We start from the raw sequence: 110,597 nt of genomic DNA, 5'->3' as shown, positions 1-110,597 counted from the left end.
GGGCGTACTCGAGCAGGAACGCCGTGCGCGCGGCATCCGGTTCGCGGTCCTCGTCCTCGCCCCAGACGACGTCCCGCAGCGGCGCGTCGAGGCCCAGCTTGTAGCCCGTGCCCGGCGTCGTCATCGCGTAGAGCGTCGGCCGATCCCCGGCCGCGACGTCGATGAGGTCGGGAAGGTCGTCGGCGGCCACCGCCGGGTCGGCGACGTGCACGACCTGCTCGAGGTGGGGGCGGAGCGGCACGTCGAGGCCGAGTTCCGCCACGAGCGGCGGGGCGCCGGGGCCGGGGGCGACGACGACGAGCTCCGCCTCGAGCGTCCGGCCGTCGGCGAGGCGCACCCGCTGCCCGCCGCCCGGCGTCTCGTCGAGGGCGACGACGTGGGCGAGCACGAGCTCGCCGCCCGCCCGATCGAAGCGGCACCGCTGCGCGGCGAGGGAGGCCTCGGCGAGCACCGGCCCCGCCTCGGCGGTCCACAGGGCGTCGCGGCCGTCCGGCACGAGCCCAGGGAAGCGCTCCCCCGTGCGCGCCGCGGGCAGCCGCTCGAACTCGACCCCCTGCTCGGCGAGCGCCAGCTCGAAGCCGTCGAGCGCGGCCGCCTCGTCGCGCCAGACGAGGCCCCGGCGAAGGAACACCGGCTCGCCCGCGATCGCGGAGAGCCGCTCCATCGCCGCGAGGCTCGCCGCCGTCATCCGGATCTTCGCGGGATCGGGGTCGGCGAGCCGCCAGATCCGCGTCGGACCGTGCGACGACGAGAACGGGTTGCCCGGCCCGTAGCGGTCGACGAGGGTCACCCGGTGGCCGCGCTCGGCGAGCTCGGCCGCGGCGGGCAAGCCCCAGGCACCCGCGCCGATCACGATGAGGTTCATGCCCCCATCCTGCCGCAGGCGTCACCGCGCTCGCGCTCGCCGGAGCGTCCCGCGGACCACGCCGCCCAGAGCCGGCCGTAGGCGCCGCCGGCCTCGACGAGCTCGTCGTGCCGACCCTGCTCGACGACGCCGCCGCGGTCGAGCACGATGACCCGATCGGCGCGCGCCGCCTGGTCGAGGCGGTGCGCGATCGTCATCGTCGTGCGACCCGCGGCGACCCTGGCGATCGCCCGATCGAGCACGTGGTCGCCGTCGCCGCCCGCGGCGGCCGTGGCCTCGTCGAGCACGAGCACCGCCGGGTCGTGCAGCAGCAGCCGGGCGAGCGCGAGCTGCTGCGCCTCGACGATCGTCAGCCGGTGCCCGCCCGAACCGACGACGGTGCCGAGTCCTTCCGGCAACCGGTCGACCCAGCCGAGCGCGCCGACCGCGTCGAGCGCGGCGCGCAGCTCCCCGTCGGCCGCACCGGGGCGGGCGAGGCGGAGGTCGTCCGCGAGCGGGCCGGCGAAGACATGCGGCTCCTGACCGGCGAGCCCGATCCGCGGCATCCGCGTCTCCGCCGTCACCGCGCCGACATCGATCCCGCCGATGAGCACCCGGCCGCGCTCCGGCTCGAGGGCGCCGAGCAGGAGGGCGGCGACCGTGCTCTTGCCCGCGCCGCTCGCACCGACCAGGGCGACCGTCTCGCCGGGGGCCACGTCGAAGCTCACCCCGTCGAGCGCGGGGGCGCCGTCGTAGGCGAAGCCGACGCGATCGAACTCGAGGCTCGCGGCGCCGCCGCGTGCGGATGCCGGACGCGGGCTGCGCTCCGGCAGCCCGAGCACGCCGACGAGGCGCGCGAGCCCGGCGGCCGCCTTCTGCAGTTCGTCGACGCTGCCGAGCACCTGGCCGACCGGGCCGAACAGGGCGTGGAAGTAGAGGGCCGCCGTGGTCGCCGCGCCCACCGTCGCGAGCTCGGCGCCGACGAGCAGGAAACCCGCCCCGAGCACCGCGGCCAGTCCGAGGAACTCGGCGAGGTTCAGCTGGTTCCAGAAGCCGACGCTCACCCGGGCCGCCCGGCGCTCGAGCTCGACCGAGTGCAGCGCCGCCTCGTCGACGACGCGCTCGCGGTCGGCGGAGACGCCGAAGGCGCGCACCGTCTCCGCCGCGTCGACCGATTCGAGGATGCGCTGCGCCCGTTCGCCCTCCGCGGCGCGCGCCGCGCGGTACACGGGCCGCGCGCGCTTCAGGTAGGCGCGCAGCGCGAGGAGCTGCACGGGTACGGCCGCGAGGGCGGCGAGGGCGAAGCGCCAGTCGAGGGCGCCGAGCCCCACGAGCGTCACGACGACCGTGAAGCCCGCGGAGGCGAAAGCGGGCAGGACGTTCGACACGACGTCGCCCACGATGCGCGTGTCGGTCGAGGCCCGCGAGACGAGGTCGCCGCGGCCGGCCCGCTCCACCACGGTCGAGGGCAGGCGGATGAGCCGGGTCACGACGAGCCCGCGCAGCTCCGCCAGTACGCGCTCGCCGAGGCGGGCCACGAGCGCCCGGCCGAGGCCGGTGAGGAGAGCGTTCCCGAGGCCCACGCCGGCGATCACGAGCACGAGGGGGGCGAGCGCGCCCGAGTCGCCGCCGAGCACGGCGTCGACGATGCCGCCGAGCGCGGCGGGCAGGGCGAGCCCGGCGAGGGCGGCGAGGAGCAGCACGGCCGCCGCGACGGAGAGGGCGCCCGCGCGCCCGCGGAGGAGTCGCCGCAGCTCGCGCCGGGTCTCGCGGGGCCCGGCGACGGGGAGCGGGGTCGTGCTCATGCGGTCACCAGCCGATCGGCGAGACGCTCGAGCGCGGGCCGCGCGGCCACGAGCACGGTGGTGCGCCCGGTCGCCGCGGCGCGCAGCCGCTCGGCGATTCGGGCCTCGGTCACCGCGTCGACGGCGCTCGTCGGATCGTGCAGGACGAGCACCGCGGCATCCCGACCCAGCGCCCTGGCCAGCGCGACGCGCTGCCGCTGCCCGCCGGACAGGCTGTAGCCTCGCTCGCCGACGGGCCGCTCGAGCCCACCGGCCCCCGACACGACGTCGTCGAGCGCGGCGGCCCGCACGAGTTCCTCGAGGCGTGCGTCGTCGAGCGCCCGGTGCAGCTCCAGGTTGTCGCGCAGCGTGCCGGCGAACAGGGTCGCCTCGTGCGGCGGCGCGAGCACCGGAAGGGCGGATGCCTCGAGCGGCACCCCGTCGACGAGGACCCGGCCCGATGAGGGCCTGCGCGCGCCGGCGAGCACTTCGACGAGCTCGCGGGCGGCGAGGTGATCGGTGACCCGGATCGCGGTGACCGAGCCCGCCGGGACGACCGCGCTGAGCGGGGCGAGGTGCGGCGTCGCGACGGCGTCGAGCACGAGTTCGGCGCCGCGCGGTGCCGGCGTCGAGACCGGCCGCGCCGGGGCATCCACCGCCGCCTCCGCGGCGAGCACGCCGTCGACGCGCGTCGCGGACGCGCGGACCGTCGCGAGCTCCGCCGTGACGAAGGCGAGCCCGCCGATCGGCCAGGTGACGAACTGGGCCAGCCCGAGCACGGCGATGAGCTCGCCGACGCTGATGGTGCCCGCGAGCGCCTCGGCCCCGGCGGCCCAGGCGATCGCGGCGAGCAGCAGCGCCGAACCGGCGAGGCTCACCGCCGCGTACACCGCCTTGGCGGTCACGGCTCGCTTCGCCGCATCGAGGGAGCGGCGGTTGACCCGCTCGAAGCGCTCCACCGCGGCCTGCTCGGCGCCGATCCCGGCGATCGTGCGCAGGCCGGTCAGCAGGTCGCTGGCCGTCGCGCTCGCGGCGGCGACCGCGGCCTGCTCGCTCGCCATCCGGCGTTCGAGCGGCGCGGTCGCGAAGTGCATGACGGCGACGAGCACGGGGGCGGCGACGAGCACCAGGATGCCGAGCGGCACCGAGATCGCGAGAAGCGCCACGGCGGCGGTGAGCACCGCGGCGAGCTGCGCACCGCCGCTGCCGAGCACCCAGACGATGCCGGCCGTGCGGTCGACGTCGGTGCCGGCGATGCTGAGCAGCTCGCCGGGACTGCGCGGCGCGGCGAAGCCGCGGGGGGAGAGGAGCCGGGCGACGAGACCGCGCCGCACGTCGCGGCCGGCGAACTCGCTCGCCCGCACCGAGGCGAGCTCGCCGAGCCGCCAGGACAGCAGCAGACCCGCGAACACGACGCCGAGGGCGGCGAGCGTCCAGGCGAGCGCGCCCGGGTCGCCCGGGGCGATGGCGCGGTCGATGACGAGCCCGATGACGACGGGCACGAGCGCCTCGGCGATCTGGTGGCCGACGAGCCCGGCGATGGATCCGGCGACGAGGAGTCGACGGCGGTGGAACACGGTGGCGATCGCCCGCTCGCTGCGTGGCGGCCGCCTGGCGGGGGTCGTCGCAGGCACGATCCACAGCTTAGGATAGCCTCACCTGATCAATTCAGCGACAAGGAGCCGAAGAATGTCGCGTCCCCGCCAAGCCTTCGCCGCGGAGGTGCTCGACGTGCCCGTCCGCGTCGACGGCATCATGACGAGCTCCTTCGTCGTGCGCCGCGACGAGGAGTGGGGCTGGCACCGGCACGACCGGCACGAACTGCTCTGGGGTTCGCGCGGCTCGCTCGTCGTCGAGACGCCGAGCGGGGTGCACGCCGTGCCGTGGACGGTCGGGCTGTGGATCCCCGCCGGGCTGCCGCACCGGGTGACCGCCGGATCCGGCACCGAGTTCGCGTGCAGCTACCTGCCGACGACGCTGCCCGCGCCTCGCTCGGATGCGGGCGCCGTCGCGGTGCCGGTCGTCGTGCGCGCGCTCTTCGAGGAGCTCGAGACGAAGCCGCTCGATCCCGAGACGCGGGCCCTCGGAGAACAGCTGCTCGTGCGCCTCCTCGAGCGCGCCGACCTCACCCGGCTGGATCTGCCGATGCCCGACGACGACCGCACGCGCCGGGTCGCGGACGCGGTGCTCGCCGACCCTGCCGACGCTCGCACCCTCGACGAGTGGGGCGCCTTCGTCGGCGCGAGCGAGCGAAACCTGTCCCGGCTGTTCCGGCAGGAGACCGGGTTCACCTTCGCCGACTGGCGCACGAAGGCGCGGATGCGGGTCGCGGTGGAGCTGCTCGCCGCCGACCAGCCCGTCGGCATCGTCGGGCGGCGGGTCGGCTACCGCACGGCGAGCGCGTTCGTGCAGGCGTTCCGGCGCGAATTCGGCACGACGCCGGGGGCGTTCGCCGGGGCATCCGGTCAAGCTGTCGCGTTCGCCGCATCGGATGGCGGTCGCGCGACATCCGCGTGATGCAGGATCGAAGTCGGCGCTCTTAGGTAAGCCTAAGCTAAGCCGGGCGCCGGCCACCCCCGCATCCAATGAAGGTCACATGAAGATCGCATCCTCGCGCGCGCTCCGCAGCGCCGCCGCCGCCGTCGCGGCCACCCTGCTCCTCGCCTCCTGCGCCGCGTCCTCCGCGGCCGACGACGCCGCAGGCGACACGATCACCGTCGACACCGAATTCGGCGAGGTCACGCTGCCCGCCGAGCCGAAGGCCGCGCTCGGCTTCTACACGACCGACGTCGACATGCTCATCACCCTCGGCATCCCGCTCGCGAAGGAACAGCCGATCCGCGACGACTTCGACCGCTTCCCGACGTTCTTCCCGCAGGAGGAGCTCGAGGGTATCGGCACCTTCCACAACTACCCCGAGTTCAACCTCGAGAAGATCCTCGAGGTCGGCCCCGATCTGATCCTGAACGGCCTCGGCTACGAGACCGACCTGCACGACCAGCTCACGCCGATCGCGCCCACGTACACCTACAACGGTTTCGACGGCGGCGACTGGCGGGTGAAGTTCGCCCAGGTCGCGAAAGACCTCGGCCGCGAGGCCGAGCACCAGGCCTGGGCCGACGTCTACGACGCGCGGGTGGCCGAGATCCGCGCAGAGCTCGACGCGCGCGGCCTCGACCCCGTCGTCGCGGACGCCTCCTACTGGGACGAGCAGGTCCAGGTCGGCTGCTACAGCATCTCCTGCCTCGTCTTCGCCGACCTCGGCCTCTCGATCTCGACCGTCGCCGACAGCGACGGCGACGGGAAGCCCGACAGCGCGGGCCGCGCGCTCAGCCACGAACAGCTCGGCGACCTCGCCGACGTCGACGTGATCTTCACCGGCGTCGCCGAGGACGGCTCCGGCCTCATCACCGACGAGGCGGCGCTGAAGTCCAACGCGCTGTGGACCTCGCTGCCCGCCGTCGCGAACGGCCAGGTCTTCCCCTACAACTACGAGATGAGCTACGGCTCCCCGAGCGGGCAGACCGCCCTGCTCGAGGTCATCGCGAAGGCGCTGCTCGGATGAGCCGCCCGGAGATCAACCTGGTGCACCGGGTCGAGGTCGCCGACGTGCGCCGCCTCACGCCCGGCATGATCCGGATCGTGTTCACCGGCCCGGGGCTCGAGGGCTTCGTCTCCTCGGGCGTCGGCGACGAGTACCTGCGTCTGTTCCTCCCCGCGGAGGGGCACGCCGAGCCGCAGCTGCCGGTCGCCACCGACGACGGCTACTGGGAGTTCCCGGAGGGCGTCGAGCCCTGCGAGGTGCGCACCTACACGGTGCGCGAGTGGGACGAAGCCGCCGGTCGGCTCGTCATCGACTTCGTCGTGCACGAGGGCGGCATCGCCGCCACCTGGGCGCTCGGCGCGGAGCCCGGCCACGTCGTCGGCGTGAACACGCCGCGCGGGCTGTACGCCCCGGCCGAGGGCATCGAGTGGCAGCTGCTCGTCGCCGACGCCACCGGGCTCCCCGCCGCCGTGCGGCTCGCGGAGCAGGCGCCCGCCGGCGTCCGCACGAAGCTCGTGCTCGAGGTTTCGGGCGATCAGGACGAGCACCGGCCCGAGCTGCCCGCGAACGTCGAGCTCGCCTGGGTGCACGGCGGCAACGGGCACGCGCCGAGCCGGCTCGAGGAGATCGTGCGGGCCAGCGAGCTGCCGAAGACGCCGGGCTACGTCTGGGTCGCGGGAGAGAGCGCCGTCACCCGCGCCGTGCGCAAGTACCTGCGCCACGAGCTCAAGCTGCCGCCGACCGCGTACAAGGTCGTCGGCTACTGGGTCGAGCGCGCCGAGCAGTGGCGCGAGCGCTACGAGGCGCTGCCCGAGGATGTGCGGACGCGTCTCAGCGAGATGTGGGACGACGAGTCCCGCGACGAGGAGGAGCTGCAGGACGAATACGTCGCAGTCCTCGAGTCGCACGGGCTCTGAGCCGCCGATGGCCGTGACCGAGGAGGTCCGGCGCACGCTCGCCGGCTCGGCCGCGCGGCGTGCGCTCGGCTTCTGCATCGCCTTCGCGGTGCTCGCCGGGTGCGTCGCCCTCAGCCTCGCGATCGGATCGAAGGGACTGTCGATCGCCGAGGTGCTCGCCGCGATCGGGGGGTCGGCCGACGAGGCCGGGACGATCGTGCGCGAGCTGAGACTGCCGCGCACCCTGCTCGGCATCCTCGTCGGCGCGGCGCTCGGCGTCGCCGGCGCGGTGATGCAGGCGTTCACCCGCAACCCGCTCGCCGATCCGGGCCTGCTCGGGGTCAACGCCGGCGCCGCGTTCGCGGTGACGGCGGGGGCCGCGGCGTTCGGACTCACCTCGCTCGGGGCGACCGTGTGGTTCGCCTTCGGCGGCGCGATCATCGCGACCGTCGGCGTGTACCTCATCGGCAGCGCCGGCCGGGGCGGGCCCGACCCGCTGCGGATCACCCTCGGCGGCGTCGCGATCGGGGCGTTCCTCGCCGGCATCACGAGCGGCATCACGCTGCTCCTGCCCGAGGTCTTCGACCGGATGCGCGGCTGGAACGCCGGCAGCATCGTCGTCGCCCCGCCCGAGCTGCTGGCCTGGGTGACGCCCTTCGTCCTCGTCGGCCTCGTCCTCGCCGCCTGGGCCGCCGGGCCGCTCAACACGGTCGCGCTCGGCGACGAGCTCGCCGTCGCGCTCGGATCGCGCATCGTGCGCACCCGGATCGTGTCGATCGTCGCCGTCACCCTGCTCTGCGGGGCGGCGACCGCCGCAGCCGGCCCGATCGGCTTCGTCGGGCTCATGGTGCCGCACGCGGTGCGCTGGTTCACCGGCCCCGACCAGCGCTGGATCTTCGCCGGCAGCGCCGTCGCGGCCCCCGTGCTGCTGCTCGCGAGCGACGTCGCCGGCCGCGTGGTGCTGCCGAGCGGCGAGCTGCCCGTCGGCATCGTGACCGCCTTCGTGGGCGCACCCGTGCTCATCGCGCTCGTGCGCCGCCGGCGGGTGAGCGGGCTGTGAGCGTGCAGGCACCGCCCAGGGCGGTCGTCGTCCGCTCGGCCGGCGGCGGATTCGGCATCCGCTTCGGGGTGCGCCACGCCGTCGTCGTCGCCGCCCTGCTCGCCGCCGCCCTCGCGGTCGGCGTGATGAGCCTCGGCACCGGCGACTTCGTCGTGCCGCTCGGCGACGTCGTCGGCGCCCTCCTCGGCCAGGGCGACCGCCGCACGAACCTCGTCGTGCTCGACTGGCGGCTGCCGCGCGTGCTGCTCGCGCTCATGCTCGGCGCAGCGCTCGGTGCCGCGGGCGCGATCTTCCAGTCGATCACCCGCAATCCGCTCGGCAGCCCCGACGTCATCGGCTTCGACACCGGGGCCTACACGGGCGGGCTGCTCGTCATCATCACGACCGGCACCGGTTACCTCGCGACCGCCTCCGGCGCGCTGCTCGGCGGCTTCGCGACCGCGGTCGTGGTCTACCTGCTCGCCTACCGGCGCGGCTTCCACGGCTTCCGGCTGATCATCGTCGGCATCGGGGTCGCGGCCATGCTCGCCTCGCTGAACACGTGGCTCATCCTCAGCGCGGAGCTGAACGTCGCCCTCGCGGCCGCCGCCTGGTCGAGCGGCTCGCTGAACGCCGTCGGCTGGGCGCAGGCCGTGCCCGCCGCGGCCGTGCTGCTCGTGCTCTGGGCGGTCGCGGCGGCGATGAGCCGCCGCCTGCACCTGCTGGAGCTCGGCGACGACGCCGCGACCGCGCTCGGCGTGCGCACCGGACGCACCCGGCTCGTGCTCGTCGTCCTCGGCGTCGCGCTCACCGCGACCTCGGTCGCCGCGGCGGGGCCGATCGCCTTCGTCGCGCTCGCCGCGCCGCAGCTCGCGCGACGACTCAGCCGCTCGGCGGGCGTGACGCTCGCGGGGGCCGCGGCGATGGGTGCGCTGCTGCTCACCGCGAGCGACTACGCCGCGCAGCGGCTGTTCGCGCCCACCCAGCTGCCCGTCGGCGTCGTCACGGTGAGCGTCGGCGGCGTCTACCTGATCTGGTTGCTCATCACGGAAGCGAGACGACGATGACCCGAACGAGAGCCGGCGCGACGATGGTCGCGAACGACGCGGATGCCTCGCCGGCCCGCCTCGCGGCGGAGCACGTCACCCTCGCCTACGAACGGCGCACGATCGTCGAGCGGCTCTCGCTCGACATCCCGACCGGCTCCTTCACGGTCGTCGTCGGACCGAACGCCTGCGGCAAGTCGACGCTGCTGCGGGCGCTCGCCCGGGTGCTCGCCCCCGCCGCGGGGCGTGTCGTGCTCGACGGCCGCACGATCACCGACTACCCGGCGAAAGAGGTGGCCCGCCGGCTCGGGCTGCTGCCGCAGAGCTCCATCGCGCCGGAGGGCATCACGGTCGCCGACCTCGTGGCGCGGGGGAGGCATCCGCATCAGGGGCTCTTCCGGCAGTGGAGCGTCGCCGACGAGGCCGCCGTCGCCGCGGCGCTCGCCGCGACGAACACCGCCGAGCTCGCGGGCCGGCCGGTCGACGAGCTGTCCGGCGGCCAGCGGCAACGGGTGTGGGTGGCGATGGTGCTCGCGCAGGAGACGCCGCTGCTACTGCTCGACGAGCCGACCACGTTCCTCGACATCGCCCACCAGTACGAGCTGCTCGAGCTGCTGCGCGGCCTGCACCGGGCGGGCGGCCGCACGCTCGTCGCCGTGCTGCACGACCTCAACCAGGCCGCCCGCTACGCCGACCACCTCGTCGTCATGCGAGACGGCGAGGTCGTCGCGACCGGCGACCCCGGCGAGGTGCTGACGGCGGAACTCGTCGAGCGGGTGTTCGGGCTGCCCTGCACGATCGTGCCGGACCCGCACACCGGCACGCCGATGGTCGTCCCGCGGCTGCCGGTCTAGGAGGCGGCGGCGCTCGTCGCGGTCGTCTGCTCGATCGCCAGCTCGACCTCCTCCTCGACGAGGGCGGCGTTCATCGCCGCGCCCGTGAAGTTCCCGCCCGCCATCGCGAACGGCACCGAGGAGCGCGGATCCGTCACGTTGCCGGCGGCCCAGAGGCCGGGCACGTCCGTGCGCCCCATCGCGTCGACGACCACGAACGAGCCGCCCATCGGATGCTCGGCGTGCTCGGCGCCGAGCGTGCGGAGGAGCCCGTCGAGCGGGGCCGGCACGGGCGCGACGAAGAGCGCGTCGACCGGCAGCGTCGCGCCGTCGGCGAGCTCCACTGCGGCGAGTGCGCCCTCCGTGTCCGTCGTCACGCGCGCGAGGGGGCGCTCCTCGACTCGGATCCCGCGGGCGAGCAGCCCGGACCGGGTGGCGTCGTCGATCGGGCGGCCACCGGTGAGGAAGACGACGTCGTCGGAGAGCTGGCGCATCAGCTGCGCCTGATGCGGGTTGGGCTGCTCGCCGGCGAGCACGGCGATCCGCCGGTCGCGCACCTCCCAGCCGTCGCAGTAGGGGCAGACGAAGACGCCGCGGCCCCAGAGCTCGGCGAGACCCGGGACGTCGGGCAGCTCGTCGCGGAGGCCGCTCGTGACGAGCAGGCGGCGGGTGGAGACCGTCGCGCCGTCGCCGAGCTCGATGAGGAAGCCCGCCGGCTCAGCATCGGCGTCCCCTGCTCGCGTCGCGCCGACGACCGCGCTCTCGCGCAGCTCGACGCCGTCGTAGCGGCCGAGCTCGCGGCGGCCCTCGGCCAGTAGCTCGAGCGGCGAGGTGTGGTCGCGGCCCAGCACGCCGTGCATGTGCCCGGCGAAGCGGTTGCGGGGGCGGCCCTCGTCGACGACGAGGACGCGCCGGCGGGACCTGCCGAGCATGAGGGCGGCGCTCAGGCCGGCGGGGCCGCCGCCGACGATGACGACGTCGTACTGGTGCTGCGTGCGGTTCTCCATGGCTCCGATCCTGCGGTGACCGCATCAGTGTGGCAAGCTGGTTTGCCGAAGCAGCAAATGCGGGGCGTGGGAGGCTGATGATGACGCAGGGATGGGATCCGGAACTCGAGCCAGGATCGCAGCCCGACGAACTCGAGCGATCGCTCGACGCCGTCGCGCCGCGGCTGCGGGCGCTCCGCCAGCGCCGTGGGGCGACCCTCGCCGAGCTCTCCGAGCGCACCGGCATCTCGGTGAGCACGCTCTCGCGCCTGGAGTCGGGCGGCCGGCGGCCGACGCTCGACCTGCTGATGCGGCTCGCCACCGCCTACCGGGTGAGTCTCGACGACCTCGTCGGCGCCCCGCAGATCGCGGACCCGCGAGTGCGGCCCAAGCCCTTCTACCGGGATGGGAAGGCGATCATCCCCCTCACCCGCGACACCCCCGGACTGCACGCGTACAAGATGGTGCTGCCGGGGCATCCGCCCGAGTCGCCGGTGCCGCAGCGCACGCACGGCGGATACGACTGGATCTACGTGCTGAGCGGCAGGGTGCGGCTCGCCCTCGGCGACGAGGAGCTCGTGCTCGAGCCCGGCGAGGCCGCCGAATTCGATACCCGGGTGCCGCACGGCATGGTGAGCGCCTCCGCCGAGCCCGCGGAGGTGCTGAACCTGCTGAGCGCGCAGGGCGAGCGCGTCCATCTGCGAACCGTCGAGGCGTAGTCCGGGCGTCACGGGGAGTCCTGCCCCTCGACCGGGGGATGCGGATGCGGCATCATGAGGCCCATGAGCGCCAGCGACCCCTCCGTGCAGCCGCAGTACTCGCCGCAGCCCCCTTCGCCGCGCGCGAGCTCGGCGCTCGCGGTGGTCTCGCTCGTGGCCGGGCTCGTCCTCGTGGCGCTGCAGGTGGCGTTCCAGCTGGCGCTGCCGATGATCTACACGACCGCCGGCGCGGCAGTCGATCTCGTGACGCTGCTGAACGTGGTGCAGCTCGTGCAGGGCGTGCTCGTCGCGCTCTGCGCGCTCGTCGCGGTCGCGACGGGGATCGTCGTGCTCGTGCGGCGCGGATCAGGGCGGGCTCGAGCCGGCGCGGGTGTCGCGCTCGGCGGGGCGGCGCTCCTCACGCTCATCGCGAGCCTGCTGCAGAGCGCGCTGCTGTCGGCGTTCTGAGCTCGTCGGCGCCCTCGGTGTCACCGGTCGGCGCTATCGTCGCGGCATGGTCGAGGCGAAGTACGACGTCAAGCGCGAGTTCCGGTCGCTCTACGCGCCGAGCGCGCGCGACTTCTCCGTCGTCGACGTGCCGCCCATGCAGGCGCTCGCGATCGACGGCCACGGCGATCCGAACACCGCGCCCGCCTACGCCCAAGCCGTGCAAGCGCTGTACTCGGTCGCCTACGCGCTGAAGTTCCTGAGCAAGCGCGAGCTCGGCCGAGACCTCGTGGTCGCGCCGCTCGAGGGACTGTGGCGGGCCGACGATCCGACGAGTTTCGTCTCCCGCGACAAGTCCGCGTGGAGCTGGACCATGCTCGTCGTGCAGCCCGAGTGGCTCGACGGCTCGCACCTCGCGGTCGCCCGTGCCCGCGCCCTCGAGAAGGCGCCGGCCGAGCTGCGCGACGCGATCGAGCGCCTCGAGCTGCGCCGGTTGCACGAGGGTCGGTGCGTGCAGATCCTGCACCTCGGCTCGTACGACGACGAGGGGCCGACGCTCGCGAAGCTGCACGATGTGTTCATGCCCGAGCACGGGCTCACCTTCGCCGGAGACCACCACGAGATCTACTTGAGCGACGCCCGCCGCACCCCGCCCGAGAAGCTCCGAACGGTGTTGCGTCAACCGGTGCGGCCGGCCTGACCCCCGCGGGGCTGTCTGCCTTACGCCGCCGCCATCGCGCGGGCGAGTAGTCTCATCCGTCGATCGGCGGAGGTGTTGGCGGCGATCGGGACGCCGTGCGGGTCGACGTGCGGCGGCGGGATGAACCAGCGCTGGCCTGCTCGGACGATGATGCGCCAGCCGTCGTCGTGGACGCGGTGGTGATGGTGGCTGCAGAGCAGGATGCCGTTGTCGAGGTCGGTGCGGCCGTCGTCGCGATGCCACCAGGCGAGGTGGTGCGCCTCGGTGTGCGACGGCGGGCGCGAGCAGTGAGGCCAGGCGCACCCGCCGTCGCGATCGGCGAGCGCGAGCTTCTGGGCCGGGCTGAACAGGCGGACCGAGCGGCCGAGCTGCAGCGGTTCGCTACCCTCGCCGACGAACAGTGGCGCGATGCCTGCGCCGGTGATGAGCGCACGAACGCTCGCGATCGAGATCGGCTGCTCGAGCCCGTCGATCGTGCCGTGCCCGTGCTCGGTGAGGAGCGCCTCGGCATCGGCGCGAATCACGACGGTGGTCTGCCGCAGGGTGGGAACCGAGGTGCAGCCGAGCGCGTGCCGTGCGAGGTCGGCGAGGGCGTCGGCGTTCAGCTGGGCGATGGTGCGGTGTTCGGCGACGCGGGCATCGTCGTGCCCGTGCCCGTGCCCGTGCCCGTGCCCGTGCCCGGCGTCACGCGCGCGGTGCAGCTCGGCGCCGACGAGCCCGTCGACGGCGGCTTTCACAGCGGCGCCGTTCACCGGGTCGAACGCGCCGCGAACGTTCACCATGCCCGCCGCGTCCTCCCAGATGCGCAGCCCTCGCCGTGCGCGCAGCTCGTCTTCGCGCGGCCGCACGCCGTCGGGGTCGAGTCGGGCTTCGAGGAGCTTGACGAGCTGCGTCAGCCGTTCGGGCCCGACCTCGCCCGCCTGCTCGACGAGGAACCGCTCGGCGGCCTCGAGCGCGGGAGCGGCGACGCGAGGCGCGACCCGGTCGAGGAAGCGTCGGATGGTCTCTGCAGCGTCGAGCCCGATCGTCGCGGCCCCGAGGCCGGCGGCCAGGTGGGCGAACCGCGGTGGCAGTGACTCGCCCGCGAGCGAACTGCGCTCAGCGGTCGCCGCGCCGACGGCGATCAGCGCGTGCGCGTCGCGAAGGCGCGTGCGCGTCGCGTCGGCGACGAGCCGGGCGGGATTCGCGTAGCCGCGATCGCGCGCGGGGTCGTCGCCCGGGATACCGGTGCACCTCGACGCGAGTTCGGCCGCGCAGGCGCTGCCGATCGCGTCGACCGCGCGCGCGAGTTCGGCGACCGCCCCGAGCACCCGGACGAGCCCGTCGTCGCTCAGCGCCCGCGCATCGACGGCGCCGGCATCGCCCGGAGGCGGGGCCGGGGCGCCGATGATGGTTCCGCCCTGCCATGCGGCACCGAGGGCGTCGAGACGCTCTGCCAGCGCGGTGAGTGCGGCGGCCCGAACGCGCGGGTCGGTGGGAGGTTCCATACCTCGACGCTACGCGGATCGGCTCGAGAGCTTCGAAATCCCGTTCGAATGTGGATAGCTCAGCCGACACGTCCCCTGTGAGCGGATGGTGCGGATGGAACGGACGGACCGGCGGTGTCGAGCCCCTCGATCAGTTCGACGAGCGCCGCGCTCGCCCGAAGGAGTTTCGCGCTGCGCGCGGCGAGTGCTCGGAGTCGACCGTCGAGGGCGGCGGAGGCGCTCGCCACGCCGGCCGGCTCGCCGAGGGTGTCGACCACGGCCCGCACCTCAGGGATGCCGGCGCCGCCCTCGCGGAGGGCCGCGACGATGCGCGCGACGACGATCTGCGGCGGCGGGTAGCTGCGGGCCGCGACGGAACCGACGCGATCGGGGCTGAGCAGGCTCTCGGCCTCCCAGAAGCGCAGCGTCGAGCTGCGCACGCCGAGCGCCGCGGCCAGCTCGGTGATCGACATCGTCTCCGCCGAGGGCTCAGCCGCCGAGGCATCCGTCGCGATCGCCGCGAGCCCCGCCAGCGCCGCCCGCACCCGCTCCCGCTCGCGGGAGATCCCCGCGTGCAGTTCGTCGACCACCGCTGCCGCGTCGGCGAGCGGCCGCGTGCGGAGCTCGGCGAGCGCGGCGCGCGCGGCGACCGGTCCGATCGCCAGCGCGAGCGCACGGTAGGCGCGGAGGGCGACGAGGTGCGCGCCGGTGTAGCTGCGGTACCCGTTGGCCGAGCGCGCGGCCGGCGGGATCACGCCGAGGCGTTCGAGATCGCGCACTTGCTGGTCGGAGTACCCGGCGGCGCGGGCGAGTTCGGCCGTGCGCAGTTCGCGCGCCATGCACACCCCCAAGAAGCACTTGAAGTTCACACTCGAATGATGAGTATGCAGCAGATCCTCGACGCCGTCCGCTCCTTCGACGGCGTGCTCGTCGTCGAGCCCGCCCCGGGCGGGCCGTTTCCCGAGCTCGCCTGGGGCGACGCCTTCTTCTACCACGCCCCCGACGGACGGATGCCGGAGCGCACCCAGCCGTACGGCACGATCGTGACGAAGGACTACCCGGACGACACCGCCTCGCGCCTCGACGAGCCCGGCAGGTACCGTGTCAACGTGCACGTCGATCGGGCGACGTTCCGGCGAGTGACGGGGGAGGACCCGCGCTCCCTCGCGGTGCACCGGGATTTCACGGCCGTCGACGTGCTCGGCCCGCACCCCGTGTACGGACCGAACGGCTGGCTGGCCGTGGTGAATCCCAGCGAGACCTTCGACGAGCTCGTGGCGCTGCTGCGCGCGGCGCACGAGGCGGCCCGCCGCCGCACGGCGCGCCTCGGCGCGCGCCGCGGCAAGGGGGTCGAGCGGGCCTAGCTCGTGCCGCTCCACGGCGCGGGAACGATGACCCACATGACCTCGGCGCCGAGCTCGGGGTCGGCGGTCCAACTGTGGGGTTCGCGCCCGGGGAAGGTGAGCGCGTCGCCCGCGACGAGCTGGACGTCGCGGTCGACGAATCGCACCGTCAGCGCCCCCGACAGCACGTGCAGCACCTCGACGTCGCTCGAGATCGTGTAGAGCTCGCCGCCCCCGGACGCCCCCGGGGCCATCTCCGAGCGCAGCAGCTGCACCCGCGACTCGCTGCGCGGCGACATGAGCCGCTCGGTCACGTGCGTGCCGCCGAAGTTCACCCGGGGCGCGTCGTCGTAGCCGACGACCTGGATCTCGGGTTCGGCGAACAGTGAGCCGATCGGCAGCGAGAGCACCTGGCAGAGCTGCAGCAGCGTCGCCACGGAGGGGGAGGTCTCGTCGCGCTCGAGGCGGCTGATGAAGCCCTTCGTCAGTCCGCTCGCCTCGGCGAGCTGGGCGAGGGTGAGCCCTTGGGCCGTACGCGCGTTGCGCAGGTGCGCGCCGATCGCGAGCGGCGAGGAGCTGGGGCCTGGTGGGACGGCGCGGCGCATGCGGCTCCTTCGCTCGGTTCGGATCGCGGATGGCCCGCCGGTCCGACTGGCGATGGGCGCGGCCGGAGGGATGCGGCGCACGCATGCTTGCGTCGCCGCATTCCACGCCGTAGCATGGCCCGCGAGTTTCATCCAGAATATCAAAGGTTTACTAATATGCAACCCAACGACGTGCCCGAGCCGCAGCCCACCGAGCGAGCGCAGCCGATCGGCCCGGTCGACGCGAGCCGCGTGCCGCGCTTCGCGGGCATCGCCACCTTCGCCCGGCTGCCGCGGCTCGAGGACGTCGAGCACGCGGACATCGCCGTCGTCGGCGTGCCGTTCGACAGCGGCGTCAGCTACCGGCCCGGCGCGCGGTTCGGTCCCGCGCACGTGCGCGAGGCATCGCGCCTGCTCCGCCCCTTCAACCCGGCGCAGGGCGTCGAGCCCTTCGCCGTGCAGCAGGTCGCCGACGCCGGCGACCTCGCCGTGAACCCGTTCAGCATCGACGAGGCCGTCGCCGACGTCGAGGCCGGCGCGCGGGCGCTCGCCGAGCAGGCCGACCGCCTGGTCGTCATCGGCGGCGACCACACCATCGCGCTGCCGCTGCTCCGCGCCGTCACGGCGCAGCACGGCCCCGTCGCGGTGCTTCACTTCGACGCGCACCTCGACACCTGGGACACCTACTTCGGCGCCCCGATCACCCACGGCACCCCCTTCCGTCGTGCCTCCGAGGAGGGGCTCATCGACCTGACGGCGAGCATGCACGTCGGCACCCGCGGGCCGCTCTACGGCGTCGAGGACCTGAGCGACGACGCCCGCCTGGGCTTCGCCGTCGTCACGAGCGAGGACATCGAGGAGCGCGGCGTCGAGGCGGCGATCGAGCGCATCCGCGCCCGCATCGACGGCAAGCCCCTCTACCTCTCGATCGACATCGACGTGCTCGACCCGGCGCACGCGCCCGGCACCGGCACGCCGGAGGCGGGCGGGCTCACGAGCCGCGAGCTGCTCCGGATCATCCGCGCCCTCGCCGACCAGCGCATCGTCGGCGCCGACGTCGTCGAGGTCGCGCCCGCCTACGACCACGCCCAGCTCACCGCCGTCGCCGCCTCGCACGTCGCGTACGAGCTGATCAGCGCGATGGCCCCGCGCGGCTGAACCGCGTCCGACCCCCGACGCAGCACCGGATCGAAGGAGACCCCCGATGACCACCCGCACCCCGCGCACCGAGGAGGTGCTCGCCGCCGCCGACGCGATCATCGACGCCTTCGCGGCGACCGACGGCGGACGCTACTTCGCCGGCTTCGCGCCCGAGGCGAGCTTCCTCTTCCACACCGAGGCGGCCAGACTCGACGACCGCGCCGCCTACGAGGCGCTCTGGCAGGGCTGGGTCGAGGGCGGATGGCGCGTCCTCGACTGCCGCTCCACCGCCCGCCTCGTGCAGGCGTACCCCGGCGGCGCCGTCTTCAGCCATGACGTCGCGACCCGCGTCGACACGGGCGAGGGCGAGGACGCCTACCGCGAGCGGGAGACCATCGTCTTCCGCGTCGACGGCGCGCAGCTGCTCGCCGTGCACGAGCACCTCTCGCCGGCATCCGCCTGAGCCGCGCCGACCGAACCCCACATTCCCCCAGGAGCACGCAATGTCGCTGTATCGCCGTCTCGACCGCCGCCTCGCGGCGCAGTCCGACACCTCGGGGCCGGTCCGCGGCACCCTGTCCACGCCCCGGATCGGCATGATCTGGCTCGCCGCGAACCTCGTCGTCACGACCCTGCTCACCGGCACCCTGTTCGTGCCGGGCGTCGAGTACGGCACCGCGATCACGATGATCGTCGCGGGCACGGTCGCGGGGGCCGTCGTGCTCACCCTGATCGGCAACATCGGCACCCGCACGGGCCTGCCGACGATGGCGCTCGCCCGCGGGGCCTTCGGCACGCGCGGCGGGTTCCTGCCGATGGCGGCGAACCTCGTCATCCTGATGGGCTGGAGCTGGGTGCAGGCGATGCTCGCCGGCGTCACGGTCGACGCGCTCGTGTCGAGCCTCACCGGATTCTCGAACCCGATCCTGTTCTCGGTGCTGTGCCAGACGATCGTCGTGCTGCTCGCGATCTTCGGCCACGAGGGCATCGCGAAGGTCGAGCCCTGGCTCGCGGTGCTCATGCTCGCGATCATCGCCTGGATCTTCGTCATCGCCTTCACGAGCTTCGCGCCCGGCGACTACTTCGCCATCCCGGCGGACCCCTCGATCGGGCAGACCCCCGCGATCGTGCTCGACATCGTCGTCGCGACCGCGGTGAGCTGGACGGTGCTCTCGGCCGACTTCAACCGGCTCGCCGCGACGAGCCGGGCCGGCTTCCTCGGCGCGGGACTCGGCTACACCCTCTCCACGGTCATCGCGATGACCCTCGGCGCCACGGCGATCGGCTACGTCATCCTGAGCGGCGGGGAGCCGCTCGCCTTCGACCCGGGCGTGCTCGTGGCGGCGTTCGGCGCCCCGATCGCGATCGTCATCTTCGTCTCGGTGATGGCGACGAACTCGATGGTCGTCTACGGCATGACCACCTCGATCGTGCACGCCGCCGCCGGCCGGGCGAAGCTGCGCTTCCTGCCGACGGCGCTCGTGGTCGGGGCGATCTCGATCCTCGGCGCGACCTGGCTCGCACTGCTCGACCAGTTCACGAACTTCCTCATCGTGATCGGCGCGTTCTTCGTGCCGGTGTTCGCGATCATGATCGTGGACTACTACCTCGTGAAGCGCGCGAGCTACACCGTCGACCTCCTGCGCCGCCGCGGCGGTCGCTACTGGTACCTCGGCGGGGTGAACTGGATCGCGGTGGGCGCCTGGGCGATCGGCGCGACCGCCTCCTACCTCTGGGTGTACGTCTGGCCGAGCCCGGTCGGGGCGACGATCCCCGCGTTCGTCGTGACGTTCACGATCTACCTGCTGGCGATGCTGCCGGAGCGGGCCCGCACCCGCCGGGAGGCGAGCGTGCACCTCGCCGACGCCGTCGCGCAGGCCGACACCACCGGCATCCAGGCGATGGACGAGGCGGTGCTCGGCGACGCCGAGCGCGCCATCGAGGCGAGGCGGCGCGCGAAGGCCGCAGCCCACGCGGAGGGCGGGGCGGATGCCTCGACCGGCACCGGCCGCGATGCGTGAGCTCAGCCGCCCGATCGACTCGGGCATGCGGGTCTATCCGGGCGACCCCGAGGTCGCGATCGAAGCGGCGCTGCACCTCGAGCGCGACGGCGTCGACGTCGCCCGGCTGCACCTGGGCTCGCACACCGGCACCCACCTGGACGCCCCCTCGCACACCGTCGCCGGCGGTCGCACCACCGGCGCGATCGGGCTCGACGAGCTCGTCGGCGAGGCCCTCGTCGTGCACCTCGCCGGGCTCGGCGCCGGGCAGCGCTACGGGCTCGTCGAGTTCGAGCGGGCGCTCGGCGGCGCCCTGCCCGAACGCGTGCCGCCGATCGTGATCCTCGGCACGGGCTGGGCCGAACGCTTCGACACCGACGAGGCGCTCGACCACCCCGCGCTCGACCCGGCCGCCGCGGCCGAACTCGTGCGCCGCGGGATGCACGTGCTCGCCGTGGACACGCTGAGCCCCGACCCGAGCGCGGGCGGCGGGGAGGCCGGATTCCCGGTGCACGAGGTCGTGCTCGGCGGCGACCGGCTCATCGTCGAGAACCTGTGCGGGCTCGACGGGCTGCCGGAGCGGGTCCGCGTGGGCTTCTTCCCGCTCCGGGTCGACCTCGACGGCGCCCCGGTGCGGGCGGTCGCCTTCGACTGAGCCAGCCCCCGCATCCGCCGCCCGGCCACTCCCGTCCCGCCCGCGCGCCGGCGTGCGGTCACTTTTTGCGGGTGCCGGCGCCGCGCGACCCGCAAAAAGTGACGTCTTGCCGAGGTGAGACGGATGGGTCACCGGCAGGTGCGGCAGCCGAGCTCGAGCCGCTCGCCGCGGAAGCGCTCCCGCAACCGCCGATCGTGCGTGACGAGCACGACCGCCCCCGCGAAGCCCGCGACGGCGGCCTCGAGCTCGTCGACGAGGAGCGGCGCGAGGTGGTTCGTCGGCTCGTCGAGGAGCAGCAGCTCGACGTCCCGGCTCACGAGCAGGGCGAGCTCGAGCCGGCGGCGCTGCCCGTACGACAGCCCGCCGAGCGGCCGCTCCAGCTCCGACTCGTGGAACAGTCCGAGCGCCGCCAGTCGTTCGGCCGCGGCATCCCGCCCCTCGCGCAGCCCCGCGGCGTACGCCTCGACGAGCGAGCGCCGCGGGTCGTCGATCCGGCCCGCCTGCTGCCGCAGCCAGCCCACGGCGCCGCGGCGCCCGACCTCGCCGCCCCCGGCCGGCAGCTCGCCCGCGATGCTGCGCAGCAGCGTCGTCTTGCCGGCGCCGTTCGGGCCGGTGACGAGCAGGCGCCCACCCTGGCCCAGCTCGAAGTCGGGCACCGGCTCGCCGAGCACGGCGAGCCCCGCGACGCGGAGGATCGGCTCGCCCGGCGCACCGCGCTCCGCCGAGGCATCCGTCCGCGCCCGAAGCGCACCCGCCGTGAACCGCAGCGGCTCGGCCGGCGGCGCGACGGGCTCCGCGGCGAGCCGGGCGAGCCGCTCCTTCGCGTTGCGGATGCGGCCCATCGCGCCGTGGTCGCGCCCGCGTGCGCGGAACGCCCCGGCCCCCATGCCCGGCTTGTCGAGCTTGCGCGGGATGGCGGCGAGCCGCCCCGCGTTCGCCCCGAGCAGGGCGAGGTGGCGCTCCCGCTCGGCGAGCCAGGCCTCGTGGGCGAGCCGCTGCCGCTCCCGCTCGGCGGCCTTCGCCGCGAGATACCCGGCGTAGCCGTCGCCGGAGCGGGTGACGGACCCGCCGGCGAGCTCCCAGATCGCACTCGTCCACCGGGCGAGGAAGGCGCGGTCGTGCGAGGCCGCGACGACCGTGCCCCGGTGCCGGGCGAGCGCGTCGACGAGCCAGTCCCAGGCGTCGTCGTCCAGGTCGTTCGTCGGCTCGTCGAGCAGCAGCAGCTCCGCGTTCGAGGCGAGCGCGGCGGCCAGCACGATCCGCGCACGCTCGCCGCCGGACAGCCGGTGCCACTCCCGCGAACGCGCGATGCCGCCGACACCGAGCGCCGCGAGCCCCGCATCCAGCCGGGCCGGAGCGCCGTAGCCGTCGCGCGCCTCGTAGCGGTCGACGAGCGCGGCGTACCGGGCGAGCGCGGCGTCGAGCTCCGCGCCGTCGAGGCCGGCGCCGCCGGGACCGGCGAGCGCCGTCCCCGCCGCGGCGATCTCGCGCTCGAGCTCGCGCAGCTCCCGCCAGCAGGCGTCGATCGCGCCGGCGACCGTCGCCCGATCGGGGAGTTCGAGCGACTGCTCGAGCGCGCTGACCCCGCCGGGTGCGACGAGCGTCCGCTCGCCGGCATCGGGCACGAGCTCGCCCGCGATGAGCCGAAGCAGCGTCGTCTTGCCCGCGCCGTTGTCGCCGACGAGCGCGATGCGCTCGCCCGCGCCGAGCTCGAGGTCGACCCGGTCGAGCACGAGGTGCTCCGCGAAGCGCAGGCTCGCGCCGCGGAGGGAGAGATGGATTCGGGCGGTCATGTGCGACTCGCAATCTCGATCCGTCGATCGGCGCACGGGCCGGCTTCGTCGTCGAAGCGCCGGTGGCGGGCGCGCGGACCCGGCGCGGCGCGCGATCACGGATCGGGGTGAGGATGGCCGGCACTCGACGGTGCCTGGAACGGATGCCGCGGAGCGATGCTCGACGCGGCGGGGCCACCTCAGTGGCGGATCAGCGTACCCATAGGTGGACGACCGTAGCAGCGAGCGCCTGGCGGGCGCAAGCGCACGGCGCGGGGCCGCTACGCCGCGAGGTCCTGCCAGCGGGTGAGCTTCTCGGGGTTCCGCACGAGCCAGAGCTCCGAGAGCCGGCCCCCGCGCACCTCCACCGAGACGACCGTGTCGACGACGCCGTCCTGGGCGAAGACCGCGACGTACCCGGAGGCCGCGTCCCGCAGCGAGATCGACAGCCCCTCGCCGCGCTTGGCGATGATGCCGAGCACGTAGCGCGCCACGTGCTCGGCGCCGAGGACGGGCCGGCGGGCGGCCGAGACGAGGCCGCCGCCGTCGGCGACGAGCCGGACCTCCGGGTCGAGCAGTCGCACGAGCGCCGCGATCTCACCGGTCGCGGCCGCCGCGAGGAACGCGTGCACGACCGCGGCGTGCTGCTCGGCCGACGCCGCACCCGCGCGCCCGGCCCGCACCCGCGCCCTGGCGCTCGAGGCGAGCTGACGGCAGGCGCCCGGGGAGCGCCCGGCGACCTCGGCGATCTCCGCGAACGGCAGGCCGAACGCCTCATGCAGCACGAAGGCGACGCGCTCGGCCGGAGTCAGTGTCTCCAGGACGACGAGCATCGCGGTCGACACCCCCTCCGCGAGCTCGGCGTGCTCGGCGGGGTCCACGGGCGGCGCCGCGGCGAAGCGGCCGCCGAACGCGCCGGGCGCATCGGGCAACGGCTCGGGCAGCCACTCGCCGACGTAGGCCTCGCGGCGGGCGCGGGCCGAGCCGAGCTCGTCGAGGCAGATCCGGCCGACGACCTTCGTGAGCCAGGCGCCGGGGGAACGGATCTCCGCCCGCTCCGCCTCCGGCAGCCGCAGCCAGCGCTCGTACCCCGACTGCACCGCGTCCTCGGCCTCGGCGAAGGAGCCGAGCAGGCGGTACGCGAGCCCGAGGAGGGCCGGCCGCTCCGCGGCGACCGCGTCGGACGAGGCATCCACCGTGCGCATGCGCCCAGCCTGCCACGCCGGGAGACCCGCCTGACATTCCGGCGCGCTGCGCCGTCGGAGTGATGAGGGCGGGCGCTGGGCCCGCCGAGGGCCGCAGGCCCGGAACGGAGGACACGGTGAGGATCGCCATCGCGGGAGGGACCGGCACGGTCGGCCGGCACATCGTCGAGGTCGCGCGCGAGCGCGGGCACGAGACCGTCGTGCTCGCCCGCTCCGCCGGCGTCGACCTCACGACGGGCGCAGGGCTCGCCGCCGCGCTCGCCGGGGTCGACGCGGTCGTCGACGCGGCGAACGTGAACGCCATCGACCGGGAGACCGCCGAGCGCTTCTTCACGGGGACTTCGCGCACGCTCCTCGCCGCCGAACGCGAGGCGGGCGTCCGCCATCACGTGCTGCTCTCGATCGTCGGCATCGACCGCATCCCCTACGCGTACTACGAGGCGAAGCTCGCCCAGGAGCGCGTCGTCGCGGCCGGCGGCGTGCCGCACACGATCCTCCGCGCGACGCAGTTCCACGAGTTCGCCGGGCAGATGGCGGGGCGGCTCCGGGTCGCGGGCATCCAGCTCGCGGCGCGGATGCGCACGCAGCCGATCGCGGCCCGCGAGGTCGCCGAGCACCTCGTCGCGCGCGCCGAGGGCGAGCCCCTGGGCCGAGCCCGCGACCTCGCCGGCCCCCGGGAGGAGCAGCTCGCCGAGCTCATCCGCCGGCTCGTCCGCGCCGAGGGTCGGCGCGGGCCGGTGCTGCCGGTCTCCCTCCCCATCCGAGGCATGGGCGAGATGCGGCGCGGCGCGGCGCTGCCCGGCCCCGACGCCGAGCTCGGATGGCAGACGTTCGCGGAGTGGCTCGCGGTCCGCTGACACCGGAGGGATGCCGAGGCCCCCTCGTGCACCCCGGGTTCACCGCGACGTCATCCGAGGGCCAGCCCCGGGTCATCCGCCGCCGATTCACTTGGCGAAAGCCCGCGCTCCGCACCCGCCCCACCTCGGGCGGGTGCGGTCGCGCGCGCCCGAACGAGTGAACGCGCGAGACGAATGAGGATGAGACGACGATGACGATGACGACGATGCGCCGGGCCCGGCGCGGCGCGGCGACCGCCGCGCTGCTGGGCCTCGCGGTCGCCGGGCTCGCGGTGCCGGCCACGGCCGCCGCCGCCGAGCCCGCGATCGAGGTGCCGACCGCTCCGGTGGTCGACGGCACCACCACCTGGCACTACCTCGACGACGGCACCGATCCCGCCCGGGGCGACGCGAACCTGCGGGTCTGGACGACGACCGGCTACGACGACGCCGACTGGAAGCAGGCGCCCGGCAGCTTCGGCGCGAAGGGCGGCAAGCTCGCCGCGGTCGGCCCGCACCTGCCCGCGACGCTGCTGAACCACTACCTCGACGGCACGGCGGCCCCCACCGTGCCGACGTACTTCTTCCGCACGAGCTTCGAGCTCGAGCCGGGCGTCGCGGCCGAAGTGGGCCAGCTCGTCGGCGACCTCGTCTACGACGACGCCGTGCAGGTCTGGGTGAACGGCGAGAAGGTCGCCGGCTTCGTCGACGGCCGGGTGACCGGCACGACGAACCTCGAGTACGCGGGCGACAGCAACGGCGACCCGCTCGCCTCGACCTTCACCGCCGACGGCGACGTGCTCGTCGACGGCACGAACACCGTCGCGATCGCGCTCTTCCAGGACCGCGCCTCGAGCTCGGACATCTACCTCGACGTCCCGAAGATCTCGCTGCTGCCCGAGGCGGGCACGCCCGGCGAGCCGGTCGCGGTGCCGCCGACCCGGGTGATCCTCACGCCGACCGAGACGCCCGCGACCTCGCAGTCGTTCTCGTGGCTCGCGGGCGACGTCTCGCACACGAGCGGCCAGGTGCAGATCCGGCCCGCCGCAGGTGGCGCGACCCGCACCGTCGACGCGTACGCCGCGGGCACGGTGAACGGCAACCCGCTGCAGCACTTCTCGGCGACCGTCGACGGGCTCACCGCCGCGACCGCGTACGAGTACCGCGTCGGGCTCGAGGGCGCGTGGAGCGGATGGACCCGCTTCACCACGGCGAACCCGAAGGCCACCGACTTCCAGTTCGTCTACTACGGCGACGCGCAGATCGGGCTCGACTCGACCTGGCCGAACGTCGTCGCGCAGGCGGAGGCGAAGGCCCCGCGCTCGATCGGCTCGGTGCACGCCGGCGACCTCATCAACACCTCGTCGAACGAGACCGAGTGGCTGAACTGGTTCAAGGGCATGCAGACCTCCGCGGCGACGACGAACGTCATGGCGGCACCCGGCAACCACGAGTACTCCGGCGACAAGCTGCTGAAGTCGTGGAAGGCGAACTTCGAGTACCCGCACAACAACCCGTCCACCGAGACGATCGGGGAGCTCGCCGAGCTCGCCGTCGGCGAGAGCGACGTGGCGAAGCAGTACGCCGCCTACTTCGCGCACTGGACCGCGTTCGCGACCGAGACCGTGTACTTCACCGACTACCAGGGCGTGCGCTTCATCACGGTGAACGCGACCCGCGACACGACGTTCCTCACCCCGGACGTGCTGCCCTCGTGCACGGGCGTCGAGTGCCCGCAGACGAAGGTCGGCGAGCTGTGGACGCAGTTCCAGGCGGCCTGGCTCGACCACGTGCTCACCGAGAGCCCGTCGAAGTGGAACGTCGTCACCTTCCACCAGCCCGTCTACTCGACCTCCGCCGGCCGTGACGAGCCGATCCTCCGCAAGTACTGGGTCCCTGTCTTCGAGGAGCACGACATCGACCTCGTGATGATGGGCCACGACCACACCTACGCACGCGGCTACCACAACGACGACGCGACCGAGACGGCCGGCATCACCGACGGCCCCGTCTACATCGTCTCGAACTCGGGCGCGAAGCACTACGAGCTCGAGACGCCCGAGAAGAACGTCTGGACGAACAACAACGCCACCCAGGTGCTCCGCGGCGCGGGCGTCACCACGTACCAGGTGGTCGACGTGACGAAGAACCAGCTCGTCTACCGCTCCTACCTCGCCGAGAAGACCGCGAACGCGACGACGACGCTGCCGGTCGGCGCCGTCTACGACGAGTTCACCGTCACGAAGCTCGACGACGGGCGCAAGTGGGTCACCGAGGCCGGCGTCGAGCCGCCGGTCGACCCGAACCCGCCGGTCGAGCCGACCCCGGTCGACGAGTCGCTGCTCACCGAGGCGAACCGCGGCGGCGTGACCGCGCCGGCGAGCGCCGAGCCGGGCGAGGAGGTCGAGCTCGGCCTCGGCGCCGACCGCGCCGAGCTCGCCGTCAACGTGTGGCTGCACTCGGAGCCGCAGCTGCTCGGCACCCCGACGTCCGACGCCGCGGGCGCCGTGCGTGCGACGATCCCCGCCGACGCGCCGGAGGGCGAGCACCGCCTCGTCGTGCAGTCGAGCGAGGGCGAGCTCATCGGCTGGGCGCCGATCCGCCTCGCGGCCGACCCGGGGACCGGCGGGCCGGGAACCGGTGAGCCCGGCACGGGCGGGCCCGGCACGGGTGAGCCCGGCACGGGTGAGCCCGGCACGGGCGGGCCCGGCGCCGGTGGGCCCGGTACTGGCGACGGGTCCGGCTCGGCCGGCGACGGCCTCGCGCACACGGGCGCGGAGATCCAGACGGCGCTCTGGCTCGCCGGGGCGCTGCTCGCCGCGGGCGCGGTGATCGCGGTCATCGCCGTGCGCCGCCGCCGGCAGGCGAGCGACGGGTCGGAGGCCTGATCGAGGCATCCGCCCTCTGAAGACGGGTCGACGCCCGGTCCCGCGCGGGGCCGGGCGTCGGCGCGCGCCTCCGGCATCCGCCTCCCCCCCCCCTGCCCCTCCTCCACCCCGGCAAGACGTCACTCTTTGCGGGTCCGGCTCGCGTCACACCCGCAGAAAGTGACTTCTTGCCGGGGTGGAGGAGGGGGCGGGAGGGGAAGGGGAACCGCAGCTCAGAGGGCGACGGGGAAGAGCTCGGTGCGGGCGACGACGCGGTCCCGCTCGCCCGCGAGCGCGAGGCGGCGCGGGTCGGCGAGGTAACCGTCGAGCCCGGCCTGCGCCGCGAAGCGGAACAGCTGCACCTCGTGCGGATGCCCCGACGCCCCGTCGCCGCGGGCCCGGCTCAGCACCTCGCCGCCGTGCTCGGCGACGAGCGCGAGCACGGCGTCCTCGTAGGCGCCGAGTCCGGCCTCCTCGCCGGGCACCGCCCAGAGCAGGCAGCAGAGGGTGAGGGTGGCGTCGGCATCCGTCGGCATGGCGCGAGTGTAGCGACCCTCAGCGGCGCGACCCGCCCGACTAGGCTCGGCCCATGAGCCTCGACCTCGACGCGATCTACCGAGACCTGCACCGCCACCCCGAGCTGTCGTTCCAGGAGCACCGCACCGCCGGCATCGTCGCCGAGGCGCTGCGTGGGCTCGGCTACACCGTGACCGAGGGCATCGGCCGCACCGGCGTGACGGGCGTCATCGCTCGCGGCGAGGGGCCGACCGTGCTGCTCCGCGCCGACATGGACGGCCTGCCCGTCCGCGAGGCGACCGGCCTCGACTACGCGAGCACCGCGACCGGCGTCGACCCCGACGGCGCCGAGATGCCCGTCATGCACGCCTGCGGGCACGACGTGCACGTCACCTGCCTGCTCGGCGCGGCCGAGGCGCTCGCCGCGGATGCCGCGTGGCAGGGCAACCTCGTCGTGCTGTTCCAGCCCGCCGAGGAGTGGGGCGGCGGCGCCGAGGCGATGCTCGCCGACGGCCTCTACGAGCGGGTGCCGCGCCCCGACGTCGTGCTCGGCCAGCACGTCGCGCCGCTGCCGGCCGGCCTCGTGGCGCTCCAGCCGGGGCCCGCGATGGCCGGCGCCGACTCGCTCACGATCACCATGCACGGCACCGGCGGCCACGGCTCGCGCCCGGAGACGACGGTCGACCCGGTCTACCTCGCCGCCTCGACGGCGGTGCGGCTGCAGGGCATCGTCTCGCGCGAGATCGCCGCCGGGGATGCCGCGGTCGTGACCGTCGGGCAGCTGCACGCCGGCACGAAGAACAACATCATCCCCCCCGAGGCGAAGCTCGGCCTCAGCGTCCGCACCTTCGACGAGCACGTGCGCGAGCGGGTCCTCGCCGCGATCGAGCGGATCGCCCGGGCCGAGGCGGCCGCCTCCGCGGCGCCGCGCGAGCCGGAGTTCGCCTACGAGGAGCGCTTCCCGGTGACGGTGAACGACCGCGCCGCGAGCGCCCGCACCGCCGCGGCGCTGCGCACGGCGTTCGGCGCGGAGCGGGTGCTCGAGCCCGGCGCGGTCTCCGGCAGCGAGGACGTCGGGGTGCTCGCGACGGCGGCCGACGCGCCGCTCGTCTACTGGTTCCTGGGCGGAGCCGACCCGGCGCTGTTCGGCGCGGGCCTCGCCGAGGGGCGGCTGCCCGAGCACCTGCCCTCGAACCACTCGCCCGAGTTCGCGCCGCTGCCGCAGCCGACGCTGACGGTCGGCGTCGCGGCGCTCGTCACCGCGGCGAAGGAGTGGCTGGACTGAGCGCCGCGCCGAACGCCGCCTCGTGCACGGCGAGGCGGAGGGCGTTCGCGCGCTCGGCGAAGCCCCGCTGCCGGCGCACGTACTCGGCCTTGCCCTCGGCGGTCTCGATGCGCACGGGCTCGCCGCTCCAGGCGCGCATCTCGTAGGGCGAGGCCTGCATGTCGAGGACGCGGATGTCGCGGGCCAGTTCGAACGCGTCGAGCAGCAGCTCGCCGGGCACGAGCGGCCCGAGCTTCATCGCCCACTTGTAGACGTCCATGCCGGCGTGCAGGCAGCCGGGCTGCTCGAACTCGGGCTGCGTCTCGCGGCTCGGCGCGAAGCGGTTGCGGGGCACGGCCTCGGGGGTGAAGAAGCGGTAGGCGTCGATGTGCGTGCAGCGCAGCTCGTGCGCCTCGACCACGGCGTCGGTCGCCGCCCGGCCGAGCCGGAGCGGCACGGGGTGGCGGTGCTCGGCCTGGCGGTACACCATGGCCCACTCGTGCAGGCCGAAGCAGCCGAAGCTCCCCGGCCGGGCGGCGGTGAGCCGGAGCATCCGTTCGACCGCGCGGAGCAGCGGCGCCTTCGCGGCGCGCATCGCGGCGTCGTCCACGCGGAGCGAGCCCGCCGCGGCGCCCGGCGCGTACCAGCGCCAGCCGGCGCGCTCCTCGCCCGCCGCCCCGGCGAGCTCGACGCCGGGGCCGGGGTGCCAGCGCCGCAGCTGCGCGGGGGAGTACGAGTAGTAGGTGTAGAGGAAGTCCTCGACGGGATGCCGTTCGCCGCGTGCGCTGCGCTCCCGGTGCCCGGCGGTGAGCGCGTCGGCGCGCTCGGCGTGCGCGCGTTCGCGGGCGCGCCAGTCGGCGGGGTCGAGCAGCCGGGTCATCCCTCCACCCTAGATGTCGGGCCTCGGATGTCGGGGGTGGATGGCACACTGGGCGCATGCTGCTCGCGGAACTCGTCGAGACGACCGAGGCGGTGGGTGCCACCCGCTCCCGGCTCGCCAAGCGCGCCGCGCTCGCCGCACTGCTCCGGCGACTGCCCGAAGACGAGGTCGTGCCCGCCGTCGGCATCCTGCTCGGGCGGCTGCGGCAGGGGCGCATCGGGGTCGGCTGGCGGGGCTGGCAGTCGGCGAGCGCCCCGCCCGCCGCCGAGTCCACGCTGAGCCTCGCCGAGCTCGACGACGCGTTCGACCGGCTCGCCGCGCTCGGCGGGCCGGGGTCCGCGGCCGAGCGCACGGCGCTGCTGCGCGAGCTCACCGGCCGTGCCACCGAAACCGAGCAGCGCTTCCTCGGCGGGGTGCTGCTCGGCGAGGTGCGCACCGGCGCCCTCGAGGGGGTGCTGCTCGACGCCGTCGCCGAGGCCGCGGGCCGCCCGACGGCCGAGGTGCGCCGCGCGGCGATGCTCTCCGGCGAGCTCGGCGAGACCGCCCGGCTCGCGCTGCACGGGGCGCCCGGCGCGCTCGCCGAGGTGGGCCTCGTCGTCGGTCGTCCGGTGCTGCCGATGCTGGCCGCCACGGCCGCCACCGCGGGCGAGGCGGTCGCCGGCACCGGCGAGGCATCCGTCGAGTTCAAGCTCGACGGCGCCCGCATCCAGGTGCACCGCTCCGGCGACGAGGTGCGGGTGTTCACGCGCAGCCTCGCCGAGATCACCGACCGGGTGCCCGAGGTCGTCGAGGCCGCACTCGCGCTGCCCGTGCGTGACGTCATCCTCGACGGCGAGACCCTCGCGCTCGACGAGCACGACGCCCCGCGGCCCTTCCAGGAGACCATGTCGCGCTTCGGTGCCGAGTCGGCGCGCGAGACCCTCCTGCGGCCGTGGTTCTTCGACGTGCTGCACGTCGACGGTCGCGACCTCATCGACGAGCCGCTCGCCGTGCGCCGCGCCGAACTGCGCCGCGTCGCGGGCGAGCTGACCATCCCCGGCGAGGTCACCGCCGAGCCCGAGGTCGCCGAGCGGGTGTCCCGCGAGGCGCTCGCCGCCGGGCACGAGGGCGTCGTCGTGAAGGCGATCGACTCGCCCTACGCGGCGGGGCGGCGCGGCGCGAGCTGGGTCAAGGTGAAGCCCGTCTACACCTACGACCTCGTGGTGCTCGGCGCCGAGTGGGGCTACGGGCGACGCACGGGACTGCTCTCGAACCTGCACCTCGGCGCGCTCGACCCCGAGGGGGAGTTCGGCGAACCGGGCGGCCTCGTCATGGTCGGCAAGACCTTCAAGGGGCTCACCGACGCCCTGCTCGCCTGGCAGACCGAACGGTTCCCCGAGCTCGAGCAGCACCGCACCGCGCAGGCGGTCTTCATCCGCCCCGAGCTCGTCGTCGAGATCGCGATCGACGGCGTGCAGCGCTCGAGCCGCTATCCCGGCGGGGTCGCGCTCCGCTTCGCCCGCGTCAAGCGCTACCGCGACGACAAGCCGGTCGCCGAGGCCGACACGATCCAGACGTTGCGGGCGCTGCTTCCCCCCGCCGGCTGAGCCGGGGCGCCGCGACCACCCTTGCGCCCGGCGTGCCGGTCGGTCAGGATGGCGGGCAGACCGCACTCCGGGGGGAGAGCAGATGGCGCGCACGTCGACCGGGCGCGGAGCTGGGCGCAGCGCGCCGCTCCGGCACCCCGTCCACGCGTTCGCCGCGGCCCTCGTCGCGGTCGTCGGGCTCCTCGCGCCGCTCGCCGTCGGGCAGGGGGTCGAGACCGCGCTGGCGGCGCCGTCGTCGGCCCCGGTGGGCGATGCCTCGACGCCGGGCATCTGGGGCACCCGAACCGTGGACTTCGTCGTCGACGGGGCGAGCGTGGCCGAGGTCGAGGTGGCCGAGGGCGGCCACGTCGCCCGGCAGCCGGCCCCCGAGCGGGACGGGCTCGTCTTCGTGGGCTGGTTCGTCGACGACGGCGACGTCGAGTTCAGCTTCGACGGCACGGCGGTGACAAGCGACCTCACCGTCGTCGCCCGCTTCAGCGATGCCCGCATCGTGCAGTTCCTCGCCCCGGAGGCCGGCGGCCCAGGCGGCACGCCGCACGTGCTCGAGACCGTGCAGCGGGCCGACGGCGACCCCCTCGGCGAGGTGAGCCCGGACGTGCCCGAGCTGCCGGACGGCACCGTCTTCACGGGGGAGTGGTATCTCGCGGGCGATGCCTCGCAGACCCCGTACGACTTCAGCCTCCCGGTCACCGAGAACCTCGTGCTGGCGCCGCGCATCGTCGACGGCTTCGGCGTCTCCTTCGTGACGGGCGGCAGCAGCGTGCCGCCGGTGTTCGTCGTCGAGCCGGACACCGAGTTCACGCAGGCGATGCTCGACGCGGTCCCCGAGCCGAGCCGCACCGGCTACGACTTCACCGGCTGGTTCGCCGACGAGGCGGCGACCGTGCCCCCGACGCTGCCGATCACGGGCACCGCGACGCTCTACGCGGGCTGGACCGGCCAGGACGTCGGCTATCAGGTCGCGTACTGGCTCGAGAAGCCGAACATCGTGCCCGACGCCTACCCCGCCGCGGCGTTCACGCCGGGCACGGGCGCGCCGCCCGCCTGGGACGACACCGTGGGGGCGCTCAGCCCGGCGCAGCTCGCCGACCGGGCCACGTACCGCTTCCTCGGCGAGACGCCGGGCACGGCGACCGCGGGCTCGACGGTCGGCGGGCCGACCGCGAAGAGCCAGATCCCCGCCGGCATCGCCCTGCTGGTGCGCGAACAGCTCGACCCCGCCGTGGTGCAGCCCGACCCGCTGCTCTTCGCCGACCTCGCGATCAGCGAGCAGGACGTCGTCGTCGCCGGCGACGGCTCGACGGTGGTGAACGTCTACCTGACCCGCTCGCTCTGGCGGCTCGACTACCTGCTGCGGGCGCCGGGCGCGGCCGAGGGCGCCCGCTGCACGGGCCTCGGCCAGTACGACGTCACGATGACCGTCGGCGGCGCGACGGTGTACGCCAGCCCTGCGCCGCCGCCTTCGGCCGCGCAGCTCGGCACCTATTCGATCCGGGTGAAGATCGGCCTCGACATCCACGCCCTCGACGTCGCCCCCATGGTGCTCTCCGACGACGGCAGCGAACAGCTGATCACGGCCAGCTACGTCCCTGACCCCGCGAACCCGGCGACCGCCTGCCTGATCCGCGGGTGGGGAGCGCAGCAGGCGAACCCGACCGTCTTCCAGGCCGCGCAGACCGGCGCCAACGCCGACGCCGGCAGCGTGAACCGCACCGCCAAGACGACGCGGATGACGAGCCGCTGGATCCAGTCGAGCACGCAGCACCTCACCGAGCAGCACCTCTACGTCGAGGCCCTCGATCAGTCGAAGCCCGCCACCGACGTCGTCTACGGCCCGGATGGCACGCCGAACTCCCCGCTGCGGGTCGACACGCTGTACGCGAACAACCGCACGAGTGTGCTCGTCGCGATCCCGCCGGCGGCGCAGGTCATGGACGACTTCAGCCAGAAGTGGTACTGGGCGCAGGACTGCGACCGCCAGGTCACCGGCGTGATCGACGGCTTCGAATCGTACGTGGGCTACGGCGACGGGCCGGGCAACATCGGCAACTGCTTCCAGTACGACACCGCGCGCAGCCTGTTCTACCAACTGAACGACACGGGCAACTCCAACGAGGAGCACCGCTTCTTCTTCTACAGCCGCAAGGCCTACACGCTGAGCTTCGACACCGGCGGCGGCAGCCCGGTCGACCCGGCGACGGCCCGCTACCAGGCCCCGCTCGACGGGCTCGCCCCCGCCGACCCGGTGCGCGGGGACGACGTCTTCCAGGGCTGGTACACGGACTCCTCGTTCCTCGAGCCCTTCGACTTCGCGGGCGCGACGATGCCCGCGAGCAACCTCGCGCTGTTCGCGAAGTGGCTGACGAACCCGCACACGGTCGAGTTCTACGCCGACGCGCAGGCGGCGGACCCGATCGACGAGCTCACCCAGCTCGTCGCCGACCAGGGCCGCGCGAGCGACCCGGGCCCGCTGCCGGACCGGCCCGACGGCACCACCTTCGCCGGCTGGTACGTGCGCACCGCCGAGGGCTACTTCCTGCCGTACGACTGGTCGTCGACGGTGGGCTCCGATCTCGCCCTGTACGCGCGCTGGCTGCAGCCGCCCGGCTCGCCCTTCGCCGTGAGGTACGACGGGGCGGGCGCGACGGCCGGCACCGTTCCGAGCGACCCGTGGCGCTACGACGCGGGCACGAGCGCGATCGTCGCCGGCGGCGAGGGGCTGCGCCGCGGCGACGCGGTGTTCGTCGGTTGGCAGCTGCAGGGCCCCGCCCCGGATGCCTCGGGCCTCGGCCCGAGCGACGGGCTCTACCAGCGGGGCCAGACGCTGCCGATCTCCGGCGACGCGGCGCTCGAGGCGGTGTACGCCGCCCCCGACCCCGCCTACACCGTGACCTTCGAGGAGAACGGCGGCTTCGGCTTCGAGATCGAGTGGGACGCGGTCGGCGGCGCGAAGATCACCTACCCGGATGCCGCGGACCTCGCGTTCGCCGGCCCGCCCGGTGCGGGCTTCCTCGGCTGGTCGACCGATCCGCGGGCGACCGCCCCCGACCCGGCCTACGCGCGGCTCGTCGTCGGCACGATCACGGGCGACCTCGTGCTCTACGCCGTCTGGCGGCTGCCGGTGCCGCCGACTCCGACGCCCGAACCGCCTGGCCCGGGGCCGTCGCCGTCGCCGGACGGCGACCTCGCCGGGACGGGCTGGGAGGGCTGGCTGCTGCTGCCCGCCGTCGGGCTGCTGCTCGCCGGCGCGATCGCGCGGGCCGCGGTGATCCGCCGCCGCCGGGTCTGACCGGCTCAGCCGTCGAGCTCGCCGATGTCGATGCCGGTGACCGGGACGCCCGCACGCTCGTAGACGAGCGACACGGCGCCCTCGGGCAGGGTCCGCGCCGGCTCGCTCAGCCGGAACGCGGCCGGCACGACGCCGTCGAAGAGCCGCCGCCCGCGGCCGAGCACGATCGGGTACACGTAAAGGTGCAGCCGGTCGAGGAGGTCCGCGGCGATGAGCGCCCGGGTGAGCTCGCCGCTGCCGATGACGTGGATCTCCTCGAAGCGGGCCTTCACCTCGGTGAGTTCGGCGGCCGGGTCCCGCACGACGGCGGTGCCCGCCCAGTCGGGGTCGCCGATCGTGCGCGAGGCGACGAACTTCGGCACGGCGTTGAACTTCGCGCCGATCTCGTCGTCCTGCTGCGGCCAGTAGGCGGCGAAGATGTCGTAGGTGCGGCGGCCGAGGAGGAGCGCGTCGAGGCGTTCGAGGTCGGCGCCGACGACCTCGCCGCCCTCGTCGCTCCAGTAGGCGCCCTGCCAGCCGCCGAAGGGGAAGCCGCCGGAGGGGTCCTCGTCGGGACCGCCGGGCGCCTGGTAGACGCCGTCGAGGGTGAGGAACACGTCAGCCGAGATGATGCCCATGCCGCCATGCTCGCGGGCGTCGGCCGACGCGGCCAGCCGCAGCGGGACGGATGGCACGACCGACCGTGGCGTGTTGCCGCCGAGCCAGATAAGGTAAGCATTACCTAACTCAAATCGCCCCTGGCAGGAGCACTCCGTGGCATCCAGCAACATCGCCGTCACCCATTCCGAGCTCGGCGTCGTCCAGGCCGAGGTCACCGCGGCGCACCGCATCTCGCCGCACTTCGTCCGCCTCACCGTCGCGGGCGAGGCGCTCGCCGAGTGGCGTCACCTGGGCTTCGATCAGTGGTTCCGGCTCGCCGTGCCGACGAACGACGACACCCGCTTCGACAACCTCGCCGACACCTTCAACATGAGCGGGTACCTCAAGTACCTGACGCTGCCGAAATCGACCAGGCCCGTCATCCGCAACTACACGGTGCGGCAGTTCCGCCCCGAGCTCCGCGAGCTCGACATCGACTTCGTCGTGCACGGCGACGACGGCGTGGCCGGGCCGTGGGCCGGCTCGCTGCCGCTCGGGGCGAGCGTCGGCCTCATCGACCAGGGCTGCGGCTACCGCCACGGCGACGCCGACGAGGTCGTGCTCGTCGGTGACGAGAGCGCGCTCCCGGCGGTGCTCGGCATCCTCCGCGACCTCCCTCGCGAGGCGCGCGGGCACGCCATCGTCGAGGTGCCCGAGCTCGCCGACGTGCAGGACGGGCCGACGCCGGACGGCGTCGCGCTGCACTGGGTCGCCCGGCGCCCGGGCGAGCCAATCGGGGCCGCCGCGCTCACGGCGCTCCGGGAGCTGCCGCCGATCGGCGCGGACGTCTCGGCCTTCGCCGCGGGGGAGTCGAAGCTCGCGACGGGCGCCAGGCGGCACCTCGTCGGCGAGCGCGGCGTGCCGAAGACGAACGTCGACTTCTGCGGCTACTGGCGCGCCCGCTGAGGCTCGCCCCGCTCCAGCACGTCCCGAGCGAGCATCGTCGCCCCGGCGACCGCGGCCGGCATCGTCGCCACCGCCCCGAGCGGCACGAGGAAGCAGAGCTGCGTCGCCACGCCGAAGCCGAGCACCCGCCAGCGCGAAGCCGCGAGCAGCTCGCGCCGCACCGCCGGGTCGATCGCCCGCGCGTCGAACGCCCGCCCCATCAGCTCGCGGGCGAGCAGGCGCCCGGTGAGCACCACCCCGAGCACCGCCGCGAACGCCGTGCCGACCAGGGGCACGAAGCCGGCGACGGCGGTCGCCGCCGCGGCGAGGACGCCGAGGCCGAGGAGGGCCGCGGCATCCACGACCGTGCGCCAGAAGCCCGCGCCCTCGCCCGCGGGCGGTGAGCCGAGTTCCCGCTCCACCTGCCGCCAGATGCGCTCGTAGAACGGGTCGCCGATGACGAGCGTGAGCGCCGTGAACGAGACGGCGGCGAGCACCGCCGCCGCGCCCAGGGCGACGACGCCGAGCGAGATCCGCAGCAGGGCGCGCCAGCCCTCCTGCCAGCCGTCGGCGAACGGGGTCGCCCAGTCGACGAGGCCGGGCAGCGCGAGTCCGAGGGCGGTGAGCGCGGCGGCGAGCACGACGAAGGCGACCGCGGCCGGGATGAGGCCGAGGGCCATCGCGTCGGGGCGGCGGCGCCAGAAGCCGAAGCCGCGGCCGAGCAGCGCGAACCCGGCGGCGAACTCCCTCAGCACGATCCAAGCCTAGGCGCGAAGGGGTGGAGGCGGCGGCCCGGTCGGCGTAGCGTGAGCGTCGGCCGGCCGATCGGTCGGTGTACGCTCACGCGCCCGCCCGGGCGCACGGTGAAGGGGAGACCATGGCCGACCTGGTCGTGCACTTCGAGATCCACGCGAGCGAGCCGCAGCGGCTCGTCGACTTCTACTCCGAGCTGTTCGGTTGGCGGTTCACTCGGTTCGGGGACTTCCCGTACTGGATGATCGACACCGGCGAGGGGGCGATCGGCAACACCGACGGCACCGCCGGGCACGGCATCAACGGCGGACTCGCCCAGCGTCAGGGACCGCCTCCCGAGGTCGGCGCGCCCGTGAACGGCTGCAACATCGTGGTCGCGGTCGACGACGTCGATGAGACCTACCGTCGCGCGCTCGGCCTGGGCGGGAGCGACGCGCTGCCGCCGGAGGACATGGCCGGCGTCGGTCGCACCGCGACGATCCTCGACCCGGACCGCAATCTCATCGGCTTCATCTCGCCGATGCTCTCGGACGGCACGCGCGCGATGTGAGGCCGACGGGCGGCGGGCTTGACGCGGCGGACGGGGCGTGGTCGCATGGCCGGGTGCCGCAGCAGGAACGCCCGCCCCTCGTCGACGACGACGCCCTCGACGAGCTCGAGCGCGAGTGGTTCGGCCGCGTGCACGGCCGGGTGCTCGAGATCGGCGCGGGCGAGGGCGAGAACTTCGGCGCGCTCGCGCTCGACGTGGTCTGGACGGGCCTCGAGCCCGATGCCGAGCGGCGCACCGAGCTCGCGATCCGAGCGCGCGAGTGGGGGCACGAGCAGCCGCTGCTCGCCGCGTCGGCCGAGCGGATCCCGGTGCCCGACGGCGCGTTCGACGCGGTCATCGCGAGCTACGTCTTCTGCACGGTGCCGGACCCGGCCGCCGCGCTCGCCGAGCTGCGCCGGGTGCTCGTGCCCGGCGGTCGACTCGTCCTCGCCGAGCATGTCGGGGCGCCCCGCGGCACGGCGAAGCGCGCGGTGCAGCGCCTCGCGACACCGAGCTCGGTGCGCTGGTGCCACGGCTGCCATCTCGACCGCGACACCGAGCGGGCGATCGCGGAGGCGGGCTTCCTCGCGGCGGACGTGCGCCGGGTGCGGGCCCGCTCCTTCCCGCTCGGGGCGCTGCCGATCCTGCTCTACGAGGGCGTCTCGCCCGCCTGACCCTGCGCTGCATTCTCGACTTGCCCGACGTTCATGAACGTCGGGCACGTCGGGAAAGACCGGGGGTCAGCGCGCGGCGTCGAGGGCCTGCAGCAGGTCGGCGGCGAGGTCGTCGACGTGCTCGATGCCGACCGAGAGGCGCACGAGCCCCGCCGGGATCGTGTCGGCCTCGGCCGCCCAGCGGCGCCGGCGCTCGAGCGTCGACTCCACCCCGCCGAGGCTCGTGGCGTGCACCCAGAGCCGGGCCGCGGCGACGAAGCGGTCGGCGCCCTCGGCGCCGCCCGCCACGACGAGCGAGATCACCGCACCGAAGCCCGGATAGCGCACCTCCTCGAGGCCGGGGTGCCCGGCGAGCCGCTCGACCAGGTCGCGTGCGTTGCGCTCGGCCCGGTCGAGGCGGACGTGCAGGGTGCGCAGCCCGCGCAGCGCGAGGAAGGCCTCGAAGGCCGAGGGGATGGCCCCGCCGAGCGAGCGCCGGTCGACGAGCCGCTGGGCGAGCGCGTCGTCGTTCGTGACGACCGCGCCCATGATGACGTCGCTGTGCCCGGAGAGGTACTTCGTCGCGGAGTGCACGACGAGGTCGGCGCCGTCGGCGATCGGGCGCTGGCGCAGCGGGGTCGCGAAGGTGTTGTCGATCGCGACGAGCGCGCCGTGCGCGTGCGCCCCGGCGACGAGCGCCGGCACGTCGCCGAGCTCGAGGGCGGGGTTCGTGGGCGACTCGAACCAGAGCAGCGCGGCGCCCTCGCAGGCGGCGGTCACGGCCGTCGTGTCGGTGACGTCGACGTAGGCGACGCGGATGCGCCCGGTCTCGACCCGGGCGTCGAGCTGCAGCACGGTGCCGGTGTAGGAGTGCCGCGGCGCGACGACGAGGCCGCCGGCCGGCACGAGCTCGAGCACCGCGTCGACGGCGGCGATCCCGGAGGCGAAGCTCGTCGCCCGCCCGCCCTCGAGCGCGCCGAGCGCCTCCTCGAAGGCCGCCCAGCTCGGGTTGCCGTAGCGGCCGTACTCGAGCGCCCCTCCGGCGACGTAGGTGGAGGCGAGGTGCAGCGGCGTGTTGAGCGGTTCGTCCGGCTCGTGGGCCGGGCGCCCGGCGGTCACGGCCACCGTCTCGGCTCGGACGTCGGCGTCGGCTGCTCGGGGCTGGGTCATGCGGTCCTCTCGTCGCTCGCGCCGCGCGGGCGCTCCGTCAGGATACGCAGCCCCGCCGGCGTGTGACGCCATGTTCCGCGGCTCAGCTGCCGCCGTCCCCGACCCGGCCGCCCGCCGCCCCGCCGAGGGTCGCGACGAGCGCGGAGAGGGCCGGCCGCTGGCCGACGACGAGCCGTTCGGCGGCGCGACCGAGCGGCATCCACTCGGCGCGGTCCACCTCGGGGAACGCGACCGTCCGGCCCGAGTGCGGGGGCCACTCCAGCTCGAACGTCTCGCTGACGACCGAGTCGACCTCGAAGCCGGGGGCGGCGAGGGCGAAGACGTGCACGGTCTTGCCCGAGGCGTAGCGGACCGGGCCGAGGTCGACGGGCTCGCCCTCCGGCGCCGGCACGCCGATCTCCTCGGCGAACTCCCGCCGGGCCGCGGCGAGCGGCTCCTCGCCCGCATCGAGCTCGCCCTTCGGGATCGACCAGGCCGCGGCATCCTTCTTCGCCCAGTAGGGCCCGCCCATATGGCCGAGGAAGACCTCGAGCTCACCGCCTCGCTCGCGGTGCAGCAGCAGCCCGGCGCTCGTCACCGGCATCCGGTCCTCCGTTCAGGGTCGGGCGCTAGCGTTGATGGGGGAAGGGAGCCGACATGACCCGCATCCTGATCATCGGCGGCCACGGCAAGGTCGCCCGCCTCACCGAACGCCTCCTCGCCGATCGCGGCGACGAGGTCGACGCGGTGATCCGCAATCCCGAGCACGCCGAGGCGGTGCGCGCCGCCGGTGCGAACGCCGTGCTGGCCGACGTCGAGCAGCTCGACGTCGACGGGCTCGCCGAGCTCATCGCCGGCCACGACGCCGTCGTCTGGTCGGCCGGCGCGGGCGGCGGCAACCCGGAGCGCACCTACGCCGTCGACCGCGATGCCGCGATCCGCTCGATGCACGCCGCCGAGCAGGCCGGCGTGCGCCGCTACGTGATGGTGTCGTACTTCGGCTCGCCCGACCGGGTCGAGCCCGACACGAGCCCGTTCCGGCACTACGCGGCCGCGAAGGCGGCCGCCGACCGGGAGCTCGCCGGCAGCGAGCTGGCGTGGACGATCCTCGGGCCGAGCACGCTCGAGAACGGCCCCGGCACGGGCCTGATCGACACGACGGCCGGGCAGAGCGGCGCGGTCGACCGCGCAGACGTCGCCGCCGTGATCGCGGAGACGCTCGCGCAGCCCGCGACGATCGGCCGCACGATCCGCTTCAACCGCGGCTCGACGCCGATCGCCGACGCCCTCGTCTGACCGTCCGCGCCCGATCCCGGGGGCGATGGCCGCGACCGGGCGCGTCAGTCCTTCGCCTTCACGAGCGACCAGAGCGCGCTGAGCAGCAGCACGCCGCCGACGAGGGCGATGAGTCCGAGGACCGTCCAGAGCACCGTTTCGATCGTCATGGTTCCTCCCCAGGGTCGATGCCGCCATTCTGCTCCTGAGGCCGGCGCTTGACCAGGGGCGGCGCGCCGCGCCATCCGTCAACCCCGTTGCCGCGGGCCGACGCGCGCGGCACGCTGGCAGCATGAACCGAACGGATGACCCTCGCGACCCGGGTGCCCCTCGCGACCCGGATGCCCAGGAGCTCGAGCCGCACGAGGGCGAGGAGCTCGACGCGCTCGAGGCCGACAACGCCGTCGAGGAGGACCAGCTGGAGAGCCTCGACCCGGAGCAGCCGCCGGCCTGAACGCGCTCCCTCCCGCTGGGGGCGCCAAGACGTCAGTTTCTGCGGGTGTGGCGCCCGCGCGACCCGCAAATCCTGACGTCATGCCGGACCGGCGGGGGCCGAGCCGGCCGCCCAGGCGAGCAGGCGCTCGAGCGGCCAGGTGTTCACGATCCGCTCGGCGGGCACGCCGGCGCGTTCCGCGCGGGCGGCGCCGAGCCCGAGGAACGCGAAGTGCCCCGGCGCGTGCGCGTCGCTGTCGATCGAGAACAGGCAGCCGGCGTCGAGCGCGAGCGCGATGAGCTCGTCCGGCGGGTCCTCGCGCTCCGGGCGGGAGTTGATCTCCACGGCGACGCCGTGCTCGGCGCAGGCGGCGAACACGGCCCGCGCGTCGAACTCGGACTGCGGCCTCGTCCCCCGAGAGCCCCGCACGAGCCGACCGGTGCAGTGGCCGAGCACGTTCAGCCGCGGGTTCGCGATCGCGCGCAGCATCCGCGGCGTCATCTCCGCGGCGGGCATCCGCAGCTTGGAGTGGACGCTCCCGACGACGACGCCGAGCCGAGCGAGCAGCTCGTCGCGCTGGTCGAGCTCGCCGCCGGCGAGGATGTCGACCTCGATGCCCGGGACGAGGCGGATGCCGAGGCCGTCGCCCTCGCCGTGCCCGGTGTCGAGGGCCTCGATGAGGTCGAGCTGCGTCTCGAGGCGCTCGGCGCTGAGCCCGTTCGCGACGCGGAGGCTGGGGGAGTGGTCGGTGACGACGAGGTACTCGAGCCCGGCGTCGCGAGCCGCGGCGGCCATGACGGGCAGGCTCGTCGTGCCGTCGGACCAGTCGGTGTGGCTGTGCAGGTCGCCGCGGAGCTCGCGGCGCAACGGGCTCTCCGCCTCGCCGCCGCCGAGTTTGGCGCGGAGCTCGGCGAGGTAGTCGGGCACCCGCCCCTCGGCGGCCTCGGCGATGACCGTGTAGCTCGTGTCGCCGATGCCCTTCGTGCGGCGCAGGGAGCCGTCGGCGATGCGGCGGGCGAGCTCCTCGGCGTCGAGCCCGGCGATCGCGGTCGAGGCCCGGCGGAACGCCTTCGCCTTGAACGGGTTCGCCAGCTCCCGTTCGAGCAGCAGGGCGATCTCGTCGAGCGCGTCGGCGGCATCCATGCCCCCATCCTCGCGCCGCGGGCAAGGTGAGGCAATCCTAATCAAGAAATCTCGCCTGATCTGCGGAAAAACACCGCGCAATGCGTGGCGGGTCGGTGGTCGCCGGAGTAGCATCGCCCGCAACGAGACGACGGAGGCCGACATGAGCATGACCCTCGACGAACTGCCCCGCGTCACCGAGTGTTCGGTGGCCGGCTGCTCCTACAACGACCACTCGCACTGCCACGCCGCGGCCGTCACCATCGGCGGCTCGGTCGGCGACGCCGAGTGCGCGACCTTCATCCCGCTGAGCGCGAAGGGCGGGCTCGACAAGGTCGTCACGCACGTCGGCGCCTGCCAGCGTGCGGAGTGCATCCACAACGATCAGCTCGAGTGCAGCGCCCCGGCGGTCCGCATCGGCGCCGGTGCGGACGACGCCGACTGCCTCACCTACGAGGTGCGCTGAGCGGCGATCCGCCGGCACCGCCACGAACCGCCCGCCCCGGTGATCAGTCCCGGGGCGGGCGTCGTCGTCCCCGGCTGGGCCCGGCTACGCGATGCGGGTGCGCGGGCCCTCGCTGAACTGGCACGAGGTGGCGTTCAGCCGTTCCTCGGGGTCGAGCCTGCCGAGCACGGCGCCGGCGATCTCGTAGAGCTGCTCGAGCTGGGTGGGGCTGAGGGCGTCGAGCACGTTCGAGCGCACGGCGCGCACGTGGCCCGGGGCGGCCTGCTCGATCAGGGCGAGGCCCGCGTCGGTGATCGTGGCGTTCGTGGCCCGGCGGTCTTCGGGGCAGGGGAAGCGGCGCACGAGCCCGCGCGCCTCGAGTCGGCGCATGACGTGCGAGAGCCGGGGGAGCGTCGCGTTCGTGAGTGCGGCGAGCGCGGTCATGCGCATGGTGCGCTCGTGGGCGCCGGCGAGCGACATGAGCGTGACGTACTCGAAGTGGGTGAGGCCGACGTCGGCGCCGAGCTGGGCGTCGAGCGCGCTCGGCAGCAGTTCGGCGACCGCGACGAGGCGCACCCAGGCGGCGGATTCCTCGGGCGAGAGCCAGGGGGTCGGGTCGGTCATGGGCTCAGTCTACCGCAATAGTTGACGCAACAACTGAATCCGCGTAGGGTGTTGGTTGTCAGATCAACTAATGGCGTCCGAGTGGCGCCCGGAAGGAACGGCAATGACCACGGTCAGCATCATCGGCAGCGGCAACATGGGCAGTGCGATCGGCGCGATCGTCGCCGCGGGCGGCAACTCGGTCGAGGTGATCGGCCGCGACGCGACCGCCATCACCGGCGAGATCGTCGTGCTCGCCGTGCCCTACCCCTCGCTCGCCGAGATCGTCGAGCGCCACCGCGACGCCCTCGCCGGCAAGATCGTCGTCGACCTCACGAACCCCCTCGACTTCTCGACCTTCGACCGCCTGGTCGTGCCGGCCGACGGCTCCGCCGCGGCCGAGCTCGCCGCCGCCCTGCCCGACTCGAAGGTGCTGAAGGCGTTCAACACGAACTTCGCCGCCACCCTCGCCTCGAAGACCGTCGGCGGCGCCGTGCCCACGACGGTGCTCATCGCCGGCGACGACGAGTCGGCGAAGGCCGCGCTCGCCGAGCTCGTGCGCGCCGGCGGCCTCGAGGCGGTCGACGCAGGCAGCCTCGCCCGGGCCCGCGAGCTCGAGTCGATCGGCTTCCTCCAGCTCACCCTCGCGGTGCAGGAGCGCATCTCCTGGACGGCGGGCTTCGCCCTCGTCAAGTAGGCGGTTCAGCCCCGCTCGCGGCGAAGGTAGGCGAGCTGCGCACGGACGGATGCCTCGGCCGCCTCGCGGACCGAGGCATCCGTGTCGTGATAGACCGCATCGGTGACCGCCTCGGCGGAGGCGCCGGCGCCGAGCTCGGCGAGCGCCGCGCGCACCTGGTCCAGCCGCTCGGCGCGGTGCGCGAGGTACGCGTCGCAGACCGCCGCGAGGTCCGGCAGCACCGGGCCGTGGGCGGGCAGCACCGGCACCGGAGCATCCGTCGCACCCGCGAGCGCGCGCAGCCGCTCGAGCGAGGCGAGGTAGGGGCCGAGCGCCCCGTCGGGATCGGCGATGATCGTCGTGCCACGGCCGAGGATCGTGTCGCCCGTGAGCACCGCGGGCCCCGCCTCGCCGTGCACGACGACGCAGGCGGAGTCGGCGGTGTGGCCCGGGGTGTGCAGCACCTCGAGCGCGAGGCCGGCCGCGCGCATCGTCTCGCCGTCGACGAGCGGCGCCGCTCCGACGCAGTAGGCCGGGTCGAACGCCCGCATCGGCGCGCCGACCAGCTCGGCGAAGCCCAGGGCGCCCGCGACGTGGTCGGCGTGGTGGTGCGTGATGAGCACGAGCTCGACGGGGCCCGCCGCCGCGAGCCGAGCGAGGTGCGCCGCGTCGTCGGGCCCCGGGTCCACGATCACCGCGCTCGCCGAGCCGGGCGCGCGCAGCACGTAGGAGTTCGTTCCGTCGAGGGTCATCGGCCCGGGGTTCGGCGCGAGCACGATGGTCGCCTCGCTGCTCGCCCGCTCGCCGTCCGTCCGGTTCCGCTCGCTCACGCAGGCAGTGTACCCGCGCGGCGCGCGGGCATAGGCTGTCGACATGGACGCCCTGAACGAGCAGGTGCCGGCCAGCACCGCTCCGCCCGAAGCGCCGCCCGCTGCCGCCGTCCCACCGGCCGCTGCGCCGTCGGCCCCTGCCCCGCCCGCCCTCGGCGCGGCCGCGACCGTCGTGCTCCTGCGCGACGGCGAGCTCGGGCTCGAGGTGCTCCTCGCCGAACGCCCGCACGACCGCGGCTCGTTCCGCGGCGCCTGGGTGTTCCCCGGCGGCGCCGTGGACCCGGACGACGCGCACGGCCAGGCCGTCGACGACATCGAGAGCGCCCGCCGCGCCGCCGTCCGCGAGACGCGGGAGGAGATCGGCATCGACGTCGACCCCGACGAGCTCGTCGCGTTCTCGCACTGGGTGCCGCCGATGATCGCGCAGAAGCGGCTCGTCACGACGTTCTTCGCCGCCCGCATGCCCGACGGCGAGCTGCGCCCCGCGCCGGACGAGCTCGTCGCCGTCGCCTGGATCCGGCCGGCCGAGGCGCTCGAGCGGCACGCCTCGGGAGCGATGACGCTCTGGCCGCCGACCTGGGTGACGCTGCACGGGCTCGCCGCCGAGGCCTCCGTCGACGCCGCCCTCGCGCGGTTCCGGCAGCGCGAGCTGCACCGTTTCGCGGGTCGCTTCGACGCGGCCGGCACGACGCTCCTCTGGCAGGAGGATGCCGCGTACCTCGCCTCCGACGGCGCCGAGCACGGCGCCGGCCTCGACGGTCCGCGGCACCGGCTGGTCATGACCGGGCTGCCCTGGCAGTACCTCTCGGCGTTCTGAGATGAGCGACGTCACCGTCGTCGGCAGCGGGCCGAACGGGCTCGTCGCCGCCGTCGTGGCCGCTCGGGCAGGACTCGACGTGCTCGTGCTCGAGGCCGAGGACACGATCGGCGGTGCCACCCGCACCGCCGAGCTCACGCTGCCGGGGTTCCGCCACGACGTCGGCTCCGCGGTGCATCCCGCCGCGTTGGCCTCGCCCGTGCTGCGCGAGCTCGGGCTGCTCGGCGAGACCGGGGCCGCGCGCGGACTGCGCTGGATCGTCCCCGAGCTGTCATACGCGCACCCCATGCCCGGCGGCGGCGCCGGGCTCGCCTGGCGCGAGCTCGAGCGCACGGTCGTGGGGCTCGGCGCCGACGGCGGCGACTGGCGTCGCCTCGTCGGCCCCCTCGTCTCGCGCATCGAGGGCGTCGTCGACTTCACGGGCTCGCAGCTGCTCCGGATGCCGCGGGACCCCGTCGCCGCGCTGCGCTTCGGCGCCAGGGCGGTCGATCAGGGCACGAGCCTGTGGAGCTCGCGGTTCAGCGGGCCGGTCGCTCCGGCGCTGCTCACCGGCGTCATCGCGCACGCCGCCGGGCGGCTGCCGAACCTCGCCTCCGCGGGCGCGGGGCTGCTCCTCGCTGCGCACGGCCACGCCGGCGGCTGGGGATTCCCCGAGGGCGGGGCGCAGCGCATCGCCGACGCGCTCGCCGCCGAACTCCGCCGGCTCGGCGGCCGCATCGAGACGGGCGTCCGGGTGCGCGAGCTCGCCGAGGTGCGGCAGAGCCGGGCGGTGCTCCTCGACACCGGCCCGGGACTGCTGCGCACGGCGCGACTGCCGCGCCGCTACGTGCGGGCGCTCGGCCGCTACCGCTACGGCAGCGGGGTGGCGAAGGTCGACTTCGCCCTCGACGGGCCCGTGCCCTGGGCGGTGGCCGAGGTCGGCCTCGCGCCGACCGTGCACCTCGGCGGCACGCGCAGCGAGATCGCCGCGGCCGAGCAGGCGGTCGCCGCCGGGCGCCAGCCGGGCACCGACGGTGCGCCGAGGCATCCCTTCGTCCTCGTCACGCAGCCGAGCGTGCTCGACGCGAGCCGCGCGCCGGCCGGGAAGCAGGTGCTCTGGGCGTACACGCACGTGCCGGCCGGCTCGACCTTCGACGCCACCGAGCTCATCACGGCGGAGGTGGAACGCTTCGCGCCGGGGTTCCGCGACCTCGTGCTCGGCGCTGCGGCGAGCACGGCCGCCGATCTCGAGCGCGGCAATGCGAACCTCGTCGGCGGCGACCTCAGCGGCGGGGCGACGACGCTCGCGCAGCTCGTGAAGCGTCCCGTCGTCTCGCGGACGCCGTGGCGGACGCCCGTCGACGGCGTCTACCTCTGCTCGGCGTCCACGCCGCCGGGCCCCGCGGTGCACGGCATGAACGGCTGGTACGCCGCCCGGCTCGCGCTGCGCGAGCGCTTCGGCATCCGCCTCCCCGAGCTGCGGGCGTAGCCGCCGCCCGCGCCGCCCGCGCTTCAGCCGGCGGCGGACGGCTCGCTCGGGGCGAGCTCGACGTCCTCCACCCGCGCCCGGGGCATCACCAGGGCCGCGACGATCGTCGCCGCCGCGGCGACGATCACGGCGACGAAGACCGCGGTCGCGGCGCCCTGCACCGCGACGGGGGAATGGTCGCCGAGCCCGGAGCGCTCGATCACGCCGTTCGCGACCGCGCCGAAGACCGCCACGCCGACGGCGCTGCCGACCGAGCGGAGGAACATGTTCGCACCCGTCACCACACCGCGCTCCGACCACGGCACCGAGGACTGCGCCGCGATGAGCGTCGGCGAGGCGACGAGGCCGAGGCCGAGGCCGACGATGAAGCAGGCGAGGGCCGCCGTCCACGGGTTCGGCACGAACGACGCGGCGATGAGCGCCGCGGCCCCGGCGATCGCGATCGCGAGGCCGATGAGCGCCGTGGTGCGGAACCCGAGGCGCAGGTACAGCCGTCCCGACTGGGACGCCGAGATCGGCCAGCCGAGCGTGAGCGCCGCGACCGCGAGGCCGGCGATGAGCGGGCTCGACCCCGCCGACACCTCGAGGAACGTCGGCACGTAGGAGGTCAGCCCGATGAGCACGGCGCCGACGCCGAGCGAGATCAGCGAGGTCGTGACGATGAGCCGGCGGGAGAACACCCAGAGCGGCAGCACGGGCTCCTTCGCCCGCAGCTCGATGAACACGAACGCGACGATGAGGGCCGCACCGAGGCCGAAGGCGCCGAGCGACTGCCAGGACAGCCACGACCAGGCCTGGCCGCCCTCGAGCACGGCGAGGATGAGCAGCGTGAGCCCGATCGTGAGCACGATCGAACCGCTGACGTCGATCGTGTGCTTCTCGCGGCCGAGCGACTCGTGGTAGCGGCGCCACAGCACGACGGCGGCGATGACGCACAGCGGGATGTTGATGAAGAAGATCCAGCGCCAGTCGAGGTAGCCGGCGAACAGCCCGCCGAGCGTCGGCCCGATCACCGAGGACGCGGCCCAGACGCTCGCGATGTAGCCCTGCACCCTGGCGCGCTCGCGCACCGTGTAGATGTCGCCCGTGATCGTGATCGAGACCGGCATCACCGCGCCCGCCCCGAGGCCCTGCACCGCACGGAAGACGATGAGCGAGGTCATGTCCCAGGCGAAGCCGCAGAGCACCGAGCCGAGCAGGAACAGGCCGATGCCGACGAGCATGATCGGCTTGCGGCCCACCGTGTCGGCGAGCTTCGCGTACACCGGCACCGAGACGGCCTGGGCGAGGAGGTACACGGAGAACAGCCACGGGAACTGCGCGAAACCGCCGAGGTCGCGCACGATCGACGGCACCGCGGTCGCGAGGATCGTCGAGTCGATGGCGATGAGGCCCGTCGCGAGCATGAGCGCGATGAGCACGGGCCCCCGCTCCGAGCGGAATCCGACGGCGGTCTCTGCGGTCACGGTGCTCCTTCCGGCGGGCGCGCGTCGCCCACGGGCGCACTTCCCCCTGAGGTCAACGCGGTCGGCGCCCGTTCATTCCGAGCACAGGAGATTCGGCCTGTCAACTCGCCGCGGGGGACCTTCCGCGACGTGCCGGGCGCGGCTACGGTCGGAGCATGCGGATCCCGTCGAAGTCCCGATCGGCCTCCGGCCAGGCGAAGGCCGAGGCCACCGTGCGCGACGCCACGAGCAGGCCGGCCGACGTGGTCGAGCTGCCGTCGTTCCGCGTCAACGCGTTCCGGATCGGCTTCACCGCGACGCTGGGCGTGCTCGTCGCGCTCGCGCTCGGCGGCATCGTCGGCCAGCTCTCCACCGTCATCCTCTACGTGGCGCTCGCGCTGTTCCTGGCGCTCGGCCTGGACCCGGTGGTCAGCTGGATGCAGCGGCGCGGCCTGCCCCGCTGGGCCGCGATCCTGATCGTCTTCGCCGTGGTGATCGGACTCTTCGTCGGTCTGATCGCGACCATCGTGCCGATCGTCATCACCGAGAGCACCCGCATCGTCAACGACTGGGACCGCATCGTCGTCGCGGTGCGCGAGAGCCAGCTCGTGAGCTGGATCAACGGACTCACGGGCGGCGACTCGATCGACCAGGCCATTCAGGCGATCGGCGACTGGCTGAGCGATCCGGCGCACATCGGCTCGCTCGGCGGCGGCCTCCTCGCCGTCGGCGCGGGCATCGCGGGCGGCTTCACGGGCGCGACGATCGTGCTCATCCTCACCCTCTACTTCCTCGCCTCGCTGCGCTCCATGAAGCGCGCCTCGGCCCGTTTCGTGCCGGCCAGCTCGCGCCGCGCCTACCTCGACGTCGCCGGCGACATCACCGGCGCCGTCGGCCGCTACGTCATCGGCCAGGTCACCCTCGGTGCCGTGAACGGCGTGCTCAGCCTCATCTACCTCACGATCATCGGGGCGCCGGCGCCGATCCTGCTCGCCTTCGTCGCGTTCCTCTGCTCGCTCGTGCCCCTCATCGGCACGCTCACGGGCGCGGTCATCATCTCGCTCGTGTCGTTCGCGGCCTCGCCCGTGACGGCGCTCGCCGCCGCCATCTACTACCTCGTGTACATGCAGGTCGAGGCCTACGTCATCAGCCCGCGCATCATGAACAAGGCGGTCGCGGTGCCCGGCGCCCTCGTCGTCATCGCGGCGGTCGCGGGCGGCACGCTCGGCGGGGTGCTGGGCGCCCTCGTCGCGATCCCGGTCGCGGCGTCGATCATCATCATCCTCGAGAAGGTCGTCTTCCCGCGCCAGGACGCCCGCTGAGGCGAGCGCCGCGGCGGGTGCGTCCTCGCCCGCCGGGGCGGCGTCAGAACCAGATGCTGAGGCGGGGCGCGCGGTTCGTCGCGAACAGGCGGTCGGCGACCGCGAGCGAGCCGGGCCCGGTCTCCTCGACGCGGCCGGCGCGGGCCAGCAGGCTCGCCCTGGCGTCGCCGAGGTACATCGCGGCGAGGGCGTCGACACCGAGCCGGAGGCCGTGCGCGGGCTTCGAGCGGCGGGTCGGCGCCGTCGCCGCGCGGGTCGTCGACGAGGCATCCGCTCCGCCGTCGAGCCTCTGGACCTCCGCGACCCCGCGCGCCGAGACCTCGAGCGCGTAGCGGCCGGCCGCGTGGCCGAGCGGGTCGTCGAGCTCGAGCACGAGCGAGCCCGGGCCCTCGTAGCGGCGCGCCTCGAGGGCGGCGACGGGGTCGAGGATGCGCAGCCAGAGGTGATCGCCGATGGTCGTCGTGATCGCCCGCTGGTCGGCGAGGAGCCAGCGGAGCGGCTCGTCGATGGAGCGGAGGCGGGCGCGCACGGTCGACACGAAGTCCTGCTCGAGCAGGAAGCGCCACAGCGCCGCCTCGGCCTCGTCGCTCGCGGCGGCCAGGAAGTCGAACTCGAGGACGCCCGCGCCCATGCCGTCGCGCGCGATGCGGTAAGAGACGAAGCCGTGCGCCTGCCCGCGTTCGTCGTCGTAGCGGGCGACACGGGTCGCCCTGGCCGGCTCGCCGGCGGGGTCCTCGAGGCCGAGCACGCGATCGACGAGCGCCGGCCAGCGGTCGATCTCGCCGGGCGTGCGGGCGACCTGGCGGCGCACGATCTGCCCGGCCGTGCGGCGGAATCCCGCGGCATCCGTGACGAAGCGCACCCGGCCCGGCGCCTCGGCGCCGGCCCACTCGACCCGGCGACGATCGATCTCGAGGGTCGCCGCGCGCGCGGCGGGCGCGTAGCCGTAGCGGCCGTAGAGCGTCGCCTCGGTGGCGGTGAGCACCGCGACGGCGGCGCCCGCGGTGACGGCGTTCGCGAGCTCGGCCTGCATCATCGCTCTGGCGATGCCGCGGCGGCGGTGCGTCGGGGCGACGGTCACGGCCGCGACGGCCCAGCCGTCGACGCTGCGGCCGCCGGGGACGCTGAGGCCCGTCGGCCAGCTCGCGACCGTCGCGACGGGGATGGCGTCGCCGAGCCCGGGATCGTAGACGCCCTGCACCCGGCGGTCCTGCAGCAGGGCGCCTTCGCGCTCGAGGGTCTCGGGCGTCGGCCGGGGGTGGTGGAAGCCGCGGTGCTCGGCCTGCGACCAGGCGGTGAGCGCCTCGTGATCGTCGGGGGAGAGCACGCGGTAGTCGAGGCCGAGGCGGCCGAGGCGGGCAGCGGTGGCGGGGTCTGCGGGGAAGGCGCGGAAATCACTCGACACGTTCGCCACCCTACTCACCCCGCCTGAGCGCCACCGGTCTGCCGCCGCCTCGCCCCGCCCGCCGCCTCGCCCCCGCACAGAACTCAGGAACGCCCCCGCCCCGCTGCCCTGCCCCGCCCACCACAACTCAGGAACGCCCCCGTCGGCTGCCCCCCCCGCCCATCACAACTCAGGAACGCCCCCGCCGGCTGCCCTGCAGAACTCAGGAACATCTGGCGGATACGGGCGGCGTGGATGCCGAAAGCCCAGGTCGGCGGCCGGTGGTTCCTGAGTTGTGCGAGCGGGAGGGGCCGGGCGGATGGGGGCGTTCCTGAGTTGTGCGAGCGGGGAGGGGCCGGGCAGCCCGGGGAAGTTCCTGAGTTCTGTGAGCGGGGATGCGCTAGCATGGACGATCTCGAATCGATTCGATACCGCGGACGCCGTCGGCGACCCGGGCGCGGGCACTCGACCCGTGCGCGATTCGAGCCCAGGGCCCGGCACGCCGGATCCGATCCCGGCGGGCTCGCCCGGCCCGCCCGGCCAGCACCGCCCATCCAGCACCGCCGCCCGCGCCCAGCCGCCGCATCCGTCCAGGGAGCCCATGTCCACCGCCTCCATCCCGATCATCCGCCCCGATGACACCGGCTCGGTGTCCTCCGTCAGCGCGCACCCCGGCGACCGCCTGAGCCGCCGCCAGCGCCTCGTCTACGTGCTCGTGCTCGGCGCGCTCACCGCGCTCGGGCCGTTCACCGTCGACCTCTACCTGCCGGCGTTCCCCGTGCTGCAGTCTGAGCTCGGTGTCGGCGCGGCGGCCGTGCAGCTGACGCTCACCGGCACGATGATCGGCTTCGGCTTCGGACAGCTCATCGTCGGGCCGTGGAGCGACAAGGTCGGTCGGCGGCTGCCGCTCATCCTCTCGACCCTGCTGCACATCGCGGCCTCGGTCGGCGCCGCGTTCGCGCCGGACATCACCTGGCTCGCGGTGTTCCGCCTGCTGCAGGGCTTCGGCGCGGCGGCCGGCGGCGTCGTCGCGATGGCGATGGTGCGCGACCTGTTCGGCGGCAAGCCGCTCGTGCGCATGCTCTCGCGCCTCGCGCTCGTCAACGGACTCGCGCCGGTGCTCGCGCCCGTCATCGGTTCGCAGCTGCTGCAGGTGATGGACTGGCGCGGCGTCTTCTGGGTGCTCGCCGCCTACGGCGTCGTCGTCGTGCTCTGCGTCGCCTTCCTCATCGTCGAGACGCTGCCGAAGCAGCGCCGCCACGCCGCGGGGCACTCGACGATGCGCGAGCGCTACCGCGCCCTGTTCCGCGACCGCGTGTATCTCGGCGCCGCGCTCGTCGGCGGCATGGTGTTCACGGGCCTGTTCGGCTACCTCTCGACCTCCTCGTTCCTGTTCCAGGAGGTGCACGGCTTCACGGCGCAGCAGTACGGGCTGCTCTTCGGCGTGAACTCGGTCGGCATCATCATCGGCGTGCAGACGAGCTCGCGACTCATGCGCGGCCGGGTGCAACCGCAGTGGATCCTCGCGGTGACGACGCTCGTGCTGCTCGGCTCGGCCATCGCGATCGCGGTGCTCGACCTCACCGGCGCCGGCCTCTGGGGCACCATCGTGCCGCTGTTCCTGTTCATCATGGCGTGCGGCTTCTCGTTCCCGGCGGTGCAGATCCTCGCGCTCGCCTCGCACGGCAACGAGGCGGGCACGGCGGCCTCGCTGCTCGGCGCGCTGAACTTCGGGCTCGCCGGCCTCATCTCGCCGCTCATCGGTCTGATGGGCGTCGGCAGCGCCGTGCCCATGGCGATCGTGATGACCGCGGCGGCCCTGGTCGCGATCGTCGCGTTGTGGGCGCTCGTGCGCCCGCGCAGCGTGCCGCCGCTCGGCGACTGAGCCCGGGCGGCTAGCGTGGGCGCATGGCCCACGACGAGTCGAGCGACCCCGGACCCGGCCCGGCCGGGGTGCTGCGCAGCACGGACCAGGCGGATGCCCCGGCGGCCCGCCGCCTGCACCGGCGGGTCATCGTCGCCGCGGGGGTCGGCGTCCTGTTGGTGGCGGTGCTCCTCGGCGGCCTGATCGCGGTGCGCAACGGCATCATCGGCGTCGACGAGAGCTGGGCCGGCGAGGTGATCGAGCTGCGCGGCGCGTTCGGCGACGCCGTCGCGTTCACGATGAACCGCCTCGGCGGCGGCGCGATCGGCGTCTTCGTCGTGCCCCTCGGCGGCGCGGTCGTGCTGCTGCTCTGCCGCAGACCCTGGGGTGCCGCGTTCTTCCTGCTGGCCTCGGCGGCGAGCGCGGGCGTGGTGCAGCTGCTGAAGCACCTGTTCGGGCGCGCCCGGCCTGAGGACATGCTGGTCACGAGCGATTTCGGTTCATTCCCGTCGGGGCATGTGGCGAACGCCGCGACGATCGCCGTGGTCGTCGGCATCATCGCGCCGCGGGTCTGGGTGTGGGCGCTCGGCGTCGCGTACACGCTGCTGATGGCGTTCACCCGTACCTACCTCGGGGTGCACTGGCTCACCGACACGATCGCGGGAGCGCTCGTCGGCGTCGGGGTCGCGCTCGTCGTGTGGGCGATCCTCGCCCGTCCGCTCGAGCAGGAGCGGCAGCGCTGGCACCGACGGCGGGATGCCTCGGCCGGCGCCGCCCCGCCTCAGGCGGGGTGATCGCCGCCCGCGAGCTGGTCGAGCACGTGGTCGAGCACCTCGTCGAGCAGTTCGAGCCCGTCGCGCACGCCGCCCGATGAGCCGGGCAGGTTCACCACGAGCGCCCCGGCGGCGATGCCGGCGCGTCCTCGGCTGAGCAGCGCCGTCGGAGTGCTGGCCGCGCCGCGGCGGCGGAGCTCCTCGGCGAAGCCGGTCAGCTCGCGGTCGAGCACGGCGGCGGTCGCCTCGGGCACCGTGTCGCCGGGGGCGATGCCCGTGCCGCCCGTGGAGACGACGACGGCCGGGCTCGTCGCCAGCGCCGTGTCGAGGGCGATCGCGAAGTCCGGACCGTCGGCGACGACGACCGGCCCCTCGACGGCGAAGCCGCGCTCGCGCAGCCACTCGGCGATCACCGGGCCGGTGCGGTCTTCGTAGACGCCGGCCGCGGCCCGCGTGGAGGAGACGATGACGACCGCGTGCGCGCCGTGCCGGCTGCCCGCGCTCACGCGCGGCTCCACTCGCCGCGCTTGCCGCCCGACTTCGCGAGCACGCAGACGTCGGTGATGACGGCCTCGTGGTCGACGGCCTTGATCATGTCGTAGAGGGTGAGGGCCGCGATGCTCGCGGCGGTGAGCGCCTCCATCTCGACGCCGGTCACGCCGTTCGTCGTCGCCGTGGCGACGACGCGCACGCGGTCGCCGGCCGGCTCGAAGTCGACGGCGAGCTTCGTGAGGGGGAGCGGATGGCACAGCGGGATGAGTGCCGAGGTCTGCTTCGCCGCCATGATGCCGGCGATGCGCGCGGTGCCGAGCGCCTCGCCCTTCGGCAGGGTGCCGTCGGCGATGCGGGCGACGACGTCCTCACGGGTGACGAGCACCGCCTGCGCGCTCGCGGTGCGCCGGGTGACGGCCTTGTCGGTCACGTCGACCATGTGCGCCGAGCCGTCGGCGCGCAGGTGCGTGAGGCCGGAAGCGGTCTCGTCAGTCATCGATCCTCCAGACGTCGACGGGCGCGCCGGCCGGGAGCCGGTCGACGCCCACGGGCAGGTGCACGAGCACGGTCGCCTGCGCGTAGGCGTGCAGCAGGTGCGAGCTGGGTGCACCGACCTCGACGGCGCCGTCGCCGTCGACGACGCCGCGGCGCACCTGGTGCTTCGCGAGCGGGGACACCACCTCGTGGGCGAGCGGGAGCGTGGCCCGGTGCCGGTCGGGGGCGAGCCCCTCGAGGCGGCGCAGCACGGGTCGCAGGAAGAGCTCGAAGGAGACGAGCGCGCTCACCGGGTTGCCAGGGAAGGCGACGACCGGGAGGGCGGCCTCGTCGTCGAAGCGCGCCAGTCCGAGCCCCTGGGGGCCGCCGGGCTGGATCGCGACCTTCTCGAAGGCGACGCCGAGCGGGGCGAGCGCCTCCCGCACGACCTCGAAGGCGCCCTCGCTCACGCCGCCGCTCGTCACGACGAGGTCGACGCGGCCCGCGGCATCCGCGATGGCCTCGCGCAGGGACGCGGCGTCGTCGGGGGAGACCGCCTCGACCACCTCGGCGCCGCAGGCGCGCAGCGCTGCGCCGAGCATCGTCGAGTTGGCGTCGTGGATCTGGCCGGGCCGGAGCTCGGCCGCGGGGGGTCGCAGCTCGTGCCCGGTCGAGACGAGCAGCACGCGCAGCCGTCGCCGCACCGGGAACGCCGTCACGCCGGCGGCCGCGAGGGCGCCGAGCTGCGCCGGGCCGAGCCGGGTGCCTGCGGCGAGCAGGAGCGCGCCCGCGGCGACATCGCTGCCCGCCCGGCGGACGAAGGCCCCGGGCTCGACCGGCGCGGCGAAGCCGACCGTCTCCTGCACGGGCGAGTCGTGGCGCGCGCCGGAGATGCCGATGAAGGATGGTGGATCCGCGGCCTCGATGGGCACGACGGCGTCCGCGCCGCGGGGGATGGGCGCGCCGGTCATCACGGGCGAGGCGGTGCCAGGGGCGAGCTCGAAGACGTGGTCGCCCGCGGCGCTCGTCGGGCCGATCGGCAGTCGCACGGGGGAGCCGGGCGCGGCGCCGGCGAGCTCGGCGGCGCGGAGGGCGTAGCCGTCCATCTGCGAGTTGTCGAAGCCGGGCAGCTCGATCGGGCAGACGACGTCGGCGGCCAGCACGCGACCGAGCGCGTCGCCGCCGGAGAGGTTCGCGTGCTCGGCGTCGAGCCGGGACTCGAGCGGGGCGAGCAGCTCGGTGACCGCACGACGGTGTTCGGCGTAGCTGCGCATGCGTTCAGCCTAAACGGCGGATGCCTCGGCGGCTCAGCCGCCGGCGAACGGCGGCAGCAGATCGACCGCGGCGCCGATGGGCGTGGCCGGGTCGCGGCGCACCGTGCCGTCGACGAGGAAGGAGCCGTTGCGGAGCACCCGCTGCATGGGCTCGCCGTAGCGCTCGGCGAGCAGCTCTCGGAGCGCGCCGACGGTCGCCTCGCCGAGCTCCAGCCGCTCCTCCTCGCAGCCCGCGGCGTCAGCGGCGGCCGCGAAGTAGCGCACGGTCACGAGGGTCATGGGCTCGATGCTACCCGAACGGCGGAATCCGGCATCCGCCACGCGGAAAAGCGCCGCGAGTACACTGACCGGATGACCCAGCCGCTCGTCGCGCCAGGCGCGCCGCTCAGCGCCGAGCGCGTGAGCCGGCACAGCCGTCAGCTCATGCTGCCCGGGTACGGCGAGGACGCGCAACGCCGCCTCGCCGCCGCCCGCGTGCTCGTCATCGGCGCCGGCGGCCTCGGCAGCGCCGTCGTGCCCGCGCTCGCGGGCTCTGGCGTCGGCACGATCGGCCTCGCCGACGACGACGACGTCGAGCTCAGCAACCTGCCGAGGCAGCTCAGCCACGGCGTCGCCGACCTCGGCCGCCCGAAGGTCGACTCGCTCGCCGACACGGTCGCGGCGATCGACCCGGAATGCCGGGTCGTGCGTCACCGCGTGCGCCTGACGGCGGCGAACCTGCCCGGCATCCTCGCCGACTACGACCTCGTCGTCGACGGCAGCGACAACTTCCCCACCCGCTACCTTGCGAACGACGCCGCGCACCTCGCCGGCGTGCCGCTCGTGTGGGGCGCGATCCTGCGCTTCCAGGGGCAGCTCGGCGTCGCCTGGCGGGGGCACGGGCCCGGCTACCGCGACCTGTTCCCGACGCCGCCGGCGCCCGGCGAGGTGCCCTCCTGCGAGCTCGGCGGCGTGCTGCCGACGCTCTGCCTCACGATCGGCGCCATGCTCGCGGGCGAGGTGGTGAAGCTCGTCACGGGCATCGGCGAGCCGCTCATCGGGCGGGTGCTGAGCTACGACGCGCTGAGCGGGCGCAGCCGCGAGATCCCCTACGGCGTCGACCCCGACGCCGCCGAGGTCACCGGGCTCGTCGACTACGAGCGCTTCTGCGGGCTGGCTCCCCAGGGCGCCTCCGCGGATGCCCCGACCGCGGCGATCTCGGCCGCGGAACTCCTGCGCCGGCTGCGCGCCGGCGAGCGGTTGCGCCTGCTCGACGTGCGGGAGCCGGCCGAGACGGAGCTCCGGCGCATCGCCGGCAGCGAGCTCGTGCCGCTCGGCGAGCTGCTCGGCGGTGCGGAGCCCGAGGACGCGCCGGGCCCGCTCATCGTGTACTGCGAGCTCGGGGTGCGTTCGGCCCGAGCGGCCGCAGCGCTCGCCGCGCGCGGGCACGTCGACGTCGTCTCCCTCGACGGCGGCCTCGACCGCTTCGCCGCGCTCGGCGCGGAGTACCTCATCCGATGACGCCTTCAGACCCGATGACCCACGCAGACCCGATGACCCACGCAGACCCGATGACCCACGCAGACCCGATGACCCACGCAGACCCGATGAACCGCAGCGGAAGCGAGCCAGCGATGCCCAGTCCCGACCGCACCAGTCCCGACCGCACCGAGCTCTACGCCGTCGTCTCCGAGGCTCCGCTCGACGCCGAGGCCGTGCGCCGGGCGGTCGAGCACGACGCCTCGGGCGCCGTCGTCGTGTTCCACGGGGTCGTGCGCGACCACGATGGCGGCCGGGCCGTGCGCGCGCTCGACTACCGCGGCCACCCCGAGGCGGAGCGCTTCCTCGCCGACTGCGTCCGGCGCATCCGCGAGGAGACGGGCTTCGCGGTCGCCGCGGCCCACCGGGTCGGCGACCTCGTGATCGGCGACGTCGCGCTCGTCGCGGCCGCCGGCGCGGGGCATCGGGCGCAGGCGTTCGACGCGTGCGAGCGCCTCGTCGAACTCGTGAAGCAGGAGGTGCCGATCTGGAAGCGGCAGCACTTCGACGACGGCGTCTCGGAGTGGGTCGGCCTGTAGCAGCGCCCCGGCGAACGCGGCCGCGCCTCAGCCGCCGATGTAGCTCATCTCGATCTTCTGCCGGGCGGCCCGCAGCTCGGGGGTGAGGGTCGCCCGCAGCTCGGAGTAGCGGTCGTCGCGCGCGCCCCAGATCGCGCCCATCGCCCGGGCGAGCTCGGCGTCGTCGGCCCCGCCGCGGAGGAGGGCCCGCAGATCGTGGCCCTCGCTCGCGAAGAGGCAGGTGAACAGACGCCCCTCGGTCGAGATCCTGGCGCGGTTGCAGGTGCCGCAGAACGCGTTCGTCACACTCGAGATGACGCCGATCTCGCCCTCGCCGTCGGCGTAGCGCCAGCGCGCCGCCGTCTCGCCTGGGGCGGAGCGCCCGACGGCCACGAGCGGCAGCTCGGCGCCGATCCGTTCGACGATCTCTGCGGACGGGACGACCTCGGCGAGGTCCCAGCCGTTCGAGGTTCCGACGTCCATGTACTCGATGAAGCGCAGCGTGTACGGGGTGCCCTTGAAGTGCCTGGCCATGGCGACGACCTCGTCGTCGTTCAGCCCGCGCTTGACGACCATGTTCAGCTTGATCGGGCCGAGCCCCGCCTCGTGGGCGGCGTCGATGCCGGCGAGCACCCGCGCCACCGGGAAGCGCACGTCGTTCATCTCCTGGAACTTGGCATCGTCGAGCGAGTCGAGCGAGACCGTGACCCGGGTGAGCCCGGCGTCCCGGAGGGCGCCGGCCTTCACCGCGAGGGCGGCGCCGTTGGTGGTGAGCGCGAGCTCGAGCGGCCGCCCGTCGGGCGTGCGCAGCTCGGCGAGCCGGGCCACGAGCTCCTCGACGCCCCGGCGCAGCAGCGGCTCGCCGCCGGTCAGCCGGAGCTTCTCGACGCCGTGCGCGGCGGCCACCCGGGCGATCCGCACGATCTCGTCGAAGCTCAGCAGCTCGTCGCGGTCGAGGAAGGCGTAGTCGCGGCCGAATACGGCCTTCGGCATGCAGTAGACGCAGCGGAAGTTGCAGCGATCGGTGATCGAGATGCGCAGGTCCCGCATGGGGCGGCCGAGCCGATCGGGCAGCTCGCCGGAGGCCGGCAGCCGCCTGGCTCCGCCCGTCCCGGCTCGCGCCGGCGTCGAGATCGTCATCGTCACCCCCTCGTGGGCGTCTACCGTAACACCGCCCCGGGAGCGCGCCGTCAGCCGAGCGGGCGCACCGACACGTCGGCGGGCTCGATCCGGAACGCGAGGGCCGCGCCCGCTTCGAGGTCCAGCGCGACGGCCGCGGCGGTCGGCACGTCGACGGCGACGCCCGGCTGTTCGGCGGTGACGATGCGCACGCCGCCGCCCGTGGGTTCGAGGCTCGCGACGGTGCCGGACCAGTGGTTCGCGCTGGGCTCACCGGCCGCCGCAGCCCCGCCCGCCGGGGCCCCCGCGTCCGCGGCCCGCACGTGCACCGAGCCCGGCGCGAACACGGCGGAGGCCGGCGCCCCGGTGACGAGCCCGGCCGGTTCCGCCGCGCGCAGCACGAGGCCGCCGTCGCTGCGCACCGTCGCGGCGTCGAGCGCGACGCCCTCGACGAGGTCCACGCCCGCGAGGGCGGCGATGAACGGCGTCCGCGGATGCCCGAGCACGCGGGCGATCGGCCCCTCGTCGACGATGCGACCGGCCTGCAGGATGGCGGCGCGGCCCGCGAGCACGAGCGCATCGAGCGGATCGTGGGTGACGAGCAGCATCGGGATGCCGAGGGCCGCCCGATGCTCGCGGACGAGCCGCCGCATGCCCGCCGCCGCCTCGACGTCGAGCGCCGCGAACGGCTCGTCGAGGAGCAGCGCCGCCGGCCTCGCCGCGAGCGTGCGGGCGAGTGCGACGCGCTGCTGCTGGCCCCCGGACAGCTCGGCCGGCCGACGGCGCTCGAAGCCGGCGAGGCCGACCCGCTCGAGCCATCCGGCCGCCTCGGCGCGGGCGTCCCGGCGACCGGCGCCCTGCGCGCGCGGGCCGAAGGCGACGTTCTCGAGCGCGCTGAGGTGCGGGAACAGCAGCGCCTGCTGGCCGAGCAGGCCGATGCGGCGGGCCGCGAGCGGCACCTCGCCAGCGCCGGCGCCGCCGAGGAGGCGCCCGCCCACCCGCACCTCGCCGCGGTCGACCGGCACGTGCCCCGCGATCGCGGCGAGCAGCGTCGACTTGCCCGAGCCGTTCGGGCCGAGCACGGCGAGCACCTCGTCGGGACCGACCGCGACGGCGGCGTCCAGGCGGAAGCCGCCGCGCTCCACCTCGAGCTCGGCGACGAGCCCGGCGTCCGGGGCCGCCCCGGCAGCCGAGGCATCCGTCCGGCGCTCCGCTGCGGCGCTCATCGCGGGGCGTCCGCTCGCCAGCCGCGCATCAGCACGAGCACCGCGATCGCCACGGCGATGAGCATGAGCGACAGGGCGATCGCCGTGTCCTCGCTGACCCCGGCGCCGTTGAAGGCCGTGTAGATCGCGAGCGGCATCGTGCGCGTCGTACCGGCCGCGTTGCCGGCGAAGAGGGCGGTCGCGCCGAACTCGCCGAGCGCCCGGGCGAAGCAGAGCACGGCGCCGGCGAGGAGGCCGGGGGCGACGAGGGGCAGGGTGATCCGCCGGAAGACGGTGAAGCGGCCGGCGCCGAGGCCCGCGGCGACGCCCTCGAAACGGGTGCCGGCGGTGCGCAGCGCGCCCTCGACGGAGATCACGAGGAAGGGCAGGGCGACGAAGACCTGGGCGATGACGACGGCGGCGGTCGTGAAGGGGATGCGGATGCCCCAGACGGCGAGCACCTCGCCGAAGAGCCCGGTGCGGCCGAGGAGCGAGAGCAGGGCGATGCCGCCGACGAGCGGGGGCAGCACGAGCGGCAGGGTCACGAGCGTGCGCAGTGCGGCGGCGGTGCCGCGACCGCTGCGGGCGATGACGAGCGCGAGCGGGACGCCGAGCACGATGCAGGCGAGCGTCGCCCAGCTCGCGGTCGCGAGGGAGAGCCCGAGCGCCTGCAGCGCCTCGGGGGAGGTGATGGCCGCGGGGACGCCCGCCCAGTCGAGCCGCACGAGCAGCGCCGCGAGCGGCAGCAGCAGCACGGCGGCGCCGAGACCGGCCGGCAGGTACAGCCAGCCGGGGAAGCGCCCCGCGACGGCGATGCCGCCGCGGGGCGCGTGCACGACTCGGGTCACGGCGCTCCGAAGCCGAAGGAGGCGAGCACCTGCTGGCCGGCCTTCGAGGTGACGAACGCCACGAAGGCGGCCGCCGCCTCCGGGTTCGGTGCAGCGCTGAGCGCGGTCAGCGGGTAGACGTTGGTCGCGTCGGCGGCGTTCGCGATCTCGACGCCCTCGACCGCGTCGCCCGCGGCCTTCACGTCGGTGACGTAGACGAGCCCCGCATCGGCCTCGCCGGACTTCACCTTGGTGAGCACGGCGGTGACGTTCTGCTCCTCGCTCGCGGGGGTCAGCGTGAGGCCGGCGGCCTGGATGAGCGTCTGCGAGGCGGCGCCGCAGGGCACCTCGGGCGCGCAGAGCACGACCGTCGCCGGCCGGCCGTCGGCGGTCGTCGTGGCGCCGTCGGCGAGGGCGTCGAGCCCCTCGATGCCGAGCGGGTTGCCGGGGGCGACCACGATCTCGAGCACGTTCGTGGCGAAGTCGTCGGCGGACTCGGCGAGGCCGGCGTCCAGCACCTTCGCCATGTTCTTCTCGTCGGCCGAGGCGAAGACGTCGGCGGGCGCGCCCTCGATGAGCTGCGTGGCGAGCACGGAGGAGCCGTCGTAGGTGATGGGCACGACGTCGAGATCCGGGTGCTCGGTCTCGAACTGCGCGGCGAGCTCGTCGAAGGCGCCGCTGAGCGAGGCGGCGGCGTAGATCGTGAGCTCGCCGGTCAGAGCGGGTTCGTCGGCGCCGGCGCGCTCGGTGGGGCTCGGGGCGGGCTGCCCTCCCGCGGCGCAGCCGGCCAGGAGAACGGCGGCGGCGATGGCGACGCCGAGGCCCGCGCCGACGCGACGCGGACGGCTGCGGGCAGGGGCGGAGCTGACGGTGCTGCGGGTGCTGCGGGACGTGCGGTGCTGCAGGGTCACGACGAGGGATCCTCTTCCGTCTCGATGATGACCGTGGTCGCCTTGACCACGGCCACGCCGCGCGAACCGATCTCGAGCTCCATCTCGCGGGCGGCCTCGGCCGACATGAGGGAGACGACCCGGTTCGGGCCGCACTGCAGCTCGACCTGGGCCATCAGTCCGGCGATCTCGACCTTGGTGACGAGACCGACGAAGCGGTTGCGGGCGCTACGGCGCACATGGGACCGGTCGGTGATGGTCGCCGCGATGGCCTGCGCCCTCGCGGCGAGCTCGCGACCGGGCACGACCTGGCGGCCGGCGTCGTCCTTCGAGACGCTCAGCAGCCCGTCCTGCACCCACCGCCGAACGGTGTCGTCGCTCACGCCGAGGAGATCGGCGGCCTCACTGATCCGATATTGCGCCATAGCAGTGACAATACTTCCGCATCTGCGGAAGTGCAATCAACTTTTCCGTATTTCAGAATCAAACTTCCAAAAACGTGTAGACCCCGGGATTGGTGGCTGTTAGCCTCGACCAGTCGCCGAGCCGCCACGAAGCCGCCCGGCGCGAAAGCCCAGCAGACCCGAACGGATCGACGACGATCACGCCGGCGCCGAACAGACGCCGCGGACCCAGACGCCCGGTCGGACTCCGAGAGCAAGGATGCTTTTCATGGAATCGCTCGGTACCACCACCACGGCCGGCACGGCGCCCGACGGCGCAGAGCCGACGCCCGCCCAGTACCTCGCCCGAGCCGTCGCGCTCGCCACCGAGAACGTGCGCCGCTCCGGCGGCCCGTTCGGCGCGATCGTCGTCACCGCCGACGGACGGGTCTTCGAGGGCGTCAACCGGGTCACGGCGAACCTCGACCCCACCGCCCACGCCGAGGTCTCGGCCATCCGCGCCGCCTGCCAGGGGATCGGCGACTTCGACCTCTCCGGCGCCGTGCTCTACACGAGCTGCGAGCCCTGCCCGATGTGCCTCGCCTCCTCGCTCTGGGCCCGCATCGACCGCGTCTACTTCGCGGCGAGCCGCCACGACGCGGCCGATGCCGGCTTCGACGACGCGGTCTTCTACCGCTACTTCGAGGGCGACGACTCCGACCGCGCCGTCATGCCGGTCGCCGACATCGAGCTGCCGCCCGCCGAGCGGGTCGCCCCCTTCACCGAGTGGCAGCACACCGCCACCCGCATCGAGTACTGAGCGGAGACGGACGTGACCCAGCACACCGACAGCACCGCGACGCCCATCCCCGACCCGCTGCCCACCGGCGCGACCACCACGGTCGACGGCGAGCCGAAGAACGCGATCGACCGCTTCTTCGAGATCACCCGGCGCGGCTCCACGTTCGGGCGCGAGATCCGAGGCGGCATCGTCACCTTCGTGACGATGGCGTACATCGTCATCCTGAACCCGCTGATCCTCGGCGGCACCGAGGACGTCGCGGGCAATGCCCTCGACGCCGCCCAGATCGGCGCGGCGACCGGCCTCACCGCCGGCCTCATGACGATCTTGTTCGGCGTCTTCGCCCGGCTGCCCTTCGCGCTCGCGGCGGGCCTCGGCATCAACTCCTTCCTCGCCGTCTCGGTCGTGGGCCAGGTCACCTGGCCGGAGGCGATGGGCCTCGTCGTGATCAACGGCATCATCATCGTGCTGCTCGGCGCCACCGGCGCGCGGACGGCGATCTTCCGCGCGGTGCCGCAGGCGCTCAAGGCCGCGATCACGGTCGGCATCGGTCTGTTCATCGCCTTCATCGGCTTCGTCGACTCCGGCTTCGTGAACCGCACCCCCGGCGGCCCGCCCGTGCAGCTCGGCGACGCCGGCTCGATCACCTCGGTGCCGACGCTCATCTTCCTGCTCGGCCTCGTGCTGATCGGCATCCTCGTCGCGCGCCGCGTGCCCGGCGGCATCCTGATCGGCATCGTCGTGACCACCATCGTCGCGATCATCGCCCAGGCGCTGCTGAAGCTCGGCCCCTCCTTCGAGGACCCGAACGGCTGGCACATGACGATCCCCGAGCTGCCGACCGCGCTGTTCACCGTGCCCGACTTCGGGCTCGTCGGGCAGTTCGACCTCTTCGGCTCCTTCGGCCGCATCGGCGCGCTGTCGGCGACGATGCTCATCTTCACCCTCGTGTTCTCGAACTTCTTCGACGCGATGGGCACGATGACCGGGCTCGCGAAGAACGCCGGGCTCGCGCACAAGGACGGCACCTTCCCGCGGCTGCGGGCGGCGTTCATCGTCGAGGGCGCCGGCGCGATCGCGGGCGGTGCGACCTCCACCTCCTCGAACACGGTCTACGTCGACAGTGCCTCGGGCATCGGCGAGGGCGCCCGCACCGGGCTCGCCTCGATCGTCGTCGGTGTGCTGTTCCTGCTCTCCATGTTCCTCACCCCGCTCACCCTCGTCGTGCCGATCGAGGTCGGCTCCGCCGCGCTCGTCGTGGTCGGCGCGATGATGATGGGGCAGATCCGCGAGATCAAGTTCGACAAGTTCGCGATCGCCCTGCCCGCCTTCCTCACGATCGTGACGATGCCGCTCACGTACTCGATCGCGAACGGCATCGGCGTGGGATTCATCTCCTGGGCGCTCGTGAACGCGGCGTCCGGCCGGGCGCGCAAGGTGCACTGGCTGATGTGGATCGTCGCGGCCGGCTTCGCGCTGTACTTCGTGCGCGGGCCGATCGAGAGCCTCATCGCCGGCTGAGCCGCTCCATCGACGCGCCCCGGTCGGCACTGCGCCGACCGGGGCGCGGTCGCGTCCAGCGCGGCGCGCGCCCGCGGCGTCACACGGGCTGCGGCCGTGGTGGGATGGATCGGAAGGGAACGGTGAAGAGGACTTGACGACGAACGGACCGGGCGCAGGATCGGTATGGCGGGCGCCCGGGATGCCCGCACTCATCACGATGACGGCCCTCGGCTTCTCCGGCTTCGCCGTGCTGATGCCGGTCGCGCCGCTCTGGGCGGTGTCCGGCGGCGCCGACGTCGCGGGCGCCGGGCTCGTCACGGGCGTGCTGATGCTCGCGACCGTGGCCGGGCAGACGATGGTGCCGGCGGCCCTCCGCCGCTTCGGCTGGGCGCCCGTGCTCGTCGTGGGGCTGCTGCTCCTCGGCCTCCCCGCCCCGGCGATGCTCGCCTCGGCGGAGCTCCCCGTCATCCTCGCCTGGTCGGCCGTGCGCGGCCTCGGCTTCGCCGTACTGACGGTCGCCGGCGGCAGCGCCGTGCCCGAGCTCATCGAACCGGCCCGCCGCGGTCGGGCGATCGGCGCCTGGGGGCTCGCGATCGCGGGACCCCAGCTCGTGCTGCTGCCGCTCGCGCCCTGGGTCGCCGAGCACCTCGGCTACGCCCCGGTGTTCGTCGTCGCGGCGCTGCCCGTGCTCGGCATCCCCGCCGCGCTCCGCCTCGCCAAGCACCTCGCCGCGAAGCCGCCGCACCCGGCGGAGCACGCGCACGCCTCGCACGGCCCGCTCGCCGCGGCGGCCGTGCTGTTCCGCCCGGTCGCGCTGCTGCTCGCCGTCACCGTCGCCGGCGGCGCGCTGATCACCTTCCTGCCCCAGCTCGCCGGCGACCAGCTGCTCGCGGCCGCCGCACTGCTGCTGCTCACCGGCCTCGCGGCGCTCTCGCGCTGGCTCATCGGCGGGCCGGCCGACCGCTTCGGCGCCCGACCGCTGCTCTGGCCGCTCGTGATCGCGACGGCCGCGGGCCTCGCGATCACCGCCTGGGGCGTCGTGGATGCCTCGGCGCCCGCCGACTGGGCCCTGCTCATCGGCGCGGCCCTGGTCGGCCTCGGCTACGGCGGACTGCAGAACCTCACGCTGGGGGAGGCCTTCGCCGCCGTCGGGCCGCGCGACACCCTGCTCGCGAGCATGGTGTGGAACATCGGCTTCGACGCGGGCACCGGCTTCGGCGCCGTGCTCGTCGGCACGATCGCGGCGGGCTTCTCGTTCCCCGTCGCGTTCCTCTGCGCCGCGGCGCTGTCGCTCGCGACGCTCCCGCTCGCGATCATGCGGGGGCGCCGGCTGAGCTGAGGGGCGGATGCCTCGGCGCCGGCCATGCCGGCCCGCTCAGCCCGCCCCGTGCGCTCCGTCCACCTCGTTCGCTCAGCCGCGGCCGATGAACGGCATGCCCGCCGCGGTCGCCGTGAGCTGCGGCACGCTCACCGAGAGCGGCAGCTCGGCGAGGGCGAGGAAGAGCCGAGCGACGTCGTCCGCCGCCATCGTCGGCTCGACGAGGCGTCGGCCGTCGGCCTGCAGCGCGCCGTCGCCGACGAGGCCGTCGACGAGCTCGGTGCGGGCGTTCCCGAGGTCGAGCTCGGTGCAGGTGATGCCGTGCGCCCGGCCGTCGAGCTCGATCGACTTCGAGAGCCCGGCGATCGCGTGCTTCGTCGTCGTGTACGCGGCCGAGCGGGGCCTGGGCACCTGGGCCGAGACGGAGCCGTTGTTCACGATGCGGCCGCCGGGCGGATGCTGCGCCGCCATCCGGCGGAACGCCGCGCCCGCGCAGCGCACCGCCGCGGTCACGTTCAGGGCGAGCGTCGCCGCCCACTCCGCCTCGTCCAGCGCGCCGACGTCGGCGCTGGGGCCGAACGTGCCGGCGTTGTTGAACAGCAGGTCGAGCCGGCCGAAGCGCTCGTCGTGCCGGGCGAAGAGTCGCCCGACGTCATCCGCGTCGGTGACGTCGGCGGGCACGACGAGCGCCGTGCCGAAGCCGGCGGCGGTCTCCTCGAGCGGCGCCCGGCGGCGCCCGGCGAGCGTCACGTTCCAGCCCGCGTCGAGGAGCGCGCGGGCGCAGGCGCGGCCGATGCCGCTGCCCGCGCCCGTGACGAGGGCCGAGCGGACGCCGCTCACCCCGCGTCCGCCTCTACTTCGTCGGCCTCCGCCTCGTCGGCCGTGCCCTCCGCGGCCTCGATGAGCTGCAGCACCCGCGCGGCGACGCTCACGGCGATCGCGGCGGGCAGCTTCGAGCCGATCCCGTCGATGCCGATCGGCGTGGTCACGCGCGCGAGGGCCTCGTCGTCGTGACCGAGTTCGTGGAGCTTGCCACGGAACCGCGCCCACTTGGAGCGCGAGCCGATGAGGCCGATCGAGCCGAGCCCGGGGGTGCGCAGCGCGGTCTCGACGATCGCGAGGTCCTCGACATGGTCGTGGGTCATCACGAGCACGTGCGCGCCGGGCGGCAGCTCGGCGAGCGCGGCCTCGGGCACGGGCGCGTGGTGCACCCGCACCTCGGCGACGGCGTCGCCGAGCGGACCGGTGCGGCCGGGCTCGCCGAGCCGGTCGGCGGCGAGCATCTCGGGACGGGAGTCCACGAGGTGGAGCTCGAGCGGATGCCTCGCCAGCACCCGGGCGAGCTCGAGGCCGACGTGGCCGATGCCGAAGACGGCGACCGCCGGCACCGTGCGCACGGGTTCCAAGAGCATCGTGACCTCTCCTCCGCAGCACTGCACGCCGTACTCGGCGTTCGCCTTGTCGCTCAGGGTGAGCGTGAGCAGCTCGGGCTCGGCCACGCCCGCGGCGAGGAGCTCCCGGGCGCGCCGGACGGCGGTCGCCTCGAGGTTGCCGCCGCCGACGGTGCCGAAGAGCCCGTCGGCGGAGACGACCATCTTCGCGCCGCCGTTGCGGGGCGCGTGCCCGCGGACCATCGCCATGGTGACGATGACCGCGGGCGTCCGCGCCTCGCGGAGCCGCTGCAGCGCGTCCAGCCAGTCCATCCGGGTCCGTCAGTCCGCGCCGACGAGCTCGCGCGAGGCATCCGTCTGCGCGACGGCCTCGGCGGGAGCGCCGGCGGCCCGGGCCGCCTCGACCGCCCAGTACACGGCCTCCGGCGTCGCGGGCGAGGCGAGCTCGACCGCCCGGCCGCCGGGGCCGAAGGCGGCGACGGCCTCGCGCAGCGCCTCCCGGGCGCTGAAGGCGAGCATGAAGGGCGGCTCGCCGACGGCCTTCGAACCGTAGACGGCGCCCTCCTCGCGGGCGTCCTCGAAGAGCCGCACGTTGAACACCTCGGGCATCTCCGAGAAGCTCGGCAGCTTGTACGTCGAGGCCGACTGGGTGAGCAGGCGCCCGCGCGCGGGCCCGTCGCTCTCGTCCCAGCGCAGCTCCTCGAGCGTCAGCCAGCCGACGCCCTGCACGTACGCGCCCTCGATCTGCCCGATGTCGAGCATGGGCGAGAGCGAGTCGCCCACGTCGTGCACGATGTCGACCCGGCGCACCCGGTAGGCGCCCGTGAAGCCGTCGACCTCGACCTCGCTCGCGGCCGCGCCGTAGGCGAAGTACTTGAACGGCGAGCCCTGCATGACATCGGGGTTCCAGTGCAGGCCCTCGGTGCGGTAGTAGCCGGCCGCCCAGAGCTGCACCCGCTGCAGGTAGGCCGCCTCGGCGACCTCGGCGAAGCTCAGCCGCTGCTCGCGGTTGCCGAGGCCCGTGACGACGCCGCCCGAGAAGCGCACGTCGCGCTCGTCCACGCCGAGGAGGCGCCCGGCGACCTTCGCCATCCGCTCCCGGATCTGTTCGCACGCGTTCTTCACCGCGCCGCCGTTGAGATCGGCACCGGAGCTCGCCGCGGTCGCGGAGGTGTTCGGCACCTTGTCCGTGCGGGTGGGCGCGAGCCGCACCTGGTGCAGCTCGAGACCGAGCGCCGTCGCGGCGACCTGCAGCATCTTCGTGTGCAGGCCCTGGCCCATCTCGGTGCCGCCGTGGTTGATCAGCACCGAGCCGTCCTTGTAGACGTGCACGAGCGCGCCCGCCTGGTTGAAGGCCGCGAAGTTGAACGAGATGCCGAACTTGATGGGGGTGATCGCGAGCGCGCGCTTGCGGTCCTCGTGGGCGGCGTTGAAGGCGGCGATCTCCGCCCGGCGGGCGTCGAAGTCGCTCTCGGCCTTGAGCTCGGTCCAGATGCGGGGCATCCGCTCGGCGTCCTTCACCGTCTGGCCGTAGGGCGTGGCCTGGCCGGGCCGGTAGAAGTTCTGCTCGCGGAGCGTCGCCGCCTCGATGCCGAGCTCGGGCGCGACCCGGCCGAGGATGTCCTCGATGAGGAAGACGCCCTGCGGCCCGCCGAAGCCGCGGAACGCGGTCTGCGAGGTCTTGTTCGTCTTCGCGATGCGGCCGTGCGCGTGCACGTTCGGGATCCAGTAGGCGTTGTCGAGGTGGCAGAGCGCGCGGCCGAGCACGGGCTCGGAGAGGTCGAGGCTCCAGCCGCCGTCGGCCGTGAGGGTGGCCTCGAGCGCCTGGATGAAGCCGTCCTCGCTGAAGCCCGCCCGCCACTCGATGTGGAAGGGGTGGCGCTTGCCGGTCATCGTGAGGTCCTGTGTGCGGTTCAGCCGAAGCCGCACCGGGCGGCCGGTGAGCTTCGCGCCGAGCGCGGCGATCGCGGCGAGCCCGTGCGGCTGCATCTCCTTGCCGCCGAAGCCGCCGCCCATGCGCAACTGCTGCACGGTGACCTCGTTCGAGGGCACGCCGAGCACATGCGCGACGATCTCCTGCGTCTCGGAGGGATGCTGCGTCGAGCACTGCACGAAGTACTGGCCCTCGGAGTCGCGGATCGCGTACGAGGCCTGCGTCTCGAGGTAGAAGTGCTCCTGACCGCCGAACTCGGTGACCCCTGTGAAGACGCGCGGGGCGTCGGCGAGGGCGGCGGCGGCGTCGCCGCGGGCGACCGTGCGGGCGATGCCCTGGTAGGACTCGGCCGCGATGGCGTCGCGCACCGTGATGAGCGAGGGCAGCGGCTCGTACTCGACCCGCACGGCGGCGGCGCCGAGGCGGGCGGCCTCGGGCGTCTCACCAAGCACCCAGACGAGGGCGTGGCCGAGGAACATCGCCTCGCTCGGGAACAGCGGCTCGTCGTGCTTGATGCCCGCGTCGTTCAGGCCGGGCACGTCGGCGGCGGTGAGCACGCGCACGACCCCGGGCACCTCGTAGGCCGGCGCGACGTCGACCGCGACGCGCGCGTGCGCGTTCGTCGACTGCACCGGCCAGGCCGTGAGCACGCCGTGGTCCCGGGCGGCGAGGTCGTCGGTGTACATCGCCGCGCCGGTGACGTGCAGCGCGGCGCTCTCGTGCGCGGCGCGGAGGCCGACGACCGGGTCGGCGGGGCGGTCGGCGAGGGCGCTCATGCCGGGACCTCCGTCCGGATGCCGCGACTGGAGCCGCGGGAGGTGGCGTACAGCTTCAGGAGGGCGGTGCCCAGCATGGCGCTGCGGTAGTCGGCGCTCGCCCGGTGGTCGCTCATGGGGGTGCCCGTCTCGCGGAGCACCGCGGAGGCGGCGCGCACCGTGCTGAGGTCCCAGGGCTTGCCGACGAGGGCCTGCTCGGCCTCGTAGGCGCGGAGCGGGGTGGCGGCGACGCCGCCGAGGCCGATGCGGGCGGCCGTGACGACGCCCGCGTCGTCGACGTCGAGCGCGAACGCGACGGCGACGCTCGAGATGTCGTCGAAGCGGCGCTTGGCGATCTTGTGGAACGCGGTGAGCCCGGCGAGGGGCAGCGGGATGCGGATGGCCCGGATGAGCTCGCCCGTCTCGCGCACCGTCTGCCGGTAGCCGGTGAAGTACTCGGCGAGCTCGACCTCGCGCTCGAGGACCGCGCCCGTCTCGTCCGCCTTCGCCAGCACGACGCGGGCGCCGAGCGCGAGGAGGGCGGGCGGGGTGTCGCCGATGGGCGAGCCGGTGCCGAGGTTGCCGCCGATGGTGCCGCGGTTGCGGATCAGCCGGGAGGCGAACTGCGGGAAGAGCTGCGCGAGCAGCGGCACCCGGCCGTCGAGGCGGCGCTCGACGTCCGAGAGCGGCAGCGCCGCGCCGATCTCGACGACGTCCTCGCCGAGGTACAGCGTGCGCAGCTCCTCGAGCTGCTCGATGGCGACGACGAGCGGCGCGCGGCGGCCGCGGAGGTTCACCTCGACGCCCCAGTCGGTCGAGCCGGCCACGAGCAGGGCGTCGGGCTCGTCGCGGAGGATCGCCAGCGTCTCGGCGAGCGAGGCGGGACGGACGAAGCGGTCGCCCTCGTGGGCGTAGTCGGTGGGGACGGCCACGGGCGCGGGCCGCTCGCGGCGCTCGGCGAGCGGGTCGCCGGCCTCGGGGAAGCCGAGCGTGTACGCGGCATCGCGGATGGGCCGGTACCCGGTGCAGCGGCAGAGGTTGCCGCTCAGCGAGTGCAGATCGAAGCCGTTCGGGCCGTGCTCGGCGTCGGCGGCGCTCTCGGGGTCGTCGGGGGCGGCGGCGCTCGGGGCGTCGTCGTGCACCGGGCAGGGCTCGGCCGAGGCATCCTGCGCGACACGGTCGGCGCGATAGAACTCGCCGGCCATGCTGCAGGCGAAGCCCGGGGTGCAGTAGCCGCACTGGGAGCCGCCGGCTTCGGCGAGCTTCTCCTGCACGGGGTGCAGGGCCTCGGGGGAGCCGAGGCCCTCGGCGGTCACGAGCTCCTGGCCCGAGAGTGCGTGCACGGGCACCAGGCAGGCGTTCACGGCGGTCCAGGCGGTGCCGCCGTCGTCGGCGGGCGTCGCGAGCAGCATCGCGCAGGCGCCGCACTCGCCTTCGGCGCAGCCCTCCTTGCTGCCGGTGAGGCCGGTGTCGCGCAGCCAGTCGAGGGCGGTCGCGTGGGTGGGGACGCCGTCGAGCGGGCGGGAGCGCCCGTTGACGGTCACGGCGTGGTGTTCCATGTCGAAACTCCTCGGGTCCGGCGTCTGCGTCGACGCCTGCGGCACCGGGGCCCCGGTGGCCCCACCTCGCACCGCGCCCGCCCGGGGGCGGACACCTCCAGGGTACCGCCCGCCGAACCGGCAGTTCTTACGATCCGGAATCCGGCTTTCGCAGAATGGATATGGATACTACGCGACTCGCGCGCGATCCGGCAGTGGCAGTGTCCGAGGGGTCGCCAGCGGCCGGCTCCAGCGAAGGCGGAGCCGCAGGTGAGGAGCGAACGGCGGGTGCGCGGGCTCAGGCCGCGGCGGCGAGCGCGCCGATCTCGCGCACCGCCTCGCGGAGCACGGGGATGGCCCGGGCGGCGAAGTCCTCGTCGACGCGGGCGATCGGTCCGGAGACCGAGACGGCCGTCGGCACGGGGGCGCCGGGCACGGCCATGGCGTAGCAGCGCACGCCGATCTCCTGCTCGCCGTCGTCGATCGAGTACCCGCGCGCGCGGATCTCGGCGAGGTCGGCGAGCAGCGCCTCGAGGGTGGTGATGGAGTGCTCGGTCTCGGCGGGCAGGCCCGTTCGGCCGACGATCTCGCGCACCTGCTCGTCGTCGAGCTCGGCGAGGATGGCCTTGCCGACCCCGGTGGAGTGCAGGTACGAGCGGCGGCCGACCTCGGTGAACATGCGCATGGCGTGCGGCGAGGGGGCCTGGGAGACGTAGATGACGCGGTCGCCGTCGAGGGTGGCGAGGTTCGCGGTCTCACCGAGGCGCTCGACGAGCCCCTTCAGCTGCGGTCGGGCGAGCTGGCCGAACTGCCGGTTCGCGACCTCGCCGAGGCGCACGAGGCGCGGGCCGAGCGCGTAGCGCCGGTTCGCGAGCTGGCGGGCGTAGCCGAGCGAGACGAGGGTGCGCAGCAGCCGGTGGATGGTCGGCAGCGGCAGCTCGGCCATCGTCGACAGCTCGCTCAGCGTGACGTCGCCGCCCGCGTCGGCGATGAGCTCGAGCAGGTCGAAGACCCGTGCGACGGACTTGACGCCTTCAGCTTCGGCCATGCCGGGGCTCCTCGGTTCTGCATCTCGGTGGCGAGTATCCGCATCGCGGAAAACGTGGGTGGACACAAGATACCGCACGGCCCCGCCGGGGTGGGGCGCCATGAGCGGCCCGCGGCGTCGTGGGTGATGCCGGAGGCTTGTGTTTCCGTAAAGCAAACATTAACATCCATAATGCGAAAACTTTTGGGACGCTCGGTGCATACGCGATGATGAGCGGACCGCGTCGAGCCGCGAAGGAGCAGCAGCCGCATGACCATCGAGATCACCACCCCCACCGACGTCGAGGGGGGCGACGAGATCCTCTCGGCCGAGGCCCTCGCCTTCGTCGAGGCGCTGCACCACCGCTTCGCGGCACGCCGGCTGGAGCTGCTCGCGGCGCGCGGCGAACGGCGCGAGCGGGCGGCGGCGGACGGGCGGCTCGACTTCCTTCCCGAGACCCGCGAGGTGCGCGAGTCCGAGTGGCGCGTCGCCCCCGCTCCGCCCGCTCTCCTCGACCGCCGCGTGGAGATCACGGGACCCGCCGCCCCGCCGAAGATGGCGATCAACGCGCTGAACTCCGGCGCCAAGGTCTGGCTCGCCGACCTCGAGGACGCCGCGAGCCCCACCTGGCACAACGTCGTCGCCGGCGTGCGCAACCTCCTCGATGCCGCCCGCGGCACGCTCGCGTACACCTCGCCGCAGGGCAAGCAGTACGCCCTCCGCAGCGACATCGAACGGCCGACCGTCGTCACCCGCCCGCGCGGCTGGCACCTCTCCGAGCGGCACGTGCTGATCGACGGCGAGCGGGCGAGCGGCTCGCTCGTCGACTTCGGGCTGCACGTCTTCCACACCGCGAAGCCGCTGATCGAGAACGGCCACGGCCCGTACTACTACCTGCCGAAGCTCGAGTCCCACCTCGAGGCCCGGCTCTGGAACGACGTCTTCGTCTTCGCCCAGGAGCAGCTCGGCCTGCCGCGCGGCACCGTGCGCGCGACCGTGCTCATCGAGACGCTCCCAGCCGCGTTCGAGATGGACGAGATCCTGTACGAGCTCCGCGAGCACGCCTCCGGACTGAACGCCGGCCGCTGGGACTACCTGTTCAGCTTCATCAAGGTGTTCCGCGACGCCGGCCCCGACTTCGTGCTGCCCGACCGCGCCGACGTCTCGATGACCGCGCCGTTCATGCGCGCCTACACCGAGCTGCTCGTGCAGACCTGCCACCGCCGCGGCGCCTTCGCCATGGGCGGCATGGCGGCCTTCGTGCCGAATCGCAACGACCTCGAGGTCACCCGCGCCGCCTTCGAGAAGGTCCGCGCCGACAAGACCCGCGAGGCCGAGGACGGCTTCGACGGCTCCTGGGTCGCCCACCCCGACCTCGTCCCGGTCTGCCGCGAGGTCTTCGACGGCGTGCTCGGCAGCCGGCCGAATCAGCTCGACCGCCAGCGCCCCGAGGTCGCGGTCACGGCCGAGCAGCTGCTCGACGCGGCATCCGCCCCCGGCCGGGTCACCGAGGCCGGGCTGCGGCTGAACCTCTCGGTCGCCGTCGCGTACACGGCGGTCTGGCTCTCGGGCGACGGCGCGGTCGCGCTGCACAACCTGATGGAGGATGCCGCGACCGCCGAGATCTCCCGCTCCCAGGTCTGGCAGCAGCTGCGCAACGGCGTCGAGCTCGCCGACACCGGACGCTCGGTCACGCCCGAGCTCGTCCGCACCGTGCTCGCCGAGGAGGTCGCGGCGCTCCGCGGGCAGGTGGACGCCGAGCGCTTCGCCCGGTTCTACGAGCCCGCAGCCCGCCTCGTCGAGGAGCTCTGCCTCGACGACGGCTTCGTCGACTTCCTCACCCTGCCCGCCTACGAACTCCTGGAGGGCTGATGGGTCAGGGCTCCGCCACCGCCCCCACGGCCGCCCTCGGCGCCGCCGCACTCGCCGACGCCGAGCGCCGCCTCGCCGCCACCGACGAACTGCTCGACCGTGCCTACCCGGGCGACGACGGCTCCCGGCAGCCCGTGCACACCGTCTACGTGCCGGCCGACCGCTTCACGCCCGAGCTCCCGGCGGAGTGGGGCGCCGCCGCCCTGGGCGCCGCCGAGGACGCCGGGGGCCTCGAAGCCGTCGCCGTCGTCGCCGGGCTCGACGCCGCGCTCGCCGCGGAGCTCGCGCCCCGCGTCGCCCGGAAGCTCGAGCGCGAGCCGATCGAGGACCTGCGACTCGACTTCGAGGACGGCTACGGCGATCGCGGCGACGAGGCCGAGGACGCCGACGCGGTGCTCGCCGCCCGCCGGGTGCTCGACGCCGTCGGCGCCGGCACCGCGCCGCCCTTCGTCGGCATCCGCTTCAAGTGCTTCGAGCGGCCGACGCGGGCGCGGGGCATCCGCACGCTCGACCTCTTCGTGACCGCCCTCGTCGAGGGCGGCGGGCTGCCCGACGGCCTCGTGCTCACCCTGCCGAAGGTCACCACCGTCGCGCAGGTCGAGACGATGGCGGCGCTCGCCGCCGAACTCGAGCGGGTGCACGGCCTCGCCGAGGGGCGGATCCGCTTCGAGGTGCAGGTCGAGACCCCGCAGCTCGTGCTCGGCGCCGACGGCCGCTCCCCGGTCGCGCAGCTGCCGCACGCCGCGCCCGGCCGCATCACCGGGCTGCACTACGGCACCTACGACTACAGCGCCTCGCTGCAGATCGCGGCCGGGTACCAGTCGATGGAGCACCCCGCCGCCGACCTCGCCAAGGGCGTCATGCAGCTCGCCGTCGCAGGCACCGGCATCCGGCTCTCCGACGGCTCCACGAACGTGCTGCCGCTCGGCGAGCGCACCGCCGAGGCGTGGGCGCTGCACGCGCGGCTCGTGCGGCGCTCGCTCGAGCGCGGCTACTACCAGGGCTGGGACCTGCACCCGCACCAGCTGCCGACCCGCTACCTCGCGAGCTACGCCTTCTTCCGGGAGGGCTACCCGGCCGCGGCCGCGCGGCTCCGCGCCTACCTCGAGCAGACCCCCGGCGCCGTGCTCGACGAGCCCGCCACGGCGCGCGCGCTCGCCGACTTCGTGCTGCGCGGCGTCGAGTGCGGCGCCGTCTCCGCCGCGGAGGTCGCCGCCGACGCCGGCGTGGAGCGGGCGGCACTCGTCGCGCTCGCCCACCCGCGGCTCGCCGCGGCATCCGTCCCCGCCACCACGTCGACCCCCGGAGCACCCGCATGAGCTACTACACGCCGAAGGGCGGCCTGCCCGCCCAGTCCGAGCTGCTCACCGACCGCGCGGTCGTGAAGGAGGCGTACACCGTCATCCCGAAGGACGTGCTGCGCGACATCGTCACGAGCAATCTGCCGGGCTTCACGGGCACCCGCTCCTGGATCATCGCGCGGCCCATCGCGGGCTTCGCGACGACCTTCGCCCAGCTGATCGTCGAGATCGCGCCCGGCGGCGGCGCGGAGCGCCCCGAACCGGAGGCCGGCGTCGAGGGCGTCGTCTTCGTCACCGCGGGCGAGCTCGCGCTGACCCTCGCCGGCGAACGGCACGTGCTCGGCGCGGGCGGCTACGCCTATCTCGCCGCGGGCGCCGAGTGGTCGATCGCGAACGAGGGCGGCGAGCCCGCCTCGTTCCACTGGATCCGCAAGGCGTACGAGCCGGCCGACGGCATCGCCGCGCCCGCCTCCTTCGTCACGCGGGATCAGGATGTCGCGCCGCGCCCGATGCCGGACACCGACGGGGCCTGGGCCACCACCCGCTTCGTCGACCCCGACGACCTCGCGCACGACATGCACGTGAACATCGTGACCTTCCAGCCGGGCGGCGTCATCCCCTTCGCCGAGACGCACGTGATGGAGCACGGCCTCTTCGTGCTCGAGGGCAAGGCGGTGTACCGGCTGAACGACGACTGGGTCGAGGTCGAGGCCGGCGACTTCATGTGGCTGCGGGCGTTCTGCCCGCAGGCCTGCTACGCGGGCGGCCCCGGGCCGTTCCGCTACCTGCTGTACAAGGACGTGAACCGGCAGATCCGGCTCACCTGACCCGACTCCCGCGCCCTCGGGCGGCGGGGACCAGCTCCGTGCCGGGTGACTCCCGGTCGGGGCGTCCGGAGCGCCCGGCGAAGCAGACTCCCTTCGCCGGGCGCTTCGTCGTCTCCGGGTTAACGCCCCGATGACGCCGGCCCTGAGACGGTGTGGGCATGACCACCACGGAGAACCCGGCCGACGCCCCCGCGGCGCTGCGCCGCACCATCATCGACCTCGAGTCGCAGCTGCTGAGCCCCGCGGGCCGCTCCGACCGCGACCTGCTCGAGGAGCTCATCCACGACGACTTCTACGAGATCGGCCGGAGCGGCAAGTACTGGCTGCGCGACGAGGTGATCGCGACCCTGCTCACCATTCCCGGCCAGGTGCAGCGGGTGAGCTTCGACCGGGTCGTCGAGCTCGCGCCCGGCGTCGCGCACGTGCGGTTCCGCACCGAGGACGCCGTCGGCGTCGTGCACCGCAGCTCGATCTGGATGCACGACGGGATGCGCTGGCGCCAGCGCTACCACCAGGGCACGCCCGACACCCAGGACTGATCCGTCGCACCGCGGGCCGCACGGGCCGGCGCCTCAGCGCAGCTGCTCGAGCAGGAGCCGCGTCTCGCGCGCGGGCTCGGCGCCGATGCCGCGGAGCGCGCCGACGCAGCCCTGGTACGCGGCGAGCACCTCGTCCGGCGAGCCGACCGCCGCCGCGATGCGCATCCGCAACCGCCAGGCGGCCTCGCGCAGCGGCTGCTCCTCGACGACGGCGCCGGCGAGCGCCTCGGCCCTCGCGAAGGCGCCGAGCTCGTAGGCGAGGCTCGCCGCCTCGAACCGGAGCCCCGCCGCGGTGGCGGCCAGCTGACTGCGGCGCTCCTCGGCCCACTGCGACTTCGCCTTCGGCAGGAACACCCCGCGTTCGTACGGCGCGAGCGCCTGCTCGAGCTCGCCGAGCCGGGTCGCCGGATCGTTGCTGCCCGCGCGGAGCGCCGACTGCTCGAACTGCAGCGACTCGCTGCGGAGCACGAGGCCGTCGCCGAGGGCGACCCGCTCGTCGACGATGAACGGCCCGAGCCCGTCGGGCAGCACCGAGCGCAGCTGGTGGATGACCTGCCGCAGGTAGGCGCGCGACGCGGCGGTGTCCGCGTCGTCGAAGAGCGCGCCGAGCAGCTCGGCCCGCGTCGCCGTGTGGGTGCCGGCGCCGGCGAGATACGCCACGAGCTCGTAGCACTTGCCGATGCGGGGGCGCACCTCGACGCCGTCGATCGACAGCGCCGCCGTGCCGAACTCCGCGATCGCGAGCACCGGGCCGGCCGACGCGGTCCCCGCGGGCGGGGCGCCCAGCACCTTCAGACCGAGCCGGTTCCAGGCGGTGTCGGTCTCGGCGAGGCCGTCGATGCGCCGGGACAGCACCTCGGGGAACTCGCGGAGGGCGCGCAGCAGCACCGCGTCGGTGCCCTGGCGCTTGGCGGCTTCGAGGGCGAGGTCGGGGTGGCGGTCGGCGCCGTCCGTGTCGCCGCAGCGCCAGGACGCCTCGGCGAGGTAGACCGCCGCGGTGGGCAGCTCGAGGAAGCGGCCGGAGGCCCGCATGCTGCGCACCGCGCGCTCGAGGCGCCGCCGTGCCGCCTCGTGCTCGCCGAGGAGCAGATGGGTGAGGCCGTACCAGGTGTCGATCTGCTCGGCGGTGGAGTCGTAGACGCGCGCGAGCGGATCGCGTTCGAGCGTGTCGAGCACGGTGCGCGCGGCCACGGGGTCGCGGCGCAGCCGCAGCTCGAGCTTCGCCTCGGACAGCTGCGCGAACAGGTCCCAGACCGCCGAGCCGATGCGCCGCGCCTCGGCCCGGCCATCGGCGATGCAGGCCCGCGCCTCCGCCTCGCGGCCGAGGTCGGTGAACAGCTCGGCGCCGACGACGCCCTGCAGGCCCGCGGTGAGCATCCCCGCCGATTCGACCCGCCGGTAGAGCTGGTGCGCCTGCTCGAGCTCGCCGATCGCCCGCAGTGCGGCGATCCGCCAGGGCCGCACCACGGCGTCGGCGGCGGCGTTGCTGACCGGGGCGGCGGCCTGCGTGAACCACCCGCGCCAGTAGTGCAGGCGCGCGACGAGCCCCGCGACGGATCCGCCGGTGAGGCTCATCGTCGCCCGCGCCTCGTCGGGCCGGTCGTCCATCAGCGTCAACAGATACTTCGCCGCCTCCAGCTCGGCGCCGGGATGCGCCACCGCCACGATCGCCGCGATGTCCTCGGTGCGGCACGCGTGGTAGTAGCACCAGATCATCATCGCGGCGGCGCGGCTCGAGCTCGCGGCGAGCGACTCGCGCTGGCCGAGGGCTTCGAGCTGGTCGGCGATGCGCACTCCGCGCCAGTACTCCTCGCGGGCGACGGCGAGCAGCAGCTCGCCGGTGGTGAGCGGGCTCGATCCCGACTGCCCCTCGTCGGCGAGGAGCTCCAGCCACTGCTCGACGACGTCGAAGTCGAGTCGGTCGATCAGGGTGACGATCGCCTCCTCCACGTACGGCAGCGCCTCCTCGAAGGCGCCGACCGCGAGCAGCTCGGCGGTCGCCTCGATCATGAAGCCCTCCGCCGCGAGCAGCCGGCCGAAGCGGGTGCGCAGCGCCACGACCTCGGCCCGGGGCCGCCGTTCGAGGAGCACGAGCAGATAGTCGCGGAGGACCCGGTGGTACCGCACCGTCTTGCCGCCCGGTTCCCACACGGCGGGGATGCGATGCGCGCGCAGCTCGGTCAGGTAGTGCTCGGCGCGCTCGAGGCCGAGGGCGGTCGCCCGCGGGGCGTCGACGGCGACGAGGAGGGCGGTGCTGATCGCGAACTCGCGCAGTTCGGGGCTGAGGCCCTGCATCACGTGCGCCCAGAGGTATGCGTGCAGCGGGTCGATCTCGGGCTGCAGCGCCATGCGGATGGGCTCGGCGGTGGTGCCCGCGAAGAGCACGCCGACGACCCATCCGCCGGTCGAGCGCATCACCGCCTCGACGTCGTCGGCCCCGCCGCCCGCCTGATCCAGCGCGACCGCCGCCTCCTCCGGGGTGAAGGCGAGCTCGCGGTCGATCAGGTAGTCGATGCGCTCCGAGCCGGGCGCGGCGCTCGAGGCGAGCGTGATCGCGGTGCGCGAGATCAGGATGATCCGCACGTTCGCCGGCGCGAACCGGACGAGCCCGTCGATCACCTCCATGGGCTTGTGCTGCGCGGAGACGCGGTCGAGCTGGTCGATCACGAGCGTCACCGGACCGAGCTCGGCGAGCGCCTCGATCAGCAGCCCGGCGACCTCGCTGTGCGGGGCCTGGGCGGCGAGCACGTTCTGCACGAGCTCCGCCACGCCGGGGGCGAGGTGCCCGAGCGACGCCGCGAGGTAGGTCAGCAGCCGGCCGGGCGAGGAGTCGGCGGCGTCGACCGTGAGCCACGCGACGTTCGGATCGTCGCGGAGCGCGACGCGGACGGCGGTGGTCTTGCCGGCGCCGGCGGTCGCGCAGACGACGAGCACCGGCAGTGCGTCGAGCCGACGGTGGATCGACGCCTCGAGGCGCGGCCGCGGCACCAGCAGCTCGGGCAGCGGCGGCGGCGTGATCTTGCCGCGCAGCAGCGGCAGCGCGTGTTCCATGAGCCCACCTGTGCGCTCGGTCGCGACGTGCGTGAACCCGTTCGGTCGACGGGTGTTAACGGATGCCGCTGGGTCGGGGGAGACGGTTTCGGTCCGGTTAACCGGGTGCTTCCTACCTTAGAGCCCATGACGAGCACCCATCCCCTCGAGCACCTGCGCCGGGACGAGCCCACGCGGCGCGGCGCCGGACTCAGCGGCCGCGAGGTCCGTCGCCTCGTCGATCTGGTGGTGACCGCCGAGCGCGAGGGCCGCCAGGTGACCGCGCTGTCGCAGATGGTGCCCGGACTCGGCCCGGACGACGCCCGCGTCATCCGCGACGAGCTGCTGCGCCGCCGCACGGCGGCGGGCGAGCGTGCGGTCGCCATCGTCTCGGTCGCCGACGGCGAGCCCGCCTTCGCGAGCACGACGGCGGTCGTCGACGGCACGACCCGCGTCTCGGCAGCGCCGGAGCTGCTCGTGCAGCCCGTGGCCGGCGTGCACCTCGACGGCGCCGCCCTGCGCGAGCTGCTGCACGGTTCGGGCGCGCCCGCGTTCGCGCCGGGCTCGGCGCGCGTCGGCCTCGCCACCTTCCGCAGCCCGTTCCGGCGGGAGGAGAGCGCCCTGGAGGACCTGCTCGCGGCGAACGGCGGCCTCTGCGGCGTCGCGGTCGCCGCGCGCCCCGGCGTCGACGCGGCCGACTTCGCGCTCCGCAGCGGCGGGCGGCTCCTCGTCTCGGGGCGCGCCCCGCACGCGAGCGACTCCTGGGCCGCCGCGCTCGAGACCGTCGTCGCCGCGCTCGAGCGCTGCGCCCCCCTTCGCGAACTCGGGGCCGGACTCCGCGACGCCGAGGCGCCGTTCCCCGGACTCGTCTTCGCGACCGCGCTCGGCGAGGCGATCGCCCTCGACGCCGGTGACGCCGTCGACCTCGAGCTGGCCGGGCGCCACTGCGCGACGGTCAGCGCCACCTCAGACCGACACATCCTGATGGGAGACCCCGAATGAGCCAGACCGAGACGTCCCCGGCATCCCGCGACACCACCGGACCGGGCCCCGCGCCCGTCGCCCCGCCCCCTCGGCGGAGCGCGCCGGCGCCGGCCCAGCAGGAGTCCCTCTTCCGGCGGCTGACGTACAAGTACGCCGTGCTGGGCGTGCTCATCCTCGTGGTCGTCGTGTTCTCGATCGCCGCGCCGCAGACCTTCTTCACCTTCGAGAACCTCCGCGTCATCACCTCCTCGCAGAGCGTGCTCATCATCGCCGCGCTGGGCCTCGTGCTGCCCTTCGCCGCCGGCGAGTTCGACCTCTCCTTCGGGCCCATGATCGCCTGGTCCTCGGTCGGCCTCGCCGTGCTGTACGTGCAGTTCGACGTGCCGGGGGCGATCGCCATCCCGATCGTGCTCGCCTCGACGTGCGCGTGGGGCCTGCTGAACGCGTTCTTCATCGTGAAGGTCGGCATCAGCTCGATGATCACGACCCTCGGCATGGGCACCGTCATCACCGGCCTCACGCTCGCGATCTCCGGCTCCCAGGTCATCGCGGGGGCGCCCGAGTTCCTCACCGCCGTCGCGACCCAGCAGTTCCTCGGCCTCCCGCTGCCCGTCTACTTCGCCTTCATCCTGGCGTTCCTCGTCTGGCTGTTCATGGAGCACACCCCGCTCGGCCGCTACATCTACTTCACCGGCGAGGGCCGCGAGGTCGCGCGCCTGAGCGGCCTGCCGACCGACCGCATCCGCGTCTTCGCGCTCACCGCGAGCGCCCTGCTCTGCGGCGTCGCCGGCGTGCTCAACGTCGGCCGGCTCGGCAGCGCCGACCCGAACCTCGGCGCCTCGTTCCTGCTGCCGGGCGCGGCCGCCGTGTTCCTCGGCGCGACGGTCATCAAGCCCGGACGGTTCAACGCCTGGGGCACCGTCATCGCCGTGTTCCTCGTCGTCACGGGCGTCACCGGGCTGCAGATGCTCGGCGGCGCGGGATGGCTCGAGAACGTCTTCAACGGCGCAGCCCTCGTGCTCGCCGTCTCCTTCGCCGCGATCGTGAGCCGCAAGTCGGCGACGGCGACCTCCTGACCCACCCGCAACACTCATCCCCCATCGGAAGGAATCAGTGCAATGAGGCACCATCGTTCGTTCACCGCCACCCTCGCGGCCCTCGGCCTCGCGACCGCCCTCGTCGCCCTCACCGGCTGCCAGGCCAGCGGCGCCGGCGCCGCCCTCGCCGACTCGAAGGTCGACGCCACCGAGGGCAAGGCCGCGGCCGCCGCCTTCGTCGAGGACAGCGCGAAGCCCGCCGAGTTCATCAGCCCCGGCGACCCCATCGACATCTCCGCGTTCCAGGGCGAGACCATCGCCGCCATCACGCTCGACAACTCGCTGCCCTTCGTGCGCGCCGTCCTCGACGGCATGACGGAGGCCGGCGAGGCCGCGGGGGTGAAGGTCACCATCTACGACGCCAAGGGCTCCACCGACACCGCGGCGAAGCAGATCGACCAGGCGCTCGCCGCCGGGTCCGCCGCGATCGTCGCCTTCGGCATCAACTTCAACCTGCTGCCCACGGCCATCGACGGCGCGAACGCCGCCGGGGTGCCGGTGATCGGCGCGCTGAACGTCGACGTGAACGCCGAGCTCGAGAAGGGCGCCGCCGGAGAGGTCAGCATCGACTACTTCAAGTCCGGCAAGCTGGTGGCCGCCTACGCGATCGCGAACACGGAGGGGGCCGTGCACGGCGCGGTGCAGAACCTGCCGTCGATCGAGACGTTCACCGCCATGCGCGAGGGCGTCGAGGCCGGCTTCACCGAGTACTGCTCGGCGGAGTGCACGCTGAAGGTCGACGACCTGATGCAGTCGAACTTCAAGACCGCCGCCGAGACCCTCACCGGCTCGCAGATCTCGAGCAACCCGAAGCTGAACTGGATCTTCCCCGCGATCGACGGCATCGCGCAGTTCACGATCCCCGCGGTCGAGCTCTCGAGCCGCAAGGACGAGATCCGGCTCGGCAGCATCAACGCCTTCGAGGCGAACCTCGGCTACATCCTCGACGGCCGCGTCCAGGCCGTCGACGTCGGCAACAGCAACACCTGGCTCGGCTGGGCGATGATGGACCGCGCGCTGCGCGCCCTCGCCGGCGAGGAGCCCGCCATGAGCGAGGTGCCGGTGAAGCTCTTCGACGCGGAGAACCTCGACGGCGTCGACATCGCCTCCGAGGCGGCCCTCTACGACAACGTCGACTACCGGTCCGAGTACGCCGCACTCTGGAAGTAGCACCGCCCGCGGGTCGCGGCCGGTGCCGCGACCCGCGGATCGATCCCCAAGGGAGAGACCGCACATGACGCAGCGACTCGACGAACGCCGCCCCGGGGGCGGCATCGTCCTCACGAACATCTCCAAGACCTTCGTCACCAACACGGTGCTGCACGACGTCTCGCTGACGTTCCGGCCCGGGACCGTGACCGGCGTGCTCGGCGAGAACGGGGCCGGCAAGTCCACCCTGTTCAAGGTGCTCGCCGGCATCCACGAGCCCGACGCGGGCGGCCGCCTCGAGGTGGACGGCGTCGAGGCGCCGCTGCCGCTCACCCCGACGAGCTCGGCCGAGCTCGGTTTCGCCTTCGTGCACCAGGACCTCGGGCTCGCGGGCTCGCTCTCCGTCACGGAGAACGTCTTCGTCGGGGCGATGCTCCGCAAGCACGGGCTCATCGACTGGAAGGCGCAGGCCGCGAAGGTGCGCGAGCTGCTCGGCCGGCTCGGCGTCGACGTCGACCCGAGCACGCCCGTGCAGGAGCTCACCCAGTCGGAGAAGGCCGTCGTCGCCATCGCCAGGGCGATCTACGCCAGGGGCCGGGCGTCGTCGGCGCTCCTCGTGCTCGACGAGCCGACCGCGAACCTCACCGGCGCCGAGCGGGACCGCCTCTTCGACGCCATGCGCGCGGCCGCCGCCACCGGCACCGCGATCGCGTTCTGCACGCACCGTCTCGACGAGGTGCTCACCGCCACCGAGCAGGTCATCGTGCTGCGCGACGGCCGCGTCGTCATGGACGCGCCGACGTCGAGCATCTCCGGTGAGAAGGAGCTCGCCCGGCACATCCTCGGCCGCGACCTCGACACCTACTTCCCGGAGCGCACGAGCCGCGCCGTCGACGGAGCCGCGCCGATCCTCCGGGTGGAGGACCTGACGGGCGCCGGCGTGGAGGGTTTCTCGCTCGAGATCCGCCCCGGCGAGATCGTCGGGCTCACGGGGCTCGCCGGCGCCGGCCACGACACCGTGCCCGACCTCATCCTCGGCGCCGTTCCCGCCCGCCGGGGCACGGTGAAGGTCGACGGCCGGACCATCCGCGCCTCCTCGCCGACCACGACGACGACCGCGGGCATCGCGGTGCTGCCGGCCGACCGCAAGCGCCGTTCGGGCATCATGTCGGCGTCGATCGCGGAGAACCTCACGCTCGCCTCGCTGCGCCGCTTCGCCCGGCGGGGGCTCATCGACCACCGGGCCGAGCGCTCGAGCGTCGTCGCCGCGATGGAGCACTTCGACGTGCGGCCGCTGGGCGACCCCGACCGTGCGCTGCAGACGCTGAGCGGCGGCAACCAGCAGAAGGTGCTGATCGCCAAGTGGGCGTCCCGCGACGGTGTGAAGTGCCTCATCCTGCACGAGCCGACGCAGGGCGTCGACGTCGGCGCCAAGCGCACGATCCTCGAGCACGTCGCACGGATGGCCGCCGATGGCGTCGCGATCCTCATCGTCTCCTCCGAGCACGAGGAGCTCAGCCACCTCTGCGACCGCGTGCTCATCATGCGCGGCGGCGAACTGCGGCGCGAGATGCGCGGCAGCGGCGCGAAGCAGATCACCGAGCAGTGCTACGTCGCCGCATGACCGTGCAGCGCACCGCCCCGCCCGACCCGGCCGGCCGCATCCGGCGCATCGCGGTCGTGAACTCCAACAGCTCCGCCGTCGTGACCGAGCAGCTCGCCGACACCGTTGCGCCCGAGCTCCTGCCGGGCACCGTGGCCGACTTCCTGAACCCCGCGGCAGGCCCCGCGGGCATCGACACCCTGCTCGACGTCGCCGTGTCGGGCGCCGAGACCGCGCTGCTCGTGCGGGCCCTGCGCGACGACTACGACGCCTTCGTCGTCGCCTGCGGGAACGATCCGGGGCTCGCCGCGGCCCGCTCCGTCACCGACCGCCCCGTCGTCGGCATCGCCGAGGCAGGTTTCCTGCAGGCGTGCGCCCTGGGCGACACCTTCAGCGTCGCGGTGCTCGCGCCGGGCAAGGCCGCCGCGATGCGCGCGCTCGTGCGCTCCTACGGGCTGGACGGCCGGCTCGCGTCGATCGTGGCTGCGGACTCCTCGAGCGGGGCGGCCGCGGCGGATGCCGATGCGCTGCTCGCCCAGCTCGTCGCCGCCTGCGAGGCGAACGCCGACGGGCTCGGCGACGCGCTCGTGCTCACCGGCTCGGTGATGGGCCGGGTCGCCCCGGCGCTCGCCGAGGCGATCGGCCGCCCCGTCGTCTCGGGGCTCCTCGCCGGCGTCCGCAGCGCCGAGCATCTCGCCGAGCTGCACCGCGGCGGCGCACCCGGCGCCGCCGTCCCGGCAGCGGCGACCACTCAGACCAGCCCCACCCGAGCAGAGCAGGAGCCGCAATGACCACCAGCACCCGATTCGTCCTGGGCGGCCCGATCCTCGACACGGCGGCCCGCGCGTTCGTCGACGACCACATGGTCGTCGTCGAGGGCGACCGCTTCGTCGGCGTCGAGCCTGCGTCGCAGCTGCCCTCCGACGCCGTGCACGTCATCGACGTCGCCGGCGCGCACATCCTGCCCGGACTCATCGACGCGCACACCCACCTCATGAGCCGATCCGGCGTCGAGGCCGATGCGAAGCTGATCACGACCTCCGCGATCGACGGGGTCATCATGGCGAAGCGTCAGATCGAGTCCGGCGTCACCTCGCTCCGCGACCCCGGCTGCAAGCACCGGGGCATCCACCAGCTCCGCGACGAGATCGCGTCGGGCCGCATCGTCGGCCCGCGCGCCTACACGGCCGGGCCGAACATCGTCGGCAGCGGCGCGCCCGTCGACTGGCGCAACCACTTCGTCGACGGCGTCGACGACGTGCGCAAGGCGGTGCGCGAGGAGATCAAGTCCGGCGCGGACCTCGTGAAGCTCGTGCTCTCGCACACCGCAGCCGACTCCGACTGGGACACCTGCCTGCGCTACCTGAACGACGAGGAGATCGCCACGGCGGTCGCCGAGGCGCACCTGCTCGGCACCCGCGTCGGCTGCCACTGCGAGGGCCTCCCGGCCGCGCGCGCCGCCGTGAACGCGGGGATCGACGTGATCGACCACGGCCTCGCGCTCGACGACGCGCTCGTCGCGCAGATGGCGGAGCAGGGCACCTTCTACGTGCCGACGCTCTGGGCGTTCTCGACGAACACCCACCTGCACATCGGCAAGACGATCCCCGAGGAGCGCGCCGCGCTCTACGAGGAGAAGATCGCCGGCCCGCACCGGGAGTCGGTGCAGCGGGCGATGGCGGCCGGCGTGAAGATCGCGGCCGGCACCGACCCCGTGCACTGGATCCCCGCGCGCGACGTCATGGTGTGCGAGCTCGAGACGCTCGTCGCCGCCGGCATGGCCCCGATCGACGCGCTGCTCGCCGCCACCGCCGGCTCGGCCGACGCGATCGGCGACCCGACGATCGGCAGCATCCGGCCGGGCAACCGGGCCGACCTCGCCGTCTTCGACGGCGACCCCCTGCGCGAGCTCCGGGCCCTCGCCCGACCGCGCCTCGTGATGAAGGACGGCGAGATCCTCGTCGACCTCCGGCACGACCAGGCCGCGGCGGACGCCCTCTGGGCGGACCTCGCGACCGGCATCCCCGCCTCCGACCGCCAGCCCGAGCTCTGGGGCCAGCGCGCGTGACCACTCGATTTCCGAAGGAGAACACCATGACACTCGACACCGCCATCACCACCGACTGGATCGACCTCGCCGCCGCCGCGGCGCCCGAGGGCGGCGCGTTCATCGACGGCGCCTACGTCCCGGCGCTCTCGGGCGAGACCGTCGAGAACCGGAGCCCCGTCGACGGGCGGGTGCTGAACCGCATCGCCGCCGGGGTCGAGGCCGACGTCGACCGCGCCGTCGCCGCGGCCCGAGCCGCCTTCGACGACGGACGCTGGTCCGCTGCGGCCCCCCGGCACCGCAAGCGCGTGCTCACGGCCTTCGTCGCCGGCATCCGTCGCGACCGCGTCCGGCTCGCCACGATCCTCACGGCCGACAGCGGCAAGCCGATCTCGGCCTCGCTCGGCGAGGTCGACGGGGCGGCGGCCGTGCTCGAGTTCTACACCGAGGCGATCGACAAGTGGGCCGGCGAGGTCATGCCGACCCCGGGCTCCGCGCTCGCGCTCGTGACCCGCGAGGCCCTCGGCGTGGTCGGCGCGGTCGTGCCGTGGAACTTCCCGATCGGGATGCCGATGTGGAAGATCGCCCCGGCGCTCGCCACCGGCAACTCCGTCGTCGTGAAGCCCGCCGAGCAGGCCCCGCTGCCCGTCATCGCGCTCGCCGAGCTCGCCGCGGAGGCCGGCCTCCCGGACGGCGTCTTCAACGTCGTGCCGGGCCGCGGCGACCGGGCCGGCAAGGCGCTCGGCCTGCACATGGACGTCGACAAGATCGCGTTCACCGGCTCGACGCAGGTCGGCAAGTACTTCCTGCAGTACGCGGGGCAGTCGAACCTCAAGTCGGTCTCGCTCGAGTGCGGCGGCAAGTCGGCCAACATCGTGCTCGCCGACGCGCCGGACCTCCGCGCCGCCGCGAAGGCGGCCGCGCTCGGCGGCTTCGTCAACGGCGGCCAGATCTGCAGCGCCGGCTCGCGGCTCGTCGTCGAGGAGTCGATCCGCGACGAGTTCCTGGAGCTCGTCGTCGAGGCCAGCCGGATCTGGGCGCCCGGCGACCCGTTCGCGGAGGACACGCTGATGGGCGCCATCATCGACACCGAGCAGCTCGACCGGGTGTCGAGCTACGTCGAGATCGGCCAGCAGGAGGGCGCGCGCCTCGTGACCGGCGGCAGCCGCACCCGGCTCGAGACCGGTGGCACGTACCACGAGCCGACGATCTTCGCCGAGGTCGACAACCGCATGCGGATCGCTCAGGAGGAGATCTTCGGACCGGTGCTCTCGGTGATCACGGCGAAGGACGCCGACGACGCCGTGCGGATCGCGAACGACTCCGACTACGGGCTCGCCGCGGCGGTGTGGACGAGCAACGTCTCGACGGCGCACCAGGTGTCGCGGGCCCTGCGTGCCGGCACGGTGTGGGTGAACTGCTACAACCAGGCCGACATCAACGTGCCGTTCGGCGGGTACAAGCAGTCGGGCAACGGTCGCGACAAGTCGCTGCACGCGCTCGACCAGTACACGCAGCTGAAGACGAACTGGTTCAACCTCGATGTCTGAGTCCCCTCGTCGGACGGTGGTCGCGGGCGGCACGGTGGTGACGCCCGCGACCACGGAGCCGGCCGACGTCCTCGTCGAGGACGGGGTCGTCGTCGCGGTCGTCGCGCCGGGCGGCGCGGGCCCGGCCTGGGCCGGCGCGGAGCGGATCGACGCGGCGGGCCTCCTCGTGCTGCCGGGCGGGGTCGACGTGCACACCCACCTCGACGCCGTCTTCCGCGGCACCGTCCGCACGGCCGACGACTTCGAGACCGGCACCGCGGCGGCGGTCGCCGGCGGGACGACGACCATCGTCGACTTCTGCCGGCCGGAGGCGGGCGAACCGCTCGCCGCCGCGCTCGCCGGATGGCGCGAGCGGGCGGCGGCGCAGCGGCCGTGGGCGGACTACGGCGCGCACGTCATCCTGGTGCAGCCGGATGCCGCGGCGCTCGACGAGCTCGACGCGCTGCCCGGCCTCGGGGTCTCGAGCATCAAGATGTACATGGCGTACCCGGGGCGCATGATGAGCGACGACGGCGCCATCCTGCGGGCGATGCAGCGCGCGGCGGAGCTCGGCCTGCTCGTGCTCGTGCACGCCGAGAACGGGCACGCCATCGACGTGCTCGTCGACGAGGCGCTCGCGGCGGGGCACGTGGAGCCGGAGTGGCACGGCCGCACCCGGCCGCCGCTCACCGAGGCGGAGGCGGTGCACCGGGCCGCCACCCTCGCCCGCATGGCCGGCGCCCGGCTCTACGTCGTGCACGTCTCCTCGGCCGCGGCGCTCGCGGAGGTCGAGCGGGCGCGGTCGGCCGGGGCCGCCGTGCACGCCGAGACCTGCTCGCACTACCTGGTGCTCGACGAGTCGATGCTCGAGGGCCGCCCCCGCGAGCTCGCGGCCGGCCTCGTCTGCTCCCCGCCCGCGCGGAGCGCGAGCGACCGCGAGCGCCTGTGGCAGGCGCTCGCCGACGGCGGCCTCGAGGTGCTCTCGAGCGACCACTGCCCGTTCGCCCTGCACGGGCAGAAGATCGTCGACGAGGACTTCACCCACATCATGAACGGCCTGCCCGGAGTGGAGCAGCGGCTCTTGATCGCCTACCAGGGCGTCGCCGAGGGGCGGTACCCCCTCGAGCGGATGGTCGAGGCGGTGAGCGCCCGTCCCGCGGAGCTCGCGGGGCTGGCCCCGCGGAAGGGCGCGATCCGCGCCGGCGCGGACGCCGATCTCGTGCTGCTCGACCCGGCGGCCCGCACCGTCTTCTCGGCGCGCACCCACCATTCCGCGGCGGACTACCTGCCGTACGAGGGGATGGCGGTCGCCGGCGCCGTCCGCCGGGTGCTCCTCCGCGGCCGGACCGTCGTCGCCGACGGCGAGCTCGTGTCCGACGGACGGAGCGGCCGCTACCTCCCGCGCACCCCGGCGCCCGCCGCCGCGCATCCCCAGCTCGAAGAGATCGGAGAGACTCGATGACCCAGACGCAGATCCAGCCCCAGACGCAGATCCAGCCCCAGACGCAGATCCAGCCCGCCCTCCCGCCGTTCCAGGTGTCGACGAACCGCGGCGGCCTCGGGCCCGGGCACTACGTGATCACGCCGTCGAACCACTTCGGCTCCCGACTGCCCGATTTCGCCTCCACCGTGGTGAAGAAGCTCACCACTCCGCGCAACGGCTCGGCGCGGGTCGCCATGTACCTGCTCGAGATCGAGCCGGGCGGCGGCACCACCCGTCCGACCGGCGACGGCTTCGAGCACTTCCTCTACGCGCTCGACGGCGGCCTCAGCGGCCCCTTCGGCGAGGACGCGCCGGCGAGCGCGTTCGCCTTCCTCCCGGCGGGGGAACGGTTCGAGGTGGCCAACCGCTCCGCGTCGACGGCCCGGCTGATCTGGGTGAAGCGACGCTACGAGGCGCACCCCGGCGTGCCCGACCCGGCGCCGGTCACGGGCGTCGCCGGCCCGATGACCGCGACGCCCGGCTCGGTGCCCGGCGTCTACCGGCTCGAGCTGCTGCCCGCCGAGCCGTCGTTCGACTTCGCGATGAGCATCCTCTCCTTCGACCCGGGCGCGGTGTTCCCGAAGGTGGAGATCCACGACGAGGAGCACGTGCTGTACATGCTCGAGGGCCGCGGGGTCTACGTGCTCGACCGCGCGCACTACGAGGTCGGCGAGGACGACTTCGTGTACATGGCGCCGTACTGCCCGCAGTACTACTACCCGGGCGGCCTCTCGCGCTCGGCGTACCTGCTGTACAAGGATGCGAACCGTGATGGATTCTGAGGAACGCCGTCGTCGCCTGCGCGAGCTCGAGGAGGGGCGCGAGGCGCTCCTCGACCGGGTCGCCGAGCGGGCCGACGAGTACCTGTCCTGGCTCGTCGAGTTCGCCTCGATCCCGAGCATCAGCGCGACCGGCGAGGGGGTGCGCGAGTGCGCCCAGCACCTGCGCGACCGCATCCGCTCGATCGGACTCGATCCGGAGCTCCTCGAGACCGGCGCGCACCCGATCGTCTGGGCGAGCGCGGGCGAGCACGAGCGGAAGCTCCTCGTCTACGGGCACTACGACGTCGTCCCGCCCGGAGACGAGGCCGAGTGGCCGTTCCCGCCCTTCGAGCCGACGGTGCACGACGGCTCCCTCTGGGGCCGCGGCGTCGGCGACAGCAAGGGCCAGATGCTCGCCCACCTCTGCGCGCTGTCCGCCTGGCTCGACGTCTTCGGCGAGCTGCCCCCGTTCCAGATCAACTTCATGTTCGACGGCGAGGACGAGATCGGCTGCGCCGACACCTCGGCGTACATCCGCGAGCACGTCGAGCGCTTCCGCGCCGACTTCCTGTACACCTCCGATGCCTCGACGCTCGGCGTCTGGGAGCCGGCGCTCTTCCTCGGCATCCGGGGCGCGCTCTACGTGGAGCTCGAGGCGCGCGGGGCGGACATCGAGTGGCATTCGGGCAGCTACGGCAGCATCCTGCCGAACCCGGTGACCCGCATGGCGCAGGCGATCGCGACGATGGTCGACGAGCACGGCCGCGTCGCGATCGAGGGCTTCTTCGACGACGTCGCACCGATCGCCGAGGAGCTCCGCGCGTTCGCCAGGCGGCTGCCGCCCGAGTTCCTGCCGGGCGCCGAGGCGTTCGGGATCGCCGCCTTCGAGCGCGACGACCCGGTGGAGTCGATGTTCTTCGAGCCGCGGATGTGCGTCTGCGGCATCGAGGGGGGCTACACGGGCGAGGGGCTGAAGATGGCCGTGCCGACCTCGGCGACGGCGAAGATCGACTTCGCGCTGCTGCTCGGGCAGCGGCCCTCGCGCGTCGCCGAGCTGCTCCGGGCCCACCTCGACGCGCACGGCTTCGCGGACATCTCGATCACGGTGCTCTCCGACGCCCCGCCGTCCGGGGTGGCGAGCGATCACCGGCTCGTCGCCACGGCGCGCGCGGCGCTCGAGTCGGTGTGGGGCCGTCCGCCGGTCGTGATCCCCTCGATCGGCGGCGGCGGGGTGTTCGCCACCTTCGTCGACGCGGTCGGCCTCGACTGCCTGCTCGTGCCCTACGCGCAGCCCGACATGCAGGAGCACTCGGCGCAGGAGCACCTGTCGCTTGAGTGGTTCGTGAACGGCGTCAAGACGAGTGCCGAGCTCTACCGGCGGCTCTCGATCGCGGCGCTCGGCGACGCGGAGGAGGGCGCGGAGTGAGCGTCGTCGACGTCCACACCCACTTCGTGCCGTCCTTCGTCCGCGACGTCCTCGCGGCAGAGAGCGGCGAGCATGGCCTCTCCGGCACGGCCGAGCACCTGGAGAGCCCCGCCGGGCGGCTGCCGCTCGCCTACCCCGAGCTGCACTCGCCCGCCGCGAAGCTCGCGGCGATGGGGGAGCGCGGGGTCGACGTGTCGATCGTCTCGCTCACCCCGCACCTGTTCATCTACGAGGCGGAGCACGATCCGGTCGGGTTCGCGCGTCGCGCGAACGACGAGCTCGCCGCGTTCGTCGCCGGCGAGGTGCGGCTGCACGGGCTCGCGACCCTGCCGATCGGGCACCCGGCGGAGGCGGCGGCGGAGCTTCGCCGCGGCGTCGACGAGCTCGGGCTGCGCGGGGCGATCATCGGCACCGGCCGTTCGGCCGAGCTGCCCCTCGACCGGCTCGGCCTCGACCCGCTCTTCGCGGCCGCGGCCGAGCTCGGGGTGCCGCTGCTCGTGCACCCCTTCTACTGCGGGGTGGTGACCTCGCCCGAGTTCTTCCTCAACAATTCGCTCGGGGTCCCGTTCGACGCCGCCTGGGCGGTGGGGCGGCTGATCGCCTCGGGCGCGCTCGACCGGCATCCCGAGCTCCGGCTCGTGCTGCCGCACGGCGGCGGTGCGCTGCCGTACCTGCTCGGCCGGCTGGACAATGCCTGGCGCCGTCGGCCCGAGCTTCGCGAGCACGCGGAGAAGGCGCCCTCCGACTATCTCGGCCAGCTGTGGTTCGACTCGATCCTGCACGCGCCGGCCGCCCTGCGCTTCATCGCGGAGCTGGCGGGCGCCGAGCGGGTTCTGCTCGGCACGGACTCGCCGTATCTCACGGGTGACGCCGATCCGCGCGCGAGCTTCGCGGCGGCCGGTCTGGACCCGGCGCTCGCCGGTCTCGCCGCCGCGGAGCTGTTCGGCCTCGCCGACGTTCGCTGACGCATCGGTTGACGCGAGCGCGGCACTCGCCTACCATTTCACAAAGCAAGAATATTATTCCGGAATACGGAAATTTGACGGCAAGGACCTCCACGATGACGTACACGGTGAACTGCTCGATCCTCCTCACCGAGCTGCCGCTCCTCGAGCGCCCGGCCGCGGCGAAGGCCGCCGGCTTCGACGCGGTCGAGTTCTGGTGGCCCTTCGACGGCGCTGTCCCCGCCGACCGCGACGCCGACGCCTTCGTCGCCGCGATCCGCGACGCGGGCGTGCAGCTCACCGGCCTGAACTTCTTCGCCGGCGACATGCCCGCCGGCGACCGCGGCCTCGTCTCGTGGACCGGTCGCGAGGCCGAGTTCCGCGACAACGTCGACGCCGTCGCCGCGATCGGCGAGGCGCTCGGCACCCCGGCGTTCAACGCCCTCTACGGCAACCGCCTCGACGGCGTCGACCCGGCCGCGCAGGACGAGACGGCCGCCGAGAACCTCGCCGTCGCGGCCGCCGGCGTCGCGCGCATCGGCGGCACCGTGCTGGTCGAGCCCGTCTCGGGCGCCCCGCGCTACCCGCTGCTCACGGCGGCCGACGCGCTCGCCGCCATCGCGCGGGTGCCGGATGCCGGCAACCTCGCCCTCCTCGCCGACTTCTACCACCTCGCGGTGAACGGCGACGACGTCGCCGCCGTCATCGAGGCGCACGCCGGCGCCTTCGGCCACATCCAGATCGCCGACGACCCCGGCCGCGGCGCCCCCGGCACGGGCACCCTCCCGCTCGAACGGTGGATCGCCCGCAGCCGCGAGCTCGGCTACGCCGGTCCCATCGGCTTCGAGTACAAGGCGCCGCTCGGCGACGCCTTCGCCTGGCTCGCCGAGGCCTCCGCCGGCGCCTGAGCCGGCCCCGGCCGCCAGGCCTCCGGCCGCCAGACCTCCGGCCGCCAGACCCGGGCCGCCAGACCTCACGACGCACGCACCGCACACAGAAGGACGACACCATGACCAGCATCGCGATCATCGGCCTCGGCATCATGGGCCTGCCCATGGCCAAGAACCTCGTCGAGGCGGGCTTCGACGTCACCGGCTACAACCGCAGCCGCGGCCCCGTCGACGCCCTCGTCGAAGCCGGCGGCCAGGCCGCCGGAAGCGTCGCCGAGGCGGTTCGCGACGCGGACGTCGTCGTCACGATGGTGCCCGACTCGCCCGACGTCGCCGGCGTCGTGCAGGGCGAGGACGGCGTGTTCGCGAACGCGAAGGCCGGCGCGCTCTGGATCGACACCTCCTCGATCCGCCCCGACGTGGCGAAGGAGCTCGCCGAAGAGGCCGTCGCCGCCGGGCTCGGCGCGATCGACGCCCCCGTCTCCGGCGGCGAGCAGGGCGCCATCGACGGCGTGCTCTCGATCATGGTCGGCGGCTCGCCCGAGGACTTCGAACGTGCCCGCCCGGTGCTCGACGCCGTCGGCCGCACCATCGTGCACGTCGGCCCCGCCGGCGCCGGCCAGACCGTGAAGGCGGCGAACCAGCTCATCGTCGCGGTCAACATCCAGGCGCTCGCCGAGGCGGTCGTCTTCCTCGAAGCCTTCGGCGTCGACACCGACGCCGCGTTGACGGTCCTCGGCGGCGGACTCGCCGGCTCGAAGGTCCTCGACCAGAAGGGGCGCAAGATGCTCGACCGCGATTTCGCCCCCGGATTCCGTCTCGCCCTCCACAACAAGGACCTGGGCATCGTCACCGCCGCCGCACGACAGGCCGGCATCACCGTCCCGCTCGGCTCCGCCGTGGCCCAGCTCGTCCAGGCGACCGTCGCCCGCGGCGACGGCGGCCTCGACCACTCCGGCCTGTTCAAGCTGACGGCCGAGCTCGCCGGCCGCGAGTAGCGCCGGCGCGACCCACCTCCTCCTCTTCCTCCACCGTCTCCGGAAGGAGCACTCCCATGACCCGCATGCGCACGGTCGACGCGGCCGTCCTGATCCTCGAGCGCGAGGGCGCCACCGAGGCGTTCGGGCTGCCCGGCGCCGCGATCAACCCCTTCTACTCCGCGATGCGCGCCCACGGCGGCATCCGGCACACCCTCGCCCGTCACGTCGAGGGCGCGAGCCACATGGCCGACGGCTACACCCGGGCCGCCGACGGCAACATCGGCATCTGCGTCGGCACCTCGGGCCCCGCCGGCACCGACATGATCACCGGGCTCTACGCGGCCTGGGCCGACTCGCTGCCGATCCTCTGCATCACCGGACAGGCGCCCGTCGCGAAGCTCCACAAGGAGGACTTCCAGGCCGTCGACATCGCCTCGATCGCGAAGCCGCTGACGAAGCTCGCGATGACGGTGCTGGAGCCCGCGCAGGTGCCCGGCGCCTTCCAGCAGGCCTTCCAGCTGATGCGCTCCGGCCGCCCCGGGCCGGTGCTCATCGACCTGCCGATCGACGTCCAGCTCGCCGAGATCGAGTTCGACATCGACACCTACGAGCCGCTGCCCGTCGTGAAGCCCCGCGCCACCCGCGCCCAGGCCGAGAAGGCGCTCGACCTCCTCGTCGCGCACGACCGGCCCATCCTCATCGCGGGCGGCGGCGTGATCAACGCCGGCGCCTCCGACGGACTCGTCGAGCTCGCCGAGGTGCTCGGCGTCCCCGTCGTGCCCACCCTCATGGGCTGGGGCGCGATCGCCGACGACCACCCGCTGAACGCCGGCATGGTCGGCATCCAGACCTCGCACCGCTACGGCAACCAGACGCTCCTCGCGAGCGATTTCGTGCTCGGCCTCGGCAACCGCTGGGCGAACCGGCACACCGGCGGGCTCGACACCTACCGGGCCGGCCGCACCTTCGTGCACGTCGACATCGAGCCGACCCAGATCGGCCGCGTGTTCGCGCCGGACTACGGCATCGTCTCCGACGCGGGCGCGGCGATCGACGCCCTGCTCGAGCTCGCCCGCGAGCGGAAGGCCGCCGGGACCCTGCCCGACTATTCGGGCTGGGCCGCCGAGGCGCAGGACCGCAAGGCGCGCCTGCAGCGCAAGACGAACTTCGTCGAGGTGCCGATCAAGCCCCAGCGCGTCTACCAGGAGATGAACCGCGCCTTCGGCCGCGACACCACCTACGTGACGACGATCGGCCTCTCGCAGATCGCGGGCGCCCAGCTGCTGCACGTCTACGGGCCGCGCAAGTGGATCAACGCCGCCCAGGCCGGGCCGCTCGGCTGGACCGGGCCCGCTGCCCTCGGCGTGGTGCGCGGCAAGCCCGGCGAGACCGTCGTCGCGCTCTCGGGCGACTACGACTTCCAGTTCATGATCGAAGAGCTCGCCGTGGGCGCGCAGCACCAGCTGCCGTACATCCACGTCGTCGTGAACAACAGCTACCTGGGACTCATCCGCCAGTCGCAGCGCCCCTTCGAGATGGAATTCCAGGTCTCGCTCGCCTTCGACAACGTGAACACCCCGCAGGACGAGGGCTCGGTCGCCCACGGCTACGGCGTCGACCACGTGAAGGTCGCCGAGGGCCTCGGCTGCAAGGCGATCCGCGTCGAACGGCCGGAGGACCTCGCCGCCGGCTTCGCCGAGGCGAAGCGGCTGATGGCCGAGTTCCAGGTGCCGGTCGTCGTCGAGGTGATCCTCGAGCGGGTGACGAACATCGCGATGGGCGCCGAGCTCGACGCGGTGAACGAGTTCGAAGACCTCGCCGAATCCGCCGAAGACGCCCCGACGGCCATCCTCGCGTTGCAGGATTGAGCATGCGCGTCGTGATCGCCCCCGACAAGTTCAAGGGATCCCTGTCCGCCCCGGAGGTGGCCCGGCGGGTCGCCGAGGGGGCGCGCCGGGCCGACCCCGCGATCGAACTCGTCGAGGTGCCGGTCGCCGACGGCGGTGAGGGCACGCTCGACGCGGCGCTCGCCGCGGGCTTCGCCGCGCGGAGCGCCCGGGTGCCGGGGCCGCTCGGCGCGGAGCTCGACGCGGAGTTCGGCCTGCGCGGCGTGGAGGCGGTCGTCGAGCTCGCCCGGGCGTCGGGACTCGAACTGCTCGCCGCCGGCGAGCGGGATGCCGCGCGCGCGACGAGCCTCGGCACGGGCCGGTTGATCGTCGCCGCGCTCGACGCCGGGGCGACGCGCATCGTGCTCGCGATCGGCGGCAGCGCCTCCACCGACGGCGGGGCCGGGCTGCTCCGCGGGCTCGGCGCTCGCTTCCTCGACGCCTCGGGACGGGACCTCCCCGACGGCGGCGCCGCGCTCGCCGGGCTCGATCGCATCGAGCTCGGCGGGCTCGACCCGCGGCTCGCGAGCACCGAGTTCGTGCTCGCGAGCGACGTGGACAACCCGCTGCTCGGGCCGCACGGCGCCGCCGCCGTGTTCGCCGCGCAGAAGGGCGCCGACGCGGCGGGCATCGCCGCGCTCGACGCCGCCCTCGCCCGCTTCGTCGAGGTGCTGTCGCAGCACGACGCGGACCTCGCCCGCCCGGCCCGCGAGGCCGCCGAGGCTCCGGGCGCCGGCGCTGCGGGCGGCGTCGGCTTCGCCGCGCTCGCCGTGCTCGGCGCGGCCCGCCGCCCCGGCATCGACGTCGTGCTCGAGCTGACCGGTCTCGACGAGCGGCTCGTGGGCGCGGATCTCGTGATCACGGGGGAGGGCAGCCTCGACGCGCAGAGTCTCATGGGCAAGACCCCGCTCGGGGTGGCGCGCGCGGCGGCCCGGCGCGGCATCCCCGTGCACGCCGTCTGCGGGCGCAGCGAGCTCGACGCCGCCGCGCTCGCCGACTCCGGCTTCGCCTCGGTGCGCTCGCTCGCGGAGCTCGAACCCGACCCGGCCGCCTCGATCGCGAACGCCGCAGCCCTGCTCACCCGACTCTCGGAGGACCTCATGACCGAGCTCATCACCGCGTCCGGCACCGGCGACGCGCCAGCCGGCGCCGCCCCCGCCGCCGGCGCGTCCGCCTTCGACCTCGTGCTGCGCGCCGAGCGCGCCCTGCTCGCGGGCGACGACGGCGCGCCCGTCGAGCGCGGCGCCGAGATCGGCGTCCGCGCCGGCCGGATCGTGCAGATCTCGCCGCTCGGCGCGGGGCTCGCGGGCGCCCGCCTCGTCGAGCTCGGCGCCGGCGAGGTACTGCTGCCCGGGCTCGTGGACACCCACGTGCACGTGAACGAACCGGGCCGCACCGAGTGGGAGGGCTTCGCCTCCGCGACGCGGGCCGCCGCCGCGGGCGGCGTCACGACGATCATCGATATGCCGCTGAACAGCATCCCGCCCACCGTCTCGGTCGCCGCGCTCGAGGAGAAGCGCGCGGTCGCGGCCGGGCAGGCGGTCGTCGACGTCGGCTTCTGGGGCGGCGTGGTGCCGGGCAACCTGGCCGAGCTCGGCCCGCTCGTCGACGAGGGCGTGTTCGGCTTCAAGTGCTTCCTGCTGCACTCGGGCGTCGACGAGTTCCCGCAGGTGACGCCAGCGGAGATGGAGCAGGCGATGGCGGTCGTCGCCGAGCGGGGCTCCCTCCTCCTCGTGCACGCCGAGGACGCGCACCTCATCGATGCCGCGCCGCACCGCGGCGGCCCGGCGTACGCCGACTTCCTCGCCTCCCGGCCGCACGAGGCCGAGGACGCCGCGATCGCCGAGGTCATCGCCCGTGCTGCGAAGACGGGCGCCCGCGCGCACGTGCTGCACCTGAGCAGCGCCGAGTCCCTCCCGCAGATCCGCGCGGCCAAGGCGGCGGGCGTCGACCTCACGGTCGAGACCTGCCCGCACTACCTCACCCTCGTCGCCGAAGCGGTGCCCGCGGGCGCCACGGCCTACAAGTGCTGCCCGCCGATCCGTGGCGAGGCCAACCGCGACGCCCTCTGGCAGGGGCTCCTCGACGGCACGATCGACTTCATCGTCTCCGACCACTCGCCGGCGACGCCCGAACTGAAGTACGCCGGCGACGGCGACTTCGAGCAGGCCTGGGGCGGCATCGCCTCGCTGCAGCTCGGCCTGCCCCTCGTCTGGAGCGAGGCGCGCCGCCGGGGCATCCCGCTCGAGCGCGTCGTCGAGTGGATGTCGTCGCGGCCCGCCGACCGGGCACGGCTGCAGGGCAAGGGCCGCATCCAGGTCGGCGCCGCCGCCGACTTCGCCGTGTTCGCCCCCGACGAGCACTTCACCGTGGAGGCGGGCACCCTCGAGCACCGCCACCCGGTCACCCCCTATGACGGGCGCGAGCTCACCGGCGTCGTCCGCACCGCGTATCTCGCGGGCGCGGAGATCGACCGGAGCCTCGCGCAGGGCCGGCTGCTCCGGGTGGGGAACGACGAGTAGCCGGCCGCCGATGGGGCCGGGGCCGCCGCCCCGGCCCCGCCTTCGCCATGCCCCACGATTCCGACAGGAGCACCGACATGATCGCCTCATCCGACGAGCTCGAGCCGGGCCGCGAGGCCCCCGACTTCGCCCTGCCCGACGCGACGGGCGCCGTGCGCACCCTCGCCGAGCTGCGCGGCCGCCCCGTCATCGTGTACTTCTACCCGGCGGCGTTCACCCCCGGCTGCACGACCGAGGCGTGCGACTTCCGCGACAACCTCGCCTCGCTGCAGGGCGCGGGCTACGTCGTGCTCGGCGTCTCGCCCGATCCGGTCGCCCGGCTCGCCGAGTTCGCCGACGCCGAGCAGCTGAGCTTCCCGCTGCTGTCCGACGAGGGCGCCGAGACCGCACGCGCCTGGGGCGCCTGGGGGCAGAAGACCGTCGCCGGCCGCACCTTTGACGGGGTCATCCGCTCGACCGTCGTCGTCGACGCGGACGGCCGAGTGGCGAGCGTCGAGTACAACGTCGACCCCGTGGGTCACGTCGCGCGGCTCCGCGAGCGGCTCGCGGTCTGAGACGGCGGATGCCGCGTCGGCGACCCTGCGCCGACGGCGTCGCAGCCATTGCCGACGCGGCATCCGCTTGCTAAAGTTGTCGCATGCTGAAATAACAGTTCCACGATATGAAAGCTAGCTTTCGTATTCCGTACACCGTGGATGCCAGCAGACCAGGAAGCGGATCAAGCGATGAAGCTTGAACAGTTCAACGGAGCCGACCGCCGCGAGGCGATCGAGCTCCTCCGACCATGCATCGACGTGCCGAGATGGTACGACGAGCTCGCCGACCGGCGGCCCTACGCCTCCGTCGCCGCGCTCGTCGCCGAGGCCGAACGGGCCGCCTCGCCGTTCACCGCGGAGGAGGTCGAGCGGGCGCTCGGCCACCACCCGCGCATCGGCGAACGCGCCGCGGGCGGCAGCCGGGAGGCGACGCTCTCGCGTTCCGAGCAGGCGGGGGTCGACCCGGCCGACGCCGAGCTCGCCGAGCGGCTCGCCGCCGGCAACCTCGCCTACGAGGAGCGCTTCGGCCGGGTGTTCCTCATCCGCGCGGCCGGACGCAGCGCGGCGGAGATCCTCGCCGCCCTCACCGAGCGGCTCGGCCACGACGACGCCGAGGAGGACGAGATCGTCGCCGCGCAGCTGCGCGAGATCGCCATCCTCAGGCTGGAACAGGCGGTGACCGCATGACCGCGCCGCAGCCCACGCACGAGCCGATCCCACTGGAGGGGACCCTGCCATGACCGTCTCGCAGATCACCACGCACGTGCTCGACGCCCAGCGCGGGGTCCCTGCGCCCGGCGTCGGCGTCGAGCTGTCCCGCCGCTCAGGCGAGGGCTGGGAGCCCGTCGCGAGCGGCGCGACCGACGCCGACGGCCGTGCGAAGCAGCTCGGCCCCGAGCGCGTGCCGGGCGGCGAGTACCGGCTGCGCTTCGACACCGGGGCGTACTTCGCCGCCTCCGGCACCGACACCTTCTACCCCGAGGTGCTGATCGGCTTCACCGTCGCCGACGACGGCCGGCACTACCACGTGCCCCTGCTGCTCAGCCCCTTCGCCTATTCGACCTATCGAGGAAGCTAGCTCATGACCGACATCCTGACCACCGCCACCGAGACCCCCGCGAACGCCGCCGACGAGGGCGGGCGCATCGTGCTCGGCCCGAACCAGTACGGCAAGGCCGAGGTCCGCGTCGTCAAGGTGACCCGCGACACCGACCGCCACGAGATCGAGGACCTGAACGTCACCTCGCAGCTGCGCGGCGACTTCGCCGGGGCGCACCTCGCCGGCGACAACTCGCACGTCGTCGCGACCGACACCCAGAAGAACACCATCTTCGCCTTCGCGCGCGACGGGGTCGGCTCGCCCGAGGCGTTCCTGCTGCGCCTCGCCGAGCACTTCACCGGCTCCTTCGACTGGGTGACGGGCGGCCGCTGGCTCGCCGAGAGCTACGCCTGGGAGCGCATCCTCGCCCACGGCCAGGAGCACGACCACGCCTTCGTCCGCTCGGGCCAGGAGGTGCGCACCGCCGCGGTCGTCGCGGACGGCGACGATCGCCACGTCATCGCGGGGCTGAAGGACCTCGTCGTGCTCAAGACGACCCAGTCGGGCTTCGTCGGCTACCCGAAGGACCGCTACACGACCCTGCAGGAGACGACCGACCGCATCCTCGCGACGAGCGTCGCGACGCGCTGGCGCTACCGGCCGGGCGCCGAGCCCGACTACAACGCCACGTACGAGCGCGTGAAGGCGATTCTGCTCGAGACGTTCACCGAGCACTACTCGGCGGCGCTGCAGACGACCCTGTTCGAGATGGGGCAGGCCGTGCTCGAGCGGCATCCCGAGATCGCCGAGATCCGCTTCTCGATGCCGAACAAGCACCACTTCGTCGTCGACCTCGCGCCGTTCGGCCTCGACAACCCGAACGAGGTCTTCTACGCCTCCGACCGGTCCTACGGGCTGATCGAGGCGACGGTCACGCGCGAGGGCCTCGAACCCGCGCCCGGTGCGTGGGAGAGCGTCGGCGCGTTCTGCTGACGACGGCTCCGACCGGGACGGGCGCCGCGCAGTCGCGCGGCGCCCGCGCCCGTCGAGGCGCCTCCCGTCGACGCCCCTCCCGTCGACGACCGGGCATGCGAGCGGCTAGCGTCGAGGCATGACCCAGCTCGACGGTGCGCAGGAGGCCCGCCGCTTCGCCGACGCGGTCGACGCGCGCAGCGGCATCCGCACCCGACCCGCCGCAGCCGACGAGATCGGCGCCGTCCTCGCCCGCTTCGACGCGACGTGGGGCGAGGGGCGCGGCCTCGACGACTCGACGATCCGCGCGCTCGCCCACGCCGGCGGCACCGTGCTCGTCGCCGTGCCCGACGACGACGGCGGGGCGGATGCCTCGGGCACCCCGCCCTTCGCCGCGCCCGGCGAGGTGCTCGGCGCGACCCTCGGCTTCCTCGGCTGGTCGGGCGGCGTGCACCTGCACTCGCACATGAACGCCGTCGCGTCCATCGCCCGCGGCCGCGGCATCGGCGCCGCGCTGAAGCTGCGGCAGCGGGCGCTCTGCCTCGAGCACGGCGTCGACGAGATCCGCTGGACCTTCGACCCGCTGATCCGCCGCAACGCCCGGATGAACCTCGTGCGCCTCGGCGCGGAGATCGCCGGCTACCTGCCCGAGTTCTACGGCGTGCTCGGCGACGAGATCTCCGGCAGCGACCGCAGCGACCGCTTCGAGGTGCGCTGGCGGCTCCGCTCGCCGCGTGTGCTGCGCGCCCTCGCCGGAGCGCCGGCGCCCGCGTGGCGCGGCGAGGCGGGCTTCGCGCTCGTGCCCGACTACGAGGCGCTGCGACGCGAGGCGCCCGCAGACGCCGCCGCGCTGCGCGCCGCCTCGGTCGAGGCCTTCACCGGGATGGCCCGCGCGGGGCTCCGCCCGGAGCTCGATGACGCCGGCGACTACGTGTTCACCGAGGACGACGCCGACCGGGAGGCCGCATGACCGAGCAGACGAACGCCGGGGCCCGGCTCGAGGCGATCGAGCTGCACCGCATCGAGGTGCCCCTGGTGCGGCCGTTCGAGACCTCCTTCGGGCGCGAGACGGTGCGCGAGGTGCTGCTCGTGCGGGTCCGCACCGATGCCGGCGACGGTTGGGCCGAGTGCGTCGCTGGGCGGGAGCCGTTCTACTCCTCCGAGTACGTGGACGGCGCGGCGGCCGTCATCGAGCGCTACCTCGCGCCGGCGCTGCTCGCCGCCACGGCGGGCGGCGGGCACGGCGGGCCCGGCGCGAGTCCGAGCCATCCGTCGACGGCCGACGGCGCCGCGGCGGCGATCGCCTCGGTGCCCGCCGCCGCAGCGGTCGGCCCCGCACTCGCCTTCGTCGCGGGCCACCGCATGGCCAAGGCGGCGCTCGAGGCGGCGGTGCTCGACGCCGAGCTCCGAGCCCAGGGCCGCTCGATGGCGTCATGCTTCGGCGCGGTGCGCGACTGGGTCGACTGCGGCGTCTCCGTCGGCATCGCCCCGACGCTCGAGGAGCTCCTCGACGAGGTCGCCGGCTATGTCGAGCAGGGCTACCGCCGCATCAAGCTGAAGATCAAGCCGGGCTGGGACCTCGTGCCCGTCGGGGCGGTGCGGGAGCTCCTCGGCCCGGCGGGCCTCCTGCAGGTCGACGCGAACACGGCGTACCACCAGGGCGACATCCCGCTTCTCGCCGAGCTCGACCGCTTCGGCCTGCTGCTCATCGAGCAGCCGTTCGCGGAGGAGGACCTCGCGAGCCACGTGGCGCTCGCCGCCGTCTGCGACACCCCGGTCTGCCTCGACGAGTCGATCCTCGACCGCACGACGGCGCTCGACGCGATCGAGCGCGGCGCGACGAGCATCGTGAACATCAAGCCGGGCCGGATGGGCGGCTACCTCGAGTCGCTGCGGGTGCACGAGGCGTGCCTGGCGCTCGAGGTGCCCGTCTGGTGCGGCGGCATGCTCGAGACCGGCCTCGGCCGCGCGGCGAACGTCGCGCTCGCGGCGCTGCCCGGCTTCCTGCTGCCGGGCGACACCTCGGCCTCCGACCGTTACTACGCCGAGGATCTCACGGAGCCGTTCGTGCTCGGCACGGGCGAGCACCGCGGCCAGCTGGCGGTGCCGCAGGGCTCGGGCACGGGGGTCGAGGTGCGCGAGGAGCTCGTGCGCGCCTGGGCGAGCGCCCCGCCTGTGCTCCTGCGCTGAGCCCCGGCCACCGCCCCCCGGCCCCCGGGGCCCCGACGGCCCCCGCCCCCGGCCGCCCGGCCCCGGCCGGCCCGCCGCCGCGCCGCCCCCCGCCTCGCCCCCGCTCTCCCGCCACCTCACACAACTCAGGAACGACCCTCGCGACATCCGCGTCATGCCGCGGCAATCGGAATCGCTGCCACCGCATAACGGCCAGATGTTCCTGAATTGTGTGAGCGGGCGGGGGCAGCGGGCAGCGGGGCCGCGCGGAGAGCGCGGCTCAGCCGGCGGTGCGGGCGGCGCGGGCGTAGCCGCCGGGCGTCTCGCCGACGACGGTGCGGAACTCGCGGGTGAAGTGCGCCTGGTCGGCGTAGCCGAGTTTGGCGGCGAGCTCGGCGAGCGGCGGAGCGTCCGCGCTGGCGAGCCGCTCGGCGGCCTCCTGCAGCCGGTAGCGCCGGATCAGCCAGCGCGGGGTGAGCCCGAGCTGCTCGCGTACGAGCCGCTCCAGGCGGCGGATGCCGAGGCCCTCGGAGTCCGCGAGCTGGGTGACCCTCGTCAACGCACGGTCGTGCTCGGCCCGCTCGACGAGCCGTCGCACGGTGCGGGCGTCGTCGCCCGGTTCGAGGCCCAGGGCGCCGAGCCAGCGCTCGAACTCGGCGATGGCGCGCTCCTCGTCTGCTGCGGCGGTCGCCTCGGCGACGCGGCCGAGGGCCGGGGCGGCGCCCGGGACGCCGTCGAGCGGGATGCCGCGCGCGGGGTCGACCAGGGCGCGGGCCGGCCGGCCGAGCAGGAGCGGCGCGACGCCGGGCTGCAGCAGCACGCCGAACGCCCAGCCGCTGCCCGCCAGAGTGCGCGAGCCGAGGCCGAGGCTCGGCCCCCAGACCGCCGCCTCGGCCGCTTCGACGACGAGGTTCGCGCTCGGGTACTCCAGCACCCGCTGGGTCACCGTGCGGCCCGGCGGCAGCTGCCAGCGCGGGACCCAGTAGTGCCGCACCAGCTCGGCGAGGGCGGGGGAGGGGGCGTGCCGAGTCATCCCGACCGGGGAGCCGCTGCCGCCGAGCGCCGGCTCCCCGGCGGCGGGCGCGAGCACGCCGCGGCTGCGGGGCGCGCCGGTGCGCGTGCGCCAGTACGCCTCGGCCCGCTCATCCGCCATCCCGCCAGTCTGCACCCCTCCGCCGACGCCGGCCGTCCCGCCCGCCGCCCCGTTCGTCCCGTCCCGTCGCGTTCGTTCAATCGGCGGGCGCGCCGGCTCCGTAGCGTCGAGCACGACGGCGGGGCCACCACGGCCCGCCGGACACCGAGACACCGAGACACCGAGACACCGAGACTGGAGCGAACCCATGGACTTCGAGATGACGATCTACATCGCGGCCGAGCCCGAGACCGTCTGGGAGGCGATCACCGGCGAGGCCGGCAGCCGGGCGGTGATGTGGGGCAGCGCGCTGCGCGGCGAGCTCGTCCCCGGCTCCCGCTACGAGTACGTCGGCCCGGGTCAGGACGGCGACGAGACCGTGCACGTCTACGGGGACGTGCTCGAGGTCGAGGCGCCGACGCTGCTCCGGCTCAGCGAGCACCCCGGTCCGAGCTACCGGGAGAACCACGCCGAGCTGCGCAGCCGGATGACGTGGCGGCTCGAGCGGGCCGGGGAGGGGCTCACGAAGGCGACGTTCACGAACGACGAGTGGAGCGAGGGGCACCCGGCCGCCGAGGAGACCGCGGACACCTGGCCGCACGTGCTGTCGAGCTTCAAGAGCTACGTCGAGACGGGTCGCGCGCTGCCCTTCCCAGGCTGACCGCTCCGGCCGCCCCGGCCGCTCCGGGCGCCCCGACCGCTCGCGCCGCCGCGGCGGCGCGAGCGCGTCACTGGTCGCCGCTAGGATCGCGGCATGGCCGAAACCGCGTCGCGATGACCCTCCTCGTCCGCCAGTACCAGCCGGCCGACCGCGAGGACATCGCCGACGTCTGCCTCCGCACCGCGGTCGCGGGCGGCGACGCGAGCGGCCGCTACTCCGACGACGCCCTCATGCCCGAGGTGTTCGCGCTGCCCTACCTCGCCTACGACCCCTCGCTCGTCTTCGTCGTGACGAACGGGCACCGGGTCGTCGGCTATGTGCTCGGCGTCGCCGACACCCGCGACTTCGTCGAGTGGTGGCGGCGCGAGTGGGCGCCCGGGTTCGCGGCGAGGCATCCGCGTCCCGGGCCGCCCACCGGGCGCGAGCCGGCGTTCACCGAGCAGCGGCTCCTCGACGCCGGCCGAGACCCCGAGCGCATGCTCGTGGCCGAGCTCGACGACTACCCCGCGCACCTGCACATCGACCTGCTGCCCGAGGCGCAGGGGCAGGGGCTCGGCCGCAGGCTCATCGACGTGCTGCGCGCGGCGCTCCGCGGTCGCGGGGTTCCCGGCGTGCACCTCGGCTTCGACCCGGCGAACACCGGGGCTCGCGCGTTCTACGAGCGGCTGGGCTTCGTCGAACTGCCCTCGAGCACGCCGACGGCGCCGCTCTTCGGCATCAGCACCGACTGATCGCCCTCGGGGCGCAGCTTCGGCCGGCGCTCGAACCAGTAGAGCAGGCGCGGGTCGCTGCGGCGGAGCTCCGCCATCGTGACGGGCTCCTCGCGCACGACTTCGTCGACGCCGAGGACGGGGGCGACGAGGTTCATCGTCTCCTCGTCCCAGAAGCCGCCGCGCATGCGGAACACCGAGTGCCCGCGGCGGTCGACGACGAAGAGCTGGGAGCTCGTCTCCGAGCTGGCCCCGCGGTACAGCTGCACGCGCAGCACGCCGGAGATGTCGCGCGCCGCGATCGTCTTGGTGCCGCCGAAGAAGCCTCGCTCGACGATGCCGGCCGCGCTCACGGACGCGCGCGTGCGGCGGTACTGCAGGAACGCGAGCGCCACGGCGCCCGCGATCAGCACGGCGAGCACGCCGACGAGCAGGAACGGGCGCGTGCTGCCCGGACGGTAGAGCACCCAGAGCGCCAGGCAGAGCAGGGGCAGCGCCAGCGTCGCGATCGGCAGTCCGATCGACCAGCCGAGCGTGCGGCGCGGGCGCAGGGTCCGGACTCGCAGGCCCGCCCGGTCGATCACGGGAGGCAGGGTGGATGGGTCCCCAACACCTTCGCTCCCCTCATCCACCGGTGCCCTCGACATAACCCGTACATCATGCGCCTGCCCCGCGGGTCGCGCTATTCCTCATTTATGAGGACATCGCCCGTTTCCGGCTCGGCGGCGGGCATAGTCTGGAGCGGATGTCGAACCCACCGTTGACCCAGTCGATCCCGCTCACCCCCGACAAGCGCTGGCGCGCGTACTGGGTGTGCGTGTCGGTCGCGGCGCTCACGATCCTCGACCTCTCCAAGGTGAACGTCGGCCTCCCATCGATCGAGACGGCACTCGGCGCGAGCCCCACCGAACTGCAGCTCGTCGTCGCCGGATACGTGCTCACCTTCGGCCTCACGCTGGTGCCCGCCGGCCGCATCGGCGACCAGCGCTCGCGCAAGGCGATGTTCCTCATCGGGCTCTCGCTGTTCCTCGTGACGAGTGCGATCTGCGCGCTCGCGCCGAACGGGGCCGTGCTGCTCGTCGGCCGGCTGCTGCAGGGCGTCGCGGCGGGCATCCAGATGCCGCAGGTGATCGGGCTCGTGCAGCAGCTGTTCCAGGGCGCGGAGCGCGGCAAGGCCTTCGGCCTCTTCGGCGCCACGATCGGGCTCGCCACGGCCTTCGGCCCGACGCTCGGCGGCCTCGCCATCGCGCTCGGCGGGCCGAGCGACGGCTGGCGCTGGATCTTCTGGATGAACGTGCCGCTCACCCTTGTCGCGATCGCCCTCGCGGTCTGGCTGCTGCCGCAGACGCGGCTGCCCTCGCCCGGGCGGCTCGAGCTCGACCCCGTCGGCGTGCTGCTCTTCGCGGTGACGGTGCTCTCGCTGATGTGGCCGTTCCTCTTCACGACGGGCTCGCCCGACGACGACCCCGCCCGGTGGTGGACGCTCGTGATCTTCGTGCTCGGTCTCATCGCCTTCGTCGCCTGGGAGCGCCGCTACGCGGCGCAGGGGCGGCATCCCCTCGTGCCGCTCGCCCTCTTCCGGGTCGGCTCGTTCCGCAACGGCACGGTGCTGGCGGCGGTGTACTTCGCCGCGATGCCGTCGATGTTCCTGCTCACGACGCTCTACCTCCAGCACGGCCTCGGCCTGGAGGCCGTCTACGCGGGCATGGTGGGCATCGGCTTCGCGCTCGTGAGCGCCGTGACCTCCATGATCGGCGGGCGGCTCGTCGAACGGCTCGGCCGGCCGCTCGTCGTCTGGGGTATCGCCCTGCTCCTCGCGGGCGTCGGGCTGCTCGTGCTCGCCGCCGTCGCGACGCCGGAGGCGTGGACGCCCTGGGCGATGGCGGCCGCGATGGTGCTCGCCGGCGCGGGCGGCGGCTTCGTCGTCTCGCCGAACCAGACGCTCACCCTCGCCGACGTGCCGGTGAAGCAGGGCGGGCTCGCCGGCTCGGTCGGCCAGCTCGGCCAGCGCATCGGCACGGCCATCGGCACGGCGCTCACGCTGTCGATCTTCTACGCGACGATCTACCGCGAGTCCGGCGGCGACGGCAGCGCCGGCGGGGCGGGCCTCGACGTCTACCACGACGCCTACGCGCTCGCGATGCTCGCCGTCGCCGTGCTGCTCGCCGTCGCGCTCGCGGTGGGCCTCGTCGACCTCGGTGCCCGTCGGCGTCGCCGCAGCGCGCTCGGCTGAGCCGGCGGCGCTCGGTTAGGCCGCCGCGCGGGCGGCCGCGAACATGCCGGCGAGCTCGGCGGCGGACAGCTCCCGGCCGAAGGCGGGGTGGCCGGGCTCGAGCACGCGACCGTTCGCGAGCGGGCCGCCGTCGACGGCGTCGAAGCCGATCGCGTCGATGATGCCGGCGAGCACGGCGCGCGCGTCGGGATCGTCGCCGACGACCGCGAGGGCGCGGCGCAGCGGGTCGCCGGCGGGCAGCGCGTCGTCCTCCATGTCGTGGTAGCCGAGGTGGTTCAGCGACTTGACGAGCCGCATCGCCGGATTGCGCGACTCGTGCTGCTCGCTCGTCGAACGGGGGTCGGCGTCGACGTCGGGCAACTGCCCGTCGATCGGCGGCCAGTAGTTCATGGCGTCGACCACGATGCGGCCGTCGAAGCTCGACCACGGCACCGTGCCGGCTTTGCCGAACGGCACGGCGACGATGACGACGTCGGATGCCGCGACGAGTTCGTCGGCGGAGGCGACGACGGCGCCGGGCGCGACCACGCCGACGAGGAGCTCCAGGGCGGTCTGGCGGGGCGAGCCGGCGATGCGCACCTCGTAGCCGGCCTCGACGAGGAGGCGCGCGAGTGCCGTGCCGACCTTGCCGGCGCCGAAGATGCCGATGCTCGGCCGCTGCTCCACGTGCGTTCCACTCCCTGTTCGTTGCGTCGGGCGCGTCGTGCCCGTTCGTCCATGCGGTGCAACGCCCCCGGTCGGCCGAGCATTCCCGGCGCGGATCGCGAGCGCTCGCGGCGGCCCGGGCCATTCCGCTCCGGCGGGATCGGGAATAGTCTCAGCGAGGGGGAGGTTCCGCAGAACATGCAGACGTATGAATTCGGCCTCGACACCTTCGGCGACGTCACGGTCGGCCCCGACGGTGCGACGCTCAGTCACGCCCAGGTGCTCCGGAACATCGTCGAGGAGGCCGTGCTCGCCGACCGGCTCGGGCTCGACTTCTTCGGCATCGGCGAGCACCACCGGCACGAGTTCGCCGTGTCCGCGCCCGAGGTCGTGCTCGGCGCGATCGCCGGCCGCACCGAGCGCATCCACCTCGGCTCCGCGGTCACCGTGCTCTCGAGCGACGACCCCGTGCGCGTCTTCCAGCGCTTCGCGACGCTCGACGGGCTCTCCGGCGGGCGCGCGGAGGTCATCCTCGGCCGGGGCTCGTTCATCGAGTCCTTCCCGCTCTTCGGCTACGACCTGGCGCAGTACCAGGAGCTGTTCGAGGAGAAGCTCGAGCTGTTCTCCGCGCTCCTCGAGCAGGAGCCCGTCACCTGGTCCGGCGCGTTGCGCGCCCCGCTCACCGAGCAGCGCGTGTTCCCGCCCGTCGAGCACGGCCGGCTGAAGACGTGGATCGGCGTCGGCGGCAGCCCAGAGTCCGTCGTGCGCGCGGCGCACTACGGCCTTCCCCTCGTGCTCGCGATCATCGGCGGCAGCCCCGCCCGTTTCGCGCCCCTCGCCGATCTCTACCGCAAGGCGCTCGCCCAGTTCGGCAAGCCGGAGCAGCCGGTCGCCATCCACTCGCCCGGCTTCATCGCCGACAGCGACGAGGAGGCGCTCGACCTGCTCTGGCCGCACTACCAGGTGATCATCGACCGGATCGGCCGCGAGCGCGGCTGGGGCGCGGTGACCCGGGAGCACTTCGAGGCGGAGGCCTCCTCGCACGGCGCCCTCTTCGCGGGCTCGCCCGAGACCGTCGCGCAGAAGATCGCCGCGGCGCTGCGCAACGTCGGCGCCGTGCGCTTCGACCTGAAGTACTCGAACGGCACGCTGCCGCACGAGGCGATGATGGGCAGCATCGAGCGCTACGGCAGCGAGGTCGTGCCCCGGGTCCGCGAACTGCTCGCCGCCGCGGAGCAGCCGAGCGAGACCGAGGCCGAGCGGCTCGCCCGCGCCGATCGGGCCGACGCCGCCGCCGAGGGCTGAGCAGGACTGACCGGCGCTGAGCAGGACTGACCGGCGCTGAGCAGGACTGACCGGCGCTGAGCGCGCCGCGCAC

General features: G+C 74.2%; 103 protein-coding genes (1 of these 103 running past the window's edge). 65 read left to right on the top strand and 38 right to left on the bottom strand.

The window, feature by feature from the left end; translation table 11 throughout:
- The 3 genes in view from MTP13_RS00520 to MTP13_RS00510 are tightly spaced (each overlapping or abutting the next) and all read right to left on the bottom strand, a layout consistent with a single transcriptional unit that may run on beyond the window.
- Positions 1–865 carry the 5' portion of an FAD-dependent oxidoreductase gene (locus tag MTP13_RS00520; RefSeq protein WP_243569128.1) on the bottom strand. 281 nt of this gene lie to the left of the window's left edge, so the window shows 865 of its 1,146 coding nt (coding positions 1–865); it begins with the start codon at positions 863–865; the stop codon falls past the left edge of the window.
- Positions 862–2,649, bottom strand: coding sequence for an ABC transporter ATP-binding protein (locus MTP13_RS00515; protein ID WP_243569127.1), 1,788 nt, complete (start codon positions 2,647–2,649; stop codon positions 862–864). The genes MTP13_RS00520 and MTP13_RS00515 overlap by 4 nt, the downstream gene beginning before the upstream one ends.
- A complete protein-coding gene (locus MTP13_RS00510; protein ID WP_243569126.1) occupies positions 2,646–4,262 on the bottom strand; it encodes an ABC transporter transmembrane domain-containing protein in 1,617 nt (538 codons plus the stop codon). Before MTP13_RS00510 ends, MTP13_RS00515 begins: the two co-directional genes overlap by 4 nt.
- Positions 4,263–4,317: 55 nt before the next feature.
- Here MTP13_RS00510 and MTP13_RS00505 point away from each other — a divergent pair, with 55 nt between their 5' ends.
- The 6 genes from MTP13_RS00505 to MTP13_RS00480 all read left to right on the top strand — a co-directional run bounded on the left by MTP13_RS00505 (position 4,318) and on the right by MTP13_RS00480 (position 10,007).
- The gene (locus MTP13_RS00505) at positions 4,318–5,145 is read left to right on the top strand and encodes a helix-turn-helix domain-containing protein (protein WP_243569125.1); all 828 of its coding nucleotides are present in this window, start codon (positions 4,318–4,320) and stop codon (positions 5,143–5,145) included.
- A 79-nt stretch (positions 5,146–5,224) separates the two neighbouring features.
- Positions 5,225–6,193, top strand: a complete 969-nt coding sequence (locus MTP13_RS00500) for an ABC transporter substrate-binding protein (RefSeq protein WP_243569124.1) — start codon at positions 5,225–5,227, stop codon at positions 6,191–6,193.
- On the top strand, positions 6,190–7,089 hold the full coding sequence (locus MTP13_RS00495) for a siderophore-interacting protein (RefSeq protein WP_243569123.1): 900 nt from the start codon (positions 6,190–6,192) through the stop codon (positions 7,087–7,089). Before MTP13_RS00500 ends, MTP13_RS00495 begins: the two co-directional genes overlap by 4 nt.
- A 7-nt stretch (positions 7,090–7,096) precedes the next feature.
- Positions 7,097–8,128 (top strand): iron chelate uptake ABC transporter family permease subunit, encoded by a 1,032-nt coding sequence (locus tag MTP13_RS00490; RefSeq protein WP_243569122.1) that lies wholly within the window; start codon positions 7,097–7,099, stop codon positions 8,126–8,128.
- Positions 8,125–9,174 carry a FecCD family ABC transporter permease gene (locus MTP13_RS00485; RefSeq protein ID WP_243569121.1) on the top strand — a complete coding sequence of 350 codons (1,050 nt, stop codon included), beginning with the start codon at positions 8,125–8,127 and terminating at the stop codon, positions 9,172–9,174. The genes MTP13_RS00490 and MTP13_RS00485 overlap by 4 nt, the downstream gene beginning before the upstream one ends.
- A complete protein-coding gene (locus MTP13_RS00480) occupies positions 9,171–10,007 on the top strand; it encodes an ABC transporter ATP-binding protein (RefSeq protein WP_243569120.1) in 837 nt (278 codons plus the stop codon). The genes MTP13_RS00485 and MTP13_RS00480 overlap by 4 nt, the downstream gene beginning before the upstream one ends.
- Here MTP13_RS00480 and MTP13_RS00475 read toward each other — a convergent pair.
- On the bottom strand, positions 10,004–10,993 hold the full coding sequence (locus tag MTP13_RS00475) for an NAD(P)/FAD-dependent oxidoreductase (protein ID WP_243569119.1): 990 nt from the start codon (positions 10,991–10,993) through the stop codon (positions 10,004–10,006). The two genes, MTP13_RS00480 and MTP13_RS00475, sit on opposite strands and share 4 nt — an antisense overlap.
- A gap of 77 nt (positions 10,994–11,070) precedes the next feature.
- Between MTP13_RS00475 and MTP13_RS00470 the strand changes: the two genes are divergently transcribed.
- The 3 genes from MTP13_RS00470 (at position 11,071) to MTP13_RS00460 (ending at position 12,817) form a co-directional block, all read left to right on the top strand.
- Positions 11,071–11,691, top strand: coding sequence for a helix-turn-helix domain-containing protein (locus MTP13_RS00470; RefSeq protein WP_243569118.1), 621 nt, complete (start codon positions 11,071–11,073; stop codon positions 11,689–11,691).
- A gap of 63 nt (positions 11,692–11,754) precedes the next feature.
- Complete coding sequence (locus MTP13_RS00465; RefSeq protein WP_243569117.1) at positions 11,755–12,138, top strand: hypothetical protein; 384 nt, start codon at positions 11,755–11,757, stop codon at positions 12,136–12,138.
- 46 nt (positions 12,139–12,184) lie between these two features.
- Complete coding sequence (locus MTP13_RS00460) at positions 12,185–12,817, top strand: GyrI-like domain-containing protein (RefSeq protein ID WP_243569116.1); 633 nt, start codon at positions 12,185–12,187, stop codon at positions 12,815–12,817.
- Between the two features lie 20 nt (positions 12,818–12,837).
- Here MTP13_RS00460 and MTP13_RS00455 read toward each other — a convergent pair whose 3' ends face one another.
- Positions 12,838–14,304, bottom strand: a complete 1,467-nt coding sequence (locus MTP13_RS00455; RefSeq protein WP_243569115.1) for an HNH endonuclease signature motif containing protein — start codon at positions 14,302–14,304, stop codon at positions 12,838–12,840.
- A gap of 59 nt (positions 14,305–14,363) precedes the next feature.
- A complete protein-coding gene (locus MTP13_RS00450) occupies positions 14,364–15,122 on the bottom strand; it encodes a MerR family transcriptional regulator (protein WP_243569114.1) in 759 nt (252 codons plus the stop codon).
- 39 nt (positions 15,123–15,161) lie between these two features.
- On the opposite strand from MTP13_RS00450, the gene MTP13_RS00445 reads away from it, so the two are divergent.
- Complete coding sequence (locus MTP13_RS00445; RefSeq protein WP_243569113.1) at positions 15,162–15,647, top strand: DUF6194 family protein; 486 nt, start codon at positions 15,162–15,164, stop codon at positions 15,645–15,647.
- On the opposite strand, the gene MTP13_RS00440 is transcribed toward MTP13_RS00445, so the two are convergent.
- Entirely contained in the window at positions 15,644–16,231 is a 588-nt protein-coding gene (locus MTP13_RS00440) for a helix-turn-helix domain-containing protein (RefSeq protein WP_243569112.1), read from the bottom strand. The two genes, MTP13_RS00445 and MTP13_RS00440, sit on opposite strands and share 4 nt — an antisense overlap.
- Positions 16,232–16,387: 156 nt before the next feature.
- On the opposite strand from MTP13_RS00440, the gene speB reads away from it, so the two are divergent.
- The 4 genes from speB to MTP13_RS00420 are packed head-to-tail and all read left to right on the top strand — an operon-like array spanning position 16,388 to position 20,005.
- A complete protein-coding gene (gene speB, locus MTP13_RS00435; protein ID WP_243569111.1) occupies positions 16,388–17,368 on the top strand; it encodes an agmatinase in 981 nt (326 codons plus the stop codon).
- Positions 17,369–17,414: 46 nt separating this feature from the next.
- Positions 17,415–17,813 (top strand): nuclear transport factor 2 family protein, encoded by a 399-nt coding sequence (locus MTP13_RS00430; protein WP_243569110.1) that lies wholly within the window; start codon positions 17,415–17,417, stop codon positions 17,811–17,813.
- 40 nt (positions 17,814–17,853) lie between these two features.
- Positions 17,854–19,371, top strand: a complete 1,518-nt coding sequence (locus MTP13_RS00425) for a purine-cytosine permease family protein (RefSeq protein WP_243569109.1) — start codon at positions 17,854–17,856, stop codon at positions 19,369–19,371.
- Entirely contained in the window at positions 19,340–20,005 is a 666-nt protein-coding gene (locus MTP13_RS00420) for a cyclase family protein (RefSeq protein WP_243569108.1), read from the top strand. Before MTP13_RS00425 ends, MTP13_RS00420 begins: the two co-directional genes overlap by 32 nt.
- A gap of 128 nt (positions 20,006–20,133) precedes the next feature.
- Here the strand turns inward: MTP13_RS00420 and MTP13_RS00415 are convergent, their stop codons facing one another.
- Together MTP13_RS00415 and sigJ are read right to left on the bottom strand one after the other, a co-directional pair.
- Complete coding sequence (locus tag MTP13_RS00415; protein WP_243569107.1) at positions 20,134–21,798, bottom strand: ATP-binding cassette domain-containing protein; 1,665 nt, start codon at positions 21,796–21,798, stop codon at positions 20,134–20,136.
- A 260-nt stretch (positions 21,799–22,058) separates the two neighbouring features.
- On the bottom strand, positions 22,059–22,982 hold the full coding sequence (gene sigJ, locus MTP13_RS00410) for an RNA polymerase sigma factor SigJ (RefSeq protein ID WP_243569106.1): 924 nt from the start codon (positions 22,980–22,982) through the stop codon (positions 22,059–22,061).
- Between the two features lie 116 nt (positions 22,983–23,098).
- Between sigJ and MTP13_RS00405 the strand changes: the two genes are divergently transcribed.
- Together MTP13_RS00405 and MTP13_RS00400 are read left to right on the top strand one after the other, a co-directional pair.
- Positions 23,099–23,839 carry an SDR family oxidoreductase gene (locus tag MTP13_RS00405; protein ID WP_243569105.1) on the top strand — a complete coding sequence of 247 codons (741 nt, stop codon included), beginning with the start codon at positions 23,099–23,101 and terminating at the stop codon, positions 23,837–23,839.
- A 191-nt stretch (positions 23,840–24,030) separates the two neighbouring features.
- On the top strand, positions 24,031–26,706 hold the full coding sequence (locus MTP13_RS00400; RefSeq protein ID WP_243569104.1) for a purple acid phosphatase family protein: 2,676 nt from the start codon (positions 24,031–24,033) through the stop codon (positions 26,704–26,706).
- A 212-nt stretch (positions 26,707–26,918) separates the two neighbouring features.
- Here the strand turns inward: MTP13_RS00400 and MTP13_RS00395 are convergent, their stop codons facing one another.
- Positions 26,919–27,221 (bottom strand): hypothetical protein, encoded by a 303-nt coding sequence (locus tag MTP13_RS00395; RefSeq protein WP_243569103.1) that lies wholly within the window; start codon positions 27,219–27,221, stop codon positions 26,919–26,921.
- Positions 27,222–27,274: 53 nt separating this feature from the next.
- Between MTP13_RS00395 and MTP13_RS00390 the strand changes: the two genes are divergently transcribed.
- Complete coding sequence (locus MTP13_RS00390; protein WP_243569102.1) at positions 27,275–28,486, top strand: amidohydrolase; 1,212 nt, start codon at positions 27,275–27,277, stop codon at positions 28,484–28,486.
- On the opposite strand, the gene MTP13_RS00385 is transcribed toward MTP13_RS00390, so the two are convergent.
- The gene (locus MTP13_RS00385) at positions 28,458–29,345 is read right to left on the bottom strand and encodes a 3-methyladenine DNA glycosylase (RefSeq protein ID WP_243569101.1); all 888 of its coding nucleotides are present in this window, start codon (positions 29,343–29,345) and stop codon (positions 28,458–28,460) included. The genes MTP13_RS00390 and MTP13_RS00385 overlap by 29 nt on opposite strands.
- Before the next feature lie 56 nt (positions 29,346–29,401).
- On the opposite strand from MTP13_RS00385, the gene MTP13_RS00380 reads away from it, so the two are divergent.
- Together MTP13_RS00380 and MTP13_RS00375 are read left to right on the top strand one after the other, a co-directional pair.
- Complete coding sequence (locus MTP13_RS00380; protein WP_243569100.1) at positions 29,402–30,931, top strand: ATP-dependent DNA ligase; 1,530 nt, start codon at positions 29,402–29,404, stop codon at positions 30,929–30,931.
- 82 nt (positions 30,932–31,013) lie between these two features.
- Positions 31,014–34,220, top strand: coding sequence for an InlB B-repeat-containing protein (locus tag MTP13_RS00375; protein WP_243569099.1), 3,207 nt, complete (start codon positions 31,014–31,016; stop codon positions 34,218–34,220).
- A gap of 5 nt (positions 34,221–34,225) precedes the next feature.
- Here MTP13_RS00375 and MTP13_RS00370 read toward each other — a convergent pair whose 3' ends face one another.
- The gene (locus tag MTP13_RS00370) at positions 34,226–34,837 is read right to left on the bottom strand and encodes a dihydrofolate reductase family protein (protein ID WP_243569098.1); all 612 of its coding nucleotides are present in this window, start codon (positions 34,835–34,837) and stop codon (positions 34,226–34,228) included.
- Between the two features lie 136 nt (positions 34,838–34,973).
- Between MTP13_RS00370 and MTP13_RS00365 the strand changes: the two genes are divergently transcribed.
- Positions 34,974–35,765, top strand: coding sequence for a siderophore-interacting protein (locus MTP13_RS00365; RefSeq protein WP_243569097.1), 792 nt, complete (start codon positions 34,974–34,976; stop codon positions 35,763–35,765).
- Here the strand turns inward: MTP13_RS00365 and MTP13_RS00360 are convergent.
- Positions 35,747–36,499, bottom strand: coding sequence for an EI24 domain-containing protein (locus MTP13_RS00360; RefSeq protein ID WP_243569096.1), 753 nt, complete (start codon positions 36,497–36,499; stop codon positions 35,747–35,749). The two genes, MTP13_RS00365 and MTP13_RS00360, sit on opposite strands and share 19 nt — an antisense overlap.
- 122 nt (positions 36,500–36,621) lie before the next feature.
- Here MTP13_RS00360 and MTP13_RS00355 point away from each other — a divergent pair, with 122 nt between their 5' ends.
- The gene (locus tag MTP13_RS00355; protein ID WP_243569095.1) at positions 36,622–37,047 is read left to right on the top strand and encodes a VOC family protein; all 426 of its coding nucleotides are present in this window, start codon (positions 36,622–36,624) and stop codon (positions 37,045–37,047) included.
- 53 nt (positions 37,048–37,100) lie between these two features.
- Complete coding sequence (locus MTP13_RS00350; protein WP_243569094.1) at positions 37,101–37,700, top strand: class I SAM-dependent methyltransferase; 600 nt, start codon at positions 37,101–37,103, stop codon at positions 37,698–37,700.
- 66 nt (positions 37,701–37,766) lie between these two features.
- On the opposite strand, the gene MTP13_RS00345 is transcribed toward MTP13_RS00350, so the two are convergent.
- Both MTP13_RS00345 and MTP13_RS00340 read right to left on the bottom strand, forming a co-directional pair.
- Entirely contained in the window at positions 37,767–38,849 is a 1,083-nt protein-coding gene (locus MTP13_RS00345) for a trans-sulfuration enzyme family protein (protein WP_243569093.1), read from the bottom strand.
- An 82-nt stretch (positions 38,850–38,931) separates the two neighbouring features.
- Positions 38,932–39,432 (bottom strand): NUDIX hydrolase, encoded by a 501-nt coding sequence (locus MTP13_RS00340; RefSeq protein ID WP_243569092.1) that lies wholly within the window; start codon positions 39,430–39,432, stop codon positions 38,932–38,934.
- Between the two features lie 53 nt (positions 39,433–39,485).
- Between MTP13_RS00340 and MTP13_RS00335 the strand changes: the two genes are divergently transcribed.
- Both MTP13_RS00335 and MTP13_RS00330 read left to right on the top strand, forming a co-directional pair.
- A complete protein-coding gene (locus MTP13_RS00335; RefSeq protein ID WP_243569091.1) occupies positions 39,486–40,124 on the top strand; it encodes an SDR family oxidoreductase in 639 nt (212 codons plus the stop codon).
- A 271-nt stretch (positions 40,125–40,395) separates the two neighbouring features.
- Positions 40,396–40,557, top strand: coding sequence for a hypothetical protein (locus tag MTP13_RS00330; protein ID WP_243569090.1), 162 nt, complete (start codon positions 40,396–40,398; stop codon positions 40,555–40,557).
- Positions 40,558–40,635: 78 nt separating this feature from the next.
- Here the strand turns inward: MTP13_RS00330 and MTP13_RS00325 are convergent, their stop codons facing one another.
- Positions 40,636–41,679, bottom strand: a complete 1,044-nt coding sequence (locus tag MTP13_RS00325; protein WP_243569089.1) for a PHP domain-containing protein — start codon at positions 41,677–41,679, stop codon at positions 40,636–40,638.
- Between the two features lie 142 nt (positions 41,680–41,821).
- Between MTP13_RS00325 and MTP13_RS00320 the strand changes: the two genes are divergently transcribed.
- On the top strand, positions 41,822–42,124 hold the full coding sequence (locus MTP13_RS00320) for a DUF1540 domain-containing protein (RefSeq protein WP_243569088.1): 303 nt from the start codon (positions 41,822–41,824) through the stop codon (positions 42,122–42,124).
- 84 nt (positions 42,125–42,208) lie between these two features.
- On the opposite strand, the gene MTP13_RS00315 is transcribed toward MTP13_RS00320, so the two are convergent.
- Positions 42,209–42,727 carry a MarR family winged helix-turn-helix transcriptional regulator gene (locus MTP13_RS00315; RefSeq protein WP_243569087.1) on the bottom strand — a complete coding sequence of 173 codons (519 nt, stop codon included), beginning with the start codon at positions 42,725–42,727 and terminating at the stop codon, positions 42,209–42,211.
- Between the two features lie 103 nt (positions 42,728–42,830).
- On the opposite strand from MTP13_RS00315, the gene MTP13_RS00310 reads away from it, so the two are divergent.
- Positions 42,831–43,403 (top strand): NADPH-dependent F420 reductase, encoded by a 573-nt coding sequence (locus MTP13_RS00310; RefSeq protein WP_243569086.1) that lies wholly within the window; start codon positions 42,831–42,833, stop codon positions 43,401–43,403.
- A 5-nt stretch (positions 43,404–43,408) separates the two neighbouring features.
- On the opposite strand, the gene MTP13_RS00305 is transcribed toward MTP13_RS00310, so the two are convergent.
- A complete protein-coding gene (locus MTP13_RS00305; protein ID WP_243570894.1) occupies positions 43,409–44,134 on the bottom strand; it encodes an MBL fold metallo-hydrolase in 726 nt (241 codons plus the stop codon).
- 121 nt (positions 44,135–44,255) lie between these two features.
- Here MTP13_RS00305 and MTP13_RS00300 point away from each other — a divergent pair, with 121 nt between their 5' ends.
- Positions 44,256–45,029 (top strand): NUDIX hydrolase, encoded by a 774-nt coding sequence (locus MTP13_RS00300; RefSeq protein WP_243569085.1) that lies wholly within the window; start codon positions 44,256–44,258, stop codon positions 45,027–45,029.
- Position 45,030: 1 nt separating this feature from the next.
- Positions 45,031–46,497 carry a phytoene desaturase family protein gene (locus tag MTP13_RS00295; protein WP_243569084.1) on the top strand — a complete coding sequence of 489 codons (1,467 nt, stop codon included), beginning with the start codon at positions 45,031–45,033 and terminating at the stop codon, positions 46,495–46,497.
- Positions 46,498–46,520: 23 nt separating this feature from the next.
- Here the strand turns inward: MTP13_RS00295 and MTP13_RS00290 are convergent, their stop codons facing one another.
- Positions 46,521–47,963, bottom strand: a complete 1,443-nt coding sequence (locus MTP13_RS00290) for an MDR family MFS transporter (protein WP_481158101.1) — start codon at positions 47,961–47,963, stop codon at positions 46,521–46,523.
- 155 nt (positions 47,964–48,118) lie between these two features.
- Here MTP13_RS00290 and MTP13_RS00285 point away from each other — a divergent pair, with 155 nt between their 5' ends.
- Positions 48,119–49,264 carry an AI-2E family transporter gene (locus MTP13_RS00285; RefSeq protein WP_243569083.1) on the top strand — a complete coding sequence of 382 codons (1,146 nt, stop codon included), beginning with the start codon at positions 48,119–48,121 and terminating at the stop codon, positions 49,262–49,264.
- A 43-nt stretch (positions 49,265–49,307) separates the two neighbouring features.
- On the opposite strand, the gene MTP13_RS00280 is transcribed toward MTP13_RS00285, so the two are convergent.
- Complete coding sequence (locus tag MTP13_RS00280; protein ID WP_243569082.1) at positions 49,308–50,669, bottom strand: GNAT family N-acetyltransferase; 1,362 nt, start codon at positions 50,667–50,669, stop codon at positions 49,308–49,310.
- A gap of 580 nt (positions 50,670–51,249) precedes the next feature.
- On the opposite strand from MTP13_RS00280, the gene MTP13_RS00275 reads away from it, so the two are divergent.
- Together MTP13_RS00275 and MTP13_RS00270 are read left to right on the top strand one after the other, a co-directional pair.
- Complete coding sequence (locus tag MTP13_RS00275) at positions 51,250–52,533, top strand: multidrug effflux MFS transporter (RefSeq protein ID WP_243569081.1); 1,284 nt, start codon at positions 51,250–51,252, stop codon at positions 52,531–52,533.
- 23 nt (positions 52,534–52,556) lie between these two features.
- Complete coding sequence (locus tag MTP13_RS00270) at positions 52,557–53,306, top strand: phosphatase PAP2 family protein (protein ID WP_243569080.1); 750 nt, start codon at positions 52,557–52,559, stop codon at positions 53,304–53,306.
- Here MTP13_RS00270 and MTP13_RS00265 read toward each other — a convergent pair.
- From MTP13_RS00265 to MTP13_RS00250, 4 genes are read right to left on the bottom strand one after another with little or no spacing between them, the layout of a single operon-like run.
- On the bottom strand, positions 53,294–53,791 hold the full coding sequence (locus MTP13_RS00265; RefSeq protein WP_243569079.1) for a MogA/MoaB family molybdenum cofactor biosynthesis protein: 498 nt from the start codon (positions 53,789–53,791) through the stop codon (positions 53,294–53,296). The genes MTP13_RS00270 and MTP13_RS00265 overlap by 13 nt on opposite strands.
- Complete coding sequence (gene moaC / locus MTP13_RS00260; protein ID WP_243569078.1) at positions 53,788–54,273, bottom strand: cyclic pyranopterin monophosphate synthase MoaC; 486 nt, start codon at positions 54,271–54,273, stop codon at positions 53,788–53,790. Before moaC ends, MTP13_RS00265 begins: the two co-directional genes overlap by 4 nt.
- A complete protein-coding gene (locus tag MTP13_RS00255) occupies positions 54,266–55,525 on the bottom strand; it encodes a molybdopterin molybdotransferase MoeA (RefSeq protein ID WP_243569077.1) in 1,260 nt (419 codons plus the stop codon). The genes moaC and MTP13_RS00255 overlap by 8 nt, the downstream gene beginning before the upstream one ends.
- Positions 55,526–55,558: 33 nt before the next feature.
- Positions 55,559–55,804: a MoaD/ThiS family protein gene (locus MTP13_RS00250; protein WP_243569076.1), complete on the bottom strand. Its 246-nt coding sequence runs from the start codon at positions 55,802–55,804 to the stop codon at positions 55,559–55,561.
- 72 nt (positions 55,805–55,876) lie between these two features.
- Here MTP13_RS00250 and MTP13_RS00245 point away from each other — a divergent pair, with 72 nt between their 5' ends.
- Positions 55,877–57,025, top strand: coding sequence for a ThiF family adenylyltransferase (locus tag MTP13_RS00245; protein WP_243569075.1), 1,149 nt, complete (start codon positions 55,877–55,879; stop codon positions 57,023–57,025).
- Positions 57,026–57,138: 113 nt separating this feature from the next.
- Positions 57,139–57,582: a molybdenum cofactor biosynthesis protein MoaE gene (locus tag MTP13_RS00240; RefSeq protein ID WP_243569074.1), complete on the top strand. Its 444-nt coding sequence runs from the start codon at positions 57,139–57,141 to the stop codon at positions 57,580–57,582.
- A 27-nt stretch (positions 57,583–57,609) separates the two neighbouring features.
- Here MTP13_RS00240 and moaA read toward each other — a convergent pair whose 3' ends face one another.
- From moaA to MTP13_RS00215, 5 genes are read right to left on the bottom strand one after another with little or no spacing between them, the layout of a single operon-like run.
- Positions 57,610–58,701: a GTP 3',8-cyclase MoaA gene (gene moaA, locus MTP13_RS00235; RefSeq protein WP_279399747.1), complete on the bottom strand. Its 1,092-nt coding sequence runs from the start codon at positions 58,699–58,701 to the stop codon at positions 57,610–57,612.
- A 50-nt stretch (positions 58,702–58,751) separates the two neighbouring features.
- On the bottom strand, positions 58,752–59,906 hold the full coding sequence (locus tag MTP13_RS00230) for an ABC transporter ATP-binding protein (RefSeq protein ID WP_243569073.1): 1,155 nt from the start codon (positions 59,904–59,906) through the stop codon (positions 58,752–58,754).
- Positions 59,903–60,733 carry an ABC transporter permease gene (locus MTP13_RS00225; RefSeq protein ID WP_424221792.1) on the bottom strand — a complete coding sequence of 277 codons (831 nt, stop codon included), beginning with the start codon at positions 60,731–60,733 and terminating at the stop codon, positions 59,903–59,905. Before MTP13_RS00225 ends, MTP13_RS00230 begins: the two co-directional genes overlap by 4 nt.
- Positions 60,730–61,623, bottom strand: coding sequence for a molybdate ABC transporter substrate-binding protein (gene modA / locus MTP13_RS00220; protein WP_341680807.1), 894 nt, complete (start codon positions 61,621–61,623; stop codon positions 60,730–60,732). The genes MTP13_RS00225 and modA overlap by 4 nt, the downstream gene beginning before the upstream one ends.
- A complete protein-coding gene (locus MTP13_RS00215; RefSeq protein WP_243569072.1) occupies positions 61,620–62,027 on the bottom strand; it encodes a TOBE domain-containing protein in 408 nt (135 codons plus the stop codon). The genes modA and MTP13_RS00215 overlap by 4 nt, the downstream gene beginning before the upstream one ends.
- Positions 62,028–62,274: 247 nt before the next feature.
- Between MTP13_RS00215 and MTP13_RS00210 the strand changes: the two genes are divergently transcribed.
- From MTP13_RS00210 to MTP13_RS00200, 3 genes are all read left to right on the top strand, one after another.
- A complete protein-coding gene (locus MTP13_RS00210; RefSeq protein WP_243569071.1) occupies positions 62,275–62,805 on the top strand; it encodes a nucleoside deaminase in 531 nt (176 codons plus the stop codon).
- A 57-nt stretch (positions 62,806–62,862) separates the two neighbouring features.
- Complete coding sequence (locus MTP13_RS00205; RefSeq protein WP_424221963.1) at positions 62,863–64,308, top strand: NCS2 family permease; 1,446 nt, start codon at positions 62,863–62,865, stop codon at positions 64,306–64,308.
- 181 nt (positions 64,309–64,489) lie between these two features.
- Complete coding sequence (locus MTP13_RS00200) at positions 64,490–65,629, top strand: MFS transporter (protein ID WP_243569070.1); 1,140 nt, start codon at positions 64,490–64,492, stop codon at positions 65,627–65,629.
- 72 nt (positions 65,630–65,701) lie between these two features.
- Here MTP13_RS00200 and MTP13_RS00195 read toward each other — a convergent pair whose 3' ends face one another.
- The 5 genes from MTP13_RS00195 to MTP13_RS00175 all read right to left on the bottom strand — a co-directional run bounded on the left by MTP13_RS00195 (position 65,702) and on the right by MTP13_RS00175 (position 72,273).
- Complete coding sequence (locus MTP13_RS00195; protein WP_243569069.1) at positions 65,702–66,448, bottom strand: SDR family oxidoreductase; 747 nt, start codon at positions 66,446–66,448, stop codon at positions 65,702–65,704.
- On the bottom strand, positions 66,445–67,311 hold the full coding sequence (gene xdhC, locus MTP13_RS00190; RefSeq protein WP_243569068.1) for a xanthine dehydrogenase accessory protein XdhC: 867 nt from the start codon (positions 67,309–67,311) through the stop codon (positions 66,445–66,447). Before xdhC ends, MTP13_RS00195 begins: the two co-directional genes overlap by 4 nt.
- A gap of 9 nt (positions 67,312–67,320) precedes the next feature.
- Positions 67,321–69,708: a xanthine dehydrogenase molybdopterin binding subunit gene (gene xdhB, locus MTP13_RS00185; RefSeq protein WP_243569067.1), complete on the bottom strand. Its 2,388-nt coding sequence runs from the start codon at positions 69,706–69,708 to the stop codon at positions 67,321–67,323.
- Positions 69,705–71,246 (bottom strand): xanthine dehydrogenase small subunit, encoded by a 1,542-nt coding sequence (locus MTP13_RS00180; RefSeq protein WP_243569066.1) that lies wholly within the window; start codon positions 71,244–71,246, stop codon positions 69,705–69,707. The genes xdhB and MTP13_RS00180 overlap by 4 nt, the downstream gene beginning before the upstream one ends.
- Before the next feature lie 277 nt (positions 71,247–71,523).
- Entirely contained in the window at positions 71,524–72,273 is a 750-nt protein-coding gene (locus MTP13_RS00175) for an IclR family transcriptional regulator (protein WP_243569065.1), read from the bottom strand.
- A 249-nt stretch (positions 72,274–72,522) separates the two neighbouring features.
- Here MTP13_RS00175 and aceB point away from each other — a divergent pair, with 249 nt between their 5' ends.
- The 4 genes from aceB (at position 72,523) to MTP13_RS00155 (ending at position 76,791) form a co-directional block, all read left to right on the top strand.
- Entirely contained in the window at positions 72,523–74,124 is a 1,602-nt protein-coding gene (aceB, locus tag MTP13_RS00170; RefSeq protein ID WP_243569064.1) for a malate synthase A, read from the top strand.
- Positions 74,124–75,443: an HpcH/HpaI aldolase/citrate lyase family protein gene (locus MTP13_RS00165; RefSeq protein WP_243569063.1), complete on the top strand. Its 1,320-nt coding sequence runs from the start codon at positions 74,124–74,126 to the stop codon at positions 75,441–75,443. Before aceB ends, MTP13_RS00165 begins: the two co-directional genes overlap by 1 nt.
- Positions 75,440–76,252, top strand: a complete 813-nt coding sequence (locus MTP13_RS00160) for a bifunctional allantoicase/(S)-ureidoglycine aminohydrolase (RefSeq protein ID WP_243569062.1) — start codon at positions 75,440–75,442, stop codon at positions 76,250–76,252. Before MTP13_RS00165 ends, MTP13_RS00160 begins: the two co-directional genes overlap by 4 nt.
- Positions 76,253–76,410: 158 nt before the next feature.
- Positions 76,411–76,791: a nuclear transport factor 2 family protein gene (locus MTP13_RS00155; RefSeq protein ID WP_243569061.1), complete on the top strand. Its 381-nt coding sequence runs from the start codon at positions 76,411–76,413 to the stop codon at positions 76,789–76,791.
- Positions 76,792–76,824: 33 nt separating this feature from the next.
- Here MTP13_RS00155 and MTP13_RS00150 read toward each other — a convergent pair whose 3' ends face one another.
- Positions 76,825–79,842, bottom strand: a complete 3,018-nt coding sequence (locus tag MTP13_RS00150) for an AfsR/SARP family transcriptional regulator (protein ID WP_243569060.1) — start codon at positions 79,840–79,842, stop codon at positions 76,825–76,827.
- Positions 79,843–79,968: 126 nt separating this feature from the next.
- Here MTP13_RS00150 and MTP13_RS00145 point away from each other — a divergent pair, with 126 nt between their 5' ends.
- From MTP13_RS00145 to menC, 21 genes are all read left to right on the top strand, one after another.
- A complete protein-coding gene (locus MTP13_RS00145; RefSeq protein ID WP_243569059.1) occupies positions 79,969–80,823 on the top strand; it encodes a hypothetical protein in 855 nt (284 codons plus the stop codon).
- Complete coding sequence (locus MTP13_RS00140; RefSeq protein ID WP_243569058.1) at positions 80,820–81,881, top strand: ABC transporter permease; 1,062 nt, start codon at positions 80,820–80,822, stop codon at positions 81,879–81,881. Before MTP13_RS00145 ends, MTP13_RS00140 begins: the two co-directional genes overlap by 4 nt.
- A 42-nt stretch (positions 81,882–81,923) precedes the next feature.
- Complete coding sequence (locus tag MTP13_RS00135) at positions 81,924–83,072, top strand: sugar ABC transporter substrate-binding protein (RefSeq protein ID WP_243569057.1); 1,149 nt, start codon at positions 81,924–81,926, stop codon at positions 83,070–83,072.
- Between the two features lie 64 nt (positions 83,073–83,136).
- Positions 83,137–84,675 carry a sugar ABC transporter ATP-binding protein gene (locus tag MTP13_RS00130; protein ID WP_243569056.1) on the top strand — a complete coding sequence of 513 codons (1,539 nt, stop codon included), beginning with the start codon at positions 83,137–83,139 and terminating at the stop codon, positions 84,673–84,675.
- Positions 84,672–85,445 carry an aspartate/glutamate racemase family protein gene (locus MTP13_RS00125; RefSeq protein WP_243569055.1) on the top strand — a complete coding sequence of 258 codons (774 nt, stop codon included), beginning with the start codon at positions 84,672–84,674 and terminating at the stop codon, positions 85,443–85,445. The genes MTP13_RS00130 and MTP13_RS00125 overlap by 4 nt, the downstream gene beginning before the upstream one ends.
- The gene (locus MTP13_RS00120) at positions 85,442–86,722 is read left to right on the top strand and encodes an amidohydrolase family protein (protein ID WP_243569054.1); all 1,281 of its coding nucleotides are present in this window, start codon (positions 85,442–85,444) and stop codon (positions 86,720–86,722) included. The genes MTP13_RS00125 and MTP13_RS00120 overlap by 4 nt, the downstream gene beginning before the upstream one ends.
- Positions 86,723–86,748: 26 nt before the next feature.
- Positions 86,749–88,251 (top strand): aldehyde dehydrogenase family protein, encoded by a 1,503-nt coding sequence (locus tag MTP13_RS00115; protein WP_243569053.1) that lies wholly within the window; start codon positions 86,749–86,751, stop codon positions 88,249–88,251.
- Positions 88,244–89,692, top strand: coding sequence for a dihydropyrimidinase (hydA, locus tag MTP13_RS00110; RefSeq protein WP_243569052.1), 1,449 nt, complete (start codon positions 88,244–88,246; stop codon positions 89,690–89,692). The genes MTP13_RS00115 and hydA overlap by 8 nt, the downstream gene beginning before the upstream one ends.
- Entirely contained in the window at positions 89,689–90,495 is an 807-nt protein-coding gene (allE, locus tag MTP13_RS00105) for a (S)-ureidoglycine aminohydrolase (protein WP_243569051.1), read from the top strand. Before hydA ends, allE begins: the two co-directional genes overlap by 4 nt.
- Positions 90,485–91,900 carry a M20/M25/M40 family metallo-hydrolase gene (locus MTP13_RS00100; RefSeq protein WP_243570888.1) on the top strand — a complete coding sequence of 472 codons (1,416 nt, stop codon included), beginning with the start codon at positions 90,485–90,487 and terminating at the stop codon, positions 91,898–91,900. Before allE ends, MTP13_RS00100 begins: the two co-directional genes overlap by 11 nt.
- Entirely contained in the window at positions 91,897–92,865 is a 969-nt protein-coding gene (locus tag MTP13_RS00095) for an amidohydrolase family protein (protein ID WP_243569050.1), read from the top strand. Before MTP13_RS00100 ends, MTP13_RS00095 begins: the two co-directional genes overlap by 4 nt.
- A 95-nt stretch (positions 92,866–92,960) precedes the next feature.
- Positions 92,961–93,752, top strand: a complete 792-nt coding sequence (locus MTP13_RS00090; RefSeq protein ID WP_243569049.1) for a hydroxypyruvate isomerase family protein — start codon at positions 92,961–92,963, stop codon at positions 93,750–93,752.
- Between the two features lie 101 nt (positions 93,753–93,853).
- A complete protein-coding gene (locus MTP13_RS00085) occupies positions 93,854–94,732 on the top strand; it encodes a 2-hydroxy-3-oxopropionate reductase (RefSeq protein ID WP_243569048.1) in 879 nt (292 codons plus the stop codon).
- 56 nt (positions 94,733–94,788) lie between these two features.
- Positions 94,789–96,582 carry a glyoxylate carboligase gene (gcl, locus tag MTP13_RS00080; protein WP_243569047.1) on the top strand — a complete coding sequence of 598 codons (1,794 nt, stop codon included), beginning with the start codon at positions 94,789–94,791 and terminating at the stop codon, positions 96,580–96,582.
- Between the two features lie 2 nt (positions 96,583–96,584).
- Positions 96,585–99,122, top strand: coding sequence for an allantoinase AllB (gene allB, locus MTP13_RS18265; protein WP_424221791.1), 2,538 nt, complete (start codon positions 96,585–96,587; stop codon positions 99,120–99,122).
- A gap of 77 nt (positions 99,123–99,199) precedes the next feature.
- Positions 99,200–99,676 carry a thioredoxin-dependent thiol peroxidase gene (bcp, locus tag MTP13_RS00065; protein ID WP_243569046.1) on the top strand — a complete coding sequence of 159 codons (477 nt, stop codon included), beginning with the start codon at positions 99,200–99,202 and terminating at the stop codon, positions 99,674–99,676.
- A gap of 171 nt (positions 99,677–99,847) precedes the next feature.
- Positions 99,848–100,345, top strand: coding sequence for a 2-oxo-4-hydroxy-4-carboxy-5-ureidoimidazoline decarboxylase (gene uraD, locus MTP13_RS00060; protein WP_243569045.1), 498 nt, complete (start codon positions 99,848–99,850; stop codon positions 100,343–100,345).
- Positions 100,346–100,394: 49 nt separating this feature from the next.
- Positions 100,395–100,736, top strand: a complete 342-nt coding sequence (uraH, locus tag MTP13_RS00055; protein WP_243569044.1) for a hydroxyisourate hydrolase — start codon at positions 100,395–100,397, stop codon at positions 100,734–100,736.
- Between the two features lie 3 nt (positions 100,737–100,739).
- Positions 100,740–101,690, top strand: a complete 951-nt coding sequence (pucL, locus tag MTP13_RS00050; protein WP_243569043.1) for a factor-independent urate hydroxylase — start codon at positions 100,740–100,742, stop codon at positions 101,688–101,690.
- 118 nt (positions 101,691–101,808) lie between these two features.
- The gene (locus MTP13_RS00045) at positions 101,809–102,639 is read left to right on the top strand and encodes a hypothetical protein (RefSeq protein WP_243569042.1); all 831 of its coding nucleotides are present in this window, start codon (positions 101,809–101,811) and stop codon (positions 102,637–102,639) included.
- A complete protein-coding gene (gene menC, locus MTP13_RS00040) occupies positions 102,636–103,859 on the top strand; it encodes an o-succinylbenzoate synthase (RefSeq protein WP_243569041.1) in 1,224 nt (407 codons plus the stop codon). Before MTP13_RS00045 ends, menC begins: the two co-directional genes overlap by 4 nt.
- A 259-nt stretch (positions 103,860–104,118) precedes the next feature.
- On the opposite strand, the gene MTP13_RS00035 is transcribed toward menC, so the two are convergent.
- A complete protein-coding gene (locus tag MTP13_RS00035; RefSeq protein WP_243569040.1) occupies positions 104,119–104,991 on the bottom strand; it encodes a helix-turn-helix domain-containing protein in 873 nt (290 codons plus the stop codon).
- 187 nt (positions 104,992–105,178) lie between these two features.
- On the opposite strand from MTP13_RS00035, the gene MTP13_RS00030 reads away from it, so the two are divergent.
- Positions 105,179–105,631, top strand: coding sequence for an SRPBCC domain-containing protein (locus MTP13_RS00030; RefSeq protein WP_243569039.1), 453 nt, complete (start codon positions 105,179–105,181; stop codon positions 105,629–105,631).
- A 113-nt stretch (positions 105,632–105,744) separates the two neighbouring features.
- Positions 105,745–106,362, top strand: coding sequence for a GNAT family N-acetyltransferase (locus MTP13_RS00025; protein ID WP_243569038.1), 618 nt, complete (start codon positions 105,745–105,747; stop codon positions 106,360–106,362).
- Here the strand turns inward: MTP13_RS00025 and MTP13_RS00020 are convergent.
- Positions 106,287–106,925, bottom strand: coding sequence for a hypothetical protein (locus MTP13_RS00020; protein ID WP_243569037.1), 639 nt, complete (start codon positions 106,923–106,925; stop codon positions 106,287–106,289). The genes MTP13_RS00025 and MTP13_RS00020 overlap by 76 nt on opposite strands.
- 161 nt (positions 106,926–107,086) lie before the next feature.
- Here MTP13_RS00020 and MTP13_RS00015 point away from each other — a divergent pair, with 161 nt between their 5' ends.
- Positions 107,087–108,574 (top strand): MFS transporter, encoded by a 1,488-nt coding sequence (locus MTP13_RS00015; RefSeq protein ID WP_243569036.1) that lies wholly within the window; start codon positions 107,087–107,089, stop codon positions 108,572–108,574.
- 15 nt (positions 108,575–108,589) lie between these two features.
- On the opposite strand, the gene MTP13_RS00010 is transcribed toward MTP13_RS00015, so the two are convergent.
- Complete coding sequence (locus MTP13_RS00010; protein WP_243569035.1) at positions 108,590–109,240, bottom strand: NADPH-dependent F420 reductase; 651 nt, start codon at positions 109,238–109,240, stop codon at positions 108,590–108,592.
- Positions 109,241–109,417: 177 nt separating this feature from the next.
- On the opposite strand from MTP13_RS00010, the gene MTP13_RS00005 reads away from it, so the two are divergent.
- Positions 109,418–110,524, top strand: a complete 1,107-nt coding sequence (locus tag MTP13_RS00005) for an LLM class flavin-dependent oxidoreductase (protein ID WP_243569034.1) — start codon at positions 109,418–109,420, stop codon at positions 110,522–110,524.
- Positions 110,525–110,597 lie beyond the last annotated feature (73 nt).

Source organism: Agromyces soli (genome assembly GCF_022811605.1).
Taxonomy (GTDB): domain Bacteria; phylum Actinomycetota; class Actinomycetes; order Actinomycetales; family Microbacteriaceae; genus Agromyces; species Agromyces soli.
The sequence above is the reverse complement of the archived record's forward strand: the minus strand, read 5'-3'. Positions and strand labels throughout refer to the sequence as shown.

Excerpts from the sequence above, each read along its gene's own strand:
- MTP13_RS00515 (WP_243569127.1), bottom strand. The coding sequence starts at position 2,649 with ATGAGCACGACCCCGCTCCCCGTCGCCGGGCCCCGCGAGACCCGGCGC.
- MTP13_RS00505 (WP_243569125.1), top strand. The coding sequence starts at position 4,318 with ATGTCGCGTCCCCGCCAAGCCTTCGCCGCGGAGGTGCTCGACGTGCCC.
- MTP13_RS00500 (WP_243569124.1), top strand. The coding sequence starts at position 5,225 with ATGAAGATCGCATCCTCGCGCGCGCTCCGCAGCGCCGCCGCCGCCGTC.
- MTP13_RS00495 (WP_243569123.1), top strand. The coding sequence starts at position 6,190 with ATGAGCCGCCCGGAGATCAACCTGGTGCACCGGGTCGAGGTCGCCGAC.
- MTP13_RS00490 (WP_243569122.1), top strand. The coding sequence starts at position 7,097 with ATGGCCGTGACCGAGGAGGTCCGGCGCACGCTCGCCGGCTCGGCCGCG.
- MTP13_RS00480 (WP_243569120.1), top strand. The coding sequence starts at position 9,171 with ATGACCCGAACGAGAGCCGGCGCGACGATGGTCGCGAACGACGCGGAT.
- MTP13_RS00475 (WP_243569119.1), bottom strand. The coding sequence starts at position 10,993 with ATGGAGAACCGCACGCAGCACCAGTACGACGTCGTCATCGTCGGCGGC.
- MTP13_RS00470 (WP_243569118.1), top strand. The coding sequence starts at position 11,071 with ATGATGACGCAGGGATGGGATCCGGAACTCGAGCCAGGATCGCAGCCC.
- MTP13_RS00465 (WP_243569117.1), top strand. The coding sequence starts at position 11,755 with ATGAGCGCCAGCGACCCCTCCGTGCAGCCGCAGTACTCGCCGCAGCCC.
- MTP13_RS00460 (WP_243569116.1), top strand. The coding sequence starts at position 12,185 with ATGGTCGAGGCGAAGTACGACGTCAAGCGCGAGTTCCGGTCGCTCTAC.
- MTP13_RS00455 (WP_243569115.1), bottom strand. The coding sequence starts at position 14,304 with ATGGAACCTCCCACCGACCCGCGCGTTCGGGCCGCCGCACTCACCGCG.
- MTP13_RS00450 (WP_243569114.1), bottom strand. The coding sequence starts at position 15,122 with ATGGCGCGCGAACTGCGCACGGCCGAACTCGCCCGCGCCGCCGGGTAC.
- MTP13_RS00445 (WP_243569113.1), top strand. The coding sequence starts at position 15,162 with ATGAGTATGCAGCAGATCCTCGACGCCGTCCGCTCCTTCGACGGCGTG.
- MTP13_RS00440 (WP_243569112.1), bottom strand. The coding sequence starts at position 16,231 with ATGCGCCGCGCCGTCCCACCAGGCCCCAGCTCCTCGCCGCTCGCGATC.
- speB (WP_243569111.1), top strand. The coding sequence starts at position 16,388 with ATGCAACCCAACGACGTGCCCGAGCCGCAGCCCACCGAGCGAGCGCAG.
- MTP13_RS00430 (WP_243569110.1), top strand. The coding sequence starts at position 17,415 with ATGACCACCCGCACCCCGCGCACCGAGGAGGTGCTCGCCGCCGCCGAC.
- MTP13_RS00425 (WP_243569109.1), top strand. The coding sequence starts at position 17,854 with ATGTCGCTGTATCGCCGTCTCGACCGCCGCCTCGCGGCGCAGTCCGAC.
- MTP13_RS00420 (WP_243569108.1), top strand. The coding sequence starts at position 19,340 with ATGCCTCGACCGGCACCGGCCGCGATGCGTGAGCTCAGCCGCCCGATC.
- MTP13_RS00415 (WP_243569107.1), bottom strand. The coding sequence starts at position 21,798 with ATGACCGCCCGAATCCATCTCTCCCTCCGCGGCGCGAGCCTGCGCTTC.
- sigJ (WP_243569106.1), bottom strand. The coding sequence starts at position 22,982 with ATGCGCACGGTGGATGCCTCGTCCGACGCGGTCGCCGCGGAGCGGCCG.
- MTP13_RS00400 (WP_243569104.1), top strand. The coding sequence starts at position 24,031 with ATGACGATGACGACGATGCGCCGGGCCCGGCGCGGCGCGGCGACCGCC.
- MTP13_RS00395 (WP_243569103.1), bottom strand. The coding sequence starts at position 27,221 with ATGCCGACGGATGCCGACGCCACCCTCACCCTCTGCTGCCTGCTCTGG.
- MTP13_RS00390 (WP_243569102.1), top strand. The coding sequence starts at position 27,275 with ATGAGCCTCGACCTCGACGCGATCTACCGAGACCTGCACCGCCACCCC.
- MTP13_RS00385 (WP_243569101.1), bottom strand. The coding sequence starts at position 29,345 with ATGACCCGGCTGCTCGACCCCGCCGACTGGCGCGCCCGCGAACGCGCG.
- MTP13_RS00380 (WP_243569100.1), top strand. The coding sequence starts at position 29,402 with ATGCTGCTCGCGGAACTCGTCGAGACGACCGAGGCGGTGGGTGCCACC.
- MTP13_RS00375 (WP_243569099.1), top strand. The coding sequence starts at position 31,014 with ATGGCGCGCACGTCGACCGGGCGCGGAGCTGGGCGCAGCGCGCCGCTC.
- MTP13_RS00370 (WP_243569098.1), bottom strand. The coding sequence starts at position 34,837 with ATGGGCATCATCTCGGCTGACGTGTTCCTCACCCTCGACGGCGTCTAC.
- MTP13_RS00355 (WP_243569095.1), top strand. The coding sequence starts at position 36,622 with ATGGCCGACCTGGTCGTGCACTTCGAGATCCACGCGAGCGAGCCGCAG.
- MTP13_RS00345 (WP_243569093.1), bottom strand. The coding sequence starts at position 38,849 with ATGACCCAGCCCCGAGCAGCCGACGCCGACGTCCGAGCCGAGACGGTG.
- MTP13_RS00340 (WP_243569092.1), bottom strand. The coding sequence starts at position 39,432 with ATGCCGGTGACGAGCGCCGGGCTGCTGCTGCACCGCGAGCGAGGCGGT.
- MTP13_RS00335 (WP_243569091.1), top strand. The coding sequence starts at position 39,486 with ATGACCCGCATCCTGATCATCGGCGGCCACGGCAAGGTCGCCCGCCTC.
- MTP13_RS00330 (WP_243569090.1), top strand. The coding sequence starts at position 40,396 with ATGAACCGAACGGATGACCCTCGCGACCCGGGTGCCCCTCGCGACCCG.
- MTP13_RS00325 (WP_243569089.1), bottom strand. The coding sequence starts at position 41,679 with ATGGATGCCGCCGACGCGCTCGACGAGATCGCCCTGCTGCTCGAACGG.
- MTP13_RS00320 (WP_243569088.1), top strand. The coding sequence starts at position 41,822 with ATGAGCATGACCCTCGACGAACTGCCCCGCGTCACCGAGTGTTCGGTG.
- MTP13_RS00315 (WP_243569087.1), bottom strand. The coding sequence starts at position 42,727 with ATGACCGACCCGACCCCCTGGCTCTCGCCCGAGGAATCCGCCGCCTGG.
- MTP13_RS00310 (WP_243569086.1), top strand. The coding sequence starts at position 42,831 with ATGACCACGGTCAGCATCATCGGCAGCGGCAACATGGGCAGTGCGATC.
- MTP13_RS00305 (WP_243570894.1), bottom strand. The coding sequence starts at position 44,134 with ATGACCCTCGACGGAACGAACTCCTACGTGCTGCGCGCGCCCGGCTCG.
- MTP13_RS00300 (WP_243569085.1), top strand. The coding sequence starts at position 44,256 with ATGGACGCCCTGAACGAGCAGGTGCCGGCCAGCACCGCTCCGCCCGAA.
- MTP13_RS00295 (WP_243569084.1), top strand. The coding sequence starts at position 45,031 with ATGAGCGACGTCACCGTCGTCGGCAGCGGGCCGAACGGGCTCGTCGCC.
- MTP13_RS00285 (WP_243569083.1), top strand. The coding sequence starts at position 48,119 with ATGCGGATCCCGTCGAAGTCCCGATCGGCCTCCGGCCAGGCGAAGGCC.
- MTP13_RS00275 (WP_243569081.1), top strand. The coding sequence starts at position 51,250 with ATGTCCACCGCCTCCATCCCGATCATCCGCCCCGATGACACCGGCTCG.
- MTP13_RS00270 (WP_243569080.1), top strand. The coding sequence starts at position 52,557 with ATGGCCCACGACGAGTCGAGCGACCCCGGACCCGGCCCGGCCGGGGTG.
- moaC (WP_243569078.1), bottom strand. The coding sequence starts at position 54,273 with ATGACTGACGAGACCGCTTCCGGCCTCACGCACCTGCGCGCCGACGGC.
- MTP13_RS00255 (WP_243569077.1), bottom strand. The coding sequence starts at position 55,525 with ATGCGCAGCTACGCCGAACACCGTCGTGCGGTCACCGAGCTGCTCGCC.
- MTP13_RS00250 (WP_243569076.1), bottom strand. The coding sequence starts at position 55,804 with ATGACCCTCGTGACCGTGCGCTACTTCGCGGCCGCCGCTGACGCCGCG.
- MTP13_RS00245 (WP_243569075.1), top strand. The coding sequence starts at position 55,877 with ATGACCCAGCCGCTCGTCGCGCCAGGCGCGCCGCTCAGCGCCGAGCGC.
- MTP13_RS00240 (WP_243569074.1), top strand. The coding sequence starts at position 57,139 with ATGCCCAGTCCCGACCGCACCAGTCCCGACCGCACCGAGCTCTACGCC.
- moaA (WP_279399747.1), bottom strand. The coding sequence starts at position 58,701 with ATGACGATCTCGACGCCGGCGCGAGCCGGGACGGGCGGAGCCAGGCGG.
- MTP13_RS00230 (WP_243569073.1), bottom strand. The coding sequence starts at position 59,906 with ATGAGCGCCGCAGCGGAGCGCCGGACGGATGCCTCGGCTGCCGGGGCG.
- MTP13_RS00215 (WP_243569072.1), bottom strand. The coding sequence starts at position 62,027 with ATGGCGCAATATCGGATCAGTGAGGCCGCCGATCTCCTCGGCGTGAGC.
- MTP13_RS00210 (WP_243569071.1), top strand. The coding sequence starts at position 62,275 with ATGGAATCGCTCGGTACCACCACCACGGCCGGCACGGCGCCCGACGGC.
- MTP13_RS00200 (WP_243569070.1), top strand. The coding sequence starts at position 64,490 with ATGCCCGCACTCATCACGATGACGGCCCTCGGCTTCTCCGGCTTCGCC.
- xdhC (WP_243569068.1), bottom strand. The coding sequence starts at position 67,311 with ATGGACTGGCTGGACGCGCTGCAGCGGCTCCGCGAGGCGCGGACGCCC.
- xdhB (WP_243569067.1), bottom strand. The coding sequence starts at position 69,708 with ATGAGCGCCCTCGCCGACCGCCCCGCCGACCCGGTCGTCGGCCTCCGC.
- MTP13_RS00180 (WP_243569066.1), bottom strand. The coding sequence starts at position 71,246 with ATGGAACACCACGCCGTGACCGTCAACGGGCGCTCCCGCCCGCTCGAC.
- MTP13_RS00175 (WP_243569065.1), bottom strand. The coding sequence starts at position 72,273 with ATGGCCGAAGCTGAAGGCGTCAAGTCCGTCGCACGGGTCTTCGACCTG.
- aceB (WP_243569064.1), top strand. The coding sequence starts at position 72,523 with ATGACCATCGAGATCACCACCCCCACCGACGTCGAGGGGGGCGACGAG.
- MTP13_RS00165 (WP_243569063.1), top strand. The coding sequence starts at position 74,124 with ATGGGTCAGGGCTCCGCCACCGCCCCCACGGCCGCCCTCGGCGCCGCC.
- MTP13_RS00160 (WP_243569062.1), top strand. The coding sequence starts at position 75,440 with ATGAGCTACTACACGCCGAAGGGCGGCCTGCCCGCCCAGTCCGAGCTG.
- MTP13_RS00155 (WP_243569061.1), top strand. The coding sequence starts at position 76,411 with ATGACCACCACGGAGAACCCGGCCGACGCCCCCGCGGCGCTGCGCCGC.
- MTP13_RS00150 (WP_243569060.1), bottom strand. The coding sequence starts at position 79,842 with ATGGAACACGCGCTGCCGCTGCTGCGCGGCAAGATCACGCCGCCGCCG.
- MTP13_RS00145 (WP_243569059.1), top strand. The coding sequence starts at position 79,969 with ATGACGAGCACCCATCCCCTCGAGCACCTGCGCCGGGACGAGCCCACG.
- MTP13_RS00140 (WP_243569058.1), top strand. The coding sequence starts at position 80,820 with ATGAGCCAGACCGAGACGTCCCCGGCATCCCGCGACACCACCGGACCG.
- MTP13_RS00135 (WP_243569057.1), top strand. The coding sequence starts at position 81,924 with ATGAGGCACCATCGTTCGTTCACCGCCACCCTCGCGGCCCTCGGCCTC.
- MTP13_RS00130 (WP_243569056.1), top strand. The coding sequence starts at position 83,137 with ATGACGCAGCGACTCGACGAACGCCGCCCCGGGGGCGGCATCGTCCTC.
- MTP13_RS00125 (WP_243569055.1), top strand. The coding sequence starts at position 84,672 with ATGACCGTGCAGCGCACCGCCCCGCCCGACCCGGCCGGCCGCATCCGG.
- MTP13_RS00120 (WP_243569054.1), top strand. The coding sequence starts at position 85,442 with ATGACCACCAGCACCCGATTCGTCCTGGGCGGCCCGATCCTCGACACG.
- MTP13_RS00115 (WP_243569053.1), top strand. The coding sequence starts at position 86,749 with ATGACACTCGACACCGCCATCACCACCGACTGGATCGACCTCGCCGCC.
- hydA (WP_243569052.1), top strand. The coding sequence starts at position 88,244 with ATGTCTGAGTCCCCTCGTCGGACGGTGGTCGCGGGCGGCACGGTGGTG.
- allE (WP_243569051.1), top strand. The coding sequence starts at position 89,689 with ATGACCCAGACGCAGATCCAGCCCCAGACGCAGATCCAGCCCCAGACG.
- MTP13_RS00100 (WP_243570888.1), top strand. The coding sequence starts at position 90,485 with ATGGATTCTGAGGAACGCCGTCGTCGCCTGCGCGAGCTCGAGGAGGGG.
- MTP13_RS00090 (WP_243569049.1), top strand. The coding sequence starts at position 92,961 with ATGACGTACACGGTGAACTGCTCGATCCTCCTCACCGAGCTGCCGCTC.
- MTP13_RS00085 (WP_243569048.1), top strand. The coding sequence starts at position 93,854 with ATGACCAGCATCGCGATCATCGGCCTCGGCATCATGGGCCTGCCCATG.
- gcl (WP_243569047.1), top strand. The coding sequence starts at position 94,789 with ATGACCCGCATGCGCACGGTCGACGCGGCCGTCCTGATCCTCGAGCGC.
- allB (WP_424221791.1), top strand. The coding sequence starts at position 96,585 with ATGCGCGTCGTGATCGCCCCCGACAAGTTCAAGGGATCCCTGTCCGCC.
- bcp (WP_243569046.1), top strand. The coding sequence starts at position 99,200 with ATGATCGCCTCATCCGACGAGCTCGAGCCGGGCCGCGAGGCCCCCGAC.
- uraD (WP_243569045.1), top strand. The coding sequence starts at position 99,848 with ATGAAGCTTGAACAGTTCAACGGAGCCGACCGCCGCGAGGCGATCGAG.
- uraH (WP_243569044.1), top strand. The coding sequence starts at position 100,395 with ATGACCGTCTCGCAGATCACCACGCACGTGCTCGACGCCCAGCGCGGG.
- pucL (WP_243569043.1), top strand. The coding sequence starts at position 100,740 with ATGACCGACATCCTGACCACCGCCACCGAGACCCCCGCGAACGCCGCC.
- MTP13_RS00045 (WP_243569042.1), top strand. The coding sequence starts at position 101,809 with ATGACCCAGCTCGACGGTGCGCAGGAGGCCCGCCGCTTCGCCGACGCG.
- menC (WP_243569041.1), top strand. The coding sequence starts at position 102,636 with ATGACCGAGCAGACGAACGCCGGGGCCCGGCTCGAGGCGATCGAGCTG.
- MTP13_RS00035 (WP_243569040.1), bottom strand. The coding sequence starts at position 104,991 with ATGGCGGATGAGCGGGCCGAGGCGTACTGGCGCACGCGCACCGGCGCG.
- MTP13_RS00030 (WP_243569039.1), top strand. The coding sequence starts at position 105,179 with ATGGACTTCGAGATGACGATCTACATCGCGGCCGAGCCCGAGACCGTC.
- MTP13_RS00025 (WP_243569038.1), top strand. The coding sequence starts at position 105,745 with ATGACCCTCCTCGTCCGCCAGTACCAGCCGGCCGACCGCGAGGACATC.
- MTP13_RS00015 (WP_243569036.1), top strand. The coding sequence starts at position 107,087 with ATGTCGAACCCACCGTTGACCCAGTCGATCCCGCTCACCCCCGACAAG.
- MTP13_RS00005 (WP_243569034.1), top strand. The coding sequence starts at position 109,418 with ATGCAGACGTATGAATTCGGCCTCGACACCTTCGGCGACGTCACGGTC.